This is a genomic window from Microbacterium sp. 71-36, assembly GCF_001898305.1.
Lineage (GTDB): Bacteria > Actinomycetota > Actinomycetes > Actinomycetales > Microbacteriaceae > Microbacterium.
In genome coordinates this window covers 1470898-1586240 of record NZ_MKTP01000001.1, presented here as the reverse complement: position 1 = coordinate 1586240, position 115343 = coordinate 1470898, and the positions used below count along the sequence as shown (strand labels likewise).

90 protein-coding genes (1 of these 90 running past the window's edge) are annotated in these 115343 nt (G+C 72.2%); 49 read left to right on the top strand and 41 right to left on the bottom strand.

Annotated features, from left to right (window positions below; all coding sequences use genetic code 11):
- Positions 1 to 211: 211 nt before the first annotated feature.
- The 8 genes from BGO45_RS07590 (at position 212) to BGO45_RS07555 (ending at position 17500) form a co-directional block, all read left to right on the top strand.
- Positions 212 to 4822: a family 43 glycosylhydrolase gene (locus BGO45_RS07590; RefSeq protein ID WP_292692321.1), complete on the top strand. Its 4611-nt coding sequence runs from the start codon at positions 212 to 214 to the stop codon at positions 4820 to 4822.
- A 384-nt stretch (positions 4823 to 5206) separates the two neighbouring features.
- A complete protein-coding gene (locus BGO45_RS07585) occupies positions 5207 to 9373 on the top strand; it encodes a LamG-like jellyroll fold domain-containing protein (RefSeq protein WP_292692320.1) in 4167 nt (1388 codons plus the stop codon).
- 161 nt (positions 9374 to 9534) lie between these two features.
- Positions 9535 to 10536, top strand: a complete 1002-nt coding sequence (locus BGO45_RS07580) for a LacI family DNA-binding transcriptional regulator (protein WP_076494883.1) — start codon at positions 9535 to 9537, stop codon at positions 10534 to 10536.
- A 97-nt stretch (positions 10537 to 10633) separates the two neighbouring features.
- Positions 10634 to 11878, top strand: coding sequence for an extracellular solute-binding protein (locus BGO45_RS07575; RefSeq protein ID WP_292692318.1), 1245 nt, complete (start codon positions 10634 to 10636; stop codon positions 11876 to 11878).
- 29 nt (positions 11879 to 11907) lie between these two features.
- Positions 11908 to 12879, top strand: a complete 972-nt coding sequence (locus tag BGO45_RS07570) for a carbohydrate ABC transporter permease (RefSeq protein ID WP_292692316.1) — start codon at positions 11908 to 11910, stop codon at positions 12877 to 12879.
- Entirely contained in the window at positions 12879 to 13694 is an 816-nt protein-coding gene (locus BGO45_RS07565) for a carbohydrate ABC transporter permease (RefSeq protein WP_076494891.1), read from the top strand. Before BGO45_RS07570 ends, BGO45_RS07565 begins: the two co-directional genes overlap by 1 nt.
- Positions 13695 to 13712: 18 nt before the next feature.
- Positions 13713 to 15452 carry a glycogen debranching protein gene (locus tag BGO45_RS07560; RefSeq protein ID WP_292692312.1) on the top strand — a complete coding sequence of 580 codons (1740 nt, stop codon included), beginning with the start codon at positions 13713 to 13715 and terminating at the stop codon, positions 15450 to 15452.
- Entirely contained in the window at positions 15452 to 17500 is a 2049-nt protein-coding gene (locus BGO45_RS07555; protein ID WP_298578261.1) for a TIM-barrel domain-containing protein, read from the top strand. The genes BGO45_RS07560 and BGO45_RS07555 overlap by 1 nt, the downstream gene beginning before the upstream one ends.
- Before the next feature lie 171 nt (positions 17501 to 17671).
- Here the strand turns inward: BGO45_RS07555 and BGO45_RS07550 are convergent, their stop codons facing one another.
- Entirely contained in the window at positions 17672 to 19198 is a 1527-nt protein-coding gene (locus BGO45_RS07550; RefSeq protein WP_292692308.1) for a CitMHS family transporter, read from the bottom strand.
- 158 nt (positions 19199 to 19356) lie between these two features.
- Here BGO45_RS07550 and BGO45_RS07545 point away from each other — a divergent pair, with 158 nt between their 5' ends.
- Both BGO45_RS07545 and BGO45_RS07540 read left to right on the top strand, forming a co-directional pair.
- Complete coding sequence (locus BGO45_RS07545; protein WP_292692306.1) at positions 19357 to 21012, top strand: ATP-binding protein; 1656 nt, start codon at positions 19357 to 19359, stop codon at positions 21010 to 21012.
- A complete protein-coding gene (locus BGO45_RS07540) occupies positions 21009 to 21659 on the top strand; it encodes a response regulator (RefSeq protein ID WP_076494899.1) in 651 nt (216 codons plus the stop codon). Before BGO45_RS07545 ends, BGO45_RS07540 begins: the two co-directional genes overlap by 4 nt.
- Positions 21660 to 21790: 131 nt before the next feature.
- Here the strand turns inward: BGO45_RS07540 and BGO45_RS07535 are convergent, their stop codons facing one another.
- Positions 21791 to 23080 (bottom strand): alpha-amylase family glycosyl hydrolase, encoded by a 1290-nt coding sequence (locus BGO45_RS07535; protein ID WP_292692304.1) that lies wholly within the window; start codon positions 23078 to 23080, stop codon positions 21791 to 21793.
- 64 nt (positions 23081 to 23144) lie between these two features.
- Positions 23145 to 24374, bottom strand: coding sequence for an ROK family protein (locus BGO45_RS07530; protein ID WP_292692302.1), 1230 nt, complete (start codon positions 24372 to 24374; stop codon positions 23145 to 23147).
- 127 nt (positions 24375 to 24501) lie between these two features.
- Between BGO45_RS07530 and BGO45_RS07525 the strand changes: the two genes are divergently transcribed.
- The 4 genes from BGO45_RS07525 to BGO45_RS07510 are packed head-to-tail and all read left to right on the top strand — an operon-like array spanning position 24502 to position 29322.
- Complete coding sequence (locus BGO45_RS07525) at positions 24502 to 25794, top strand: ABC transporter substrate-binding protein (protein WP_292692300.1); 1293 nt, start codon at positions 24502 to 24504, stop codon at positions 25792 to 25794.
- Positions 25791 to 26705 carry a carbohydrate ABC transporter permease gene (locus BGO45_RS07520; protein ID WP_076494907.1) on the top strand — a complete coding sequence of 305 codons (915 nt, stop codon included), beginning with the start codon at positions 25791 to 25793 and terminating at the stop codon, positions 26703 to 26705. The genes BGO45_RS07525 and BGO45_RS07520 overlap by 4 nt, the downstream gene beginning before the upstream one ends.
- Positions 26702 to 27613, top strand: a complete 912-nt coding sequence (locus BGO45_RS07515) for a carbohydrate ABC transporter permease (RefSeq protein WP_292692297.1) — start codon at positions 26702 to 26704, stop codon at positions 27611 to 27613. The genes BGO45_RS07520 and BGO45_RS07515 overlap by 4 nt, the downstream gene beginning before the upstream one ends.
- 29 nt (positions 27614 to 27642) lie before the next feature.
- Positions 27643 to 29322, top strand: coding sequence for a glycoside hydrolase family 13 protein (locus BGO45_RS07510; protein ID WP_292692295.1), 1680 nt, complete (start codon positions 27643 to 27645; stop codon positions 29320 to 29322).
- Between the two features lie 109 nt (positions 29323 to 29431).
- Here the strand turns inward: BGO45_RS07510 and BGO45_RS07505 are convergent, their stop codons facing one another.
- Positions 29432 to 30496 carry a LacI family DNA-binding transcriptional regulator gene (locus BGO45_RS07505; RefSeq protein ID WP_292692293.1) on the bottom strand — a complete coding sequence of 355 codons (1065 nt, stop codon included), beginning with the start codon at positions 30494 to 30496 and terminating at the stop codon, positions 29432 to 29434.
- A gap of 132 nt (positions 30497 to 30628) precedes the next feature.
- Here BGO45_RS07505 and BGO45_RS07500 point away from each other — a divergent pair, with 132 nt between their 5' ends.
- Genes BGO45_RS07500 through BGO45_RS07480 form a run of 5 tightly spaced genes read left to right on the top strand, consistent with a single transcriptional unit; the run spans position 30629 to position 35923 of the window.
- Complete coding sequence (locus tag BGO45_RS07500) at positions 30629 to 31987, top strand: extracellular solute-binding protein (RefSeq protein WP_292692291.1); 1359 nt, start codon at positions 30629 to 30631, stop codon at positions 31985 to 31987.
- Positions 31987 to 32958 (top strand): carbohydrate ABC transporter permease, encoded by a 972-nt coding sequence (locus BGO45_RS07495; protein WP_292692289.1) that lies wholly within the window; start codon positions 31987 to 31989, stop codon positions 32956 to 32958. The genes BGO45_RS07500 and BGO45_RS07495 overlap by 1 nt, the downstream gene beginning before the upstream one ends.
- On the top strand, positions 32955 to 33779 hold the full coding sequence (locus tag BGO45_RS07490) for a carbohydrate ABC transporter permease (RefSeq protein WP_292692287.1): 825 nt from the start codon (positions 32955 to 32957) through the stop codon (positions 33777 to 33779). Before BGO45_RS07495 ends, BGO45_RS07490 begins: the two co-directional genes overlap by 4 nt.
- A 30-nt stretch (positions 33780 to 33809) precedes the next feature.
- A complete protein-coding gene (locus BGO45_RS07485) occupies positions 33810 to 34766 on the top strand; it encodes a glycosyl hydrolase family 32 (protein WP_292692285.1) in 957 nt (318 codons plus the stop codon).
- Entirely contained in the window at positions 34763 to 35923 is a 1161-nt protein-coding gene (locus BGO45_RS07480) for a serine hydrolase (RefSeq protein WP_292692283.1), read from the top strand. Before BGO45_RS07485 ends, BGO45_RS07480 begins: the two co-directional genes overlap by 4 nt.
- 130 nt (positions 35924 to 36053) lie before the next feature.
- On the opposite strand, the gene BGO45_RS07475 is transcribed toward BGO45_RS07480, so the two are convergent.
- The 4 genes from BGO45_RS07475 to BGO45_RS07460 are packed head-to-tail and all read right to left on the bottom strand — an operon-like array spanning position 36054 to position 40037.
- On the bottom strand, positions 36054 to 36860 hold the full coding sequence (locus BGO45_RS07475; RefSeq protein WP_292692281.1) for a glycosyltransferase family 2 protein: 807 nt from the start codon (positions 36858 to 36860) through the stop codon (positions 36054 to 36056).
- Positions 36857 to 37855 (bottom strand): glycosyltransferase, encoded by a 999-nt coding sequence (locus tag BGO45_RS07470; RefSeq protein ID WP_292692279.1) that lies wholly within the window; start codon positions 37853 to 37855, stop codon positions 36857 to 36859. Before BGO45_RS07470 ends, BGO45_RS07475 begins: the two co-directional genes overlap by 4 nt.
- Positions 37852 to 38988 carry a glycosyltransferase gene (locus tag BGO45_RS07465; protein WP_292692277.1) on the bottom strand — a complete coding sequence of 379 codons (1137 nt, stop codon included), beginning with the start codon at positions 38986 to 38988 and terminating at the stop codon, positions 37852 to 37854. The genes BGO45_RS07470 and BGO45_RS07465 overlap by 4 nt, the downstream gene beginning before the upstream one ends.
- A complete protein-coding gene (locus BGO45_RS07460) occupies positions 38985 to 40037 on the bottom strand; it encodes a glycosyltransferase (RefSeq protein ID WP_292692275.1) in 1053 nt (350 codons plus the stop codon). Before BGO45_RS07460 ends, BGO45_RS07465 begins: the two co-directional genes overlap by 4 nt.
- Positions 40038 to 40186: 149 nt before the next feature.
- Between BGO45_RS07460 and BGO45_RS07455 the strand changes: the two genes are divergently transcribed.
- The 3 genes from BGO45_RS07455 to BGO45_RS07445 all read left to right on the top strand — a co-directional run bounded on the left by BGO45_RS07455 (position 40187) and on the right by BGO45_RS07445 (position 45313).
- Positions 40187 to 41125, top strand: coding sequence for a WcbI family polysaccharide biosynthesis putative acetyltransferase (locus BGO45_RS07455; RefSeq protein ID WP_292692273.1), 939 nt, complete (start codon positions 40187 to 40189; stop codon positions 41123 to 41125).
- The gene (locus BGO45_RS07450) at positions 41122 to 43482 is read left to right on the top strand and encodes a glycosyltransferase (protein ID WP_292692271.1); all 2361 of its coding nucleotides are present in this window, start codon (positions 41122 to 41124) and stop codon (positions 43480 to 43482) included. Before BGO45_RS07455 ends, BGO45_RS07450 begins: the two co-directional genes overlap by 4 nt.
- A 190-nt stretch (positions 43483 to 43672) precedes the next feature.
- Complete coding sequence (locus tag BGO45_RS07445; RefSeq protein ID WP_292692269.1) at positions 43673 to 45313, top strand: ABC-F family ATP-binding cassette domain-containing protein; 1641 nt, start codon at positions 43673 to 43675, stop codon at positions 45311 to 45313.
- 223 nt (positions 45314 to 45536) lie between these two features.
- Here the strand turns inward: BGO45_RS07445 and BGO45_RS07440 are convergent, their stop codons facing one another.
- The 4 genes from BGO45_RS07440 to BGO45_RS07425 all read right to left on the bottom strand — a co-directional run bounded on the left by BGO45_RS07440 (position 45537) and on the right by BGO45_RS07425 (position 49933).
- Positions 45537 to 45881, bottom strand: coding sequence for a LysR family transcriptional regulator (locus tag BGO45_RS07440; protein ID WP_292692267.1), 345 nt, complete (start codon positions 45879 to 45881; stop codon positions 45537 to 45539).
- A 137-nt stretch (positions 45882 to 46018) separates the two neighbouring features.
- Positions 46019 to 47566: a GMC family oxidoreductase gene (locus BGO45_RS07435; protein WP_292692265.1), complete on the bottom strand. Its 1548-nt coding sequence runs from the start codon at positions 47564 to 47566 to the stop codon at positions 46019 to 46021.
- Entirely contained in the window at positions 47563 to 48942 is a 1380-nt protein-coding gene (locus tag BGO45_RS07430) for an alpha/beta fold hydrolase (protein ID WP_292692263.1), read from the bottom strand. The genes BGO45_RS07435 and BGO45_RS07430 overlap by 4 nt, the downstream gene beginning before the upstream one ends.
- A gap of 88 nt (positions 48943 to 49030) precedes the next feature.
- Complete coding sequence (locus BGO45_RS07425) at positions 49031 to 49933, bottom strand: SDR family oxidoreductase (RefSeq protein ID WP_292692261.1); 903 nt, start codon at positions 49931 to 49933, stop codon at positions 49031 to 49033.
- A 142-nt stretch (positions 49934 to 50075) separates the two neighbouring features.
- Between BGO45_RS07425 and BGO45_RS07420 the strand changes: the two genes are divergently transcribed.
- Positions 50076 to 51152, top strand: coding sequence for a glycosyltransferase family 4 protein (locus BGO45_RS07420; protein ID WP_292692259.1), 1077 nt, complete (start codon positions 50076 to 50078; stop codon positions 51150 to 51152).
- 18 nt (positions 51153 to 51170) lie between these two features.
- On the opposite strand, the gene BGO45_RS07415 is transcribed toward BGO45_RS07420, so the two are convergent.
- Positions 51171 to 52244, bottom strand: a complete 1074-nt coding sequence (locus BGO45_RS07415; RefSeq protein ID WP_292692257.1) for a glycosyltransferase family 1 protein — start codon at positions 52242 to 52244, stop codon at positions 51171 to 51173.
- Between the two features lie 235 nt (positions 52245 to 52479).
- Here BGO45_RS07415 and BGO45_RS07410 point away from each other — a divergent pair, with 235 nt between their 5' ends.
- Positions 52480 to 53622, top strand: coding sequence for a glycosyltransferase family 1 protein (locus BGO45_RS07410; RefSeq protein ID WP_292692255.1), 1143 nt, complete (start codon positions 52480 to 52482; stop codon positions 53620 to 53622).
- Here BGO45_RS07410 and BGO45_RS07405 read toward each other — a convergent pair.
- A complete protein-coding gene (locus BGO45_RS07405; protein WP_292692253.1) occupies positions 53544 to 54656 on the bottom strand; it encodes a glycosyltransferase in 1113 nt (370 codons plus the stop codon). The genes BGO45_RS07410 and BGO45_RS07405 overlap by 79 nt on opposite strands.
- Before the next feature lie 260 nt (positions 54657 to 54916).
- On the opposite strand from BGO45_RS07405, the gene BGO45_RS07400 reads away from it, so the two are divergent.
- Positions 54917 to 56131 carry a hypothetical protein gene (locus tag BGO45_RS07400; protein WP_292692250.1) on the top strand — a complete coding sequence of 405 codons (1215 nt, stop codon included), beginning with the start codon at positions 54917 to 54919 and terminating at the stop codon, positions 56129 to 56131.
- Here the strand turns inward: BGO45_RS07400 and BGO45_RS07395 are convergent.
- From BGO45_RS07395 to BGO45_RS07380, 4 genes are all read right to left on the bottom strand, one after another.
- The gene (locus BGO45_RS07395) at positions 56083 to 57411 is read right to left on the bottom strand and encodes an O-antigen ligase family protein (RefSeq protein ID WP_292692249.1); all 1329 of its coding nucleotides are present in this window, start codon (positions 57409 to 57411) and stop codon (positions 56083 to 56085) included. The two genes, BGO45_RS07400 and BGO45_RS07395, sit on opposite strands and share 49 nt — an antisense overlap.
- Positions 57408 to 58610: a hypothetical protein gene (locus tag BGO45_RS07390; protein WP_292692248.1), complete on the bottom strand. Its 1203-nt coding sequence runs from the start codon at positions 58608 to 58610 to the stop codon at positions 57408 to 57410. Before BGO45_RS07390 ends, BGO45_RS07395 begins: the two co-directional genes overlap by 4 nt.
- Positions 58611 to 58773: 163 nt before the next feature.
- Complete coding sequence (locus BGO45_RS07385; RefSeq protein ID WP_292692247.1) at positions 58774 to 60027, bottom strand: D-arabinono-1,4-lactone oxidase; 1254 nt, start codon at positions 60025 to 60027, stop codon at positions 58774 to 58776.
- 44 nt (positions 60028 to 60071) lie between these two features.
- The gene (locus BGO45_RS07380; protein ID WP_292692246.1) at positions 60072 to 61229 is read right to left on the bottom strand and encodes an ROK family transcriptional regulator; all 1158 of its coding nucleotides are present in this window, start codon (positions 61227 to 61229) and stop codon (positions 60072 to 60074) included.
- Between the two features lie 183 nt (positions 61230 to 61412).
- Between BGO45_RS07380 and BGO45_RS07375 the strand changes: the two genes are divergently transcribed.
- The 8 genes from BGO45_RS07375 (at position 61413) to BGO45_RS07340 (ending at position 71275) form a co-directional block, all read left to right on the top strand.
- Complete coding sequence (locus BGO45_RS07375) at positions 61413 to 61898, top strand: glutathione peroxidase (RefSeq protein ID WP_292692244.1); 486 nt, start codon at positions 61413 to 61415, stop codon at positions 61896 to 61898.
- A 134-nt stretch (positions 61899 to 62032) separates the two neighbouring features.
- The gene (locus BGO45_RS07370; protein WP_292692242.1) at positions 62033 to 62929 is read left to right on the top strand and encodes a triacylglycerol lipase; all 897 of its coding nucleotides are present in this window, start codon (positions 62033 to 62035) and stop codon (positions 62927 to 62929) included.
- 101 nt (positions 62930 to 63030) lie between these two features.
- Positions 63031 to 64218 (top strand): xylose isomerase, encoded by a 1188-nt coding sequence (gene xylA / locus BGO45_RS07365; RefSeq protein WP_160897364.1) that lies wholly within the window; start codon positions 63031 to 63033, stop codon positions 64216 to 64218.
- 147 nt (positions 64219 to 64365) lie between these two features.
- On the top strand, positions 64366 to 65757 hold the full coding sequence (gene xylB / locus BGO45_RS07360) for a xylulokinase (RefSeq protein WP_292692238.1): 1392 nt from the start codon (positions 64366 to 64368) through the stop codon (positions 65755 to 65757).
- Positions 65758 to 66055: 298 nt separating this feature from the next.
- Positions 66056 to 66892 carry a class II fructose-bisphosphate aldolase gene (locus BGO45_RS07355; protein ID WP_292692236.1) on the top strand — a complete coding sequence of 279 codons (837 nt, stop codon included), beginning with the start codon at positions 66056 to 66058 and terminating at the stop codon, positions 66890 to 66892.
- 6 nt (positions 66893 to 66898) lie between these two features.
- The gene (locus tag BGO45_RS07350) at positions 66899 to 68341 is read left to right on the top strand and encodes an FGGY family carbohydrate kinase (RefSeq protein ID WP_292692234.1); all 1443 of its coding nucleotides are present in this window, start codon (positions 66899 to 66901) and stop codon (positions 68339 to 68341) included.
- 49 nt (positions 68342 to 68390) lie between these two features.
- The gene (locus BGO45_RS07345; protein WP_292692232.1) at positions 68391 to 69863 is read left to right on the top strand and encodes an FGGY family carbohydrate kinase; all 1473 of its coding nucleotides are present in this window, start codon (positions 68391 to 68393) and stop codon (positions 69861 to 69863) included.
- 68 nt (positions 69864 to 69931) lie between these two features.
- Complete coding sequence (locus BGO45_RS07340) at positions 69932 to 71275, top strand: FGGY family carbohydrate kinase (protein ID WP_292692230.1); 1344 nt, start codon at positions 69932 to 69934, stop codon at positions 71273 to 71275.
- Between the two features lie 6 nt (positions 71276 to 71281).
- Here BGO45_RS07340 and BGO45_RS07335 read toward each other — a convergent pair whose 3' ends face one another.
- On the bottom strand, positions 71282 to 72028 hold the full coding sequence (locus tag BGO45_RS07335) for a GntR family transcriptional regulator (RefSeq protein ID WP_292692228.1): 747 nt from the start codon (positions 72026 to 72028) through the stop codon (positions 71282 to 71284).
- A 238-nt stretch (positions 72029 to 72266) separates the two neighbouring features.
- Here BGO45_RS07335 and BGO45_RS07330 point away from each other — a divergent pair, with 238 nt between their 5' ends.
- From BGO45_RS07330 to araA, 8 genes are all read left to right on the top strand, one after another.
- Entirely contained in the window at positions 72267 to 73343 is a 1077-nt protein-coding gene (locus tag BGO45_RS07330) for a sugar ABC transporter substrate-binding protein (RefSeq protein WP_292692226.1), read from the top strand.
- 38 nt (positions 73344 to 73381) lie between these two features.
- The gene (locus BGO45_RS07325) at positions 73382 to 74887 is read left to right on the top strand and encodes a sugar ABC transporter ATP-binding protein (protein ID WP_292692225.1); all 1506 of its coding nucleotides are present in this window, start codon (positions 73382 to 73384) and stop codon (positions 74885 to 74887) included.
- Positions 74884 to 75906 carry an ABC transporter permease gene (locus tag BGO45_RS07320; protein WP_076494965.1) on the top strand — a complete coding sequence of 341 codons (1023 nt, stop codon included), beginning with the start codon at positions 74884 to 74886 and terminating at the stop codon, positions 75904 to 75906. The genes BGO45_RS07325 and BGO45_RS07320 overlap by 4 nt, the downstream gene beginning before the upstream one ends.
- A gap of 28 nt (positions 75907 to 75934) precedes the next feature.
- On the top strand, positions 75935 to 76501 hold the full coding sequence (locus BGO45_RS07315; RefSeq protein WP_292692224.1) for an SIS domain-containing protein: 567 nt from the start codon (positions 75935 to 75937) through the stop codon (positions 76499 to 76501).
- 223 nt (positions 76502 to 76724) lie between these two features.
- Positions 76725 to 77693, top strand: coding sequence for a LacI family DNA-binding transcriptional regulator (locus BGO45_RS07310; protein ID WP_292692222.1), 969 nt, complete (start codon positions 76725 to 76727; stop codon positions 77691 to 77693).
- 220 nt (positions 77694 to 77913) lie between these two features.
- Positions 77914 to 78630 carry an L-ribulose-5-phosphate 4-epimerase gene (locus BGO45_RS07305; protein ID WP_292692220.1) on the top strand — a complete coding sequence of 239 codons (717 nt, stop codon included), beginning with the start codon at positions 77914 to 77916 and terminating at the stop codon, positions 78628 to 78630.
- The gene (locus BGO45_RS07300; protein ID WP_292692218.1) at positions 78627 to 80198 is read left to right on the top strand and encodes a xylulokinase; all 1572 of its coding nucleotides are present in this window, start codon (positions 78627 to 78629) and stop codon (positions 80196 to 80198) included. Before BGO45_RS07305 ends, BGO45_RS07300 begins: the two co-directional genes overlap by 4 nt.
- A gap of 20 nt (positions 80199 to 80218) precedes the next feature.
- Positions 80219 to 81730, top strand: coding sequence for an L-arabinose isomerase (gene araA / locus BGO45_RS07295; RefSeq protein ID WP_292692216.1), 1512 nt, complete (start codon positions 80219 to 80221; stop codon positions 81728 to 81730).
- A 177-nt stretch (positions 81731 to 81907) separates the two neighbouring features.
- Here araA and BGO45_RS07290 read toward each other — a convergent pair whose 3' ends face one another.
- The 5 genes from BGO45_RS07290 to BGO45_RS07270 form a co-directional block, all read right to left on the bottom strand.
- Positions 81908 to 83383, bottom strand: a complete 1476-nt coding sequence (locus BGO45_RS07290; RefSeq protein ID WP_292692214.1) for a dGTP triphosphohydrolase — start codon at positions 83381 to 83383, stop codon at positions 81908 to 81910.
- Between the two features lie 158 nt (positions 83384 to 83541).
- On the bottom strand, positions 83542 to 85842 hold the full coding sequence (locus BGO45_RS07285) for a glycoside hydrolase family 3 N-terminal domain-containing protein (RefSeq protein ID WP_292692213.1): 2301 nt from the start codon (positions 85840 to 85842) through the stop codon (positions 83542 to 83544).
- 5 nt (positions 85843 to 85847) lie between these two features.
- Entirely contained in the window at positions 85848 to 86729 is an 882-nt protein-coding gene (locus tag BGO45_RS07280; protein WP_292692211.1) for a carbohydrate ABC transporter permease, read from the bottom strand.
- Positions 86726 to 87748, bottom strand: a complete 1023-nt coding sequence (locus BGO45_RS07275; RefSeq protein ID WP_292692209.1) for a carbohydrate ABC transporter permease — start codon at positions 87746 to 87748, stop codon at positions 86726 to 86728. The genes BGO45_RS07280 and BGO45_RS07275 overlap by 4 nt, the downstream gene beginning before the upstream one ends.
- 11 nt (positions 87749 to 87759) lie before the next feature.
- Positions 87760 to 89046, bottom strand: a complete 1287-nt coding sequence (locus tag BGO45_RS07270) for an extracellular solute-binding protein (protein WP_292692207.1) — start codon at positions 89044 to 89046, stop codon at positions 87760 to 87762.
- Between the two features lie 172 nt (positions 89047 to 89218).
- Here BGO45_RS07270 and BGO45_RS07265 point away from each other — a divergent pair, with 172 nt between their 5' ends.
- The 4 genes from BGO45_RS07265 to mmuM all read left to right on the top strand — a co-directional run bounded on the left by BGO45_RS07265 (position 89219) and on the right by mmuM (position 93024).
- Positions 89219 to 90226, top strand: a complete 1008-nt coding sequence (locus BGO45_RS07265) for a LacI family DNA-binding transcriptional regulator (protein WP_292692205.1) — start codon at positions 89219 to 89221, stop codon at positions 90224 to 90226.
- A gap of 270 nt (positions 90227 to 90496) precedes the next feature.
- Complete coding sequence (locus tag BGO45_RS07260) at positions 90497 to 91609, top strand: glycerate kinase (protein ID WP_292692203.1); 1113 nt, start codon at positions 90497 to 90499, stop codon at positions 91607 to 91609.
- A 66-nt stretch (positions 91610 to 91675) separates the two neighbouring features.
- A complete protein-coding gene (locus BGO45_RS07255) occupies positions 91676 to 92185 on the top strand; it encodes a MarR family transcriptional regulator (protein WP_076494991.1) in 510 nt (169 codons plus the stop codon).
- On the top strand, positions 92182 to 93024 hold the full coding sequence (gene mmuM / locus BGO45_RS07250; RefSeq protein WP_292692200.1) for a homocysteine S-methyltransferase: 843 nt from the start codon (positions 92182 to 92184) through the stop codon (positions 93022 to 93024). The genes BGO45_RS07255 and mmuM overlap by 4 nt, the downstream gene beginning before the upstream one ends.
- Before the next feature lie 12 nt (positions 93025 to 93036).
- Here the strand turns inward: mmuM and BGO45_RS07245 are convergent, their stop codons facing one another.
- Complete coding sequence (locus BGO45_RS07245; RefSeq protein WP_292692198.1) at positions 93037 to 93960, bottom strand: hypothetical protein; 924 nt, start codon at positions 93958 to 93960, stop codon at positions 93037 to 93039.
- Between the two features lie 65 nt (positions 93961 to 94025).
- Positions 94026 to 94499 (bottom strand): Lrp/AsnC family transcriptional regulator, encoded by a 474-nt coding sequence (locus tag BGO45_RS07240; RefSeq protein ID WP_076494997.1) that lies wholly within the window; start codon positions 94497 to 94499, stop codon positions 94026 to 94028.
- A 152-nt stretch (positions 94500 to 94651) separates the two neighbouring features.
- Here BGO45_RS07240 and ald point away from each other — a divergent pair, with 152 nt between their 5' ends.
- A complete protein-coding gene (ald, locus tag BGO45_RS07235; protein WP_292692196.1) occupies positions 94652 to 95737 on the top strand; it encodes an alanine dehydrogenase in 1086 nt (361 codons plus the stop codon).
- A gap of 159 nt (positions 95738 to 95896) precedes the next feature.
- Here ald and BGO45_RS07230 read toward each other — a convergent pair whose 3' ends face one another.
- Together BGO45_RS07230 and BGO45_RS07225 are read right to left on the bottom strand one after the other, a co-directional pair.
- Positions 95897 to 96580, bottom strand: a complete 684-nt coding sequence (locus tag BGO45_RS07230) for a response regulator (RefSeq protein ID WP_292692195.1) — start codon at positions 96578 to 96580, stop codon at positions 95897 to 95899.
- Positions 96577 to 98181, bottom strand: coding sequence for an ATP-binding protein (locus BGO45_RS07225; protein WP_292692193.1), 1605 nt, complete (start codon positions 98179 to 98181; stop codon positions 96577 to 96579). Before BGO45_RS07225 ends, BGO45_RS07230 begins: the two co-directional genes overlap by 4 nt.
- 143 nt (positions 98182 to 98324) lie before the next feature.
- Here BGO45_RS07225 and BGO45_RS07220 point away from each other — a divergent pair, with 143 nt between their 5' ends.
- On the top strand, positions 98325 to 99752 hold the full coding sequence (locus BGO45_RS07220) for a cation:dicarboxylase symporter family transporter (RefSeq protein ID WP_292692191.1): 1428 nt from the start codon (positions 98325 to 98327) through the stop codon (positions 99750 to 99752).
- Positions 99749 to 100579 carry an aldolase/citrate lyase family protein gene (locus BGO45_RS07215; protein ID WP_292692189.1) on the top strand — a complete coding sequence of 277 codons (831 nt, stop codon included), beginning with the start codon at positions 99749 to 99751 and terminating at the stop codon, positions 100577 to 100579. Before BGO45_RS07220 ends, BGO45_RS07215 begins: the two co-directional genes overlap by 4 nt.
- Positions 100580 to 100681: 102 nt before the next feature.
- On the opposite strand, the gene BGO45_RS07210 is transcribed toward BGO45_RS07215, so the two are convergent.
- From BGO45_RS07210 to BGO45_RS07160, 11 genes are all read right to left on the bottom strand, one after another.
- Positions 100682 to 101230, bottom strand: coding sequence for a DUF1992 domain-containing protein (locus BGO45_RS07210; protein ID WP_292692186.1), 549 nt, complete (start codon positions 101228 to 101230; stop codon positions 100682 to 100684).
- A 194-nt stretch (positions 101231 to 101424) separates the two neighbouring features.
- On the bottom strand, positions 101425 to 102333 hold the full coding sequence (locus tag BGO45_RS07205) for an oxygenase MpaB family protein (RefSeq protein ID WP_292692184.1): 909 nt from the start codon (positions 102331 to 102333) through the stop codon (positions 101425 to 101427).
- A 40-nt stretch (positions 102334 to 102373) separates the two neighbouring features.
- A complete protein-coding gene (locus tag BGO45_RS07200; protein WP_292692182.1) occupies positions 102374 to 102895 on the bottom strand; it encodes a hypothetical protein in 522 nt (173 codons plus the stop codon).
- Between the two features lie 2 nt (positions 102896 to 102897).
- The gene (locus BGO45_RS07195) at positions 102898 to 103305 is read right to left on the bottom strand and encodes a DUF4383 domain-containing protein (RefSeq protein WP_076495009.1); all 408 of its coding nucleotides are present in this window, start codon (positions 103303 to 103305) and stop codon (positions 102898 to 102900) included.
- Between the two features lie 120 nt (positions 103306 to 103425).
- Positions 103426 to 105156 carry a hypothetical protein gene (locus tag BGO45_RS07190; protein WP_292692180.1) on the bottom strand — a complete coding sequence of 577 codons (1731 nt, stop codon included), beginning with the start codon at positions 105154 to 105156 and terminating at the stop codon, positions 103426 to 103428.
- 1 nt (position 105157) lies between these two features.
- Positions 105158 to 105913 carry an SDR family NAD(P)-dependent oxidoreductase gene (locus tag BGO45_RS07185; RefSeq protein ID WP_292692178.1) on the bottom strand — a complete coding sequence of 252 codons (756 nt, stop codon included), beginning with the start codon at positions 105911 to 105913 and terminating at the stop codon, positions 105158 to 105160.
- A 10-nt stretch (positions 105914 to 105923) separates the two neighbouring features.
- Entirely contained in the window at positions 105924 to 106793 is an 870-nt protein-coding gene (locus BGO45_RS07180; RefSeq protein WP_292692176.1) for a phosphogluconate dehydrogenase C-terminal domain-containing protein, read from the bottom strand.
- Positions 106790 to 107584, bottom strand: a complete 795-nt coding sequence (locus BGO45_RS07175) for a TIM barrel protein (RefSeq protein ID WP_292692174.1) — start codon at positions 107582 to 107584, stop codon at positions 106790 to 106792. Before BGO45_RS07175 ends, BGO45_RS07180 begins: the two co-directional genes overlap by 4 nt.
- Positions 107581 to 108348 (bottom strand): triose-phosphate isomerase family protein, encoded by a 768-nt coding sequence (locus tag BGO45_RS07170; protein ID WP_292692172.1) that lies wholly within the window; start codon positions 108346 to 108348, stop codon positions 107581 to 107583. Before BGO45_RS07170 ends, BGO45_RS07175 begins: the two co-directional genes overlap by 4 nt.
- Positions 108345 to 108818 carry a ribose-5-phosphate isomerase gene (locus tag BGO45_RS07165; protein WP_292692170.1) on the bottom strand — a complete coding sequence of 158 codons (474 nt, stop codon included), beginning with the start codon at positions 108816 to 108818 and terminating at the stop codon, positions 108345 to 108347. The genes BGO45_RS07170 and BGO45_RS07165 overlap by 4 nt, the downstream gene beginning before the upstream one ends.
- On the bottom strand, positions 108815 to 110572 hold the full coding sequence (locus tag BGO45_RS07160; RefSeq protein WP_292692168.1) for a dihydroxyacetone kinase family protein: 1758 nt from the start codon (positions 110570 to 110572) through the stop codon (positions 108815 to 108817). The genes BGO45_RS07165 and BGO45_RS07160 overlap by 4 nt, the downstream gene beginning before the upstream one ends.
- A 98-nt stretch (positions 110573 to 110670) precedes the next feature.
- Between BGO45_RS07160 and BGO45_RS07155 the strand changes: the two genes are divergently transcribed.
- The gene (locus BGO45_RS07155) at positions 110671 to 111399 is read left to right on the top strand and encodes a FadR/GntR family transcriptional regulator (RefSeq protein ID WP_076495021.1); all 729 of its coding nucleotides are present in this window, start codon (positions 110671 to 110673) and stop codon (positions 111397 to 111399) included.
- 182 nt (positions 111400 to 111581) lie between these two features.
- Here BGO45_RS07155 and BGO45_RS07150 read toward each other — a convergent pair whose 3' ends face one another.
- Positions 111582 to 113366, bottom strand: a complete 1785-nt coding sequence (locus BGO45_RS07150; RefSeq protein WP_292692163.1) for a DUF5605 domain-containing protein — start codon at positions 113364 to 113366, stop codon at positions 111582 to 111584.
- A gap of 19 nt (positions 113367 to 113385) precedes the next feature.
- Positions 113386 to 115343: the 3' portion of a family 78 glycoside hydrolase catalytic domain gene (locus BGO45_RS07145; protein ID WP_292692161.1), read on the bottom strand. 859 nt of this gene lie beyond the right edge of the window; the window shows 1958 of its 2817 coding nt (coding positions 860–2817); the start codon falls outside the window, past its right edge; the stop codon is at positions 113386 to 113388.

Here is a 115343-nt window from a genome sequence, read left to right as displayed (position 1 = left end):
TGTCCACGACACGCGGATGCCGCGAGGGCGCGTCCGCGCGTCATGGACATCGAACCGGATCCGTCCCGCAGTGAAAAAGCGTGGGATCGCTCTCAGGCGGTCGGTTCGCGTCACATGCTGGCGAGTACCGCACTGTGAGCGCTAACATCGCGTCAGTCGTCGTTGTCGTCGACTCATGCAATGTCGCATTCACGAGAGGACCCGCACCCCCGTGCCTACACTCCCCCGGACGGCGCTCCCCCGCCGTCTCCCGTCCTGGGCGCTCGCCGTCCCGGTCGTCGCCGCGCTCGTCGCGGCGCCGATCGCCGTCCCCCTGGCCGCAGATGCGGCGACACCCACGAGCGGACTGGTCGTCTCCTACCCGCTCGACGAGACCTCGGGGACCGTCGCCCACGACGCCTCCGGCAACGGTCGCGACGCCGCCTACGTCGGCGGACCCTCGCTGACCGGCGGCGACGGCGTCCGACTCGACGGCGCCGATGACTATGTGAGCGTTCCCAACGACATCCTCGCGGGGCTCTCGTCCATCACCGTCAGCACCGACGTGCTCGTGCGCCCGGAGCAGTCGGGCAACTACTTCATCTGGGGTCTCGGCAACACCACGGACTGGTACGGCAACGGCTACCTGTTCGCCACGGGCAACCCGGCCCGCACCGGCATCGCCAGCGGCAACTGGTCGACCGAGCAGGAGACCCGCGGCTCGGCGAATCTCGACCGCGGCGTCTGGAAGACCCTCACGTACACCCTCGACGCGGGCAGCAAGACCTCGCGCCTGTACCTCGACGGCGTCAAGGTCGCCGAGAACACCAACACCACCACCACCCCCGGTTCGATCGGTGGCGGCAAGACCACCGCCAACTACCTCGGCCGCTCGAACTACACCCCCGACCGGCGTCTCGCGGGCAGCCTCCGCGACTTCCGCATGTACGACCGGGCCCTCTCCGCCGACGAGGTGACCACGCTCGTCCCCACCGACGAGCAGCGCGTCGCCCGCGACAAGGCCGCCCTCGGCCTCGGCGACCTGAGCGCCGTGACCTCGGACATCGCGCTGCCGGCCGGCGGCACGAACGGATCGAGCATCTCGTGGGCGTCGTCGAACCCCGCGGTGGTGTCGTCCACGGGCACGGTCACGCGCCCCGCCGCCGGACAGGCGGACGCCACGGTCACGTTGACGGCCACTCTCACCCGCGGAACCGCGACGCAGAGCACCGGCTTCACCGCCACCGTGCTGGCCGTCCCCGATGACGCGGGAGCGGCGCAGCGCGCCGTCGACGCGATCACGGTGGTCAACGCCGACGATGCGCGCGGCAATCTGACGCTGCCGACGACGGCGGACGGTCTGCCCGTCACGTGGACGAGCTCGAACCCCGCGGTGGTCTCCGCCACGGGCGTCGTCGCGCGCCAGGAGGCCGACACGACCGTCACGCTCACGGCATCCGTGACGAAGGGCTCGGCGACCCGCACGCGCGACATCGCCGTGAACGTCCGCAAGGCCGTGCACCTCGGTGCCTTCGAGGGCTACACCTTCGCGTACTTCACCGGGAACACGATCGAGGGCGAGAACATCTACTTCGCCGCGAGCAACGGCAACAACGCGCTGTCGTGGACCGAGCTCAACGGCGGCAAGCCCGCCCTCACCTCGAAGTACGGGGAGAAGGGCCTCCGCGACCCGTTCATCATCCGCTCTCCCGAGGGCGACACGTTCTACCTGATCGCCACCGACCTCTCGATCGGCGGTGGCACCTCGTGGGGTGACTCGCAGACCATCGGCTCGAAGTACATCGAGGTGTGGGAGTCGCACGACCTCGTGAACTGGAGCGACCAGCGGCACGTCCGGGTCTCGCCCGACACCGCCGGCAACACCTGGGCGCCGGAGGCGTACTACGACGAGAGCCTCGGCCAGTACGTGGTGTTCTGGGCCTCGAAGATCTACCCGGCGGATGACCCGAATCACACCGCCAACGTGCCCAACAGCATGATGTACGCCACCACGCGCGACTTCGTGACCTTCAGCGCGCCGCAGGTCTGGCAGGGCGGGATCTCCCGCATCGACTCGACCGTCATCAAGGCGAACGGCGTCTACCAGCGGTTCACGAAGGATGAGGGCGCCGGGACCACCGGCTGCAGCGACATCATCCAGGAGAGCTCCGCGGTGCTGACCGCTCCGCTGAAGGACTGGACGCAGGTCACGTCGTGCATCGGCAAGAACGCCGGCACAGGTGCCGTGGAAGGCCCGAGCATCTTCAAGTCCAACCCGGGCGACGTCAACGGCGACAAGTACTACCTGTTCGTCGACGAGTACGGCGGGCGCGGGTACATCCCGCTGGCCACCACCGACATCGCGAACCCGAACTGGCAGGTCCCGGCGAGCTACAAGCTCCCGAGCAGCCCGCGCCACGGCACCGTCATGCCCGTGACCGCGGAGGAGCTCGCGGCCCTGCGGAAGAACATCGTCACGGAGCCCGGCGTGACCCCGGTCACGGCGAACGACAAGGGCGAGGTCCTGCGCTACGACTTCACCGACGGTTCGGGCGCCACGCTGCACGACCGCTCCGGTGCGGGCCGCGACGCGCAGATCCAGGGCGGGGCGACGTTCTCGGACGATGCGCTGACCTTCGACGGCAGCAACGACTACGTCGATCTGCCCGACAACGTGCTGGCGGGTGTCACCGACTTCACCGTCGACACCGAGGTGCGGATCGACGCGGCGCAGAAGAACCCGTACTTCCTGTACGCCTTCGGCAACACCGGCGGAGACGGAAAGGGCAACGGGTACCTGTTCTCGACCGGCAACGGCCAGTACCGCGGCGCGCTCACCACGGGCAACTGGACGGGCGAGCAGAACGCGTCCGCCGCCAGCGCCCTGCCGCGCGACCGCTGGGTGCACCTGACGTATACGTTGAGCGGCAACACCGCGCGGCTGTACCTCGACGGCCAGAAGGTCGCCGAGAACACCAACGTCACGGTCCGACCGGGGGACATCGGCAAGGGCACGACCCTGGCGAACTACCTCGGCAAGTCCGTGTACAACGACGACAACCTCTTCCGCGGTCAGATGCGCGAGTTCGCGCTCTACAACCGCGCGTTGAGCCCGGACGAGGTCGCGGCCCAGAACCCGGGGCTGATCACCGAGGTCGGCCTGCAGGATGCCGCGGCGCTCAAGGTCGCCCCGATCGTCGACGCCGAGAACCGCACGGTGCTGTTCCCCGTCGTGCCGGGCACCGACCTGACGAAGCTGCGCCCGACGTTCACGACCGCATCCGGCACGACGGCGACCCCGGCATCGGGCACGGTCCGAAACCTCAGCACGCCGGTCACGGTCACGCTGAAGACCGACGGGCAGGCCGATGTGGTCTGGACGCTGAAGGCGGTCGAGATGAAGAGCCCGGTCCTGCCGGGCCTGTACGCCGACCCGAACATCGCGGTGTTCGGTGACACGTACTACATCTACGCGACCACCGACGGGGTCCCCGGCTGGGGCGGCAACACGTTCTACGTGTGGAAGTCCAAGAACCTCGTCGACTGGACACGGTCCGACAAGCCGTTCCTGACGCTGGACGGCGCGAACGGCGACGTCCCGTGGGCGACCGGCAACGCGTGGGCTCCGACGATCATCGAGAAGGGCGGGAAGTACTACTTCTACTTCAGCGGTCACAACCCGCAGGACAACCGCAAGGAGATCGGTGTCGCGGTCGCCGACAGCCCCGAGGGGCCGTTCACCGCGGACGCTCAGCCGATGATCACCAACGGTGAGAGCGTCCACAGCGGACAGGCGATCGACCCGGCGGCGTTCCACGACCCGAAGACGGGGAAGTACTACCTGTTCTGGGGCAACGGCAACCCGGTCTACGGCGAACTGTCCGATGACATGAAGAGCATCAAGGCGGGCACGATCAAGCCGATCTCGGGTCTGAACGACTTCCGCGAGGGGACGTTCGTGAACTACCGCGACGGTCTGTACCACCTGACGTACTCGATCGACGACACCGGTTCGGCCGACTACCGCGTCGGCTACGCCACGTCGGCGAGCATCGACGGCCCGTGGACGTACCGCGGCGTGATCCTCTCGAAGGACACCTCGCAGGGCATCCTCGGCACGGGACACAGCTCGATCATCACCGTGCCGGGCACGGACGAGTGGTACATCGCGTACCACCGGTTCGCGATCCCGGGCGGCGGTGGAACGAACCGCGAGACGACCATCGATCGCCTCGAGATCGGCCCGGACGGGCTGTTCCAGGCCGTGAAGCCGACCCTGTCGAGCGTCGCGCCGCGCGAGGTTCCCGACACGACGGAGCCGACCCCGACGCCGACCCCGACGGCCACGCCCACGGCGACGCCGACGGCCACGCCCACCGCGACGCCGGAGCCGACGACCGAGCCCACGGGCACGCCGACCCCGACGGCCTCGCCCACGAGCACCCCGGATGCCGCCCCGTCGGTGTCGGTCTCGACCACCACGGTCGAGCGCGGGGGGATCGTGCGCGTGACGGTGACGGGTCTGGCAGCGGGTGAGCAGGTCACCGCGGAGCTGCGCAGCGACCCCATCCGCATCGCCGGCATCCCCGCCGCCGACGCGAGCGGCCGTGTCACGTTCGACGTGCAGATCCCCGGCAACCTCGCCGCGGGCAGCCACACGATCGTGGTGTTCGGCGCCGACGGGAACGTGATCCGCACGATCCCGATCACCGTGGTGGCCGCGGGCCAGCTCGCCGCGACCGGGGCGCAGGCTCCGCTCGGGGCGGCGCTGCTGGCATCCTTCCTGCTCGTGGCGGGAGGAGTGGTGTGGACCCTGCGTCGTCCGCGACGCACGGTCTCGTGATCGTCTGACGATCGGAACGGGAGGAGCCCGGATGCCATGGCATCCGGGCTCCTTCTGTTCTCGCCCCACCCCTTCGAGTGGACCGGTGTCACCTCACCGATAAACGCGATCCACGCCGAGAAACGCGGGGAGAGCGCGTTTCTGGGCGCGGACCGCGTTTATCGCGCTGGGGGGTGGCGGCGGCTGCGGGGGTGGCGGCGGTTGCGAGGGTGGCGGCGGGTGCGGGGGTGCCGCCGGGCGTTCGTCCGAGCACCGTCGTCGCAGCCGGGGGCACGTGACATGCGGCATCCCCCTTGACGGCGGACGAGTCTCCCGTTTACCGTGTGTCGAACCGATTCGACGCAAAATCCCGGTGACCCCACTCAACGACGAGAGAAGAGTTCCATGAGGTCGACTCGACGGCGCGCCGCCCGCGCGCCCATCGCCACCGTTGCGGCAGGGCTGGCCGTCGCCGCCCTCGCCGTCGGTTCCCCCGTCCACGTACCTCTCGCCGAAGCGGCCCCCGCCGACGACGCGAGCAGCCACGTGATCCTCGACTACGACTTCGACGCCGCGGCATCCGTCACGGCAACGGTGAAGGACGAGTCGGGCAAGGGGCGCGACGGCGTGCTGGCCAACCCGGGCTCCGCCCAGCTCGTCGACGGACCGGCCGGGGGGAAGGCCCTCCACCTCTCCGGCGGGGCCGCAGGTTCGACGACCGCGCCGTTCATCACCGTCCCCTCGGGTCTGTTCCAGGGGCTGACCTCCACCACCATCTCGTCCTGGGTCAAGTGGGACGGCGGTGACGCTTTCCAGTGGCTCTACACGCTGGGCAAGGACAAGGACAGCGCGGCGTTCTACACGCCGCGGTTCCAGGGCGACGACAAGGCCCGTTCCAGCGTGAAGCCCACCAGCCAGGGCGAGGCGGGTGCCGCAGGATCGACGGCGCTCCCTTCCGGCGAGTGGCACCTCGTGACCACGACGATCGACGCCGGAGCGCTGGTGTACTACCTCGACGGGCTCGAAGTCGCTCGCACCGCCGTCGGCGCCGATGTCTCCAGCGCCCTCTTCGGCGCGTCCTCGCCCGACTCGGGCTACATCGGGCAGCCCTTCTGGACCGGGGTACACCCCTTCTTCGCCGGCGCGATCGACGACTTCCAGGTGTACGACACCGCGCTCACCGCCGGTCAGGTGCGCGCGCTCGCGGGGGATGCCGCGCCCCAGCTCACCCGGGTGCTGGAGACGAGCGTGACGGTGCAGACCGACATCGGTGCCGCGCCGCAGCTCCCGGGCGTGAAAGCCGAGTTCGACGACGGGCAGCAGCGACTCGCGCCCGTCACCTGGGCCGACGTCCCCGCGTCCGCCTACGCGCAGCGCGGCGTCTTCACGGTGCAGGGCACCGTCGACGGCACCGACACCGCGGTCACCGCGACCGTGCGCGTCACGACTCCCGGCGAGTTCTCGATCGACGTCGGTGACCGCACGGGCGCCTTCATGGGAGGGGCCTCCGGAACCCTCTACGGCCTCTACGGCCCCGGTCTGCCCTCGAACAACCTGATCGACGGCATCCAACTGCGCACCGTGTCGACCAAGGCGCAGGACGGCCCGCAGCACCCGGGCGCCGACGCCCTCGAGGTCGTGAAGCCGCTCGCCGACTCGTCCAACGGCGACGTCTACATCTACATGACCGACATCAACCGCGGCTTCCCGTACGAGGTGCCCGGAGACAGCGGCGCCGAGAAGGAGGCCTGGTTCCTCGACTCGATCGGCGCGCAGGTCGACCAGGTGCTCCAGCTCCCCGCGGAGTACCAGAAGCGCATCGTGTTCGTGCCGTTCAACGAGCCCGAGGGCAACATGTACGGCAACGGCGGCCAGTCCTTCTGGGGCCAGAGCTGGCTGGACGACCCGGCTCGCTTCTTCAGCGCGTGGGACCGCGCGTACCGGATCATCAAGGACAAGATGCCCGACGCCCGTGTCAGCGGCCCGAACACGAGCATCCTGTTCAACCAGACGTACGGGTTCCTGCAGCACGCCATCGCGAACGACACCGTCCCCGCGGTCTTCACGTGGCACGAGTTGAGCAACCCCGCGACGATCCGCGACTCGGTCGCCCGCTACCGCGGATGGGAGGACGAGCTGTTCGCGGGCACGAAGTGGGCGGGGACGCATCTCCCGATCAACGTCAACGAGTACGCCTTCAACTACCACACCTCGGTTCCGGCGCAGATGATCCAGTGGATCTCCGCGATCGAGGACTCCAAGATCGACGCCGACATCGCCTACTGGAACATCGACGGCAACCTCAGCGACTCCGCCGTGCAGTCCAACCGCGGCAACGGGCAGTGGTGGCTGCTGAACGCGTACGGGAACATGACCGGGGACACCGTGACGGTGCACCCGCCGCAGCCCGGTCAGAGCTACACGCTCCAGGGCGTGGCGACCGTCGATGACGCGAACCAGAAGGTGCACGCGCTCTTCGGAGGCAGCACGGGCGATCAGAGCGTCTACTTCGATCGCCTGCCCGATTACCTCGGCGGCTCGGCCCACGTCCAGGTGCGCGACATCCGCTGGACCGGTCAGATCGGTGACTCCGGCGAACCGCAGACGGTCGCCGAGTTCGACGCCCCGATCGTCGAGGGTTCGCTGAGCCTGCAGTTCGGCCAGGGCGATCTGCCCGCGCTCGGCACCGACTCCGCGTACGAGGTCATCGTGACCCCGGGTACGGACACCACCAGCCCGGCGAAGTCCCCGGTGTCGTGGCGCGGCGTCTACGAGGCGGAGGATGCGCCGTTCACCGGCGGAGGCCACTTCGTCAACTACGAGGGGTCGCCGGCCGATGTCGGGAAGTTCTACACGTCGGGCAACCGCAACGTCGGCAACATCACGGGGGAGGCGTCGGGCGACGGCTCCACCGGAGATCTCGCGCTGAACTTCCAGGTCGACGTGCCGGCGGACGGCACGTACGACCTCAGCATCCTCGCGAACGCGTTCAACAAGGAACCCCGCAACGAGGAGCAGGGCCCCGTGAACATGTTCGTGCGCGTCGACGACGCCGCCGAGCAGGAGGTCTACGCCGAGCTGGGATACAAGTGGGTCGTCTGGAACCACACCGACACCACCGTCGAGCTGACCCGCGGGCGCCACACCATCACGGTCGCCTCGCAGAGCCTGGACGGATCGAAGAAGACAAAGGGCATCGCGCTGATCGACAAGATCGACCTGACGCTCGCCAACCCCGACTACACGCCCCTCTACGAGGCGGAGAACGCCGTCCTGCACGGAACCACGGCGTCGTACGACCGGCCCGGTGTCTCGGGCTCCGGATACGTCGACGTCGCAGCGGGCCAGTCGGCGACCTTCTGGGTGTACAGCAAGGACGACGCGGAGAAGTCGCTCGAGGTGAAGACCCTCGGCGGGGGAACCGGCATCCTGAAGGTGAACGACGTCGAACTGGGCGAGGTCTCCGACACCGCGCGGGTCCCCGCGTTCCTCGTCGGCGGCATCAACAAGGTCGAGATCGTCGGGGGCAGCGGCGCCCTGGCCGTGGACCGCGTGGCGGTCGAGCCCTCGGAGGGCGTGCTGGCCAGCCAGACGATCGAGGCCGAGGACGGCGTCCTCGGCGGGTCCGCCCGGGTGCAGGATCTCTCCCTCGCCAGCGGTGGAAAGGCGGTCGTGGGCGTCGGCGGCGCGCAGGACAACGCCAACACCCTCACGACGAAGGTCACGGTCGCCGAGGCGGGCACCTACGCGATGACGGTGCGCTACTCCAACGAGGAGCAGTCGCCCGCATCGCACTACAACCCCGACCCGGTGGCGCGCCGTGCCGACATATCGGTCAACGGCGGGACCGTTCAGAAGGTGCTGTTCCCGCAGAGCTACAACGCCAACCAGTTCTGGGAGCTCACGGTCCCGGTCGACCTGCGGGCCGGGGAGAACACCGTCTCGTTCGCCTCGAAGGAGGCGCCGGACTTCAACGGCACCACCTTCATCTCGGAGCGGTTCCCGACCCTGGGACTGCGCTCGCAGTGGGCGCCGAACCTGGACCGCCTCACCTTCACCGCGCTGCGTCCCGCGGACGCCCCGCCGGTGGTGGCGACGGTGAGCGTGGACGCGACGTCGGTCGCGCAGGGCGGCACCGTGTCGGTGTCGGGCTCCGGCTTCGCCCCGAACGAGAAGGTCGCCCTGGAGCTGCACTCCGACGTGATCGTCCTGGGAGAGGCGACCGCGGATGCCGCGGGTTCGTTCTCGACGTCGGTGACCGTCCCGGGCACGGCGCCGGTCGGCGACCACGAACTGGTGGCCACGGGGGCTGACTCCGGCCGCACCGCGTCGACCGCGCTGTCGGTCACCGCGGCCGATCCGGGCACCGGCGGCGGCTCCGGGGCCGGTGGGGGCACGGGGTCGACCGGGTCGGGAAGCGGCGGGGGAGCGTCCTCCGCGGGTTCGAACGCTGGATCGCTGGCGACCACCGGGGGTGCCTTCGCCGGGTTCGGGGCGGTGTTGGCGGGCGCTCTCGCCATCGCCGTCGGCGCCGGCCTGATCTCACGCCGGCGCGGTCGCAGCGCCGACTGAGCGTGACCGACAGAACCCCCGCGACAGCCGTCGCGGGGGTTCTGTCGTGGCTCGGGTGATTCCGGGTCAGAATGACAGGTATTCGACGACATGGCTCTTGCTCCCCCGGGCAGAACGGCGCTACGATGATCGAACCGGTTCGACGATGAAAGGGGCGCGACATGACCACGATCGGTGATGTGGCGAAGGCTGCGGGCGTCTCCCGCAGCACCGTCTCCTACGCCCTGTCGGGCAACCGGCCGATCTCCCGAGAAACGCGCGAGCGGATCGACGCCGCGATCGCCGAGCTCGGTTTCACCGTGAACGCGGGCGCGCGCGCCCTCGCGACCTCGCAGACCATGGTCCTCGGGCTGCTCCTGCAGTTCCACGACGACGAGTTCCCGCCCGCGATGCTGCAGTACATCCTGGCGGTCTCGAACGCCGCGCGGGAGCTGGGCTACGACATCCTCATGGTCACCGACGGCGACGGCCCCGGCGCCGTTCGACGCATCACGTCGTCGAACATGGTCGACGGCGTCGTGCTTCTGGACGTGACCCACGACGACCCCCGACTCGCCGCGCTGCGTGAGGCACGTCAGCCCGGTGCGCTGGTGGGCCTGCCGCGCGACACCGAGGGCCTGGACGTCTTCGACCTCGACTTCGGTGAGGCCGCGCGGATCATCGTCGACCACCTCTACGGTCTCGGGCACCGCGACATCCTGCTGGTCTCGCCGCCGCGCCACGTGTTCGAGCGCGGGGGAGCGTACGCGTGGCGATTCCGCGACGCCGCCCTGGAGCGCGCAGCGCGATACGGCATCCGTCTCCATCCGTACTACGGCGAATCCCAGTCGCCCGGCATCGAGCGCAGCCTCAACGCGATCCTGGACACGCGGTCGGATGCGACCGCGCTCATCGTCCACAACGACGCCTCGATCGCGGCCCTCCCCGCCGTCCTCCACGAGCGAGGAACAGTCGTGCCGCGGGACCTCTCCGTCGTCAGCCTGTATTCGCGCGATTTCGGGCGCACCTTCCTCCTGCCGTACACGGCGGTCGAGACTTCCCCCGACCGGCTCGGCCGCATGGCGGTCCAGCACCTGGTCCGGCGCATCGCCGATCCCGCACACGGTCCGTCCGTCGTGGGTTTCATCGAGCCGGAGCTCACCGACAGGGGGAGCACCGCCTGAGGGCGGCGGACGCGTGCCGTTCTCGTCGCCCATCGTCGAACCGGTTCAACGCGTCATCTGCAGGACAACGCAGTCACATTTCAGAGAGGAAATCGCAGTGAGCACGAACAACACCCGTACCCGCGCTCTGGGCGCGGTCGCCGTCGGCGCCGTGGCCGTCGGCATTCTGGCCGGCTGTGCCGGTGGCGGCACCGGCGACAGCAGCAGCGGCACCGGAGGCGCCTACACGTTCTGGGACCCGTACCCGCAGTACGACGCCAGCTCCGACTGGGCCAAGGTCATCGATTCCTGCGCCGCAGACGCGGGGGTCACCGTCGAGCGCACCGGCTTCGACACCAGCGACCTGACGAGCAAGGCCCTGCTCGCCGGGCAGCAGGGCGACTCGCCCGACATCCTGCTGATCGACAACCCGGCCGTCTCGACGCTGGTCGAGGCCGGCATCCTCACCGCGACCGACGAGAACGGCCTCCAGGTCGGCGACGTCGCCGAGAACATCCTCGGCGCCTCGGTGGTCGACGGAAAGACGTACGGCGTCCCGATCGGGGCCAACACCCTCGCGCTGTACTACAACCCGCAGGTGCTGACCGCGGCCGGCGTCGACCCGACCTCCATCACGGACTGGACGACCCTGAACGCCGCGATCGAGAAGGTCGTGGCGTCCGGGAAGAAGGGCATCACGTTCTCGGGGATCGGCACCGAGGAAGGCAGCTTCCAGTTCCTCCCGTGGTTCTGGGGCTCCGGCGCCGACCTCACGAAGCTCGACTCGGCGCAGGCCGTCTCGGCCGTCCAGCTGTGGACCGACTGGGTGAAGAAGGGCTGGGCGCCGAACTCCGTCATCAACAACACCCAGACCACCAGCTGGCAGGAATTCGAGACGGGCGACTTCGGCTTCGCGGAGAACGGCACCTGGCAGAAGGCCGGAGCCGCGAAGGCCGGCTACGAGGTCATCCCCATCCCGGGGGCCACGGGCGGTGCGGCTCCCGCGCCGACCGGCGGCGAGTTCCTCACGCTGCCGGTGCAGAAGGACTCCGCGCGCTACGCGGCCTCGGCCAAGATCGTCGAGTGCCTCACGAGCACGGCCAACGTCGTGAAGACCGACAACACCCTCAACTACGTCGCGGCCACCCCCGAGGCGCAGAAGGAGCAGCTCGCCGGCGACGCCTCGCTCCAGCCGTGGGTCACCGCCGTCAACGCCGCGAAGGCCCGCACCGGAGACAACCTCGGAACGAAGTACCCGGTCATCTCCGAGCAGCTGTGGACCGCCGTGCAGAACTCCCTCACCGGTGCGCAGTCGCCGCAGGACGCGCTGAAGGCCGCCCAGCAGGCCGTGTCGTCCAAGTAATCGCATCCACTCGAAAGGGGCACGCCGACATGACCGCGACGCAGCTCACTGCATCGACGGGCACCGGCGATTCCGGGAGGGCGGCGGTCACCGCCGCCCTCCCCACCCCGGGCCGCCGTCCGCGGCACCGGGGCCAGTGGGCCGCGTGGGCGTTCCTCGCCCCCGTCGTGATCTACCTGGTCGTCTTCTACGCCTATCCGCTGTACCGCAACCTCGACCTCAGCCTGCGGGACTACACCGTCCGCTCGTTCATCGACGGCAACGCCCCGTTCGTGTGGTTCGCCAACTACGTCACGGTCTTCCAGGACGCCACGTTCTGGCCGGCCCTGGCCAACACCGCGACGTTCACGCTCGTCTCGATCCTCTTCCAGTACTCCATCGGGATGGCGCTGGCGGTGTTCTTCTTCCAGCGCTTCCCGCTGTCGGCGACGCTGCGGGCGCTCTTCCTCGTGCCGTGGCTGCTCCCGCTGCTGGTTTCGGCCTCGGCGTGGTCGTGGATGCTCAACTCCGACTCCGGCGTCGTCAACGCCGCCCTGAGCGCGCTCGGCCTCGACCCGGTCAACTGGCTCACGTCGCCCCAGTGGGCGCTCGTGTCCGTGCTCATCGCGAACATCTGGATCGGTGTCCCGTTCAACCTCGTCATCCTCTACAGCGGCCTGCAGAACATCTCGGGCGACATCTACGAGGCGGCATCCATCGACGGCGCGAACGCGTGGCAGAAGTTCTGGCGCATCACGTTCCCGATGCTGCGCCCGGTCTCGGCGATCACGATCCTGCTCGGCCTGGTCTACACCCTCAAGGTCTTCGACATCATCTGGATCATGACGCGGGGAGGCCCCGGAACCAGCTCGACCACCCTCGCCATCTGGTCGTACCGGCTGGGATTCGGCTCGGCCCTGCCCGACCTCAGCCCGGCGGCCGCCGTCGGCAACCTGCTCATCGTCATCGCCCTCGTCTTCGGGCTGATCTACATCCGCGCGCAGCGCCGTCTGGAGGTGTGATGAAACGTCGACCGTGGTGGATCACACTCATCGGCGTGGTCCTGACCGGGATCATGCTGTTCCCCGTCTACTGGATGATCAACGTCTCGCTCACCCCGCAGAGCGACATGCGCAAGTCCCCGCCGGATCTGTTCCCGCTCACCCCGACGTTCGAGGGGTACGAGCGGGTGCTCTCCGACCAGCTGCCGTTCCTCGGGACGAGCTTCGTGGTCGGTGTCGGGACCGTGATCCTCACCCTGGCCCTGTCGGCGCCGGCGGCCTACGCGCTGGCGAAACTGCGCCCGCGCGGCGGGAACGCCCTCAGCTTCGTGCTCCTCATCGCGCAGATGATCCCCGGGATCATCATGGCGATGGGCTTCTACGCCATCTACCTCAACGCGGGGATCCTGAACACGATCCCGGGGCTCATCCTGGCCGATTCGACGCTCGCGGTGCCGTTCGGCGTGCTGATCTTCACGGCGTTCATGCGCGGCATCCCGGACGAACTGCTCGCGGCCGCCCGCATCGACGGGGCGGGCACCTGGCGAACCTTCCGCTCGATCGTGCTGCCGGTGAGCCGCAACTCGATCGTCACGGTCTCGCTGTTCGCGTTCCTGTGGTCGTGGTCGGACTTCATCTTCGCCTCGACGCTGAACAGCGGAGGCAAGCTCCAGCCCATCACGATCGGCATCTACCGGTACATCGGCAACAACAACCAGGAGTGGAACGCGATCATGGCGACCGCCGTGGTGGCATCCATCCCCGCCGCCGTGCTCCTGATCCTCGCCCAGCGCTACGTGGCGGCCGGTGTGACCGCCGGCGCCGTCAAAGACTGACCCTCGAAAGGCCCTTTCGTGTCCGTACCCTCCCTCCCGTCGTTCGACGTGCGCGAGATCCCCTTCAGTCGACGCGGATCCTGGCTCGACCTCTCGCCCGTCGTCGGTCTGCATCGTCACGCCGACGACGTCCACCTCGTCTCGCACGTCAACGGCATGCACGCGGTGCTGCGCCTCGTCCCGACCCGGGGCGGGAAGAGAGTGGATGCCGTCGTCCGTGCGGACGCGTCCTGGGTGACGTGGCACGTCGACGGGGAGGCCGTGGCGGCCGCGGTGTTCGAGTCCGACGAGGCCGTGCGGATCGCCGGCGGCGGCGATTTCACGATCGAGGATGCCGTCGCCGAACTGACGCCGTTCACCGGGTCGTACCTGTACCAGGATCCCCTCGACGGCTCCCACGTCTTCACGTCCTACGAGACGGGACGCCGCTACCGGGTGACGGTGCTCACGGGCCGACTCGCGGTCACCGGTGCCGAGGCTCTCGGGCATGGCATCCGATCGCTCACCCTGAGCGGGGAGGAGTGGGAGGTCGCGATCGAGGAGATCACCTCCGCGGCCCCGTCGTACGTGCCGCGGGAAGCGTTCGGCGAGGTGCGCGACCGGGTCGCCGGCGAGTTCACCGAGTACCTCGACGCGATCGCCGCGTGGCGCACCGACGAGACCCCCGCGGTCGCGCTCGCGGCCTACGTGCTGTGGTCGGCGACCGTGGCGCCGGCCGGATTCGTGCACCGCGAGTCGGTGCTCATGTCGAAGCACTGGATGGACAAGGTGTGGAGCTGGGACCACACCTTCAACGCGCTCGCGCTCGCCCCCGGGCTGCCCGATTCCGCCCTCGATCAGTTCCTCGCGCCCTTCGATCACCAGGATGCCGCGGGCGCGATGCCCGACTCGATCACCCACTCGGAAGTGCTGTACAACTACGTCAAGCCGCCGATCCACGGGTGGGCGCTGGCGAAGCTGCGCGAACGGATGCCGCGGGCGGCGACCGAGGAGGAGCTCCGCGCGATCTACGAGCGGCTCTCGCGCTGGTCGCGGTTCTGGCTCGAGCACCGCACCGCGCCGGGGCGCGCGCTGCCGCACTACCAGCACGGCAACGACAGCGGTTGGGACAATTCCACCGCCTTCGACCGCGATCGCGTGATCGAGGCGCCCGACCTGGCGGCCTTCCTCGCGGTGCAGCTCGACGTGCTGGCCGACCTCGCCGACGAGCTCGACATCGACGAGGCCGCGGGCTGGCGGGCGGAGGGCGAACGGCTCCGGGCGGCGCTGCTGCGCGAACTGCACGACGAGGACGGATTCTTCGCCGTGGCGCCGCTGAGCGGTCGCGTCAGCACGCGGTCCAGCCTGCTCACCCTGCTCCCCGTGCTCGCGTCCGACCGGCTGCCGGACGAGGTGGTCGACGGGCTGGCGGATCGGATCGCGGCCCATCTCACCCCGTGGGGGCCGGCGACGCAGCTCGTCGGCTCCGCCGAGTACGAGAGCGACGGGTACTGGCGCGGGCCGATCTGGGCGCCCTCGACCATGCTCATCGAGGAGGGCCTGCGTCGCGGTGGACGGACCGCGCTCGCCGATGTCGTCAACGAGCGCTTCCGGGCGCTGTGCGAGCGATCCGGCTTCGCGGAGAACTTCGATGCGCTCAGCGGCGCGGGCCTGCGCGACCGCGCGTACACGTGGACGGCGAGCGTCTACCTGGTCTTCGCCCACGAGCATCTCCTCCGCCGAACGGGGAGCGGCCCCGCGTCCGAGGCATCCGCGTGATCGACGCCCCCTTCGTCGTCGACGGGCGACGGCTGATCTGGCGCGGCGACGGGGAGACCGTCGTGATCGAGCCCTGGGGCGCCGACAGCGTGCGCGTGCGCGCGCGTCTGATGCAGGACGTGCTCGATCACGACTGGGCGCTCCTCCCGCCGCCGCCGTCCGTCGTGGCCGACGTCGCCGTCGACGGTGACACGGCGACGCTCGCCATCGGGCGTCTGCGAGTGGTCGCGACCTCGTCCAGCGCCGTGCAGCTGCAGACCGGGTACGACCGCAACCACTGCCATCTCGGCTTCTTCGACGCCGACGGCACCCTGCTGTTCCAGGAACGCGACGCCGGCGGATCCCTCGCGCTCGTCGCGCGCGAGCATCGCCCCGTCCCCGGCGGCGAGGTGCGTCTGACGGCGTCGTTCGACCACGATCCCGACGAACGCCTGTTCGGAATGGGGCAGTACCAGCAGGACGTGCTCGACCTGAAGGGCTGCACGTTCGAACTCGCCCACCGCAACTCCCAGTCGAGCGTGCCGTTCGTGATGTCCAGCCGCGGCTACGGGTTCCTCTGGCACAACCCCGCGATCGGACGGGCCACCTTCGCGGCCAACGGCACGCAGTGGTCGGCCGAGGCGACCGACCAGTTCGACTACTGGGTGACCGCGGCCGGGTCGCCGAGCGCCATCGTCCGCGCGTACGCGGATGCCACGGGGCACACGCCGATGATGCCGGAACGCGGACTCGGCTTCTGGCAGTGCAAGCTGCGCTACTCCTCGCAGGAGGAGCTGCTGGAGGTGGCCCGCGAGCACAAGCGGCGGGGGCTCCCGCTCGACGTCATCGTGGCGGACTTCTTCCACTGGCCGAAGATGGGCGACCTCCGCTTCGAGGACGAGTTCTGGCCCGACCCGACGGCGATGGTGCGCGAGCTGGATTCGCTCGGGGTCGAGCTCATGGTGTCGGTGTGGCCGCAGGTGTCGCTGGAGTCCGAGAACTACGCCCGCATGAAGAAGGAGAACCTCCTCGTCCGCGCCGAACGCGGGCTCGACGTGCACATGTCGTTCGAGGGGCCGAGCGCCTTCCTGGATGCCACCAACCCCCGCGCCCGCGCCTTCGTGTGGGACCGCATCCGCGCGAACTACGGGGTGCACGGCATCCGCACCTTCTGGCTCGACGAAGCCGAACCCGAGTACGGCCTCTACGACTACGACAACTACCGGTATCACCTCGGATCGGTGCTGAAGGTCGGCAACCTCTACCCGCAGCACTACGCCCGCGCCTTCGCCGAGGGGCAGTGGGGCGACGGCGAGATCGACGTCGTGAACCTTCTGCGGACGGCCTGGGCCGGCAGCCAGCGCTACGGCGCCCTGGTCTGGTCGGGGGACATCGCCTCGACGTTCGCCGCGCTGCGCGCGCAGGTCACCGCCGGCATCCACATGGGTGTCGCCGGCATCCCGTGGTTCACGACCGACATCGGCGGCTTCCACCACGGCGACCCGGATGACGAGGGGTTCCGCGAACTGCTGGTGCGGTGGTTCCAGTTCGGGGCGTTCTGTCCCGTGATGCGGCTGCACGGCGACCGTCTGCCCACGACCGCGGTCACCGCCGCCGACGGGACGCGACGTTCGCCCTCGGGCGGACCGAACGAGGTGTGGAGCTTCGGCGAGGCCGTCACGCCGGTGCTCGAGCGCTACCTCTTCGCGCGGGAGGCGCTGCGACCGTACGTCCGCGACGTGATGCGCGACGCGCACGAGAACGGGCAGCCCGTGCTGCGCGGGCTGTTCCACGGGTTCCCCGACGATGCGCGGACGTGGGACGTGAAGGACCAGTACCTCTTCGGCCCCGACCTGCTCGTCGCGCCCGTGATGGAGGCCGGCGCGCGCTCGCGGCGTGTGGTGCTGCCTGCGGGGGCGGCGTGGACCGATCTGTGGAGCGGGACCGTGTTCGCCGGCGGCGGGGAGATCGAGGTCGACGCCCCGCTGGAGCGGATCCCGGTGTTCGTCCGCGACGGCGCGCAGGCCGAGGTGGTCGCGGCGGTGCGGACGGCGCTCGGCATCGCGTGACCGCGTGGCCGCGGAGGCGCTGCCGCGTGGCCGCGCGGGGCGGTGCCGCGGGGGTGCGCTGCCGACGTGGGTTCAGCCGACACCGATAAACGCGATCCACGCCCAGAAACGCGGGGAGAGCGCGTTTCTGGGCGTGAATCGCGTTTATGACGCGGGGGTGGCGGCGGCGCCTCAGCCGAGGAGCGGCACCGCACCCACGAGCACGCCGACGGCGAGCATCACGAGCGAGACGATCGTCGCCCGCCACAGCACCTTCTTGTGGTGGTCGCCGAGGTTCACTCCGGCGAGCGAGACGAGCAGCAGGATCGCGGGCACCAGCGGGCTCTGCAGGTGCACGGGCTGACCGGTGATCGATGCGCGGGCCATCTCGACCGGGGCGATGCCGTAGTTCGCCGCGCTCTCGGCGAGGACCGGCAGGATGCCGAAGTAGAACGCGTCGTTCGACATGAAGAACGTGAACGGTATCGACAGCACGCCGGTGATGACCGCGAGGAACGGGCCCATCGAGGAGGGGATCACCTGCGTGATCCACGCGGCCATCGCGGTGACCATGCCGGTGCCGTTCAGGACGCCCACCAGCACGCCGGCGGCCAGCACCATCGAGACGACGCCGACGATGCTCGGGGCGTGGGCGACGATCTCGTCGGCCTGTCCGCGCAGCTTCGGGAAGTTCACGATCAGGGCCAGCGCCGCGCCGACCATGAACACGAACGCGAGCGGGAAGACGTCCATCACCAGCAGCACCATCACGGCGACGGTGAGCGCCAGGTTGAACCAGATGAGCTTCGGGCGGAGCGTCGCGCGGTTCGGGTCGAGCATGGTGTCGGCCATGGCGGTGTCGGCCGCGACGACGAGCTCGGGGGCGGCGACGGCGCCGCGCCCGCCGCGGACCGTCACGACGTTGCCGGTGCGCAGCGACGCGACCGCGCCGGGCTTGGACTCCGCGCCGCGGAACATCTTCGGTGCGCCGAGCCGGCCGAACCCGGTGGCGCCGTCGAGCTTCGAGGTGTCCACCGAGCCCGCGAGGCGCTTGCGCTCCGAGAGGCCCAGGAACCAGGCGAACGCGAGAGCGACGACGAGACCGGCGAGCAGCGAGGGGACCATCGGAACGAAGACGTCGGTCGGCTGCAGGCCGAGGGCCGTGGCTGCACGGACCGTGGGACCGCCCCAGGGCACGATGTTCAGCGTGCCGTTCATCAGGCCCGCGACGCACGTGAGGACCACGGGGCTCATCCCCAGGCGCAGGTAGAGCGGCAGCATCGCGGAGGTCGTGATGATGAAGGTCGTCGATCCGTCGCCGTCGAGCGACACCGCACCGGCGAGGATCGCCGTACCGAGCACGATCTTGGCCGGGTCGTCACCCAGGAAGCGCGTGATCACGCGGATCAGCGGATCGAACAGGCCGACGTCGATCATGATGCCGAAGTACATGATCGCGAAGAGCAGCAGGGCCGCGGTCGGCGCCATCTTGCCGATCGCGTCGATCACCATGTCGCCGAGACCGAAGCCTGCGCCGGCGATCAGGCCGAAGATCGTCGGGACGACGATGAGCGCGACCATCGGGGTCAGGCGTCGCGTCATGATGAGGGCCATGAACGACAGCACCATCAGGAAGCCGAGGGCCACGAGCACCCCGTCGGCGGGTGTGTAGGCCACCGGGTACTCGGCGGCTTCGGCCGCAAGGATCAGGGGGGTCATCGCGACTCCTTCGTCGTGGATGCCGGCGCACCGCGCGCCGTCGATCCGCTGAACCTACGGACGCGGCCCCCGGTCGCGCGCGCTTGCTCGCATTGACCGGCGTTGTGCGCGTAGCGTGTGTTCTGCGCATTTCGCGCACACCGGCCCGAGGAGGTGCCATGCGGTTCGCCACCCGGACTCTGCTCGTCCAGATCGCCACGATGGTGGCCGTGGTGGCCGTGTGCACCGCGGTGTTCGCGTGGCTCGGCATCCAGCAGCTCCGCGCCGAAGCCGACTCGTCCGCCCTCAACATCGCCCGGTCGGTCGCCGAGGCGCCCGAGGTCCGCGAGCTCGTCGCCGCCTACTCCGCCGACCCCGGAACCCCGGATGCCACGACGCTGCGCGGTGGGACGCTCGAGCGCTACGCCTCCGACGTCACCGCGCGGACCGAGGGGCTGTTCGTGGTGATCACCGACGATCACGGCATCCGCCTCGCCCATCCGGATCCGGACCGTCTCGGGGAGGTGGTGAGCACGAGCTTCGCCGATGCGCTCGCCGGGCGCGAGGTCGTCACGTGGGAGACAGGCACGCTGGGAGAGTCGGCGCGCGCCAAGGTGCCGGTCTATCCGCCCGGGGGAGGCGACCCCGTGGGAGAGGTGAGCGTGGGGTTCGAGCGCGCGAGCGTGTTCGACGACCTGCCCGCCCTCCTGGTCGGCATCGGCATCGCGGTGCTCGTGGCGGTGGGGCTCGGTGTCGCGGTGGCGCTGCTCACCCGGCGGCGTCTCGAACGCCTCACGCTCGGGCTGCAGCCCGAGGAGCTCGTCGCCCTCGTGCAGACGCAGACCGCCGTGCTGGAGAGCGCCGACGAGGGCGTCGTCGCGATCGACGACGCCGGCGTCGTGCGGGTCTGCACGACGACGGCCGAGACGCTCCTCGGGGTGTCGGGCGCGGTCGGGCGCCGCCTGGACGAACTGGGACTCCCGCCCGCGGTGGCCGCCGTGCTCGCCGGGTCCGGGGCTCCGAACGGGATGCCGATCGGCGAACGCGTCGTCTTCGTCGACGTCCGGCCCGTCCGGCGCGGGACGCGCGCGCTCGGCCGCGTCGCGGTGCTCCGCGATCGCACCGACGTCCTCGCGCTGTCGGACCGTCTCGACAGTGTGCGGGCGCTCGGCGACGCGCTGCGGGTGCAGCGCCACGAGAACGCCAATCGCGTGCACGCCGCCGTCGGCCTGCTCGACGCCGGGCGCACAGCGGAGGCGCGCGCGTTCCTCGCCGATCTGGTGGACCGCGGGTCGGTCGACTGGGCCGTGCCGGGGCTCGATCTCGTCGGCGACGCGATGCTGCGGTCGTTCCTCGGGGCGAAGGGACTGTCCGCGCGGGAGCGCGGGGTGACCCTCCGGGTCGCGGACGAGACGTGGCTTCCCGCCACCGTCGCCGACGTGGAGGACGTCGTCGCCGTGCTCGGCAACCTGGTCGACAACGCCGTCTCGGCGGCGGCATCCGGGGGCGAGCCCCGCGCGGTCGAGGTCGCCGTCCTCGGCGACGGCGCCGACCTCGTGCTCACGGTGGCCGACACCGGCGGCGGCATCGCCGACGTCGACGCGGCCTTCGCTCCGCGCGAGCGCCCCGACGATCTCGCCGCGGTGCACGGTCTCGGGGTGGGGCTGCCGCTCTCGCGCGAGTTCGCCCGGCGGCGCGGCGGCGACGTATGGATCGTGGATGCCGGCGGGTCCGGGCACGGCGCGGTGGTCGCCGCTCGGCTGCCGGGCGCGCTGCACACCGGCGCCGAGGGGGCCGCGCGTTCGCCGCGACCCGCGACCGAGGGGGAGAGATGACCGAAATCCGCGTCCTCGTCGTCGATGACGACTTCCGTGTGGCGGGGCTGCATCGTGACGCCGTCGATGCGCGCCCCGGCTTCACGGCCCTGGAACCCGCGCGGACGGTCGGGGACGCGCGGGCGGCGATCGCCGCGCACGCCCCCGACCTCGTGCTCGCCGACGTCTACCTGCCCGACGGCGACGGGATCGAACTCGTCCGTTCGGTCGGTCTCGACGCCTTCGTGCTGTCGGCGGCGACGGATGCCGCGACCGTGCGGCGGGCGTTCACGGCCGGGGCGCTGGCCTTCCTCGTGAAGCCGTTCGACACCCGCGTCCTGGCCGAACGCCTCGACCGGTACGCGCGCTACCGCAATCTGCTCGCGTCGTCGCGGCCGCTGACCCAGGACGACGTCGACCGCGCCGCCGCGGTCATGCGAGGGGAGCGGGACGGTGCGTCGCTCGCCCGGTCGGCGACCGAGCAGACGGTTCTCGCGGCGCTCGGGGACGATGAGGCGTCGGCGTCCGAGGTCGCGGAGCGCATCGGTGTCTCCCGCGCGACCGCGCAGCGCCACCTGACGGCGCTGGCCGAGCGCGGCCTGGTCACGGTGGGCCTCCGCTACGGCTCGACCGGCCGCCCCGAGCACCGTTTCCGGGTCGGCGGCTGAGTCGCCGGGAGCCGGCATCCCTCCCCGGCCCCCGCGTGGTGGTCACCGGTCCCATGTCCCACTTGTTGCTGGTTGGCGGGGCTTCGAGCGGCCGTTTGTGGACCACGCATTGCCATAAGTGGGACGAGGGGTCAGCGCTCGAGAACCGCCCAGCCGCGGGGCGGGAGCTCGACCTGTGTCCCCTGGAGCGTCGCGTCGCCGACAGACACGGTCGCGGCGTCGGCGGCCGGGAGCGACGCGGGTGAGTCGCCCAGGTTCAGCGCGACGATCACCGCTTCGGCATCCACGGCCGTGCGCAGCACGAGGGTGGTGTTCGTGACCTCGACCACGTCGGTGCGGGCGCGCCACAGCCACGGATGCCGTCGGCGCAGCGCGATGAGCGCGCGATGCGCGTCGAGGATGCGCTCGTCCACGCCGGTGACCTCCGCCGGTGTCGCCGGGAACTCCGGCCGCACCGCGTCGTCGCCGCCCTCGCGCTCCTCCTTCACCGCGGTCCAGCCGAACTCGTCGCCGGCGTAGACCGACGGCGTGCCGCCCACCGTGAACAGCACCGCGAGGGCGTGCGGGACGACCTCGCGTCCCACGGCCGAAGCGATCCGCGTGACGTCGTGGTTGCCGACGAACGTCTGCGGAGCGTAGGTCGCGAGCAGCTCGTCGTGCCGTTCGATCGCGTGGCTCAGCTCGAAGAAGTTGCCGTCGGCGATGCCGTGCCAGATGCCCTGCCACAGCTCGTACTGCGTCAGCGAATCCATCGTCGACGCCTGCACGATCGCTGCGCCGTCGCCGTGGATCACCTCGCCGAGGAACCACGCCTCGGGGAACCGCTCGCGGACGCGCGGGAGCACCCTCGCCCAGAATTCCGGCGGCACCGCGTAGGCGGCATCCAGTCTCCACCCGTCGATTCCGCGCTCGAGCCAGTGGCACATGACGTCGATCACGAGGTCGGCCGTCGCGTCGGAGGAGTGGTCGAGCGCGACGAGGGCGCCGTGCCCCTCGAACACCTCGGGCTCGAACCGGTCGTCGACCCACCCTCCGCGGAACAGCGTCGCGTCGCCGCCCGCGAGCACCGCCTGGAACGCGGGATGCCCGCGCCCCACGTGATTGAAGACGCCGTCGAGAAGCACTCGGATGCCACGCTCCCGGGACGCTGCGAGCAAACGGTCGAGGTCGGCGTCGCTGCCCAGCCGCGGGTCGACGCGGAAGTGATCGACGGTGTCGTACCCGTGGGTCTCGGACGCGAAGATCGGCCCCAGCAGGAGACCGTTCAGGCCGAGCTCGATGACGTGGTCGAGCCACGGCTCGATGCGCTCGAGGCGGTGCGCCGGTTCCGCGTCCGGGTCGACGTCGTCGCGGATGGGAGCACCGACGAACCCCAGCGGGTACAGGTGCCACCAGAAGACGTGCGCGGGCCAGTCGGGCATGACCCCGAGGCTATCCGCCGAGGTTCCGCCCTGCGACGGATATTGACCCCTCACGCGCGAGGAGTTACGCCCGGGCGCGCTCGTCGGGCAGGGCGAAGGGCGCGAGGTCGATCGCGCGTGCGCGCGTGCGCTCGATCGCGGCGGCGACGGCGCCGATCGACACGATGTCCGCGCCGAGCGGCGACGCCACGATCTCGGGCGGCGGAAGGTGCAGTGCGTCGGGAAGGGCCTCGGTCGCCGCGGCGATGATCGGGCCGGCCCCGGCCGCGATCGCCCCGGAGATCACCACGCGCCGCACGTCGAACAGGCTGCCGAGGAGCCCCGCGACGACCGCCAGCTGCGTCCCGACCTCGGCCGCGACGGCCAGCGCCCCCGGGTCGCGGGTGGCGGCGAGGTCGAGGACCGTCTTGGCATCCAGGCCGTCCACCGGTACGTCGGCCAGGGCGCTCCCGGCGGGCAGGGTGCCCGCGGTGATCGCCGCCCGTGCGGCTTCGACGCACCGCGGCGCGAGACCGTAGGCGCTGCCGACACCCTCGACCCGGTCGAACGCGACCGTCTCGCCGGCGCCGCCGTGCGCGCCGCGGAGCAGGCGGCCGTCGAGCCAGAGCCCGGCGCCGAACCGTTCGCCGGCCAGGAGCGCCACGAAGTCGTCGTAGTCGACCGCGGCGCCCTGTGCGTGCTCCGCGACGGCCGCGAGCGACGCGTCGTTCTCGACGCGGACGACCGGCGCCCACGGGGCGAACGCGTCGACGAAGTCGGGGTTCATGCGCTGCCAGAAGCCGTCGTGGTGGATCGGGGAGCGCCCGGCGCGGTCGACGGGGGCGGGCACCCCCACGCACACCGCGACGAGATCCTCGCGCGACGCGCGCGCCCGCTTCAGGGTGGCGTCGACGACCTTCTCGGCCGCCCGCCGGCGGCGCTCGGGGGAGTCGCGCTCCGGGTCGATGGACAGGCGCGAGGTCGCGACCGGAACGCCGCGCAGGTCGGCCACCGTCGCGGTGACGTGTCCGCGACCGGCATCCACGCCGACGACGAGCCCCGCGTCGGCGCGGAGGGCGAAGCGGCGTGCCGGGCGCCCCTTGGAGTACTCGCCCACGGCCCGGGCGTTCGGCAGCTCCTCGAGCAGTCCCCGGGCGACGAGTTCGTCGAGCACGTCGATCGTCGTCGAGCGGGTCAGCGCGACGGCCGCCATGACGTCGCTCGCGGTGAAGACCTCGGCGTCCCACGCGTAGGCGAGCACGGCATCGAGGCTGTGGCGGCGGAGCGAGGGCACCGAGGGTGTGGCATCCGTCATCGGATCTTGACCCCTCTCGTGTCTGATGCAATACTGCCCTCACCGGATTGATTTGGCGAGTAGATTTAATCTCTGATTCAAGATCGCAAGGATGCGAGGACAACACGTGTCGAGAAAGACGGCGACGATGCGACGAACGGTCGCGGCGCTGGCGGTGACGGCCATGGGGGCGGCGATGCTCGCCGGGTGCTCCGCAGACGGGCGCGAGACGATCCGCTTCACGTTCAGCAAACGCGAGGCCCTCGCGTTCATGAACCAGGTGGTCGACGAGTACAACGCCTCCCAGGACAAGGTGCGGGTGGAGATGGATGCCTCGGGCGTCGACGTCGTGTCGGCGAGCTTCGTCCGCGGCAACCCGCCCGACATCATGCTCGCGAACTACAACTACGAGGTCGCGCGGTTCGTCCAGCGTTGCGCGCTCACGGACCTGTCCGGAACGACCGCCGCCGGCACCGTGCGCGAGGACCTGCAGCCCCTCATGAACCAGTACGGTTCGTGCGCAGGGCGCACGAGCGCCCTGCCGTACTCCGTCATGGCGTCGTCGGTGATCTACAACAAGCAGATCTTCGACCAGCTGGGTCTGTCGGTCCCGACGACCTGGGACGAGCTGCTCCAGACCGCCGAGACGCTGAAGGCGAACGGCATCACGCCGTTCTACGGCACCTTCAAAGACGACTGGACCATCGGCCAGGGCTGGTACGACTACGCCGTGGGCGGGTCGCTGAACGTCGTCGACTTCTTCGACGGCCTCGCCGCCGAGGGTGACGCGGTCGGCCCCGACTCGGGGGTGTCGTTCCAGAAGGACTTCGCCGAGCCGATGCAGCGCATGACCGAGCTGTCGTCGACCTACACCAACCCGGATGCCGCGAGCCGCGGCTACGGCGACGGCAACCTCGCGTTCGCGCAAGGGCAGGCCGCGATGTACCTGCAGGGGCCGTGGGCGCTCGGCGAGATCGCCAAGACCTCGCCCGACCTGCCGGTGGGCACCTTCCCGCTTCCCATGACCGACGACCCGAACGACCTCGCGGTGCGCGTCAACATGGACCTCGCGGCCATGATCCCCGAGGGCTCGAGACATCAGGATGCCGCGCGCGACTTCCTCGAGTACCTCTACCAGCCGCGGATCATCGAGGCCTACAACGAGTCGCAGCTCGGGTTCGCACCCACCACGGACGCGCCCGCCCCCAGCGACCCGCGCGTGGCCGGGATGATCCCCTACTACGACGAGGGGCGCATCTACCAGGGCGCCTCGGTGCTCGTGCCCAAGACCATCCCCGTCTTCAGCTACGCGCAGGCCATGATCCTCGGGGCCTCGACCGAGGGCACCCTGAACACCCTGGATCAGGACTGGTCGCGGCTGGCGTTCCGGCAGCCCGCCGCGTCCACCACCGAGTCCGCCGCCGAAGGAGTCGCGCGATGACCACCACGACCACCATCGTCACCGGCGGGAAGGCGGCCGCCCGGCGCAGCAGCCGTCGCGTCGAACCGATCTACTACCTGTTCCTGCTTCCGACGCTCGCGCTGTTCACCCTCGCGATCACGGTGCCCGGCCTCGTCGGCATCTTCTTCAGCTTCACCGACTCCATCGGTCTCGGGCAGTGGAACTTCGTCGGGCTGACCAACTACATCGCGCTCTTCAGCGACCCGGCGATCCTGCAGGCGTACCTGTTCACCTTCGGGTTCTCGGTCGCGACGGTCATCGTCGTCAACATCGCCGCGTTCCTGCTCGCCGTGGGCCTCACCGCGCAGATCCGCTTCAAGAAGGCGCTGCGCACGGTGTTCGTCATCCCGATGGTGATCTCGGGCATCATCATCGCCTACGTCTTCAACTTCCTCTTCAGCAACTCCCTCCCGCAGGCCGGGACCGCCCTCGGCATCCCGTGGCTGGAGACCTCGCTCCTGGCGAACCCCGACCTCGCCTGGGTCGCGATCGTGATCGTGACCGCGTGGCAGGCGATCCCCGGCACGCTCCTCATCTACATCGCGGGGCTGCTGTCGGTGCCCGGCGACGTGTACGAGGCCGCGGGCCTGGACGGCGCGAACAAGACGCAGCAGCTGCTGCGGATCACCCTCCCGCTGGTGGCCGGCTACGTCGTCATCAACGTCATCCTGGGCTTCAAGGGCTTCCTCAACGCCTACGACGTCATCGTCGGCCTCACCAACGGTGGGCCCGGCACCTCGACCCGCAGCGTCGCGATGTCGATCATCCTCGGCTTCAACGGCGGCGACTACGCCTATCAGATGGCCAACGCGGCCCTCTTCTTCCTCGTCGCCGTCGCGATCTCGCTGCTCCAGCTCTCGCTCACCCGGGGAAGGAACACCCTCTCATGACCGCTGTGAACCAGCCGGCGCTCGCTTTCGAGCAGGCCGAACTCTCCGTCCCCTCGCGCCGACGCTCCGGCATCCGGCGGGTGGGCACCGAGCGCATCAACTGGTCGGCGACCACCGTCCTGGTGCTGTGCGCCGTCACGGTGCTGCTGCCGCTGTACGTCTCGATCACGATGGCGCTCAAGAGCGGGGCGCAGGTCGTCGACGGCAACGCCTTCTCGTTCCCGTCGCCGATCAGCTTCGACGGTTTCGTGCAGGCGTGGACGCTGACGAAGTTCCCCGTGGGCCTCGCGATCTCGCTGCTCGTCACGGCGGGCACGGTCGCCGCGACCATCGTGCTGGCGGCCTTCGCCTCGTACGCCATCGCCCGCAACTGGGACCGCAAGCTCTTCCGGTACTCGTTCTTCTACCTGCTCGCGGCGATGTTCATCCCGTTCCCGGTCGTCGCGCTGCCGCAGATCCAGCTCACCGGACGCGTCGGTCTCGACAACCCGTTCGGCGTGATCATCCTCGCCACGATGTTCCAGCTGAGCTTCAGCGTGTTGCTGTTCACCGCGTTCCTGCGCTCCATCCCGCTCGAACTCGAGGAGAGCGCGCGCATCGACGGGGCGACGACCTGGCAGACGTTCTGGCGACTGATCTTCCCGCTGCTCGCGCCCATGAGCGCGACGGTCGGCATCTTCGCCTTCCTGTACGCGTGGAACGACTTCATGATGCCGTCGCTCATCATCAGCGATCCCGCCCTGCAGACCCTCCCCGTGCGGCAGAACCTGTTCCAGACGCAGTTCAGCAACAACTACAACGTCGCCTTTGCCTCCTACCTCATGGCCATGGCCCCCGCGATCGTCGCCTACCTCTTCACCCAGCGATGGGTGATGGCCGGCGTCACGCAGGGCGCCGTCAAGGGCTGACCGACCCCCACCCCTCGAAAGGATCCTTCGTGACCACCGCCGCACCGTCCGTGCACGCCCGTGAGCTCTCCGCCGCCCCCGACTGGTGGCGTCAGGCCGTGGTGTACCAGGTGTATCCCCGCAGCTTCGCCGACAGCAACGGCGACGGCCTCGGCGACATCCCCGGCATCACCTCGCGGGTCCCGTACCTGGCCGAACTGGGAGTGGATGCCATCTGGCTCAGCCCCTTCTACCCCTCGGCGCTCGCCGACGGCGGCTACGACGTCGCCGACTACCGCAACGTCGACCCGCGGCTCGGGACCCTCGCCGACATGGACGAGCTCATCGCGCAGCTGCACGCCCATGGCATCCGTGTCGTCGTCGACATCGTGCCCAACCACACCTCGAACGACCACGCCTGGTTCCAGGAGGCGCTCGCCGCCGGCCGCGGCTCCGCCGCGCGTGAGCGATACATCTTCCGCGAGGGCACGGGCCCCGACGGCGCGGAGCCGCCGACGGACTGGCAGTCGGTGTTCGGCGGACCCGCGTGGGAGCGCGTCGCGGACGGGCAGTGGTACTTCCACAACTTCGACGTGTCCCAGCCCGACCTGAACTGGGCCAACCCCGAGGTGCGCGCCGACTTCGTGAAGACGCTGCGCTTCTGGAGCGACCGCGGGGTCGACGGCTTCCGCATCGACGTCGCGCACATGCTGACGAAGGACCTCAGCGAGCCGCTGCCCTCGGCGGCCGAGCTCGCCGCGATGCCCCAGGACGGCACCCACCCCCTCCTCGACCGGGACGACGTGCACGAGGTGTACGCCGAGTGGCGCTCCGTGTTCAACTCCTACGACCCGCCGCGCACCGCCGTCGCCGAGGCGTGGGTGCACCCCTCGCGCGTGCCGCTGTACGCGAGCATCGAGAGCCTGGGGCAGTCGTTCAACTTCGACCTGCTGGAGGCCGACTTCGACGCCGGGCAGTTCCGCCGCATCGTCGCCGACAACCTCGCGCTCGCCGCGCAGTCCGGCTCATCGACGACGTGGGTGCTGTCGAACCACGACGTCGTGCGCCACGCCACGCGCTACGGGCTCCCCGACGCCGAGCGCGCGGCTGACGGCCGGCCGACGCTCAAGCACGGCAACGAGTGGCTGCTCTCCGGCGGCACCGCGCCGGTGCTCGACGCCGAGCGGGGCGGACGTCGCGCCCGCGCCGCCGCGCTGTTCGTGCTGGGCCTGCCCGGCTCGGCGTACCTGTACCAGGGGGAGGAGCTCGGACTGCACGAGGTCGCCGAGATCCCCGACGCCGCGCGTCAGGACCCGACCTACTTCCGCAGCCCCGGCGTCGACATCGGGCGGGACGGATGCCGCGTGCCGCTGCCGTGGAGCGCTTCCGGCACCGCGTTCGGCTTCGGCGCGGGCGGCGCGCACCTGCCGCAGCCGGAGTGGTTCACGACGTACGCGGTCGACCGCCAGGACGGCGACCCGGCCTCGACGCTGTCGCTGTACCGCCAGGCCCTCGACCTCCGGCACGAGCTGCAGACCGCCGAGGAGCTGGAGTGGCTCGACCTCGGCCGCGATGACGTGGTGGCCTTCGCCCGCCCCGACGGCTGGACGGTCGTGACGAACTTCGGCACCGAGCCGGTGCAGCTTCCCGCGGGCGAGGTGCTGCTCGCGAGCGCGCCGGTCGCCGACGGTGCGTTGCCGGGTGAGGCATCGGCCTGGCTGCGCGTGTAGCTCGCGGCATCCATCCCGCTTCAGTGTCCAAGACACGCCGCATCGCGCAGCGCGCATACGGCGTGTCTTGGACACTCGGCGTTTCGGTGGGGCGCCGGGCACGGCTGCGTCAGGGCAGGGACGCGCGGACCACCACCGGCATCTCCACCAGGTGCTCGCCGGGAGGGGGGCCGTCGGGGGCGAGGAGCAGTTCGACGGCGCGGCGGCCCATCGCCTCGTGCGGGAGGCCGATCGTCGTCAGGCCCGGGCGGAGGTACGCGGCCAGCTCGTCGTTGTCGAACGAGACCAGCGCGACGTCGTCGGGCACCCGAAGTCCCGCTTCGCCGAGCGCCTGGGAGGCGCCGAACGCGAGGCGGTCGTTGAGGCACACGATCGCGCGCGGGGGCGGCCCGGATGCCAGCACCCGCGCCGTGACCTCGTGTCCGTGGTCGGGCTCCCACAGCCAGATCGACTCCTCGCGCGAGAAGCTCATCCCTTCGCGCGCCATGGTGTCGTAGATGCCGCGCACGCGCGCGGCGACCGTCGCCGAGCGGAACAGGTCGCGCTCGGCCTCGGCGTCGTAACCGAGCAGCAGGATGTCGTCGCGGATGCCGGCATCCCGGAGCAGCTCGATCGCCCGGCGTCCGCCGGTCTCCTCGTCGGGCAGGACGCTGCAGCCGTGCGCCTCGCTCGTGGCGTTGAGCATGACCGCCCGGACGCTCGAGGGGATCGGGGGCACGAGGATCTCGCGCGCCCGCATCGAGGCGAAGATCACGCCGTCGACCTGACGGTCGAGCAGCGCGGACACGGCCTCGGCCTCGCGTTCGGGCTCGCCTCCCGTCTCGGCGACGAGCACGACGTGACCGGCGGCCTCGGCGGCGCCCAGCGCCCCCTTGATGAGGCCGCTGGCGAAGCGGGTGGTGGCGACGAGGTCGGAGACGAAGCCGATCGTGTGCGAGGTGCTGGTGCGCAGGGCCCGCGCGGCCACGTTGGGGCGGTACCCCAGTTCGGCGGCGGCGGCGAGCACGCGGTCGTGGGCGTCGCGCGAGAGTCGCGTGTCGGGTCGGCCGTTGAGGATCATGGATGCCGCGGAGGGGGAGAGCCCGGCGAGACGTGCGACATCCGTCAGCGTGACGCGTTTGACCATGCCCACCTCCTCGGTCGTCGGCTCCGGTGCCGTCGTGACGATCTTCACAACGAATCTTGACAGGGGCGGAGCGGTCTGCGTAAATATCCCTGCTAAATCCTTTCAGCACTGTACCGCAGGGAGGATCGCACCCGAAACGCCCGCATCCTGGGTACCCGCAGCACTGACGAAGGAGTCGACATGTCCACCCGTACCCCGCGCCCGCGAAGCCGTCGCGTCGCGCCCCTCGCCCTCGCGGCGATCGCCGGACTCACCGGCGCCCTGCTCGCCGGCTGCGCCCCCGGCGCCGCCGCACCGCAGACCGCCGCCGCCACCGACGTCAGCACCGAACTGACGAGCGACCCGGTGCAGCTCACGATCGCCGACGAGACCGGATTCCCCGTCACCGACAAGCTGACCGAGGAGTTCACCAAGCAGCACCCGAACGTGACGTTCAACATCACCCGCGACACGTTCCAGAACCTCACGGCCAACGCCCCCAAGCTCCTCGCCAGCGACACCCCGCCCGACCTGATCCGCCTCCCCACCCTCGGCGACACCGTGCGCGACGGTCTCGTGGCCAACCTCGACCCGTACTTCGACGCGTACGGCTGGGACGCCTGGCCCGCGTCGCAGCTCGCGCCGCTGCGCATGAGCGAGGACGGCATCCGCGGATCGGGATCGCTGTACCAGCTCGGCCTCGGCTACAGCATCACCGGCATCTACATGAACGACACCCTCGCCGCGCAGCTGGGCATCACCGCCCCGCCGCAGACGCTGGCCGAGCTCGAGGCCGACATGGCCAAGGCCAAGGCCGCCGGCATCCTGCCGATCATGGCGGGCGACAAGGACGGCGTGGTCAACTTCGTCGTGCAGGCCGCGATGAACCAGTACGTCGACAAGGACCAGTTCCTGTCGTGGATGTTCAACGAGCCGGGCGCGAGCTTCAACGAGCCGGGCAACGTCCAGGGCGCCGAACTCGTGCGCAAGTGGGCGGATGCCGGGTACTTCCCGTCCGACATCAACGCGATCGACTACTTCACCTTCACCAGCCGCTTCTCCGCGGGCGAAGGACTGTTCACCTTCAACGGCAACTGGGAGGCCGCGAACTACCAGAAGGCGCTCGGCGACAACGTGAGCTTCTTCCTGGTGCCGCCGGCGGAGGCCGGGGCGAACCACGTCGCCATGGGTGCGGCCAACTCCTTCTCGGTCGCGGCGAAGTCGAAGCACCTCAACGAGATCGTCTACTTCCTCAACTGGGTGCACACCGACCCGACCGCGCGCCAGATCATCGTCGACGTCACGGGTGCCTCGCCCGGTGGGGACCCGAGCCTCGCGCTCCCGACCGTCCAGCCGGGCTCGCTCATCGAGAACGCGCTGAAGATGTCGGCGCAGATCGGTTCCGAGAACGGTCAGGTCGACTTCATGGCCAACACGACCGCCGGCATCTACGCCGGCTCGATCATCCCCGAGTCGCAGCTGCTGGTGACCAGCCAGATCACCGGGCAGGACTTCGTCGACCGCGTGCAGAAGTTCTACGAGAGCGAGGTCGGGAAGTAATGACCGATCGTGCGGTCGCCGTCGCGGCGGCCCCCCGAGAAGACGCCGCCGGCCCGGCGACGACGACCGCACCCGTTCGCCGGGCCGCTGCACGCGCAGTGGCCCGGCGGGCGACCCTCGCCGGATGGTTGCTCCTCGTCCCCGCCCTCGGCTTCTACATCGGGTTCGTCATCTGGCCCCTGTTCCAAGGGGTGCAGTACTCGTTCTACGACTGGAACGGCATCGGGGTGGCGCGGTGGGTGGGTTTCGGCAACTACCTCACCGTCTTCACCGACTCCGACCTGCTCGGCGCGATCCGCAACGCCTTCGTGCTCATCGCGTTCTTCACGATCATCCCCGTGGGACTCGGCCTTGTCCTCGCGACCCTGATCCGTGGCATCCGGTACAAGGCCTTCGCGGCCACCGCGCAGACGGTACTGTTCCTGCCCCAGATCATCCCGCTGGCCGCCGCCGGTATCGCGTGGTCGTGGATGTACGCGCAGACCGGTGCCGTGAACCAGATCCTCGGCTGGATCGGCCTCGGCTGGATCACCCGTCCGTGGCTCGCCGACTACGGCACCGCCCTGCCGGCGGTCGGACTCATCGGATCGTGGGTGCTCACGGGGCTGTGCACCGTGCTGCTGCTCACCGGGCTCGGCAAGATCGACGTCTCGCTGTACGAGGCCATCCGGCTCGACGGCGCCGGCTGGTGGCGCGAGTTCTTCACCATCACCCTGCCGGGGCTCCGGCAGGAGATCGCGGTGCTCGTGACGGTCACCGTCATCGCCGCCCTGTCGAGCTTCGACATCATCTACACCTCGACGCAGGGCGGACCCGGTCGCGCGACCCTCGTGCCCGGCCTGTCGATCTACCGCATCGGCTTCACCCAGAGCGACGTGGGCCTGGCCTCCGCCTTCGGCATCGTGCTCATGGTGCTGGTGCTCGTCGTCGTCCTCCCCATCCAACGCCTCTCGAGAGCGAGTGACTCGTGATCGCCAGCCGCACCGAGCGCGTGCTCGGAACCGTCCTCCTCGCCGTCGCGGCGATCGTGACGCTGCTGCCCCTGATCAGCATGTTCTCGGCCGCCCTGCAGCCCGCCGACCGCAACCCGACGGGCCTGACCTGGCCGACCGACCCGCAATGGGGCAACTTCGCCACGGCGTTCGAGACCGGACACGTGTGGCAGCTCATGGGCTCGAGCCTGGTGATCGTGCTCGGCGTGGTGCCGGTGAGCCTCGTCGCGGCGACCCTCGCCGGGTTCGCGCTCGGATCGTTGCAGGTCCGGTTCGGCCGCGGGGTGCTCGTGTTCTTCGTGCTCGGCCTCACGATCCCGTTCGAGGCCCTGATCATCCCGCTGTACTACCAGGCGCAGTCGATGGGCACCGTGAACACCCCGTGGGCGGTGATCTTCCCCCTCATCGGTCTCTACATGCCGTTCGGCGTCTTCTGGATGCGCGCGCACTTCATCAACGTCCCGCGCGAGCTCTCCGAGGCCGCGCGGGTGGACGGGGCATCGCTGTGGCGCGAGTTCCGCAGCATCCAACTGCCGCTCGCGGCGCCGGCGCTCTCCGCGCTCGCGATCCTGCTGTTCATCTGGACGTGGAACCAGTTCCTGCTCCCGGTCGTCCTCATCGCCGACCCGCTGCAGCGCACGGTCGCGGGGGCGCTGACCTTCTTCCAGGGCCAGTACTCGCTCAGCATCCCCCTGCTGAACGCGGGTGCCCTCATCATCATCACGCCGGCCGTCCTGCTCTTCCTCGTCTTCCAGCGCCAGTTCATCCGTGCGCTGGTCCAGGGCGCGGTCAAGGGCTGACCGCTCGACCTCTTCTTCGAAACGGACATCATGACGTTCACGCTGCCCGACCACTGGGTCTGGGACTTCTGGCTCGCCCGCGACGGCGACACCCACCACATGCTCTTCCTGCAGGCGCCGACGAGTCTCGGCGACCCCGACCTGCGTCACCGCAACGCCACGGTCGGGCACGCGACCTCGAGCGATCTGCGCTCGTGGACCGTGCACGGCACGGTGCTCGAGCCCGCCGGGGGAGAGGCTCCGGATGCCACGGCCACCTGGACGGGCAGCATCGTGGAGGCCGTGTCCGGCTGGCGGATGTTCTACACGGGCTCGCGGTTCCTCGAGCCGGGGCGGATCACCAACGTCGAGACCGTCCTCGCCGCCACCTCGACCGACCTCGCCGAGTGGGCGAAGGACACCGCCGTCGTGGTGGCCGCCGACCCCCGCTGGTACGAGACGCTCGCGGCCGGCACGTGGCACGAGGAGGCATGGCGCGACCCCTGGGTCTTCGCCGACCCCGACGGCGACGGGTGGCACATGCTCGTCACCGCGCGCGCCGTCGACGGCCCGGGCCGCGACCGCGGTGTGATCGGCCACGCGTGGTCGCCGGACCTCGTGCGGTGGGAGGTGCGCCCGCCGCGCAGCGCCCCGGGTGCGGGGTTCGCGCACCTCGAGGTTCCGCAGGTCGTGCAGGTCGAGGGGCGGTGGGCGCTGGTGTTCTCCTGCGACTCCGCGCACCTCGCCGGGCACCGGGCGGGCGAGCGCGGAGGCATCTGGGCCGTGGCCCTCGACGACCCGCGCGGCCCGTACGACGTCGGCCGGGCGACCCTCGTGGCGCCCGAGAACCTGTACAGCGGGCGTATCGCGGAGGACGCCGACGGCCGTCCGGTGCTGCTGGCCTTCGAGAACGTGGCCGCCGACGGGGCGTTCGTCGGCACCCTCTCCGACCCGCTGCCGGTGCGGTGGGACGGCGACCGCCTCGTGGTGACGGAGGTCGTCCGATGACCGAGGTGCAGGGCTTCGCGGCATCCGGATTCGCCCCCGTCGCCGACGCCTTCCGCGCGGCGTTCGACAGCCACCCCGGCATGGGTGGTGCGCTCTCGGTGCGCGTCGACGGACGCGAGGTCGTGGACCTGTGGGGTGGCGTCGCCGACTCCCGTGACGGTCGCCCGTGGGAGCGGGACACCCCGACGGTGGTGTTCTCGTGCACCAAGGGGCTCATGTCGATCCTTGCGGCACGGCTCGTGGCATCCGGCTCACTCGACTACGACCGCCCGCTGGCGGACCTGTGGCCGGAGTTCGGCGTGCACGGCAAGGATGCGGTGACCGTCGGCGACGCCCTCGCGCACCGTGCGGGTGTCTCCGCCCCCCGCGTCGACGTCAGCCGCGCGCAACTGCTCGACTTCGACGCGGTGTCCGCGCTCATCGCGGCACAGAAGCCCCTGTGGGTCCCCGGGGAGGGCTGGGCCTATCACGCGCTCACGCACGGCTGGATCTCGGGCGAGATTGTGCGGCGCGCGGGCGGCGTCGGGATCTCCGCCGCCTTCGGCGAGATGGCCGCGGCGGTGGGCGGCGGAGCCTGGCTCGGGATGCCGCCCGAGATCGCGGCATCCGTCGCCCATCTCGAGGTGGGGCCGACCCTCGCTGCGGGTGTCGCCGCTCAGGCCGCCGCGCGCGACCCGCACGGCGTCGACTGGCTCGACCGGGCCATGACGCTCGGCGGTGCGCTGCCGCCCACCCTCGTGACCGAGGACGACGGGTTCAACGCCGACGACGTCCGCGCCGCGGTGATCCCGGGGGCCGGTGCGATCAGCACGGCCCGCGCGCTCGCCGCGATGTGGTCGGCCACCGTGGCCGACACCGAGGGGACGCGGCTGCTCGACGACGCAGCGGTCCGGGAGGCGGGGCGGGTCCGGACGCAGGGCGCCCCGGTGTTCGACGCCCCGGCGCCGTGGCCGCGGTGGGGAGCCGGGATGCAGCTGGACTCCGAGGCCCGCCGCTACCTCGGCCCGAGCAGCGTCGGCCACGACGGCGCCGGAGGTCAGGTGGCCTTCGCCGACCTCGACTCCCGCGTCGGCTTCGCGTTCGTGACGAACCGCATGGAGTCCGAGGACCCGCGCGCGACCCGGGTGATCGAGGCGCTGCGGGAGGCGCTGGGCTGAGCCGACGGCCGGTGGCGCTCAGTGTCCCGGACACGCGGATGCCACGCGCCGCCGTCCGCGTGTCCGGGACACTCGAGACCGGGTCTGCGCGCGGAACGTCGCGCTCGCCGCGCGGGCGCGTGCGCGCTCGCTAGATCCGCACCCACGCGTCGCCGCGGCGCTCGATCGCGCCGGCGGCGGCGAAGGCCTCCAGCCAGCCGCCCATCGGCCAGACGCCCCACCGGCGGTGGAACGCGGCGCCGTTGCGGAGGATGTCGTCCAGGTGCCGCCACGGCGGCGACTCGACCGGATGCCATTGGTGGTAGGCATCCGCCCCGCCCGTCCACACCAGCGGGATGCCGAGCGCCCTCGCCGCCCACGCGAGGTCGGTGTCCTCGGCGCCGTAGCCCTCGTACGCGTCGTGGAATCCACCCAGGTGCTCCCATGTCGCCGGCGTGACGGCGAAGGAGAGCGACCAGAACAGGTCGTAGTCGTCCGGCTCGGCGACCCGCGTCTCCCCGGCGGGCGGCGCCGGTCGTGCCCGGTGCGGGCGCGTCACGTGCGGCAGGTCGGCCACGGTGGGGCGCTGCACGCTCGCGAGGTACGTCACGGGCCCCGCGAGCAGCGCGTCGGGGTGCGCCACGGCGGCGTCGGCGTACCGCGCGATGAGGTCGGGTCCCGGCAGGCAGTCCACGTCGAGGAACACGAGCAGTTCCGCGCCCTCCGCGATCGCGGCCGCGGCCGCGGCGTTGCGACCCGCGCCCACGCGGAGTCCGTGCGGCCCGGGCGGCACGTGCAGCGTGCGGACGTCGGCATCCCGGATGCCGTCGGGCACCGCCGCGTCGAGGAAGACCTCCACCCGGGCGATGTCGGGGGCGACCTCGGCGAGCACCGCGCGCTGGCGTTCCAGGTGCGCGCGGCGGGCGGCGGAGGCGACGGTGAGGACGGCGACCCTCACGGCAGCAGCGCCTCGATGGCCTCGGCGGCGCGCTCGGCGGCACCGGACACCTGCCATCGCGACCAGTCGGGGTCGTCGGTCGCGGCGGCCTCGACCAGCGCCGCGATCCCCTCCGCGTCGACGTCCTCGGGGGCGACCCGGGCCAAGCCCCAGCGGTGCAGCGCGCACGCGGTGTGCCGCTGCTCCTCGAAGGGGCGGTCCTGCGCGACGACCACCGCGCGCGCGTCGGCGGCGGCGAGGTCGGCGACGCTGTTCTGTCCGGCGGCGCTCACGACGACCGTGTGAGAGGTCAGCAACGGCCAGGGGTCGTCGATGCGCGACGACGCGTCGTGACCGATCGCGCGCGTGCGCCAGCCCGCGGCCGACAGCCGGGCCTCGGCGTCGCGGCGCACGTCGTCGGCGAGCACGCGGCCGAGGAACAGCACCGACCGCTCGGCATCCTCCTTCTCGGGGAGACGCCCGTCGTACCGGGAGATCCCGCCGGTCCACACCACCCGATCGGTTCGGGTCGCGAGTGCGCCGGCGGGCACGGCGCCGTGCGCCCACGGGGCGAGGATGCGGTCGGCCAGATCGTACGCGAGGGCGTGCGCGGCGTCGGTGCGTTCCCCGGGCTGCGTGACCGCGAGCGTACGCAGACCCAGCAGCCGCGCGAACGCCACGACCTCGGCGCTGACGTCCACGACGATCGCCCGGAGGTCGGCGGCATGCCCGGCGAGGAGGGCGAGGCGCGCACGATGCCCGGGATGGTCGTGCGGTGCCCAGTGCAGGGCGCCGCGGACGGTCGGATCGGCGGCACGCGGGTCGAACACCGTGCCGTCGTCGTACTCGATCGCGTCGGCGTCGTCGGGGAGGACCGTCCATTCGACGCCGTCGTCGAGTCCCGCGGGGCGCGGCAGCGACGAGAACGCACGCACCGTCTCGCGCAGGTGCGGCTGCACGGCGAGGAAGCGGGCGACGTGCCCGTACCCGTGGTGGTGGACGTACCAGCCGATCACCACGACACCGCCGGGACCTGACGTTCCGTCGCCGGCTGCGCGGTGTGCGCGAGCACCCGCTCGACGTCGCGGTACCGGCGGCTCAGGGCGTGCTCGCGCACCGCCGCGCGACGCGTCCACACGCGGGTCAGCGGCTCGCGTCGCCCCTGCAGCGCGAGGTCGCGCGCGGCGTGGGCGAGGGCGGTGACGTCGCCCGCCATGACCGCCGCCGTCCCCGGCATCCCGGCGAGGACCTCGGAGACCCCGCCGATGTCGAACGCCGCGACCGGGGTGCCGGTCGCGAGGGCCTCGGCGATGACCAGACCGAACGGTTCCTCCCACATGGGGGTCACGAGCGCGACGGCCGACGTGCCGACGAGGCGGCACAGGTCGGGCTGGTGCAGGGCGCCCACGTAGCGGGCGTTCCCGCCGAGGCGCGGCGCCACCTCCTGGTGGAAGTAGTCGACGTCGCCGATGCGTCCCGCGACCACGATCTCGGCGTCCACGGCCCGGGCGGCCTCGATGGCGAGGTGCGGTGCCTTCTCGGGGACGATGCGCCCCGACCACACCCATCGCGAACCGCCGGGGCCGCGCGTCCATCGGTCGGTGTCGATGCCGTTGGGGAACACGAACGCGTCGACGCCCTCGGTCGACCACGCGCGCGCCGTGGCCTGACTCACCGCGACGAATCGGTGTGCGCTGCCGCGGGCGTACGCGGCGGCGCGGAGCATCGGTTCGAGCGGCGGCGTGTGCAGGGTCGTCACGACCGGGATGCCGGCATCCCGGCTCCACCGGATCGGGGCGGGGTGGAGGCTGTGGTTGTCGATCACGTCGAAGCGATGCCGCTCGCTCCGGAGACGCTCGAGCAGTGTCGCGTGCGCCGTCGCCGTCGCCTCGGCGTACCCCTCGGGGTACCCGGTGTCGGAGGCGTCCTCCACGCGCGACCACGTCGGCGCGGGCAGAGCGAACTCGGGGGAGTCCTCGAGGAAGTCGGAGCCCTCCGCGGCGCACAGCGTGACCTCGTGGCCGCGGTCCCGCAACCACCGGACCCGGTCCCACACGGTCGCCTCGAGGCCCCCCGCGTGCGGCTGGCGGAGGGGGTAGCGCGACGGCGCCACGACCAGCACCCGCAACGGCTTCGGCGCGCGGGTCATGCCGCGTCCTCCGTCCGCATCGACCGGCGGTAGAGCGCCACATGGGCCCGACGGACCCGCTCGCGTTCGTCCACCCGCTCGATGCGGCGACGCGCGACCTCGGCACCCCGGGCATCGGACCCGGCGATGGACCATCCGGGGGCCGTGGCATCCACGATCGCCCGCTCCAGCGACACCGGATCGCCCACGCGGAACGCGTGGAAGTCGGCGGGATGCTGCGCGGCGACGTGGCCCACACGCGTGCCGACGACGGGGACGGCGAGGTCGTAGCAGAGCTCCGCCCACCCCGAGTGGGTGCCGTGCGAGTAGGGCAGCACGCAGGCGTCGAGGTCGGCGAGCCACCCGGCGAGGGCGTCGTCGTCGAGTCGCGCCGACCTCTCCACCCGCACGCCCTCCGTCCCGTCCGCGAGGGCGTCGATGGATGTCGCGGCCTCGACGTCGCGCACGTTCTCGTTCAGCCGCACCACCGCTTCGACGTCGGTGCCCCGGGCGCGCAGGTCGGCGACCGCGCGGACGAGGGTCGCCGTCGTCCCCACGCCGTCGATGTTGGGGCGGAGGTCGCGCAGGTGCACGCCGACGCGGGTCGCCGCGTGCGCGCGTCCGACGGGGAGGGTCGCACCGTCGACGAGCGTCGGGTGGGGGATGACGTCGGGCGAGCGCCCGTAGTCGCGCTCGACCTCGGCCGCGGTCGGTGCGGTGAGCGTGGTCACCTCGTCGGCTCCCGCGATGAGGACGGCCAGCGCCGCGCGATGCGCGGCCTGGTCGGTCAGCTGCGGGTTCTCCAGGTCGTGGACGGTGTAGACGAGGGGGATCCCCAGGCGACGGACCGCGTCCACCGTCGCCGAGAGCTCCGCGGCCGAGTACGACTCGCTGCCGAAGTGCACGTGGACGACGTCGATCTCGGGGGCGTGCGCGTCGAGCCACTCGGGCAGCAGCACCTGCGGGGGCCACCACTGGCCGGGGGCGGCGCCCGGCGGGGGCGGGTCGGTGCGGACGTCGACGACGCGCTCGTCGGTGACGGCCCGGGTGTACGGGTGCCCGGCGGGCACGGCGGCGACTCGGATCCGGCGAGGGGATGGGGCGTCGATCGGGGGTCCTCCTGGGCTGCGGCGGGGTGACGTGTACCGCATCAGGGGAGAGGTCGCAAGGCAACGGAACCGTTGCCAAGGCGACGGCACCGACGGCGTACGTTCACATCATGCGTGGCAGAGAGAGCGGCTCCGAGAGCCTTGCGGACGAGGATGCGGCGGTGATAGCGCGGCGCGGCCACTACGCCGCGTTCTTCGGAGATGAGCCGGCCCCGGAGGGGTACGGCGTCGTGGTCGGCAACTGCCAGGCCGAGTCGATCCGCCTCGTCGTCTCGAACGACACCCACCCCGGGGTGCGGGTGCCCGCCGTGCACGAGATGGATGCCGCCGACGCGGAACGCCTGCACCGGCTGCTGGCAGGCGCGTCGTTCCTCGTCGTGCAGCCCATTCGCGACGACTATCGCGGGCTGCCGCTCGGCACCGCGCAGGTGCGCGCGGCGCTGCCACCGGGTGCCCGCACCGTGGTGGTCCCCTCGCTCCGCTTCGGCGGCCTGCACCCGTTCCAGGCGGCGATCCGGGTGCCCGGCGTCGACGAGGACCCGCCGCTCGTGGCGTACCACGACGTCCGGGTGCTCGCCGAGGCCGCCGGGCTGCCGGTGGCGCGCGCCCTCTCGCCGGCCGCGGTGCACGCGGTGGCCGAGGACTCCCTCGCGGAGCTGCGTCGCCGCGAGCACCGGGGCGTGGACGTCGTGGCATCCGATCTCTACGCCCCGGTCGTGGCCGACCTCGCCCGTACGGTGAACCACCCCGGCAACGCCGTGTTCCTGCCCCTGGGGGAGCGGATCGTCGCGGCTCTCGGGGCCCCCGGCACCGCGGTCGACCCCGGACGTCCGATCCTCGCCGGGGTGCAGGCGCCGCTCGAACCGTGGGTCGTCGAGGCATGGGACCTGGATGCCGAGCCCCGCCGTGACTGGATCGTCGCGGGCGACCGGCTCGACGCGGACACCGTCGCCGAGGCGCACCGTCGCTGGTACGTCGAGCACCCCGCCTTCGTGAGTGCGGCCGTCGAACGCCTCGCGCCGCTCCTGCACCGGTGGCGCACCGCATGAGCATCCGCCCCGTTCTGCTCGCACCCCCGGGCCCGCACGGCGTCGCCGCGTACGCGAGGGCGTTGGCGGAGGAGGTCCGGGCCCTGGACACGCGGATCCGCGTGACCGACGATCCGGATGCCACCGACCCCGGCACCCCGATGCACGTGCACGTCACGGAGCGCCTGTGGGGGCCTTCGCCCGAGGAGGCGACCGCGCGGCTCACGGCCCTGGCCCGGCGGCATCCGCTCACCGTCACGTTCCACGACGTGCCGCAGGCTTCGGACGGCGGACGCAACCGTCCGCGCCGCCGCGCCTTCTACGCCGCCGTGACGCGCGCCGCCCACGCCGTCGCGGTCAACAGTGCGCACGAGCGCGCGCTGCTCGCCGAGGAGGGCGTGTGGGACGGCGACGTCGAGGTCCTGCCGTTGCCGGTGCCGGCCCTCGCCGCCGGACCGCGCCCGCAGCCCGACGGGACCGTCGGAGTGCTCGGCTACTTCTACCCCGGCAAGGGGCACGACGAGGCGCTCGCCGCCGCCGTCGAGGCGGGGGTCGGGCGGCTCACGATCCTCGGCCGGGCGTCCGACGGGCACGCCGCCGACCTCGACGCGTTCGTCCGCCGCGCCGGCGCCGCGGGCGTCGCCGTGGAGGTGACCGGCTGGCTCGACGATGCCGACATGGCCGCCCGCGCCCGCGCGGTGTCGGTCCCCGTGATCGCCCACCAGCACGTGTCGGCGTCGGCGTCGCTGACGTCGTGGATCGGCTGGGGGCGTCGGCCCCTCGCCGTCCGCAACCGCTACGTCGACGAGATGGCCGCGCTCCGGCCCGGCACCCTGCTCCCCGTCGAGCCGCCCGCGCTCTCGGCGCTCGTGCGCGCGGCGGCGGAGGATCCGGATGCCACCTGGCACGGCATCCATCCCGTCCCCGTCGGTCCCGCCGACGTCGCCCGCGCCTACCTGGCGTGGTGGGCGCGCGTGCCCGCGCCCGGCGGCGGGGCCGCCCCCGCCGCAGAGCTTGAGTGTCCAAGACACGCCGATGCACCCCACCCCGACTCGGCGTGTCCTGGACACTCGACCCGCGAGGAAGCTCCGTGGGTCGTCGGGAACCGCTGGGACCTCGTCGCGGGGCGCGAGCCCGAAGCGCCGCGGGTGAGCGTGATCGTCACGCATTACGACCAGCCCGCGGAGCTCGCCCGCACGCTCGCGGCCCTCGTCCGCCAGGACCACCCGGCCGATCGCCTCGAGATCGTCGTCGCCGACGACGGCTCGCCGGAGGCCCCCGTCGTGCCCGACGGCGTGCGGCTCGTGCGTCAGGAGGATCGCGGCTTCCGGGTGTCCGCCGCCCGCAACCTCGGCGTTGCGGCGAGCACGGGCGACGTCCTGTGCTTCCTGGATGCCGACACGACCCCCGAACCCGGATACGTCCGGGCCCTCACGCGCCTGCCCGCGCTGCTGCCCGAGGCCGTGACGGTGGGACGGCGCCGGCACGCCGATCTGACCGGGCTCGGACCCGACGTGCCGGTCGCCGAGGCCGGACCGGAGCGGGAACTGCCCGAACCCGCGTGGCTGCGCGAGGAGTACGCGCGCACCGAGAACCTGCTGCAGGCCGGCGACCGTGCGTACCGGTTCGTGATCGGGGCGGTGTCGGCCTGCTCGCGGCGGCTCTTCGAGGAGATCGGCGGCTTCGACGAGTCGTTCACGGCCTACGGCGGCGAGGACTGGGAGTGGGCGCACCGGGCCTGGCAGGCCGGCGCCGTCCTGGCCCACGTCCCCGAGGCCGTGGCCTGGCACGACGGGCCGGACTGGTCCGGTCGCGACGTGGATCGCGTCCGCGAGGGCAACCGGCAGACGCTGCGGCTGGCATCCGACATCCCGGTCGCCGGTTCGTCCGGGCGCGGACTGCTCCCCGCGGTGCCCGACCTCGTCGTGCACCTCGCCGGTGAGCATTCCGAGGCCGCGGTGTTCGTGTGCGTGGATGCCGTGCTCGCGGCGTTCCCGCGGGCGACGATGGTTCTCGATGCGCCGCCGTCGGCCGCGGCGTTCGGTGCCGACCCCCGCGTGCGCTCGGGTGCGGTGCCGGATGCGCGGGTGATCTGGCGCCTCGACCGACCGGTGCTCCTCGACGGCGTGGACGCGTTCGCCGAGCGACTCGCCGCCCTCGGCCAGGGGGAGGAGGGGCGGCTCCGGGTGCGCGCCGCAGACGGTACGGCCCTCGGCACCGCCGTCGCGCGCCGTGCTCGCCGTCGCGCCGACCGGTGGGGCCCGGAGGTCGGCTTCTCGACGGGCGAGATCGTGGCATCCGGGATCCACGTCCTCCGCGACGAACCGCATCTCGAAGCCTGGGTCGGCGGGTGGGGCGGCCTCGACCGCTTCGTGTGAGGACGCCGCGCGACTGTCCCGCGCGATAAACGGCATCCACGGCGAGACACGTCGTGTCGTGCCGTGTCTCGCCGCCGATGCCGTTTCTCGGGGAGCAGCGCGCGGCGGCGGGATGCGCGGGGACCCGCGGCGGCCCGACGCCCCCGAGCGCGGGCACCGCGCGGCGCCGCGGCCCTGGGAGAATCGGGGCATGACCGCCACGCTCGTCGCCCAGGGACTCGCCGGAGGCTACGGTCACCGCACGCTCTTCGAGGGAGTCGACCTGACCGTCGCGCCGGGCGACGTGATCGGCGTCGTCGGGGCGAACGGCGCCGGGAAGTCTACGCTTCTGCGGCTGCTCGCCGGCGTCGACGAGCCGCTGTCCGGCACGATCGCCCTGGCCCCCGCCGACGCGTTCGTGGGGTGGCTGCCGCAGGAGCATGAGCGCGTCCCCGGCGAGACCGTGGCGCAGTACATCGCGCGACGCACCGGTTGCGCCGAGGCGACGAGGGAAATGGATGCCACAGCCGCCGCCCTCGGCGACCCCGAAGCCGTGGGCGCCGACGACGCCTACGCCACGGCCCTGGAGCGCTGGCTGGCCAGCGGCGCGGCCGACCTCGACGAGCGGATGCCGGTCGTGCTCGCCGACCTCGGGCTCGCGGTGGGCGCCGACGCACTGATGACCGGGCTGTCCGGCGGGCAGGCGGCGCGCGTGGGACTCGCGGCCCTGCTGCTGTCGCGCTTCGACATCGCGCTGCTCGACGAGCCCACCAACGACCTCGACCTGGATGGGCTCGAGCGGCTGGAGGCTTTCGTGACCGGCCTCCGTGGCGGTGTCGTGTTGGTGAGCCACGACCGGGAGTTCCTCGCCCGGTCGGTCACCCGGGTGCTCGAACTCGATCTCGCGCAGAACTCCCACCGGGTGTTCGGCGGCGGCTACGACGCGTACCTCGAGGAACGGGCGACGCTGCGTCGACAGGCGCGCGAGAAGTACGAGGAGTTCGCCGAGACCAAGGCCGATCTGGTCTCGCGCATGCGGACGCAGCGCGAGTGGTCGAGCCAGGGCGTGCGCAACGCGATGAAGAAGTCGCCCGACAACGACAAGATCCGCCGCAAGGCCTCGATGGAGTCCAGCGAGAAGCAGGCCCAGAAGGTGCGGCAGATGGAGAGTCGCATCGCGCGTCTCGACGAGGTCGAGGAGCCGCGCAAGGAGTGGAAGCTCGAGTTCACGATCGGCGCTGCCCCGCGGTCGAGCTCCGTCGTCTCCACCCTGTCCGGGGCGGTGTTCCGGCAGGGCGACTTCACGCTCGGACCGGTGTCGCTGCAGGTGAACGGGGGCGAGCGCATCGGCATCACCGGGCCGAACGGTGCCGGCAAGACGACGTTGCTGCGTGGCATCCTGGGCCGTCAGGCTCCCGACGAGGGAACCGCGTCGCTCGGGACCAGCGTCGCGATCGGCGAGATCGACCAGGCGCGCTCGCTGCTGGTGGGGGAGCGCCCGCTCGCCGAGACGTTCGAGGGGCTCGTACCCGAGATGACCTCGGCCGATGTCCGGACGCTGCTGGCGAAGTTCGGTCTCAAAGCCGACCACGTCACGCGTCCCGTCGACGGGCTGTCCCCGGGCGAGCGCACGCGCGCCGGGCTCGCGCTGCTGCAGGCGCGGGGGGTGAACGTCCTCGTCCTCGACGAGCCGACGAACCACCTCGACCTGCCCGCGATCGAGCAGCTCGAGCAGGCGCTGGAGTCCTACACCGGCACCCTGCTGCTGGTCACCCACGACCGCCGGATGCTGGATGCCGTCCAGCCCGACCGCCAGTGGCGGGTCGAGGCCGGCCGCGTGACCGAGCTGTAGCGCCGACCGCCCCGTCCGCTACCGCGTCGCGGTGGCCGGCCCGGGTGACCGCGGTGTCACCGCCTCCCCGATAAACGGCATCCGCGGCCAGAAACGCCCCGTCGTCCCGTGTCTCGTCGTGGATGCCGTTTATCGCTGGGGTGGTCGCGGCGCGGCGCGGCGCGGCACGGACGGGCGGGGCGCCACCGCGGGCGCGAGGCGGGACCAGGCTGGGGCGGACCGGTCAGCGCCCCTGGCGCTTCTTGTAGGGCTTCGGCTGGCCCTTGACGATCGGGGCGCGGCCCTTGCCCTTGGATGCCTTGGCCTTCCCGCCCTGAGCCTTCGGCGTCGCGGTCGCCTGCGGGGGCGCATCGGCGATCCGCGCGCGCGCCTCCTCGACGAGCAGAACCCCGGCGGGGGTCAGCGTCGTCGGCGGGGTGCGGGACACCAGCGGTTGCCCGACCTCCTCCTCCAGCTTGTCGACCGTGGTGTACAGCGACGCGAGCGGGATGCCGAGCTTCTCGGCCGCGCGGGGGAAGTGCAGCTCCTCGGCGAGGGCGGCGAACCGGACGAGATGCGCGAGCTTCATGGCATCCATTCTCCCGTGCTGTAGTCCCGCCACTTCACGTGATCTGGCCGAGGTCACACGTCGCGGCGGTCCAGGAGGGGTACGTTCGACCACTTCACGTGATCTGGCGCCCCCCACGAGCGGCGCCCCTCGGACCGTCACCCCGCCGCCAGGAACCGGTCCGCCGTGCGCAGCGACAACGCCATGATCGTCAGGGCGGGGTTGGCGGCCAGCGCGCTCGGGAAGACGCTGTTGTCGCAGATCCAGAGGTTGGGGATCTCGTGCGAGCGGCCGTCACCGTCGACCACGCCGTCCGCGGGGTCGGTCGACATCCGGGCGGTCCCGATCGTGTGCGCCGTCCGAGCGAGCACGAGGGTCTCCCGTGCCCCCGCGGCCTCCATGACCCGCAGCAGGAACGCCGTCGCGTGGCGATCCAGCGCCTTCTCGTTCGCCCCGGCCGTGAACGTCACCCGGGCCCGGGGGATGCCGTACTCGTCGGTCTCGTCGCTCAGTTCGAGGCGGTTGTCGTCGGACGGCAGGCAGTCGCCGTTGATGCCGATGCCCGCCATGTGCTGCGCCTGATCCAGCCGCTGCATCAACTCCGAGCCCCAGAGACCGCCCCCGCGGGTGAGGGTCGTGGCGAAGGTCAGCGGCATCACGCCGAGGCTCTGCACGAGGTACCCGCCGGCGAAGTCGGCGTCGTCGGGGCGCATCATGTCCTCGGTGATCAGCGACGAGGGGTACCCCCGATGCCCGCGCACCGGTTCGTCGAACCGCCCCCACACCTGCGTCGCCCCGTGCGCCAGGAAGTTGCGGCCCACCTGCCCGGACCCGTTCGCGACGCCGGTGTGCAGCAGCAGGCGCGGGGTCTCCACGCCGCCCGCGGCGAGCACGAGCGACCGGCAGCGCTGGCGCACGTCGACGCCGTCCTGCCGGTAGACGACGGCCGCGACGTGCCCGCGCGCGTCGAGCTCGATGTCGTGCACCAGGGCGCCGGTGCGGATCTCGGCCCCGGCGGCCACCGCGGCCGGCAGATAGGTGTTGGCGGTGGTGGCCTTGGCATCCACCCGGCAGCCCTGGTGGCAGGCGCCGCAGTTGATGCACGCGCGGCGTTCGCCGTGGTGGTCCTGCAGCCGCGCCCGGGTGAGCACCGCGGCCGGAGCGTCGGAGTACCGGATGCCGAGCGCCTCGCACCCGCGTGCGACCAGGGTCGCGGGCGCATTGCGCGTGGCCGGACCGTAGGCGTACTCGCGCGAGGGGTCCCACGGATACGGGGTCGGCCCCGAGACGCCGATGTCGTCCTCGACCCGCGCGACGTAGGACAGGAGCTCGGCGGGGTCCAGCGGCCAGTCGCGGCCTTCGCCTGTCTCGGTGCGCAGCCGGAGGTCCCGGGCGTCGGGCCGGGGTGTGAACGCGCCCCAGTGCAGGGTCGAGCCGCCCACCCCGCGGCCGCTGTTGTTGGGGCCGAACGCGGTGGGGTCGTCGCCGCCGCTCAGGCGCTCGGACATCCAGTTGATCTCGACGGCCTCGGTCTCGTCGGGCGTGAGGTCGTCGGGCGAGAAGTTCCGGCCGGCCTCGAGCGCCACGACGGACAGCCCGCGCCGCGCGAGCTCGGCCGTCAGCGGCGCGCCGCCGGCGCCCGTCCCGACCACGACGACGTCGACGATCTCATCGGTCCCGTGCGTGCGCATGCCGTCGAGGTTCATGCGGCGTCTCCCGTCGCGATCGTGCCGCCGACGGCGGCGGGCTCCCAGTCCTCGCGGCGCCCGAGCGTCAGCTCGACGTAGCCGCGGATCGGCGCGCGCCCGCCGGTCGCGAAGCCGTCGAAGCCGGTGCGCGCCATGCTCGCGGGGTGTGCGAGCCACTGCCGCACGAGGTCGACGCGGGCATCCTCGAGCCAGGCGGCGAGCATCTCGGCATCCAGGGGTCCGCCCTCCGGGCCGCGGCCCTCGATCGCGGCGCGCAGCACCTCAGCGCGCGCGGCCGGATCGGTCGGCCACCCCACCGCGAGCGTGTCCAGCCCCGCACGGTACGCCTCGGGATCCGGCGGCAGCCCGTCGCGGCGCCACCCGTCGCCCTCGCCCCGCGCCAGCTGCGCGTCGACGCGCGCGGCGATGTCGATCGCGGGGCCGTCCTGGGGCACGGCGAGATCGGCGATCTCGCGCAGCAGCGTGAGCTGCGCGAGATCGAGCACGCGCGGCGCGTACCCGCGGTCGTCGGGCACCGCCCGGCGGTTCAGGATGCCGCGCACCCGGTCGTCCACGCGGTCGCCGGCGATGAGCCGCGCCCACTCCTCGGGCACGACGGGGCCGGCGAGCACCTCATCGGCGACGAACGCGGCGATGGCCTCCGCCGCTTCGGCCGGGTGCTCGAGCGGGATCATGTGCCCGGTGTCGGCGAGGGTGTGGAACCGCGCGCGGGGGTACACGTCGGCGAGGAGGCCGGGCTGGGCGGCGGCGCCGAGGTCGGCGTCGTCGTCGCCCGCGAGCACGAGCACCGGCAGGTCGAGCGTGCCGACCTCGTCGCGTGCGTCGACGCGGCTGCCGGTGTCGAGCCACGCGCGCCACGCCGACGGCGAGGTGCGGCGCAGGTCGGCCAGCGCGAGGCTCTGCGCGCCGGGGTCGAGCGGCCGCGCGGTGTTCTGGTCGATGAAGGTCTCGGCATCCTGTTCCGAGATCGCTCCGTCGTCGACCCACGACAGCATCAGCGCGCGCCGCTCCTCGTCCATCGGTTCGGGGCGCGGCGGTGACGGTGCGAGCAGCACCATTCCGGCGAGCCCGGTCAACGGCGCCGCGCCGCTCAGCACCCGGGATGCCACGAGCGCCGCGATCTTGCCGCCCATGCTGTGACCGCCCAGGATCCAGCGTCCCCGGGCCTTCTCGTTCAGGATGCCGACGACGTGCGCGACGGTCGCCTCGAGCGACGTGTCCGACGCGGCGGTCTCGGAGCCGAAGCCCGGCAGGTCGATGCCCTCCACATCCACGCGGTCCGCGAGCGCGTCGCCGAGCCGCTGGAACGACCCGCCGCTGGCCCCGAGGGCGTGCAGCAGGTACAGGGTGGGGTGATCGTTCGGGTTCGGCATGTCCTCACGCTTTCGCACCCCGGCGCCCGGGACGGGCCGCTTGCGCGCCGGGCCGTTTTGCGCAAGGCGGGCGAACTCGCCCGCGGCGCTACGGCGTGACCATGCCGCCGTTGACGTTCAGCGTCTCGCCCGAGACGTAGCTGGCCTCGGCCGAGGCGAGGAAGACGAACGCGGGGGCGATCTCGGCGGGCTGCCCGGCGCGTCGGTAGGTGCTCTCGTCGTCGAAGTGCTCCATCTGGTCGTCGGAGACGCCCTGGCTCACCTGCAGCGCCGACCATGTCGGTCCCGGCGCGACGACGTTGACCCGGATGCCACGGGATGCCAGCTGTTGGGCGAGCCCCTTCGACAGGTTGTTGATGGCGGCCTTCGTGGCGGCGTAGTCGAGCCGGTCGGGGGCGGGCACGTACGCCTCCAGCGAGGCGGTGTTGATGATCGCCGCGCCCGCGGGCAGGTGCGGGAGTGCGGCCTTGGTGATCCAGAAGGGCGCGAAGACGTTCGTGCGGAACGTCTGCTCGAACTGCTCGTCCGAGAGGTCGTCGACCTTCTCGACCATCACCTGCTTGCCGGCGTTGTTCACGAGGATGTCCAGCCCGCCAAGGCTCTCGGCCGCCCGGGCGACGATCTCCCGGCACGCGGCCGGATCGGTGATGTCGAGCGCGATCGAGACGCCGGTGCGACCGGCATCCCGGATCTGCGTCAGCACGTGGTCGGCGTCGCGCTGCTCGTCGGGCAGGTGCACGATCGCGACGTCGGCGCCCTCGCGCGCGAAAGCGATGGCGACGGCCCCGCCGATCCCGGAATCGCCGCCCGTGATGAGGGCTTTGCGTCCGACGAGGCGGCCGAGTCCGCGGTAGGTCTTCTCGCCCAGGTCGGGCACCGGTGTCATGTCGGCCTGCACGCCGGGCTCCGGCTGGTGCTGCAGCGGCGGCTCGACGCGGGCGTAGCGGGTGACGGGGTTGTCGAAGGTGAGCTGGTCGCGATCGGTGGTCATGCGGCGACGCTACGCAGGGCCGCGCCCGGACGAGAGCGGGTTGACGCCGCCGCGGCGTCCCGTCCTCCGCCCGGGAATCACCCGCGGGGGTCGTGCCGGAAGCGGACGAGGGGTGCTCGCCGTCCACGCCTACCGTGGCCGCGTGTCCCACTCCGACGTCTCGCCGACGGCCCCGCGCGCGGTGCTCCATCTCGTCGATCGCACGACGGGAGGGGTCCCGGTCGCGGTACGCAGCTACATCGCGAACTCCCCGCCGGGATTCCGTCATCACGTCGCGTCGCCGCACGGCCGTGACGGTGCGGCCGCGGTGTGGGCGGAGGGAACCTCCCCGGCCGCCGCGGAGCACCTGGACTGGGACGTCTCGCGTCCTCTCGCGGCGATCGCCGGCATCCGCGCCCTCGTCTCCCGGCTCGCCCCCGACGTCGTGCACGCCCACTCGAGCTTCCCCGGCGCCTACGCCCGGACGGCCCGGATACGCGGGCCGCGGCTGGTCTACACGCCGCACTGCTTCGCGTTCGAGCGCCGTGATGTCGGACGCACCGCGCGGTCGGGCTATCGCGGGGTCGAGCGTGCACTTCGCGGCCGCGCCGACCTGCTCGCTGCCGCCGGTCCGGGTGAGGCCGTCGCTGCCGCGGACCTGGGATACCCGTCGTCGCGGATCAGGGTGATCCCCAACGTGCCCTCGGTGCGTCGTGAGTGGGCCGTCCCGGCCGTTCCCGCAGCCCCCGCGACGCTGACGGTCGGGATGCTGGGGCGCTGGGCACCGCAGAAGGATCCCGAGCTGTTCGTGGGCGCCGTGCGCCGGTTGCGCGCCGACCTTCCCGGGGTGCGCGTCCGGGCCCGGTGGATCGGAGACGGGGCGGACGCCGCCCCCGCCGACATCGAGGTCACGGGCTGGCAGCCGCCCGAGTCCGTCGCCGTGCAGCTCGCCGGTCTCGACGTGTATCTGCACTCGGCCGCGTGGGAGGCTGCCGTGGCGATCGCGATCCTGGATGCCGTGGAGTGCGGTGTTCCGGTTCTGGTGCGTCCGCTCGCGGCGATGCCGGGCCTCCCGCTCGCGGTCCGGTGGGAGGAGGGGCTGCGGACGCTGACCGATGCGGTGCGCGCGGGGACCTTCGCCGCCTGGCGCGACGACAACCGGGCGCGCTGGGGGCAGTACCTCGGAGCGGCCTTCACCCCCGCGGCGCAACGCGCCGCGCTGCGGTCCGTCTGGGGGTGAGCGGGGCCGCTCCGGCGCTCACGGATGTCGGAGCGATCGCCGCACGTCCTCGATGACCGCCTCCACCCGGTCGACCGCGGCCTCCCAGGAGAAGCGCGCCTCGTTCTCGCGGCCGGCGCGCGACAGGCGCTCGCGCAGCCCCGGGTCGGCGTCGAGCCGCTCGATGCCCCGTCGGATGTCGGCCACGTCGGTCGGATCGACCCAGAGGGCGCTGTCGCCGAGCACTTCGGGGAGCGAGGCCGCCCGCGCCGCGAGCACGGGCGTGCCCATCCGCTGCGCCTCCAGAGGGGGGATGCCGAAACCCTCGTACAGCGAAGGGAAGGCGAAGGCCGCGGCGCCCCGGTACAGCGCCATGAGCCGGGCGTCGTCGACGCGACCGAGGAACTCGACGCGGTCGCGCCCGCGTGCGCCGCCGGACTGGAACGCCCGCGCCTGGTCGCCGACGATCAGCAGTCGACGGACCGTGGATGTCCGGGCCTCCTCGAACGCCGCCATCAGCGCGTCGAAGTTCTTGTGACGGTTCGGGGACGACACCGCCAGCAGGTAGGGGTCGCCCGCGTCGTACTTCGGGCCCTCCGGACGGAAGTCGGGACCGACGGCGGCGTGGACCACCGTGATCTTCTCGGCCGGCAGCCCGAAGTGCGCGTGCAGTTCGCCGGCGGAGAAGGCGCTGACGGTGAGCACCCTCTCGCTGCGTCGGAGCAGTCCGGGGATGAGCGCACGGTAGAGGAGCCGGAACGACCGGGCGAAGCTCTCGGGATGACGCACGTAGATGATGTCGAGATGCGAGGCGATCTGGGGGCGGTAGAGCGCCGGCCCCGTGTTCGCGAGCCCGAGCAGAAGGGGCGATCCGGAGGCGCGGAGGAATCGGGGGAGCGACCACTGCTCCCACGCGTGGCCCCGCAGCCGCCCCACGCGCAGGATCGGTGCACCGAGGTCGGGGTCGATCAGATCTTCGGGGGGCGCCGCCACGATCACCGGCATCCGTGTCGCGAGCCCCCGCGTGATCTCCCGCGCCCAGCGCTGCACCCCCGTGGGCGTGTGGGTGAGGAAACGGCCGTTGATGACGACGGGGGCGGTGGGGGAGGGCATGCGAGCCTTTCGTGCGGGCCGGTGCCGCGTCGGGGGACGGGGCCGAGACGATGGTGGGCCACGCGGACACGTCGTCCGTCCGCCGACGGCGGGGCGCGCAGCGGGTGAGCCTTCGGGTGAAGGTGGGGAGGACGTCCCCGCGCGGAGGGGCGCGCGACCGGTCGCGCCCTCCGCCCGCGGCGACACCATGGCGGAGACGCCTCGTCGACCGTCGACGAGCCCGGGGGAGGCGGCCATGGCCCACATCGTTCTCGACGCGCGCGGGTACTTCACGACGACCGGGCGCTACATCCGGAAGCTGGTCGAGGGGCTCGCCGGCCTCGAGGACGACCACCGCTACACCCTCGTGCTTCCCGCCGACCGTCTGGCGGAGTGGTCGCCGCCGTCCGCGCGCTTCCGGGCCGTGGGCTCGTCCGCGCCGTTCTTCTCCCTCGCGGAGCAGGTGGGCCTCGCCCGACAGATCCGGGAGCTCCGACCCGACCTCGTCCACTTCTGCATGCCGCAGCAGCCCGTGCTCCTGGGGCTCCCGAGGGTCACGACGTTCCACGACATGACGCTTCTGAAGATCCGCAACGCCAAGAAGTCGCGCCTGGTGTCGTGGTCCCGACGCCTCATCGGTCGAGCCGCCTTCATCGTCGCCGCGCACGCGGGCCGGGCGAACATCGTCGTCAGCCGGTTCAGCGCCGACGATCTCCGACGTTTCACCGGAGCGCCCCGTCGGAGCATCGTGCTCACCTATGAGGCGGCCGACGCGATCGACGAGGCCGCCGAAGCGGTTCCCGTCCCGTTCGAGCGGTTCGTGCTGTTCGTGGGGAACCAGGTCCCTTACAAGAATCTCGAGCGCCTCTTCGACGCGGTCCAGGACCTCGCGTCGACCCACCCGGGGCTCGGTCTCGTGGTCGCGGGACGCATCGACGACGACGGCCGCCGGATCCTGCAGGGCCGCCCCGACATGACCCGTGACGCCCATTTCACCGGCTACGTCTCGGACGGGGCGCTGCGCTGGTTGTACGAGAACGCCGCCGTGTTCGCCTTCCCCTCGTTCTTCGAGGGCTTCGGCCTCCCGGGCCTCGAAGCGATGCGTCACGGCTGCCCCGTCGCCAGTAGCTCCGCGACCTGCCTGCCGGAGATCTACCGCGACGCGGCGGTGTACTTCGCCCCGGACGACCGCGACGGGATGTCTTCGGCCCTCCGCCGGGTGGTCGATGATCCGGAGATCGCGGCCGACCTCGTACGCCGGGGACATCGGCGCGTCGACGACTTCTCCTGGGAGTGGATGGCCCGCGAGACGCGAGCGGTCTACGACCGCGCGCTGCGATCGCGGGACGCCGCGACCGCGGGATCTCCGGTCGCCGGTCGTCCGCCCGGCAACGGATAGCTCTCGCCGAGACGACCGCGCAGTCCCGCGAGGGACGCCGTGCAGACGGCCGCCGCCGCGTGCGGCCGGCCGGCCAGCAGCCCCGCCGCGAGCAGCAGCCCGAGGCGCACCACGACGTTGACCCCCAGCCGGGCCCGCGCCGCGACCGATCCGCGCGCCTGCTGCGCGCTCAGGTACGCGGCGTTGCGGTTCTGGTAACGCACCCGCCACAGGTCATCGGGGGAGGTGTGCAGAACGCGGGGGAGGCGCAGTCGCCGGCGCGGGGGCTCGGAGCTCGCCCGCCAGTCGACGGTGTCGTGGATCTCGACGTCGAGGCACAGCAGGATGCCGCAGCCGTTCGCTCGCAGCCGCGCCGAGAACGCGTTGTCGTCGGAGTAGAGCACGAGCTCGGTCGGCGGCAGGAGACCCAGGGCCGCGATCGCGGCGGGGAGGTACAGGCCGCCCCACATGGCGTTCGGGAGCGGGGCGACGCGGACGCCGCTCCCGCGCGTCTCGATCACGCGGCGCGGATCGGCGGTCCGCCGACGCCGTGCGAAGACGTCGGTGCTGAGGAAGGCTCCGGGACGGAGTTCGGAGAACAGGCGGTCGGGTGACGCCCCGTCCCGCAGCAGGCGGTAGACGGGGTTGACGGCCCGGAAGCAGGCGAGCGCCGTGGGGGCGTCGCCGCGAGACTCCAGGGCGGCGGTGGTCGCCTCGAGGGTGTTCAGCGCCCCGGGCGGGAGGGGGTTGTCGTCGTCGAGGAGCAGCACCGCCGTGCCCCGCCGATACGCGGCGGTGAGGCCGGCCGCGAATGCGGGGGCAGAGCCTCGGTTCCGGCCGAGGTCGATCACCGTGATCCGGTCGGGATGCCGCGCGGCGGCGGCATCCAGGCGGGCCGCGGAGTCTCGCGCGGTTCCGTTGCTCACGACGATCAGGTCGGCTCGCGGTTCGATGAGCACCGAATCGATGGTCAGGGCGAGCCCCGTGTCCCATCGGTCGGCGTAGGTCACGGTGACGACGGTGAGGCGGGGGAGAGCGTCGGTTTCGGCATCCACTCGCCCGTTCTACGGCGGCCCCGCCCGGGTGCGGGGTCTTCTCGCTCGCGCGACCGCGGTCGTGAGACGACCGGCGCGTCGCGGCTCGGCGCGGCCCCTCCCGGGACGCCCCTCGTGCGGCCCGTCCGTCCGTTCACCCGTGGAATCACCCGCGGAATGCAGGGATGTCGCCTCGCTGATGCGGAGCTCGTGCGGCCGCCGATCGACGGAACGCCCGGACAGGATCGCACGGTGATCCCCGGCCCGCACGATGCATCCGCATGAAGGTCCTCCTCGCTCGTCTCCTGGGTTTCGGCTCGCTCCCCCTCCTCGCCTCTCTCGCGCCCCTGCTCCTGCTGGGCATCGTCTCCCGCGCCTCGACACTGGATCAGTGGGCGGCGCTGAACATCGGTCAGGCGATCGGGTCCTTCGCCACGGCGGCGACGATGTTCGGCTGGCAGGTCGTCGGCCCGCCCGCCGTGGCCCTCACCCCGAGCGAGAGCGGACGCCGGACGACCTACGCGTCGTCGTGGTGGCTGCGGCTCGGCGTGTTCGGCGTGGTCACGCCGGCCGCGGTGGCGCTCTCGGTGGTGGCGTCGCCGGGCGGCACCGGAGGGCTCGCCGCGCTCATGTGCGTCGCGGCCGCGATGTCGGGGCTGTCCATGACGTGGTACGCCATCGGCGTGGGGAGGGCGCGCCTCATCACCGGCTTCGAGGTGCTCCCGCGGATGCTGGCCCTCGCCGTCGGCGCCGGCCTGGTCGCGGTCACGCGGGAGCCGTCGTGGTACCCCGCCGCCATCGTGGGGGGCATCGTGGTGGCGCTGACCGTCTTCCATCGGCGGTACTTCTCGTGGTCGATCCCGCCCTGGCCGGGTGCGACGGCGCTGCGCGCGGCGGTGCGGACGAGCGCCCCCGGCGCCGGCGTCCTGATGCTGGCCGGCGTCCGATCGGCGGCCCCGGTGCCGGCGGCGACGCTCGTCGGTGCGACCGGTTCGGTGGCCTTCCTCGCCTCGGCCGACCGCCTGTACCGCTACTCGCTCTTCAGCGTCTCGGCGCTCGGCGACGCCCTGCAGAACTGGGTGCTGGAGCAGGGCGGTCGCGGTCGTCGACAGCGTGTCGCGCTCGTGCTGCACGGCGCTCTCGGCGTGGGCGGCGCGCTCGGGCTCGCGGTGCTCGGCCCCTGGACGACCGGCGTGCTCTGGGGTGCGCACGTGGCATCCCCTCCCGACTTCTTCCGCGGGTACGCCGTCGCCTTCTTCTTCGTCTCGGTGGGTACCCCGCTGGTGCGCAACATCCTCGTCCCCCGCGCGCGCACGGGATACGTGCTCCTCTCGGACGCCGCCGGCCTGGTCTGCGGCGCCGGCGCCGCGTTCCCCCTCGTCGCGGGCCTCGGTGCCACGGGTGTCCCCTGGGCGTTGGCGGTCGCCGAGGGGGTGAGCGTGGTCGGTTACGTCTCCGCGGTCGTCGTCGCGCGCCGTGCGCCCGACCCGCGGTGACCCGCGCCGTCGCCCCCCTCGAGACCGGCGCCGGGGCGCGACACCGTGCCGAACGCACGGGGGAGCAGGGCGCAGAAGGCCAGCAGGACGAGGACGATCTGCCACTGCTGCTCGTCGAAGGAGAAACCCATCACCGCGATGAACGTGGCCCCGCCGATCGCCAGCGCGCCGCCGAACAGGGAGCGCGCGAGCACCGCGCAGAACAGGACGAGGGCGACGAGCCCGGAGAGCGCGAACAGGGAGACGTAGGCGTTGTCGAAGTAGAGGAGGTTGCTCGCCCCCCGCACGATCCCGGCACGGAAGAGCTCGGCACTCGCGCCGGCACCCGAGCCGAACACGACCGCGGCCTCTCCGCGGGCCCACAATGCGTCCCACGAACCGACCACGAGTGAGCGGTGGATGTAGGACACGGACGACTCGAACCGACCGTCCAACGCGAGCAATGTCGGCAGGTCGACCAGGAGCGCGATGATCGCGAGGATCCCCGTCGCGGCGATCATGGCCAGCAGCCGTCGCCACCGCAGGTTCGCGAGCCCGTACGCCACGAGAGCGGCGAGCACCGCGACGACGGCGCTCCGAGTGCCCGACAGGGCCAGGGCGACCGCCGCGACGACCACCCCGCCCGCGTACCGCGGGCGTCGGGTCTGCGCCGTGGCGTGCAACAGGACGAGCGCGGCGACACTCGCGAACACCGCGAACGGGATCGGGTGCCCGAAGGTGCTCTGGGAACGGCCGGTCAGCGCGGGGAGGAGGACGTTGGCCCGGTCGTCGATCTTCTCGAGCGACTCGACCCGCAGCGGCCAGATCGCATCGACGGTGCCGGTCTGCTCGAGAGCGGCGTACGCGGTGTGCGCGAGGATGAGCCACAGGAACGTGTCGGCCACGGTACGAAGGTCTTCCGCCCGCAGGAGCGGGACGACGAAGGCCAGAGCCATCGCGGAGGCGAGCATCCCCACCTGCAGCAGGGTGGCCGCGGGGGAGAACTGGCCGAGGATGCGCAGGATCAGCCAGACGGCGAACGCGGCGAACAGCACGGCACCCCAGAGCGGAGGCCACGGGGTCGCCGCCTCGCGCCGCCCGCACGCGAGCAGACTCAGCAGGACGATCGTGGCGAGCGCCGCCATCGCCATCGTCTGATCACGCACCGACCCGACCGGGATCAGGGTGGAGATCACGATGATCGCCGAGACCGCACGCGCCGGCGCCGACGCGGCCGGGGCCCGCAGAACGCTCCAGACGCTGACCACGCAGGCCACGATGAGCACGAGAGGCCCGATCATCGGGGCGTCCTCTCGGTGAGCGGCCGCGTCGAGGGCGCGGGCAGCCGATCGCGACGCCCGCGCCCCCACTCGCGCAGGCCGCGCAGGAGCCGACGCAGGCGCGCGCGGCGCGGATCGTCGGTGGGGTCGCCGGCGCGCCGGGCCGAGGCGAGGGCGACGTCGTCGTCGGGCCACAGCAGGCGGAGGATCACGCGGGGGCGGTCGGAGATCGGCAGGCTCCGCAGCGCCGCCAGATACGCGTGCGCCGTGTCCGGGCGTCCACGCCATTGCCAGTCCCTCGGGACGAGCATCGCGGATCCGGCGGTGGATCCAGCACCGAACGCCTCGGTCAGCTCGTCCCGCAGCGCGGAGACCGCTCCGAGCTCGCGGGCACGGTCGAGGGACCCGTCGGCCGCGGTCAGCATGCGTACGGCCGCCGTCGTCGCCTCCGCGGGACGCCCGCGCCCCCCGATCGCCGGCCGGACGGCGTTCACCGCGGCGAGGACCGCGTGCACGGCAGCGGTCGGGATCCGGACGAGGGTCCCCGCGTACTCCGTGGTCACGCACGAGGCGGAGACGGCCTCGAACGCGGACGCGTCGTCGAGCGCGAGACCCGGGACGCGGCGGTGGACGTCGATCTCGCATCCCCAGGACGTGGGACTCATCGTCGTGCTGTGGGGAACCGGCGTTCCGGACCACGGATCGGGGGATCGGCGCCAGCCCCACTCGGCGAGGGCCTCGGCCAGCTCTTCCGTGCGGGCGGGGTCGCACCAGACGTCGACGTCCGCGGAGTGTTCGCGTTCGCGAAGCCCCTGGCTGCGCAGCGCCGGCCCCTTGATGAAGACGGTGCGGATGCCGAGCCCGGCGGCCACGTTCACCGTCACCGCGTAGACGAGCTCGTGCAGGGGCGACGACAGGACGGGGCGGCTCAGGCGACGCATCCGCGCGGGGTGGTCCGACCCGAACGCGACGATGCCCAGCGTGCGCCACTGCGCCAGTACGTCGAGGTCGGCGTCGTCGAACGCCGCGGCCGGGAGCGGGCCGTCCTCGACCAGCCGCCGCCACAGGTGCGCGCCATGCGAGACGAGGCAGAGCGCGGGTCCGGGCTGTGCCGGGACGAGGAGGATCTCGGCCTCGGCGGCGAAACCCGGTTCCCCGGCGATGTCGAGGGCGCCGAAGGCGGTCGGCATCCAGCCCTCGAGGAGGGGGGACGAAGGCATGGGCTCTCCTGGGGGCGCGGTGGGGCGACCTCACAGTGTCGCTCGCGCGCCTCCCGGCGGGGCGTGCGGCCCCACGTGGTTCCGGCGAAAGCCGGGGCCGAGATCACCCGGCATGTCCGCGCCGGAGCGCTCCCGGTCACCCGCAACGCGCCGCTCGCCCGCCCTACGCCCCGAGCGTGCGCTCCAGGAACGCGTTCCGGAAGACCCCGCGCGGATCGGCCTCGCGCGCCGCCGCGACGAAGTCGGCGGCGTGCGGGAGGGTCGCGCGAATCGTCTCACCGGGCAGGGTGAACGCCTTGCCCCAGTGCGGTCGGGGCTCGAACGGGGCGAGGGCGGCCTCGATCGTCGGCAGCACCGCCGCGACCCCGGCGTTGTCGTTGCGCCAGGTGAAGTGGATCGCGAGGACGTCGCGCTGGAACGCGGGGCTCAGCCACAGATCGTCGGCGGCGACCGTCCGCAGCTCCGTCACGAGCAGCACGGGATCGATCGTGGATGCCACGGCGCGCACCGCCGCGAGAGCCTCGGTCGCGGCATCCAGGGGGACGAAGTACTCGGACTGGATCTCGTCGCCGTCGCTGGGGAGGGCCTCGGCGCGGAAGTGCGGGAGGCGCGTGTGCCACGGCCCGGGCGTCCCGCGCTCCGTGGTGTTGCCGACCGTGCGGATGCGTCCGAGATGCAGATCGGCGCCGATCGGACGGCCGCCCAGATCGGTCACGTAGCCGGGTTCGGGATCGGCATCCGTCGTCTTGACCCAGACGAGGTCGTGCGCGGGATCGCCCCAGGTCGTGAAGACGCTGACACTGTAAGCGCCGGCGAACAGGCGCCGAGGATCGGCGACGATGTCGTCCCACGCGACGCCCGTGTACGCCTCGGCGGTCACGGTGTACGTGGGGACGGTGCGCAGCTCCACGGCCGTGACGACACCGAACGCGCCCAGACCGAGCGCGGCCGCCGGGAACCACGCGTGGTCGCGGTCGACGCGGTGCGTGCGGCCGTCGGCATCCATGATCTCCAGCGCGGTCACGGCGCTGGAGAGGTTGCCGTTGCGGATCCCGGAGCCGTGGGTGCCGGTCGCGGCGGCGCCGGCGACCGAGATGTGGGGGAGCGAGCCGAGGTTGTGGAGGGCGCGCCCCTCGGCCGCGAGGACGGGAGCGAGCTGCGCGAACGTGACCAGCCCCTCGACACGGACGCGGTCGCCGTCGACCTCGATCCGCGTGGGCAGGTCCTCGAGCGAGATCAGCGCCCCGTCGGTGTCGCCGACGTCGCTGAACGTGTGCCGGGTGGCCTGCACGCGCAGCGACTCCGCCCCCGCGATCACGGCCGCGAGCTCGTCGAGGTCGGCGGGAAGCAGCGTCTCGGCGGCGCGGTAGCGGTGGTTCCCCGACCAGTTCGTGCCGGAGGAGCGGGTGTGCGTCATGCGGTCCATCCTGCCGCGCGGGAACCCCGCTCGGGCGCCCGGACTCAGGGCGCGGGGAAGAGCTCCGCCTCGAAGACCGCCTCGGCGGCCCCCACGAGCAGGCGGTTCTGGCCCAGTTCGGCGACGCGCAGGCGGAGGTCCTCGGCGCAGGCCGGCATGGTCTGGCTGCGTACGGCGGTGTCGAGGCCGTCCAGATCGAGTGCCGCGAGGGTCGCGAGGAATCCGCCCAGCACGATCACCGCGGGATTGAGGACGTTCGCGGCGTTGGCGAGCGCCGTGGCGAGGATGCGTCGCTGGCGTGCCGTTTCGGCGTGTGCCTCCGGATCGTCGGTGGATGCCAGGGCCTCGGCGAGCACGGAGTCGTCGACGGCGTCGAGACGCAGGGCCGTCAGGAGCCGCGCGCGGCTGACCTCGTCCTCGAGCACCCCGTCGAGGGCGCGGCGGTCGGCGGCATCCACGATCCCGGGCCGGTTCTGTCCGAACTCCCCGGCATACCCTCCGGCGCCGCCGAGCGGCGTCCCCCCGACGATGACCGCGCCGCCGATGCCGCTCGCACCGCCGTTGAGGTAGACGACGTCGTGCGCGCCGCGGGCTGCGCCGAAGAGGTACTCGGCCAACGCGCCGAGGGCGGCGTCGTTGCCCACGCGGGCCGGCAGACCCGTCGCGTCCGTGACGAGGGCTCCGATCGCGGCATCCGTCCACTCCAGGTGCGGGGCGGTGCGGACGAGCCCGTCGGCGGCGCGGACCGGACCGGGCACGGCGACGCCCACGCCCACCGGGCGCAGGCCGCGCAGGAGGCCGCGACGCCAGGCGCCCACGCGCTCGCCGACGATCTCGGCGGTGCGTTCGGGAGTGAGCAGCGCGGTCTGGGGGAGGCGCTCGCGGGCGACGACGGTGCCGTCGAGGGCGAAGGCACCGATGTCGAGAGCGTCGACCTCGGGGTTCACGCCGATCGCGACGACCCGCGGATCGGGGGCGACCGTCGGCGAGGGGCGGCCGACGCGGCCCACCGGATCGGGGGCGCGCTCGACGACGAGGCCGTCGCCCACGAGCTCGCCCACGAGATCGGCGATCGTCGAGCGGTTGAGGCCGGTCGCCTCGGTCAGCGCGGCGCGCGAGCGCGGGCCCTCGCGGTGCACGGTGCGCAGCACGAGCGCGAGGTTCGCGCGGCGCATGCCGTCGCCCCTGCTCGCGGTGACCATCCGACCACTGTGCCATGACGGCGGGGTCGTCGCTGTCCGCGGCGGGTGCGTCATCCCGGCGCCGTGATCCACGCGATAAACGCGATCCACGGCGGGAAACGGCGGGAGAGGGCGTTTATCGCCGCAGATGCCGTTTATCGGCAATCGGAGCCCATGCATAACACCCGATGCCAGGATCGGAGCATGGACCTCTCCGGCATCCCGATCACCACCATCCGCGGCGAGCAGACCACCTTCGGCACCCTCACCGACGGCAAGGCCGCACTCGTCGTCAACGTCGCCTCGCGCTGCGGGCTCGCGCCGCAGTACGAAGCGCTCGAGGCGCTGCACAAGAAGTACGCCGACCGCGGCTTCACGGTCATCGGCTTCCCCAGCAACCAGTTCCTGCAGGAGCTCAGCGACGAGGAGAAGATCGCGGAGTACTGCTCGGCCACGTGGGGCGTCACCTTCCCGATGTCCGAGAAGGTCAAGGTCAACGGCCGCCACGCCCACCCCCTCTACCAGGAGCTCACCCAGACTCCGGATGCCGAGGGCAAGAAGGGCCGCATCTCGTGGAACTTCGAGAAGTTCGTCGTGTTCCCCGACGGTCGCGTCGTGCGCTTCAGCCCCCGCACGCTGCCCGACGCCCCCGAGGTCGTCTCCGCGATCGAAGAGGCGCTGCCGAACTGACGCGGGCGCCCGGCGGGCGTCCGTACGTCGAGTTCCGGTGTCCAAGACACGCGGACCGCGCGCGAAGGCATCCGCGTGTCGTGGACACTCGACGGGCGGCACGAGCGAGAGTGGCGGATCGATAATCTGAGCGCATGATCGATGCCGTCGTCCTCGTCTCCGGCGGTGCCGCCGTCACCCCCTACACCGACCCGCAGCACGCGGCGGCGACCGGGCTCGCAGCGGGCAACACGATGACCGCCCTCCGCGCGCATCTCCTCGACCGCGGCATCCGCGTCTTCACCGCCCCGGCCCGCATCGGCGCCGGAGAGGTGCGGGAGGATGCCGGCTGGCAGGGCTTCTTCGACGTCCCGGTCGTGCTGCCCGCGGAGGTCACGATCAACGCCGTCGGACGCGTCGACGACGCCGGTGTCGCGCTCGCCGGATTCCTGCGGCACCTCGCCGCCGAGGAGGGCGTCGCCGCCGTCGCACTCGTCGGCCACTCGATGGGCGGGCTGTTCTCGCGCGCCGCGATCCGCGAGCTCGGTGCCGACGGCCCGCGCGTGGAGCGGCTCGTCACGCTCGGCACGCCCTGGGACGGCTCGGTGCTGGGCGACTTCCTGGACGGGGAGATCTCCGAGGCCGACGCCCACGGCGACCCCGCGACGCTGAAGATCTTCGCCGAGGTGCGTCCGTACGCGGATGCCAACTCCCAGGGCGCCGCGGCGGAGGTGTCGCGGCGATTCCTGCGGAACTGGAACGACGCGCAGGCCGGTGTGCTCGACGGCATCCCGGTGACCGCGGTCGGCGCCGGCCACTTCGCCGCCGCCGACGAGCCGGTGCAGCTCTGGCCGCACGACGGCTTGGTGTCGATGACCAGCGGACGCGCCGACGAGGTGCCCGCCGCGGTCCTGCCCGCGGTCGAGCGGCACTCGTTCCCCGGCCACGTGCACAGCATCTTCTTCGCCGACGCGTTCGGTCTTCCGTGGGAACGCGCGCTGACGTGGGACCCCGCGGTGTTCGCCGTCGTGGACGGAGCGCTCGGGGTCTGACGCGGGGCTGGACGCCGCGGCATCCGGGGTATATGTTGTGAGAACCAACAAACCCCCGTGCGGCGGCGATCCACCGTGCGCATCCATGCGAAGGAGCAGGAATGCCCACCCCCACCCGTGACGACAAGTTCTCGTTCGGCCTCTGGACCGTCGGCTACAACGGCACCGATCCGTTCGGCGGCCCCACCCGGAAGCCGCTCGACGTCGTCCACGTCGTCGAGAAGCTCGCCGAGCTCGGCGCCTACGGCCTGACCTTCCACGACGACGACCTGTTCGCCTTCGGCTCGACCGACGCCGAGCGTCAGACCCAGATCGACCGTCTGAAGGGCGCGATGGATGCCACTGGCATCATCACCCCGATGGTCACCACCAACCTCTTCTCGGCCCCGGTCTTCAAGGACGGCGGCTTCACCTCCAACGACCGTCAGGTGCGTCGTTTCGCCCTTCGCAAGGTGCTGCGCAACCTCGACCTCGCCGCCGAGCTCGGCGCGAAGACGTTCGTCATGTGGGGCGGCCGCGAGGGCGCCGAGTACGACTCCGCGAAGGACATCCGCCAGGCGCTCGAGCGCTACCGCGAGGCCGTCAACCTCCTCGGCGACTACGTCACCGACAAGGGCTACGACATCCGCTTCGCCATCGAGCCGAAGCCCAACGAGCCCCGCGGCGACATCCTGCTCCCGACCCTCGGTCACGCGATCGCGTTCATCGACTCGCTCGAGCGCCCCGAGCTCGTGGGCCTGAACCCCGAGGTCGGCCACGAGCAGATGGCGGGTCTGAACTTCGCCGCCGGCATCGCGCAGGCGCTGTACCACGGCAAGCTGTTCCACATCGACCTCAACGGCCAGCGCGGCATCAAGTACGACCAGGACCTCGTCTTCGGTCACGGAGACCTGCACAACGCCTTCGCCCTCGTCGACCTGCTGGAGAACGGCGGCCCCGGCGGCGTTCCGGCCTACGACGGCCCGCGCCACTTCGATTACAAGCCCTCGCGCACCGAGGACGAGTCGGGCGTGTGGGACTCGGTCTCGGCCAACATGAACACCTACCTGCTGCTGAAGGAGCGCGCCGCGGCTTTCCGCGCCGACCCCGAGGTGCAGGAGGCCCTCGAGGCCGCGAAGGTCCTCGAGCTCGCGCAGCCGACGCTGAACGAGGGCGAGTCGTACGACGATCTCCTCGCCGACCGCTCGGCGTACGAGGACTTCGACACCGACGCGTACCTCGGCGGCAAGGGCTTCGGCTTCGTCCGCCTGCAGCAGCTCGCGACCGAGCACCTGCTCGGCGCACGCTGAACCCGGGAGGGGCCTGGATGCCGAGGCATCCGGGCCCCTCGTTCCGTCGAGTGTCCAAGACACGCCGCATCGCCCCCGCGTGAGACGGCGTGTCTTGGACACTGAACGGGATGCCGCACCGCTGCGGCGAGAACAGAGGGAGTGGGCATGGCGCTCGTCATGGGAGTCGACTCGTCGACGCAGTCGTGCAAGGTCGTCGTCGTGGACGCCGAGACCGGGCGGGTGGTCCGCGAGGGACGCGCGTCGCACCCGGCGGGGACGTCGGTCGACCCCGAGGCGTGGTGGATCGCCCTCCGGGATGCCATCGCCCAGGCGGGCGGCCTCGACGACGTCGCGGCCGTCTCGATCGCCGGGCAGCAGCACGGCATGGTCGTGCTCGATTCCGAGGGGCGCGTCATCCGCGACGCGCTGCTGTGGAACGACACCCGCTCCGCGCAGGCCGCGAGCGATCTCATCGCCGAGGTCGGCGCGGAGGCGTACGCCGAACGCACGGGCGTCGTGCCCGTCGCATCCTTCACCGCGACGAAACTCCGGTGGCTGCGGGATGCCGAACCCGACAACGCCGCGCGCGTCGCCGCCGTGGCACTGCCGCACGACTGGCTCACGTGGCGCCTGCGGGGCTTCGGCCCCGGAAACGCCGACTTCGCGGAGCTGACCACCGACCGCTCGGACGCCTCCGGCACCGCCTACTGGGGCGCCGACGGCTACGACCGCGAGCTGCTGGAGCGCGCCCTCGGGCACGACGCGGTGCTGCCGCGCGTGCTCGAGCCGTGGGAGAGCGCCGGGGCGCTGGCCGGTGGGGCACTGGTCGGTCCGGGGGCCGGAGACAACGCCGGTGCGGCGCTGGGCCTCGGTGCGGGAGTCGGTGACGTCGTGGTGTCGCTCGGAACCTCGGGCACGGTCTTCGCCGTCACCGACCACGTCGTGCGCGACACCTCCGGCGCCGTCGCCGGGTTCGCGGATGCCACCGGCCGGTTCCTGCCGCTCGTCGCGACGCTCAACGCGGCACGCGTGCTCGACGCGTTCGCCGGGCTCCTCGGCGTCTCGCACGACGAGCTCGGCGCGCTGGCGCTGCAGGCCGAGCCGGGCGCCGACGGCGTCGTGCTCGTGCCCTGGTTCGAGGGCGAGCGGACCCCGAACCTGCCCCACGCGAAGGCCTCGCTGACGGGCCTGACCCTGGCATCCACGAACCGACCGACCCTCGCCCGCGCGGCGATCGAGGGGATGCTGAGCGGCCTGGCCGTGGGGCTCGAGGCGATCCAGGCGCAGGGCGTCGAGGTGCGCCGCGTGCTGCTCATCGGCGGCGCGGCCGCGAACGAGGCCGTCGCGCGCATCGCCGCGCAGGTGTTCGACGCCGAGATCGTGGTCCCCGCCGCGGGGGAGTATGTGGCGCTCGGTGCCGCTCGCCAGGCCGCGGGTGTGCTCGCCGGGGGTCCCGTCGACTGGACGGTGGCCACGGCCCGCACCGTCGAACGCGATTTCCGTCCGGCCATCCGCTCCCGCTACGACGAGGTCGCCGCGCTCCGCGCGCGGGAGTGACGCCGCACACGCCGGCCTCCTGACGCCGAGACCGCACCCGCCTGACGAATCCACTGCACGCTGCAGTGGAGATGTCGGTCGGATGCGGTCTCGGCGTCTTTCGTGCGCCCGCGGCGCAGTGCGTGCGGGACGGATCGCCCGCGGCGCGGGAGGCCACCCCACAAGTTGTACGTACAGACTGGACGATATGGACGTTACGTATTACGCTGACACCGAGGCGGGCACGGCTCGCTCACGGAAGGCCGCGGGGAGCCGCATCGGCTGAGCGCCTTCCTTCGCCGTCAACGGAAGGAAGCCGATGGCACTGGTCAGCGGTCACGAGGTCGTCCGAGAGTGCACCGCCCGCGGGCTGGTCGCCGGAGCGTTCAACACCACGAACATCGAGACGACGATGGGCATCGTCGACGCCATCGAGCGGGTGGGCGTGCCGACCTTCATCCAGGTCGCGCCGACCAACGTGAAACTGTCCGGCTACGAGTACATCTACGACACCGTCGCCCGTCGCCTCGCCGACTGCCCCGTGCCGGTGGCGCTGCACCTCGACCACGGCAAGTCGCTGGACGCCGTCGAGGCGGCGCTCGCGGCCGACTTCACGTCCATCATGATCGACGCCTCCGAGGAGCCGTTCGCCGAGAACGTCGCGATCTCCGCCCGCGCCCGCGAGATGTGCGGAGCGGACGTCGCCCTCGAAGCCGAGCTCGGCAGCATCGGCGGCAAGGAGGACGACGTCGCCCCCGAGTTCGCGAGCACGACGAACCCCGCCCAGGTGGCCGAGTTCGTCGCGGCGGTCCGCTGCGACATGCTCGCCGTCTCGGTCGGCAACGTGCACGGGTACGCGCCGAACGCGCGCATCGACTTCGACCTCCTGTCCCGCGTGCGCGAGCAGAGCTCCGTGCCGCTCGTGGTCCACGGCGGCTCCGGCCTCCCCGCCGGGCAGCTCGGACGGCTCGCCGAGTTCGGCGTCGTCAAGGTCAACGTCGCCAGCGATCTCCGCAACGCCATGATCCGGTCGTTCGGCGAGGCCTACGCGGCCAACCCGAACGAGAACTCGCTCATCCGCGTCTCGCTCGACGCGGTCGCCGCGATCACGGACGTGGTCGAGCGCCGCATCCGCATGCTCAACCCCTCGGTCTGATCCCCCATGACCCCCACGATCACGGTCGACATCGGCACGACGAGCATCAAGCTCTGCCTGTTCGACGCCGAGGGCGGCCTCCAGGCCGCCGACCGCTGCGTCACGCCCACCCGGCGCGACGCGTGGGGCGAGGTGTACGACACGGCCGCGGTGATGGATGCCGTGCGCGGCTTCGTCGACGCGCTGACACCCGACGCGCGGCGCGGTGTGCAGTGCATCTCGATCGCCGGCGTGGGGGAGTCGGGCGGGCTCGTCGACCCCGACCTGTCGCTCGTCTCGCCGATGATCCTGTGGCACGACCACCGCGGCGCGGATCTGCTCGCCGGGCTGTCGGATGCCGATCGCGCCCGGATCTATGCCGTGACCGGGCTGCCGGTCAACGCCAACTACGCGCTGTCGAAGGTGGCCTGGGCGCTGGCCAACGCCGAGCGCCCGACGGCGACCGCGCAGTGGCTCAACGTCTCGGAGTACCTCGCCGCGCTCCTCACCGGGCGGCGGTGGGCCGAACCCTCGCTGGCGAGCCGCACGATGGCCCTGGATCTCGTCGGTCGGCGCTGGTCGCGGGAGGTGTGCGGACTGTTCGGGGTGGACCCGAGCGTGTTCCCGCCGCTGCGCACCGCCGCCGACGGCGTCGCGATGGACCCGGCGACCGCGCGCGCGTGGGGACTCGACGAGGTCACGGTCCACGTCGCCGGACACGACCACATGGTCGGGGGTGCCGGTGCCGACCTGCGGCCCGGCGAGATGCTCGATTCCACGGGGACGACCGAGGGCGTCCTCGCGCTGCTGCGCACGCCGCGCCTGGATGCCGGGACCGCGGCGACGAAGGTCGCCGGCGGGCTGGCCTGCGACGGCGAGGGATTCACGCTGTTCGCGTCGATCCCCACGGGCGGTTCCGCCTTCGCGACCCTGCGCACGCTCCTCGATCGCGACTCGGAGGAGCTGGCCGCGCTCGTCGCCCGCGCGCACCGCGACTGGATCACGGGGGCCGTCGACCTCGATCGGCTCCCCCTGGTGCTGCCCCAGTTCCGCGGCAGCCCTCCGCCGCGCAAGGACGCCACCGCGCGCGGGGCGATCGCGGGCGTGCAGACCGACACGACCGCCGTCGAGCTCGTGCTCGCGTGCTTCCTCGGCATGGTCCGCCAGTTCGCCGAGGTGTGGGAGCTGTTCGACCTCGACCTCGAACGGGTCAAGGTCATCGGGCCCGCGAGCGCGAATCCGCTGTGGTTGCAGCTCAAGGCCGACTACCTCGGCGTCCCGTTGAGCGTCGCGGGCTTCCCCGAGGTCGTCTCGCGGGGAGCGCAGGCCCTGGCGCACGGCATCCGTCTTCCCTGGAGCGCCTCGGAGCCGCGCGACGTCCCGCCCGACGCGGGGCGCGCCGCCGCCCTCGTCTCCTGGCGCGCGCGGACCGCGGCCCGCTGGGCCCATCTGAGCGAGATGCCCGCATGACCCGCGGTGTGGCGCGGCGCTCCCGCCCCTCCGAACGAAAGGCGTGGCAATGAGGCTCGTCGCCGGAATCGACTCGTCCACCCAGAGCTGCAAGGTCACCGTGCGCGACCTCGACACCGGGCGATCCGTGCGGGAGGGGTCGGCTCCGCACCCCTCGCAGACCATCGTCGATCCCAAGGTCTGGTGGGACGCGCTGCTGGCGGCCGTCCGCGCGGCCGGGGGGCTCGACGACGTCCTCGCGGTCTCCGTGAGCGGTCAGCAGCACACGCCGATCTTCCTCGACGCGCAGGGCGTGCCCACCGCACCCTCACCGCTGTGGAACGACCTCGGTTCGCACCCGCACATGGTGGCGCTGAACACCGAGCTGGGCCGTGACACGTGGATCCGGCGCACCGGTCTGCCGCTGTCGCTGTCGGACACGGTCGTGAAGGCCCGCTGGCTGCGGGACGAGCAGCCGGATGCCGCGGCCCGCACCGCCGCCATCGCGGTCGTGCACGATTGGCTGACCTGGCGCCTGCGGGGGCACGGCCCCGGGACGGGCGACGTCGAGGCGCTCGTCACCGACCGGTCCGAGGCCTCGGGCACCGGGTACTGGTCGCCGGAGACCGGCGAGTACCAGCGCGATCTCGTCGTCCACGCGCTCGGGCACGACGTCGTGCTGCCGGCGGTGCTCGGACCCCGCGCGACCGCGGGACGGACGGGGCCGGGGCTCCCCGGCATCCCGGAGGGGATCCCGATCGGCGTCGGCAGCGGAGACAACGCCGCCGCCGCCCTCGCCCTGGGGCTCGAAGAGGGGGATGCCGTGCTCAGCCTCGGCACCTCCGGAGTGGTCTACGCGCGCACCGCGCTCCCTGTCCACGACTACGCGGGCTACGTCTGCAACTACGCGGACGCGACCGGCGTCCACCTCCCGATCGTGGCGACCCTCAACGCGGCGCGGAACCTGCAGGTCGGTGCCGAGATCCTCGGCTGCACGCACGACGAGCTGGCCGACCTCGCGCTGTCGGCCGAGCCGGGGGCGGGCGGCCTGACGCTGCTGCCGTACTTCGAGGGGGAGCGCACCCCCGACCTCCCGCACGCGCGCGGCGCCGTGCTCGGCGCGACGCTCACGAACTTCACACGTCCCAACCTCGCGCGCGCGATCGTCGAGGGGACGGTGGCGAGCCAGGTCGCGATGCTCGACGCGCTCGAGGGCTGCGGTGTGCGGGCGCGACGTCTGCTGGTGATCGGCGGTGCGGCGAAGAATCCCGCCGTCCAGCGGGTGCTCGCGGAACTCGTGAGCCTGCCGATCCTCGTGCCCACGCCCGACGAGTACGTCGCGAAGGGGGCGGCGATGCAGGCGGCCGTCGCCCTCACCGGGGCGTTCCCCGCGTGGCCCGTGCGCACCGAGGACGTTCCGCCGGCGCCGCCGGCACCGCAGATCCGGCGCCAGCACCACGACGCGCAGGTCGCGCTGGGATACGTCGTGCCCGCCCCCGTCGAGGTCGCGGCATCGTCGTCGGGCGTCTCGGCGCCGGTCTGAATCCTCCTTCGCTAGGGTCGGAGAGAGGGCCGACGCTGCTCCTCGGTCGAGCACGGAAGGGTCCGACGGTGTCCGTTCGTTCGCGAGTGCCCGTGGCGGTGGGCATCGACGTGGGCAGCACCAACACCAAGGTCGTCGCCCTCGCCGGGGAGGGCGCGGTCGTCGCCCGGGCCAGTCGCCCGACCCGGCGCGCCGGGGGAGACCTCGCGATCGACGCCGTCGATCTGGTCGCCGCGATCGAGGACATGGTCGTCGAGGTGTGCGCGGGCGGGCGCGAGCTGCACGCGTTGTGCGTGGCGGGCATCGGCGAGGACGGCGTGCTCGTCGATGCGGAGCTCACGCCCGTCACCCCCGCACTGCCGTGGTTCGACCCGCGCCGCCAGGACGAGTTCCGACGGATCCGTCCCGATCTGCACGGCGACGACACCTTCGACGTCGACACCGACCCGGTGAGGTCGCTGGTCGGCTGGCGGTGGGCGCGCGCGCAGCCGGGCGCGGATCGTGCGGCGGCCTGGATCGCGCTCACCGACCTCCCGTCGGTGCTGTGGACGGGCCGTCCCTTCCTCAGCGACACCCTCGCCCCGCGGACCGCGGCATGGCGCAGCCGCGACCGCGCCTGGGACACGGATCGCGTGGACCTGGCCCTCGGCGATGCGGCGCTGCTGCCGCCGGTGGTGCCCACGGGCGGGATCGTCGGCGAGGTCTCGTCCCCGTCGCTGCGCGCGGCGGGGATCGTCGCTCCGGATGCCGTGGCCGTCGCCGGCGGTCACGATCACCCGATCGGCGGCTGGGGGGTCGACCTCATGGTCCCCGGGGCGATCCTGGACTCGATGGGGACCGCCGAGGTGGTCGTGGCGCAGTCGCCCACCGAGCGCCGGCGCGGGACCGACCACGTCGACGTCGCCCCCGGCATCCGCTCCTCGGGCAGCACCCTGCTGCGCGTGGAGGAACTCGCGCGCAACGTCCAGTGGGCTTCGCGCGACCCCGACGTCGCGCGCGGCATCCGGCATCTGCTCATCGGGCGCGTGGCGCCGTCGCCGCTGTGGGACTCGGGATGGTTCCTCCCGGGAGAGCGCGGCGGAGGCGCGCCCGCCTATGCGCCCGATGCGCCGAGCGACCCGCGTGCGCGCGCGTCCGCGGTCCTGGGTGCGCTCGCGGTCGCGGGGCGCGAGGCGATCGACGCCGTCGCGCGCGACCTGGGCGGGCGGCGCGAGGTGCGCGTCGCGGGCGGATGGGTGCGCTCGCCGGGGTGGATCGCGATCAAGTCGGCCGTGAACGGCGCTCCCGCGGTGCCGGTGCTCGAGCCCGAGGTCACGGCCGTCGGCGCGGCCCTGCTCGCCGCGACGGCGCGCGGGTGGCATCCGGATCCGATCGACGCCCTCGGCGGGTTCGCGACCGGGATGCTGGGCTGACCCCGGTCAGCTGGCGGCGACGCTCACCTCGAGCGGGATGACGTCGGTGAGCACCCAGGTCTCGTAATAGTCGAAGCGCGTGCCGTCCGCGGCCCACGACAGGGACCGGACGCGCAGCACGGGGTGGTCGGCGCCGACGCGCAGGTGCTCCGCCACCTCGGGCGGGGCGGGCAGGGCGTGGATCACGCGCTGCGCGCCGCTGGTGATGAAGCCGGCCGATCGCAGGTGGCCGTTCAGCGAGGCCGAGCCGTCGAGGACCCCCGGGTCGGATTCGATGGAGCGGCCGACCTCTCGCGGGAACCAGTTCGTGCTGAACATCGCCACGGTGCCGTCGAGCGACCTGACCCGGTCGAGCGCGAACACCTGCTCGCCCGCGCCGGTGCGCAACGCCTCGGCGACGTGGGGCTCGGGGGCGACATAGCCGGTGCCGACCACGGCCGTCGAGATGCCGGTGCGCCCGTGCCGGAGCTGCGACTCCAGGAAGCCTTCCTGGACGGTCCACCCCGCGGTCTGGCCCGGCACGCTCGCGAAGACGCCGCGCCGCGGGATGCGGTGCGCGTAGCCCTCGTTCTCGAGCTTCGTGAGGGTCTGTCGGACGGTGGCCCGCGACAGTCCGAATTCGCGGCACAGCTCGAGTTCGCTGGGAAGGCGTTCCTCCTCGGCGATGTCGCCCTGGGAGATGCGCTCTCGCAGGATCTCGAAGAGCTGCTCGTAGTACGGCACGGGGGAGACCCGTTCGATCGTGTGCGCCACGTGATTCTCCTCGTCGTCGTGCGCATCGTCGCGCGTTCCGTCGTACGTTTGGTTCCGACTGTACAGACGGTGCGGATACCCGAACCGTATCGTCACGTTTCGGGTCGCCGCGGCAGAGTTTTCGATTCGCGCTGTACATTCTGTACGTACAACACGTACGATACGTGCAGGGCTTCGGTCCTGCATCCCGAAACGCCACCGGCCCCAGAGGCTTCTGCACTTCAGAGAGGAAGTACGCATGCGAACTTCACCCATCACCGGACTCGCGCTCCTCGGCGCGGGCGCCCTGCTCCTCGCCGGCTGCTCCGGCGCGGCCTCGACCGACTCCGGCGCCGGCGGCGGCGACCTGAGCCCGGCCGACACTCCGCTGAGCTACTCGCAGCCGCACACCGACCCCTTCCAGAACGCCGAGAACGTCGGCTCGATGGAGCGCTTCGCCGAGCTCGGCTACGCCACGATCCCGGCCACCAACGCCGACCGTGACGCCGCACAGCAGATCACCGACATCCAGACGCTGATCAACAAGGGCGCCAAGGGCCTGGTCATCTCCGTCGGCGACGCCGACGCCATCGTCCCGGCCATCGAGTACGCCAACGACTCCAGCGTCCCGATCGTCGCCATCGACGAGGCGCCCGCCTCGGGCAAGATCGCCATGATCGTCCGCGCCGACAACGTCCAGATGGGCGAGCTCGCGTGCGAGGAGATGGGCAAGCGCGTCGCCGCCGACGCCGTCGTCGTCACCCTCGACGGCGACCCGGTCACCTCCAACGGCCGCGACCGCACGAACGGCTTCAACGACTGCATGAAGGCCAAGTACCCCGGCGTCAAGCTCGTCAACGTCGCCACCGAGTGGGACCCCGCCAAGGCGGCATCCGGGATCGAGACCGCGCTGAACCAGTACGGCAACGTCGCGGGCATCTACAACCAGAGCGACGCGACCTTCTTCCCGACGATCCTCGACACGCTGAAGTCGGCCGGCAAGCTCGTCGCCGCCGGACAGCCCGGCCACATCGTGCAGGTCTCCGTCGACGCCAGCCCCATGGCGATGACCGCGATCCGGGACGGATGGCTGGATGCCGCCGTCGCACAGCCGATGACCGACTACATCGACTACGGCGTCCACTACCTCACCCGGGCGATCAAGGGCGAGACGTTCAAGGCCGGCCCCACCGACCACGGCAGCACCATCGAGGAGCGCAACGGCAACCTCGTCGACCTGCTGCCCACGCCCGTCGTGACCAAGGACAACGTGGAAGACCCGAACCTGTGGGGCAACAAGCAGTTCGCCCTCGACGCGTTCGGCGCGACCAAGTAATCCGGCCACACCACGACACCCCTCGAGACGGAGACGTCATGACCACACCTACGACCACCGTGCCCGCCATCCAGATCGACGGCGTCAGCAAGACCTACGGTGCGACGAAGGCCCTGCAGGACGTCTCCGTCTCGATCCTCCCCGGACAGGTGCACGGACTGATCGGCCGCAACGGCGCCGGCAAGTCCACGCTCCTGCGCATGATCACGGGACTCGAGACCCCGGACACCGGCACGGTGAGCTTCTTCGGCGAAGCCGCGCCCCCGGCATCCGACCCCAAGGCCTGGCAGCAGCGCGTCGCCTGCGTGTACCAGCGGCCCTCGGTGTTCGCGAACCTCACCATCGCCGAGAACCTCTTCGCAGGCCGGCTGCCCACCACCGCGGCGCGCGTGTCGTGGAAGCGGATGCAGTCCGAGGCCGAGCGGATCCTCGACGAGTGGAACATCCGCCTCGACCCGAAGATGCTGCTCTCGGACGCTCCCATCGAGGAGCGGCAGATGCTCACCATCGCCAAGGCGCTGGAGGCCGGGACGCGCATCGTGCTCCTCGACGAGCCGACCGTCCAGCTCGAGGGCGCCGCCATCCGGCGGCTGTTCGACAAGGTGCAGGACCTGCAGCAGCAGGGCGTGACGTTCGTGTTCGTGTCGCACTTCCTCCGCGAGGTCACGGCCATCTGCGACTCTGCGACGGTGCTGCGCGACGGCAAGCTGCTGTGGTCGCGGACCGGCGACGACATCCGCTCCGACGACCTCGTCGAGGCCCTGCTCGCGGGACAGGAGCAGCGCCGGCACCGCGCCGAGAGCATCGCGGCGGCCACGGATGCCGCACCCGCGGTGCAGCTGCGGTCGGCGAGCGAGAAGGAGGGGGCGTTCACCGACATCACCCTCTCGGTCGCCCCGGGCGAGCTCGTCGCCATCGGTGGTGTCGGCGGTTCGGGGAAGTACTCGGTCGGCGAGGCGATCGCGGGGCTCCGCGGACTCGCGTCGGGCGAGGTCGTCGTCGCGGGGTCTCCGATCCGCACCGCCGACGTCAAGGCCAGCCAGCGCGCCGGCATCGGGTTCGTCCCCGCCGACCGTCACCGCGACGGCTACGTGCCCCAGCTCAGCGTCGCCGAGAACATGACCATGGGCATCATGGACCAGCTCGCCCCGGCGGGCGTGTTCTCGCCGCGGAAGCAGACCGCCCTGTCGCGCGAGCTCATCTCCGACGTCGCCCTGGTGCCGCCGGATCCCTCCCTCGCGGTGTCCGGGCTCAGCGGCGGCAACCAGCAGAAGGTCGTGCTCGCCCGCGCCCTCGCCCGCAAGCCCCGAGTGCTGGTGCTCATCTCGCCCACGGCGGGAGTCGACATCGCCGCCAAGGACGCGATCTACGGCCTCATGCTGCGCGCCCTCGCCGACGGAGTGGCCGTCATCCTCATCTCCGACGACGTCGAGGAGCTGCTGGTCAGCTCCCGCGTCCTCATCATGCGCGAGGGCCGGATCTCGGCCGAGCTCGCCGACCCCACCGAAGAAGACATCGTTCGAGCCATCGAAGGCCTGGAGTGAACACCGTGCGAACCACCGTCGTCCGAACCCCCGCCCCCGCGACCAACCCCGTGATGCGCACGGTCGTGAAGAACGTCCGCGAGCTGAGCGTCCTGCCGGGCCTCATCATCGTCGCCATCGTCGGTGCGGTCGTCAGCCCCGCGTTCCTGTCGGCGGCCAACCTCACCCTGATCCTTCGGCAGTCGGCCGAGCTCGGCATCGTCGTGATCGGTCTGACCTTCATCCTCATCACCGGCAAGCTCGACATCTCGCTCGAATCCACCGTGGGCCTGGCCCCGATGGTCGCCGCGTGGCTCATGGTTCCGGCCGTGACGGGCGGGCTCGGATCGGAGATCGGCCCCGGCTTCGCGATCCTCGTGACCCTCGCGATCGGCGTGGTCATCGGGTTGATCAACGGGTTCCTGGTGGTCAAGGTCAAACTCGATCCGTTCATCGTGACGCTCGCGATGCTGATCCTGTTGCGCGGCATCACGCTCGGCGTCAGCCAGGGCAAGACGCTCGCGGGTCTGCCCGAGGCGTTCCGCTACGTCGGCTCGGCCCGGTGGGCCGGCATCCCCGCCGCGATCTGGATCACCGGCATCCTGTTCCTCGTCGCCGCGCTCGTGCTGCGCTACACCGCCTGGGGCCGCGCGCTCTACGCCATCGGCGGCAACGCCGACGCGGCGCGGGCCGCCGGCATCCGGGTGGATGCCGTGCTCATCACCGCCTTCGTCGTCGCGAGCGCCCTCGCCGCCTTCGCCGGCATGATGCTCGCCGGGCGCCTCGCCTCGGTCACCAGCGGCATGGGCGACAACCTCATCTTCAGCGCCCTGGCCGCGGCCGTCATCGGCGGCGTGCAGCTCAACGGCGGACAGGGGCGCATCGTCGGAGCGCTCATGGGCGTGCTGCTGCTCGGTACCCTGACCAACGTGCTGACGCTCGCGGGCGTCCCCACCTTCTGGATCAACGCCGTGTACGGCGCGGTCATCCTCCTCGCGCTGCTGGTCGGCCGCTGGGGTGGCCGGACGAGCACGCGCTGACCCGGTAGACGAAAGAAAGGACCCGCTCATGTCGGAATTCCAGGAGATCAGCTCGACCGTCGTCGCGGAACTCGGGGAGGTGTTCCGCCGTGTCCCCGAGGAGAGCATCGAGGCCGCGCTCGACGCGCTCGAGAAGCACTCGCGCATCTTCGTGCTGGGCATCGGCCGCGAGGGCCTCGGGTCGAAGGCGTTCGCGATGCGGCTGACCCACTTCGGCAAGACCGTGCACTGGGGCTGGGACGACACCACGCCGGCGGTCACCGCGGACGACCTGTTCATCATGCCCTCGGGGCCGGCGAACATCCCGCACCTGCACTACATCGCCGAGCAGGTCAAGAAGACCGGCGCGACGCTGCTCGTGGCCACGGCCGTCCCCGACGGCCCGACCGCGCAGCTCGCCGACATCGTGCTGACCGTGCCCGCCCACACCTACGGTGCCGAAGACCCCAGCGGTCTGGTGCCCACCATCCAGGCGATGGGGAGCCTCTTCGAGCAGTCGCTCTGGATCTTCTGGGACGTGCTGTACCTCATGCTCGTCCGTCGCACCGGCGCGAAGTTCGAGGACCTCGTCGCCCGCCACCGCAACTTCGAGTAAGCCGCCGCGACGCCCCGGTTCCGCCCCCACGGAGCCGGGGCAGCCGGTCTTCTCGGAGCGCGGGTCCACCGGAAACGCCGAGACTGCATCCGCCTGACGAATCCCCCGCACGCTGCAGTGGAGATGTCGGTCGGATGCAGTCTCGGCGTTCTCGGCACGGGGGAACGGTGGATGCGACGGGCGGGAGCGGAGGAGCGGTCGCGCGCCGCTACTGTGAAGGACCATGAGCGACACGGGCGGGCCGAGGCGCGCGGGGGTGCGCGACGTCGCCGCCCGTGCGGGGGTGTCCGCGCAGACGGTGTCGCGCGTGCTCAACGACTTCCCCGGCATCCGGGACTCCACCCGCCAGCGCGTGCTCGACGCGGTCGCCGCCCTCGACTACCGGGTGAACAACGCCGCCCGCGCCCTCGGCACCAGTCGCACGCGGACGGTGGGCGTGGTCGCCTCGGACGCCTCGCTGCACGGACCCTCGGCGGGCATCGCCGCGCTCGAGCGCGCTGCCCGGGCGCGGGGTCGGTGGATCACGACCGCGTACACCGCGTCCGACGACCCCGCCGCCGTGCACGCGGCGGTGGAGCACCTGCTCGATCAGGGTGTCGACGGGATCGTGCTGGTCGCGGCCCACACCCAGACGCCCCTCACCGGCCACGACGTGCCCCTCGTGCCGCTGTACGGTGCGTCGGGCGAGCGGCAGCGGTCCGCGGCTGCGTTGATCGTGACGCATCTCGCCGACCTCGGGCATCGCCGCATCGTCGAGGTCGCCGGCCCCGTCGACTGGCGCGAGGCCCTGTCGCGCACCGCCGGCGTCGCCGATGTCGTGGATCGCCGGGGACTCGAGCGCGTCGGCCGCGTCGAGGGGGACTGGAGTGCCGCCTCGGGAGCGGCGGTCGCGGATCTCGTCGCCGCCTCGGTCCGCGCGGGAGCCACCGCCGTCGCCGTCGCCAACGACCAGATGGCGCTCGGCCTCGTGGCCGGACTCTCCGCACGCGGGCTCGCGGTCCCCGACGACGTCTCCGTCGGGGGCTTCGATGACAATCCGGATGCCGCCTTCTACACGCCCGCGCTCACCACGGTGCGCCTCGATGTCGAGGGCGAGGCCGCCGAAGCCGTCGCGACGGTGCTGGGCGAAGAGCCGACGCGTCCCGCGGAGCCGATCCTCGTCGTTCGGGAATCGACCGCCCCGCCGCGCTGACGCGGGGAGGGGCCTGTGCCCCGTGCGAAACTCCGGAGATTCGGCACCATCCGCCCGCGTGTCCTGCGGAAAACCGCGCATCGGCCTGCCCGCCCGCTCGAAATCTCCGGAGTCCGGCACGCGTGCGGCGGGGCAGTGGCATCCGGCTCTCGCCAACGCGCGATGTTACCGGTAACATGACGAACGAACCCGCCACCGACAGAGTCGAAGGAGACCCCGCGTGACCGATGCCGCCACGTTCGCGCCCGAGGTGCAGGAGGCCATCGACGCCGTCCGCGCCGACGTCGCGAAGCTGCACGCCGAGCTCGTGCGCTACAACCTCATCGTCTGGACCGGCGGCAACGTCTCCGGTCGCGTGCCCGGGGCCGACCTGTTCGTGATCAAGCCCTCGGGCGTCTCGTACGACGACCTGACGCCGGCGAACATGATCCTCTGCGACCTCGACGGCAACGCGATCCCGGGCGCTCCCGGCTCCGAGCGCAGCCCGTCGAGCGACACCGCCGCGCACGCGTACGTCTACCGCAACATGCCCGAGGTCGGCGGTGTCGTGCACACGCACTCCACCTACGGCGTCGCATGGGCGGCGCGCGGCGAGGAGATCCCCTGCGTCATCACGGCCATGGCCGACGAGTTCGGCGGCCCCATCCCGGTCGGTCCGTTCGCGATCATCGGCGACGACTCGATCGGCCGCGGCATCGTCGAGACCCTGCGCGGACACCGCTCGCGCGGCGTGATCATGCAGAACCACGGGCCGTTCACGATCGGCACGAACGCGAAGGATGCCGTCAAGGCCGCCGTCATGCTCGAGGACGTCGCCCGCACCGTGCACATCGCCCGCGAGGCCGGCCCCCTCATCCCGATCCCGCAGGACAAGATCGACGCCCTCTACAACCGCTACCAGAACGTCTACGGACAGAGCACGGACGACCGCCGATGAACGCCCACATCACCGAAGGCCGGGCCAGCCTCGGCATCGAACTCGGCTCCACCCGCATCAAGGCGTGCCTCATCGGCCCCGACGCCGAGGTGCTGGCGACCGGCTCCCACGAGTGGGAGAACGTCTACGCCGACAAGCTCTGGACCTACTCCCTGGATGCCGTGTGGTCGGGCCTGCGCGCCGCGTACGCCGACCTGGTCGCCGACGTGCAGCAGAAGCACGGCGTCACGCCCGCGCGGTACGCCGCGATCGGCGTGTCCGCGATGATGCACGGCTATCTCGCGTTCGACGAAGGCGGCGAGCTGCTCACCCCCTTCCGCACGTGGCGCAACACGAACACGGGTGTCGCCGCCGCGGAGCTGACCGAGCTGTTCGGCGTGAACATTCCGCTGCGCTGGTCGATCGCGCACCTGCACCAGGCGGTGGTGGATGCCGAGCCCCACGTGCCCGAGATCCGCTTCCTGACGACCCTCGCGGGGTACGTCCACCGTCAGCTGACCGGTGAGAAGGTGCTCGGCGTCGGTGACGCGTCGGGCGTGTTCCCCATCGATTCGGCGACGCGCGACTACGACGCCGCGTTGGTCGACCTGTACGACGGCCTCGCCGCCGGGCGCGTTCCCCCGCTCGCCGACCTGCTGCCGCGCGTCCTCGTCGCCGGGGACGACGCGGGGAGCCTCACCCCCGCGGGCGCGGCGCTGCTCGACCCGAGTGGAACGCTGCAGCCCGGCATCCCCTTCGCGCCGCCCGAGGGCGACGCCGGAACCGGCATGGTCGCCACGGGTGCGGTCGCGCCGCGAACGGGCAACGTCAGCGCCGGCACGAGCATCTTCGCGATGGTCGTGCTCGAGCGCCCCCTCGGCGAGGTGCACCACGAGATCGACCTCGTGACGACTCCCTCGGGCGACGCCGTGGCGATGGTCCACTGCAACAACGGCGCGAGCGAGCTGGCGGCGTGGGCGAACATGTTCACCGCGTTCTCCGCCGCGGCCGGCGTGACGCAGACTCCGGATGCCACCTACGCGGCGCTCTTCGCCGCGGCGCTGGAAGGAGAGGCCGACGCCGGCGGACTGCTCGCCTACAACCACCTCGCCGGCGAGCCGATCGCGGGACTCGACGAAGGGCGCCCGCTCGTCGTCCGCACGCCCGACAGCCGCCTGACGCTGCCGAACTTCATGCGCGCGCAGCTGTACGGCGTCTTCGGAACGCTCGCGCTCGGCATGGACGTCCTCCACCGTGAGGGCGTCGGCCTCGACAAGATGTACGCCCACGGCGGCATGTTCCGCACCGCGGGCGTCGCACAGCGCTTCCTCGCGGCGGCGCTCGACGCCCCGGTCGCCGTCGCCGAGACGGCGTCCGAGGGCGGCGCGTGGGGCATGGCGGTGCTCGCGGCCTACGTCGCCGAGGGCGCCGGCCGCGACCTCGACACCTACCTCGCCGAGGCCGTCTTCGCCGATGCGCCGATCACCACCGCCGACCCCGACTCCGCGGACGTCGCGGGATTCTCGGCCTACCTCGACCGTTACCGCGCAGGCCTCGCCGTCGAGGCCGCCGCCGTGGCATCCCTCTGATCACTCGAAAAGGAACAGTCATGACCCGCACGAAGCTCAAGAACGACCTCGACGGCTACGAGGTCTGGTTCGTCACCGGCAGCCAGAACCTCTACGGCGAGGAGACCCTGAAGCAGGTCGCCGAGCAGTCGCAGGCCGTCGTCGAGGGCCTCGCAGGGCTCCCGGTGAAGGTCGTCTGGAAGCCCGTGCTGAAGGACTCCGACAGCATCCGCCGCATGGCCCTCGAGGTCAACGGCCGCGACGACGTCATCGGCGTCATCGCGTGGATGCACACCTTCAGCCCCGCGAAGATGTGGATCTCGGGTCTCGACGCGCTGCAGAAGCCGCTCCTGCACCTGCACACGCAGGCGAACGTCGAGCTGCCGTGGAACGACATCGACTTCGACTTCATGAACCTCAACCAGGCCGCGCACGGCGACCGCGAGTTCGGGTACATCCAGACGCGTCTGGGCGTCGCGCGCAAGACGGTCGTCGGCCACGTGTCGAACCCGGCCGTGCGTCAGCAGATCGAGGACTGGGAGCGCGCCGCCGCCGGCTGGACCGCCGCCCGCACGCTCAAGCTCGCGCGCTTCGGCGACAACATGCGTTTCGTCGCGGTCACCGAGGGCGACAAGACCGAGGCCGAGCTGCGCTTCGGCGTGCAGGTCAACACGTGGGGTGTCAACGAGCTCGTCGAGGCCGTCGAGAAGGCCACGGATGCCGACATCGACGCGCTCGTGCAGGAGTACATCGACAGCTACGACGTCGTGGAGGAGCTGCTCCCCGGCGGCGCGCGCCACCAGTCGCTGCGCGACGGCGCCGCGATCGAGCTGGGCCTGCGCTCCTTCCTGGAGGAGGGCGGCTTCGGTGCCTTCACCACGTCGTTCGAAGACCTGGGCGCGCTGAAGCAGCTGCCGGGTCTCGCGGTCCAGCGCCTCATGGCCGAGGGCTACGGCTTCGGCGCCGAGGGCGACTGGAAGACCGCGATCCTCGTGCGGGTCGCGAACGTCATGGGCGCGGGCCTCCCCGGCGGCGCTTCGCTCATGGAGGACTATACCTACGACCTCGTGCCGGGCAACGAGCGCATCCTCGGAGCGCACATGCTCGAGGTCTCGCCGTCGCTCACGACCAAGAAGCCGCGCCTCGAGATCCACGAGCTGGGCATCGGCGGCAAGGACGACCCGGTGCGCCTGGTCTTCACCGCCGACGCGGGCCCCGCGCTCGTCGTCGCGATGAGCGACATGCGCGACCGCTTCCGCCTCGTCGCCAACGTCGTCGAGAACGTCGACGCCCCCGACCTGCCGAAGCTGCCCGTCGGCCGTGCCGTGTGGAAGCCGGCCCCGGACTTCGCGACCTCGGCCGGATGCTGGCTCGCCGCCGGCGCCGCCCACCACACCGTCATGACGACGGCCGTGGGCATCGAGGTGTTCCGCGACTTCGCCGAGATCGCCAAGACCGAGCTCGTCGTCATCAACGACGACACCACGGTCCGCGGTTTCCAGAGCGAGCTGCGCTGGAACCAGGCGTACTACCGCCTGGCCCAGGGCCTGTAAGACCCCGCTGCCCCGGGCGCCCCTCGCGGCCCCGGGGCGGTGCGGCACGTACGCGTCCCGTTCGGGGCGCGTCCAGTGCACCGGTTCTCCGGCGCACGAACCGTGCCCCGGATCCGCGTCGGTGGTGGGACGCCCGCGGATCCGGGGCATTCGTGCGTCCGGGGAGCCGGCGAGGCGCTACAGCCGCTGCCCGAGCGACCACAGGCGGTCGGCGCGGCCGGAGATCGCCTCCGACAGCGTGAACGCCTGGGCGTCGGTGAGGGATGCCACGTAGTCCACGATTCCGCGGGAGCGCGCGAGCGTCTCGGCCTCGGCATCCGTCGGTCGACGTTCGGCGGGAAGGGCCGCGTACTGCTCGCGGGCGAGGGCGATGAGTTCGCGCAGGCGGCGCGGGGTCCGCGCGCGGTCGAGGTCGTCGTCGAGCCACTCGCCGAGCGCCCGCACCGAGCGCGCGAGGATGCGACTCATCCCGCGCTGCTGGATCGCGAGGTCGGGACGGCTGAGGACGAACCGCTTGTGCACGAACTTCAGAACCTCGACGTGGTGCCACGCGGACGGCGACAGCGCGACCGGACCCGACCGCGGGGTGTCGAGGGGGCGCAGCCGCGCGGATTCCTGGAACCGGCGGATCCACCGGTCGGTGAAGGACGCCAGGCGCCGCTCGGCCGTCAGCGACCCGTCGAACGGGCGGGCGAGCAGCTCGGTGACCAGCTCGGCATCCACGTCGCTCACCGCGGCGAGGAACGCCTCGTCGTCGGCGACCCACGGGTCATCGCGACGCATCTTGCGGCGCAGGCGTTCCAGCGCGGCCCCGGGAACGAGCTCGGCGCGCACCTCCGCGTCGTCGCGCGAACGCCACTCGATCACGTCGTCGAGCCACCCGCGGAACTCCGCCGCGATCGGGGCGTGGTCCAGGATCCCGGCGCGGTAGAAGTCGTCGACGTCGTGCACCGAGTACGCGATGTCGTCGGCGAGGTCCATGACGGCGCCCTCGATCGTCTGCCGGAGGGGCTCGGCATCCACGCCCTGCCGTGCCTGGTCGAGGTCGTCCACGTCGATGTCGTACACCGAGTACTTGTGCACGCGGTACGCGCCGTCGGGGGCGCGACGGATGCCACGGGGCGGGCCGATCCGCTCGACCTCGGCCGCGGAGACCGACGGCGACCACGGGTACTTCGCCGACGCGGCACGCACCGCGGCGGTGAGGTTGAGCCCACGGGGAGCGTTCTCGACGACGTCGAGGGCGGTGAGGATGCGGTACGTCTGGGCGTTGCCCTCGAAGCCGTCGGGGAGACCCAGCTCGGTGCGGGCGAGGCGGTCCAGCGTCGTCTCACCCAGATGCCCGAACGGCGGGTGGCCCAGGTCGTGGGCGTACGCCGCGGCCTCGACGACCGTGGGGTTGCACACGTCGGTGCCGGCGCGGGTGTTCAGCTGCAACGCGACGACGCGCGCGATCGCGCTGACCTTGAGCGAATGCGTGAGCCGGTTGTGCACGGGCGCGCCCGAGATCGAGGGCGACACGACCTGCGTCACGGCCGACAGGCGCGAGAAGTACGGCGAGAACTGGATGCGCTCCAGGTCGATGGACCACGGGTCGCCGCCGGTGTCGTCGCGATCCGGGTACACGCGCGAGAAGGCCGTGGGGAGCGTCATCCGTCCACGGTATCCGGCGCGGGGCGGCGTTGGTGGCGGCCGCCGGTGCACGTTCCGGACCGCGAGACTGCATCCGCCCGACAAACCCACTGCAGCGTGCAGTGGAGATGTCGGGCGGATGCAGTCTCGCCGCGGCGCGAGCACCGGCCGACGCGCGGTCAGCCCCGGCGCACCTCCGCGGCGACCACCCGCGCATCGTCCGGACGCAGCTCGTACGTCGCACCGGTGAGCCGCACGGTCGCGGCCTCGTCCACCTCGGCGCACGTCGGGCCGACGCGCAGCTCCACCTCGCCGGGCTCCACGACGCGACGGAGCGTCCGGTCGCTGTACGCCAGGCGGGAGGCCGGCACCGTGAACCGCACCTCGGCGGTCTCGCCGGGCTCCAGCTCCACGCGGGCATAGGCCACGAGCTGCGCAACCGGGCGCGTGACGCTCGCGACCGCGCGGTGGGCGTAGAGCTGCACGACGTCCGCTCCCCGGACGGGTCCCGTGTTGGTGACGCGCACCGAAGCCGCGAAGGCATCGCCCGCGCGCACCTCGGCATCCACCGTCAGCCCCTCCCGCCGGAACGTCGTGTACGACAGGCCGAAGCCGAACGGGCGGACGGGCGTCGGGTCGGCGCTGGTGATGTCGGTGGCGCCGCCGAGGATCGGGTGCAGGTACGAGTACGGCTGAGCCCCGGCGGACCGGGGGAGCGAAACGGGCAGCCGCCCGGAGGGCGCGGCGTCCCCGGCCAGGAGCGCGGCGAGCGCGGGCCCGCCCTCTTCGCCGGGGAAGAACGCCTGCACGACGGCCGCCGGGCCGGAGGCCTCGTCCAACGCCCAGCCGATCGCGTAGGGGCGTCCGGTGAGCAGCACCATCACGACCGGCGTTCCGGTCGCGACGACCTCCTCGACGAGCCGGCGCTGCAGCCCGGGCAGCTCGAGGGAGTCCGCGTCATTGCCTTCGCCGACGGTGCCGCGGCCGAAGAGGCCCGCGCGGTCGCCGACGACCACGACGGCCACGTCCGCGGAACGCGCGAGTTCGACCGCGGCGGGGATGCCGGTGGCATCCGTGCCCTCGACCGTCACGCCGTCGGCGTGCACGACATCGCCGAACCGTGCCGCCAGCGACGCGCGGACCGTCGGGATGTCGAAGCCCATCGGGAACTCGGGGTGATGCGCGAGCACGTGGTTCGCGAACGAGTAGCAGCCCATGAGCGCCTCGGCGCTGTCGCCGTTCGGCCCGATGACCGCGATGCGTCCGGGGGCCGCGGGCAGCGGCAGCACGCCGTCGTTCCGCAGCAGCACGGCGCTCTCGAGCGCGAGCCGGTACGCCAGGGCGCGGTGCTCGGCGTCGTCGAGGTCGACACGGCGCGGAGGCGCGGAGAAGTCGGCGTCCAGGAGTCCCAGGTCCTCCTTCTCGGCCAGCACCCGGGCGACCGCCCGGTCGACGAGGGTCTCGGACAGATCGCCGGATGCCACCCGCGCGGCCAGGCGCGGGAAGGCGTCGGCGCCGGGGAGCTCCACGTCGATGCCGGCCTCGAGGGCGATCTGCGCGGCTTCGCCCGGCGAGCCCGCGATGCCGTGCATCGATCGGAGGAAGTCCACCGCGAAGTAGTCCGACACCACCGTGCCGTCGAAACCCCAGCGACGCCGCAGCAGGTCGGTGAGCAACTCGCCCGAGGCGGCCACGGGCACGCCGTCGATCTCGGTGTAGGAGTTCATGACGGAGCGCACCCCGCCATCGCGGACGGCCATCTCGAACGGGGGCAGGAAGACGTCCTGCAGCTCGCGCGGTCCCGCGTGGACGGGAGCGTGATTGCGCCCGGCCTGCGAACCCGAATACCCGACGAAGTGCTTGAGCGTCGCGTGGACTCCGGCGGACTGCAGGCCCCGGACGTACGCGGTGCCGATCGTGCCGACGACGTACGGGTCCTCGGCGATGCACTCGTCGACCCGCCCCCACCGCGGGTCGCGCACGACATCGAGCACGGGGGCGAGGCCCTGATGCACGCCGACCTCGCGCATCGAGCGTCCGATGGCGGATGCCACGAGTTCGACGGTCTCCGGATCGAAAGACGCGCCCCACGCGAGCGGGGTCGGGAAGGTCGCCGCCTTCCAGGCCGCGAAGCCGGTGAGGCACTCCTCGTGCACGAGGGCCGGGATGCCCAGACGCGTCTCCCTCTGCAGGCGCCGCTGCTCGCCCCACAGCCAGGCGGCGCGCTCGACCGGGTCGACCGGCCGGGTGCCGTAGACGCGCGTGAGGTGTCCGAGGCCGTGGACCGTGGCATCCGCGTATCCGGTCGAGGTGACCTTCTCGCCGGAGCGGGGCGCGACGACCTCGTCGCCCTGGTCGACCCAGTACCCGACGAGCTGCGCGAGTTTCTCGTCGAGGGTCATGTCGGCGACGAGCGCCTGCACGCGGGCCGAGACGCCGGGAGCAAGGGCAGCGCCGACGTCGGTTCTGTGGATGGTCATGCGGGTCAGCCCTTCACGGCGCCGGTGAGGCCGCCGACGATCCGTCGCTCGAACAGGCTGAAGAACACCAGAGCGGGGATCATCGACAGCGAGGTGAACGCGAGCACGCGCGCGGTGTCGACGGAGTACTGCGACGCGAACGCCTGCGTCCCGAGGGGCAGCGTGTAGGTCGCTTCGTTGTTGAGGATGAACAGCGGGAGCATGTACGAGTTCCAGCTGTTGACGAAGGCCAGGATGCCGACGGTCACGACCGCGGGGACGGCGAGCGGCAGCACCATGCGCCAGAAGAACCCGAGGCGTCCCAGCCCGTCGATCGACGCGGCCTCCTGCAGTTCGCGGGGGATCGCCGAGAGGAACGGCGACAGGATGATCACCGTGATCGGCAGCGCGAACGCGATCTGGGGGACGATGACGCCCGCGAGGGAGTTCATGAGCCCGAGGTTGCGCACGAGGATGTAGAGCGGCGTGATCGCGACGGTCATGGGGAACATCAGGCCCGCGGTGAACAGCGCGTAGACCGCGCCGCGTCCGCGGAAGCTGTAGCGCGAGAGCGCGTAGGCGGCCATGAGTCCGAGCGCCACGACGAACAGGGTGGTCGCGATCGCCGCGATCGTGGAGTTGGCGACCTGGCCCCAGAAGGTTCCGCTCCCGAGCACCTCCGTGTAGTTCTCCCAGTTCCACCGCGTGGGGAAGCCGGCCGGGTCGACGGTGATCTCGGAGTTCGAGCGGAAGCCGCCGAGGATGATGTAGATCACCGGTCCGAGCATGAGCGCGATCAGCACGAGGGCGACGAATCCGACCACGACGGACGAGAAGCGGCTGCTCCCGGCCGGTCGGCGCGGAGTCTTCGCCGCGCGGGGCGCGACGAGGGTGGCGGTGGCGGTCATTTGGTGCCTCCCGTGAGGGCGCCGGCGGTGTCGCGGCGGAGCACGAAGCGCTGGTACATCAGCGCGACGGCGAGCGAGATCAGGAACATCACCACGGCCACGGCGCTGCCGTAGCCGAAGCTGCCGGCGTTGCGGCCGTTGGCGACCATGTACGTGGCCATCGTCGAGGTGCCGGCGGTGGAGGCGACGTACTGGCCCCAGATGATCCACACGAGGTCGAACAGCTGGAGCGATCCGATGATCGACAGGAACGCCCAGATGCGGATCGTGGGCCCCATGAGCGGCAGCACGATGTGGCGCTGGATCTGCCAGTACGACGCGCCGTCGATGGCGGCCGCCTCGGACAGCTCCTCCGGGATGCCTTGGAGTCCGGCGAGGAAGAGGATCACGGCGAAGCCGATGTACTTCCACGTGATGATGATGAGCAGCGTCCAGATCGCCAGCGCCGGGTCGGAGATCCAGTCGGCGCGGAGGGCGCCGAGTCCGAGTTTCTCCAACGCCCCGTTGAGCGCGCCGCCGGACTGCAGCATGAGCCCCCAGCCGAGGCCGACGACGACCTCGGAGATGACGTAGGGCACGAAGATCAGGACGCGGATGAGCGACTGGAACCGCATCTTGCGGTTCAGCAGCAGCGCGAGGCCCAGGGCCAGCGGGCCCTGCAGGACGAGGGAGCCGACGACGATGAAGGCGTTGTGCCCGAGGGCCTCGTGGAAGGCCGGGTCGGTGAGGATCGTGACGTAGTTGCGGATGCCGACGAACTCCGTCGGAGTCCCGAACCCCGACCAGCTGTAGAAGCCGTAGAAGGCGGCCAGGGCCACCGGCAGGATGACGAACGAGACGAACACCACCAGCGCGGGGCCGAGCAGGATCGCGAGCTCGCCGCGGATCTTCCAGTTCTCGCGGCGTCGCCGCACGGGCGACCGCCCGGCCGAGGAGGAGCGGGGAGCTCCGTCCTCGACCGAGCGGTGACCGGCGGCGTCGGCCGACGCGGGGGCGACGGGGGGACGCACGGTGGTCATGTCGGTTTCCCTCAGGAGCGGGAGGCGGCGGCGTTGACGGCGTCGACGATGCCCTGCGGCGTGCCCTTGCCGGCGAACATGTCGACGACGGCGACGTTGAGCGCGTTGCCGACGTTCTGGCCGTACAGCGTGTCGAGCCAGACCGAGACGTAGGGCGCCTTCGAGTAGGCCTCGAGCACCGACTGCAGCGCGGGGGTGGTCACGGCATCCACCGCTTCGGACGAGGCGGGGAGCGTCTGGAAGGCCGTGGCGTAGGCCTCCTGGTTCTCCTTGTCGACGAGGAAGTTCAGGAAGTCGGTGCACTGCGCGGGGGCGTTGACCCAGCACGAGTACCCGTCGACGCCGCCCATCATGGCGCCGGGCTCGCCGTCACCGCCGGGGACCTCGGGGAAGGGGAACCAGCCGAGGTCGGCGAGCGGCTGCTGGTCGGGGGTGAGCGAAGCGATCACGCCCGGGTCCCAGGCGCCCATGAGCTCCATCGCGGCCTGGTGGTTGGCCAGGAGCCCGGCCGACGAACCGGCGCCCTGCTGCGCGGCGGTGGTGAGGAAGCCCTCGTTGAAGGGCTGCGTCTTCAGGAACGACTCCAGATCCTCGCCGGCCTTCAGCCAGCACGGGTCGTCGAAGCTGCGGCTCGCGGCGGCGGAATCGAGGACGTCCTTGGAGCAGGCGCGGAGGGCGAAGTTGTAGTACCAGTGCGCGGCGGGCCAGGCGTCCTTCGCGCCGACGGCGATCGGGGCGACGCCGGTGGCCTTGATCTTGGCGTTGGCGGCCTCGAGCTCGTCGATCGTCTTCGGGGCCGATGTCACACCGGCCGCGGTGAGGAGGTCCTGCGACGTGAAGATGCCCGACGGCAGCACGGCCACCGGCATCCCGTAGTTCTTCCCGTCGATCTCGAACGCCGACAGCGATGACCCGAGGGCGGTCTGGGCATCCGAGGAGATCTTGTCGGTGAGGTCCATGACCTGACCCGCTTTGACGATGTCGGCGAGCTTGCCGCCGCCGCGCGCCATGAACAGGTCGGGGGCGTCGCCGGAGTTCAGCGCCGTCTGGAGCTTGCCGTCCATCTCCTCGTTCTGCACGGCCTGGATCTCGATCGTCACGCCCGGGTTGGCCGCCTCGAATGCGGCGGCGGTGTCCTCCCAGTACTTCTTGCCGTCTCCGGTGGTGGAGTTGTGCCAGAGGGTGAGGGTGACGCTGCCGTCGGCATTCTGTCCGCCTCCGCCGGCGGCGCAGCCGCCGAGGGCGAGGGTGCCGGCGAGAGCGATCGCCGAGGTGGCGAGCAGCTTCCTGGTCTTCATGTGATTCCCGTTTCTCTTCATCGAGGTGCGTCCCGTGCGGGATGCTCCGGTTGTCGGCATCGGTGCCGGTCGTCCACGTCCGGGTGTGCGGCCCGGGTGGCAGCAGTGTCACCTCCGCGCGCCGGGTCGTCAAACGTTTTCGAAAATGATTTCCACGCTAGGGTCGGATGCCATGACCAGGCGTGTCACCATCCACGACGTCGCCGCGGCGGCCGGTGTCTCGGTCGCCACGGTGTCCAAGGCCGTGAACGGTCGCTACGGCGTCTCGCCGGAGACGGTCGGGCGCGTCCTGGACGCGGTGCGCGCGCTCGGGTACGAATCGAGCCTCGTCGCCAGCAGCATGCGATCCCGCCGGACGGGCGTCATCGGCGTGCTCGTGGCCGACATCGAACCGTTTTCGGCCGAGATCCTGAAGGGTGTCGGGGGAGCGCTCTCCGACACCGGGTACGACCTGCTGGCGTACACCGGCGCCAAGCGCGACGGCGAGGGGTGGGAGCGCCGCTCGCTCAGTCGCCTCAGCGGCACGCTCATCGACGCGGCCATCCTCGTCACCCCGACGATCGTGAACGTCGCGGCCGAGGTGCCGATCGTCGCGATCGACCCGCACACCGGCCGCGCCGACCTGCCGACGGTCGAGTCCGACAGCTTCACCGGTGCGCAGCAGGCCGTTCACCACCTCGTGCAGCTCGGCCACCGTCGCATCGGCTTCATCGCGGGGCGTCCCGATCTGCGGTCGGCGGTCGCCCGGGCCTCGGGGTACCGCGAGGCGCTGTCGGCCGCCGGCATCCCGTTCGATCCGGCCCTCGTGGGGCAGGGGCATTACGAACAGGACGTCGCGCGCGAGGCCGCGCAGGCGATGCTCGCGCTGGCCGATCCGCCGACCGCGGTGTTCGCGGCGAACGACCTGTCGGCGCTGTCGATCGTGCGGGTCGCGACGGAGCGCGGGCTGCGCGTACCCGACGACCTGTCCGTCGTCGGGTTCGACGACGTGCCGGAAGCCGCGCGGGCGCAGCCGCCGCTCACGACCGTGCGGCAGCCGATGAAGCTCCTCGGGGCGGAGGCCGTGCGGATCGTGCTCGCGCTCCTCGCCGGCGAGGAGCTGCCCGAGACGCACCTGCAGCTCGCGACCCGCCTCGTCGCCCGCGGCACGACGGCCCCGCCCCGTTCCCGTCAGCCGTGAGTGTCCAAGACACGCCGTTGGCCGCCGAGCGGGTACGGCGTGTCTTGGACACTCGGCGGGGGTGGACGCACACGGACGCGGCAGCTTCCCTCGAGACTGCAGTGGCATGACATCCCCATTGCAACGTGCAGTGGAGATGTCGGGGGGATGCAGTCTCGCGGTCACGGCCCCGCCCCTGTCGGGGGGATGCAGTCTCGCGGTCACGGCGCCGCCCCGAGCGCGGGGACGCGGTGCCCGCGTGCGCCGACCACCCCGCGGTAGGGTCGGCGCGTGACGCGCGTGCTCTTCGCCCCGGACGGGTTCAAGGGATCGATCTCGGCCGTGGCGGCAGCGGAAGCGCTGGCCGCGGGGTGGCGCGCGGCGCGTCCCGGCGACGCGATCGTCGAGCTCCCGATGGCCGATGGCGGCGAGGGCACGCTGGATGCCTTCCTCGTCGCCGTCCCGGGGGCCCGCCGGATGCCGGTCGCCGTCACCGGTCCGCACGGCCGCGCGGTCGCGGCATCCTGGGTCCTTCTTCCGCCGACCGACGATGCGCCGCAGGGGACCGGTGTCGTCGAGCTCGCGTCGACCTCGGGCATCGAGCTGCTCGACGGCGCGCTGCGCCCCTTCGACGCCGACACGCGCGGGTTCGGCCAGGCGATCGCCGCGGCGCTCGACCACGGCGTCTCGCGCCTCGTGCTCGCGATCGGGTCGAGCGCGTCGACCGACGCCGGTTTCGGGATGCTCGCGGCCCTCGGTGCGCGGATCACGGATGCCGACCATCTCGACGTCGTGCCCGGGTTGCGCGGCGTGCGCACCGCCGCGCGGATCGACCGCGGCGGTGTGCGTTCGCTGCCCGCGGGCGGCGCCCTCGTGCTGACGGATGTGCGGAGCCCGCTGACCGGTCCCGCCGGTGCCGCCGCGGTCTTCGGTCCGCAGAAGGGCCTCGGCCCCGCCGACGTCGCCGACGCGGATGCCGCCCTCGCGCGCGCCGCGGCCCTGCTGGACACCGACGCCGCCCATCCCGGCGCGGGAGCGGCCGGAGGCACGGGCGCCGCGCTGCGGGCGTGGGGCGCCGAACTGGTGCCCGGCGCCGAGCGCATCGCCGACCTCGTCGGCCTCGCCGCGGCCGTGGCCGCCGCCGATGTCGTCGTGACGGGTGAGGGTTCGTTCGACGCCTCCTCTGGCGCGGGGAAGGCCCCGGCACGGGTGGCGGCGCTCGCGCAGGTCGAAGGGCGGCGCGTGGGTCTCGTCGCGGGGCGGATCGCGCCGGAGGCCGACACCTCGGCGTTCGGCGCGGCGGTCGCGCTCGTCGCGCTCGCCGGCTCCACCGAGGCGGCGCTGGCCGACCCTGCGCGCTGGCTCGCCGCGGCCGGCGAGGAGCTCGCCCGGCGCCTGGGCTGAACGCGCGGGGGTGCAACCCGCCGCCGCGCGCGCCGCATCCCCTCCCGGCTCCGGTACCGTCGAGGTGTGTCCACTGTCTCCAGCAACAAGGACGATGAGGTCGATCTCCTCATCGATGCCTGGTCGCAGTTGCTCCCCGAGGTCGATCTGACCCCGCTCGACGTCATGTCGCGGCTGCGCCGCGCGGCGTTCCACCTGTCGAAGCTGCGCGCCCGGGCGTTCGCCAGCGCCGACATCGCGGTGTGGGAGTTCGACGTCCTCGCCGTCCTCCGGCGTGCGGGCACCGAGCTCAGTGCCACGCGACTGATCTCGGCCACCATGATCGGCAGCGCGGCGATGACCAACCGCCTCGACAAGCTCGCCGACCGCGGGCTCGTCAACCGGCGCCCCAACCCGTCGGACGGTCGAGCGATCCTCGTGGCCATCACGCCCGAGGGCGTCGAACGCGTGGATGCCGCGATGACCGAACTCGTGCGCCTGGAGGCCGAGGCCCTCCGCGACGTGAGCCGCGCCGATCAGGCTCTCCTCGCCCGGGCGCTCCGTGTCCTCGCCGCCGGCGAGACCCACGAGGCGTGATCGATCTCACCACCGGGCCGCTGGTCGTGGACGGCGGTCTCGGCACGCTGCTGGAGAGCCGCGGCAACGACGTGGCGTCGCCGTTGTGGTCGGCCCGCGTGTTGCGCGACGACCCCGCCGAGCTGCGTACCGCTCACGCGGAGTTCGCCGCGGCCGGGGCGGACGTCCTGATCACGGCCTCGTACCAGGTGGGTTTCGGCGGACCGATCCCGGATGCCGAGGTCGAGCGGCTGTTGCTCCGTTCGGTGTCGCTCGCCCGGGAGGCGGGGAACGGCCTGGTGGCGGCATCCGTGGGTCCGATCGGCGCGCTGCGCGCCGACGGGAGCGAGTACACCGGCGCCTACGGTCTCGACGTCGTCGAGCTGCGCGCGCTGCACCGTCGGCGTCTCGCCGTGCTCGCGGACGCGGGGGCCGATCTGCTCGCCGTCGAGACCGTCCCGTCGCCGCTCGAGGTCGAGGCGCTCGCGCTCGAGCTCGCCGACCTGGGCGTCCCGGCGTTCGTGAGTCTGTCGGCGGACAGCACGGGCTTCGCCGCGCCGGGGGCGCTCGGCTCCGCGCTGCGGACCGCGGCATCCGTGCCGGGGGTCGTCGCCGTCGGGGTGAACTGCTGCGCTCCGGGCAGCGTCGGGCCCGCGCTCGCCGAAGCGCCCGCCGTCCCGCTCGTCGCCTACCCGAACACGGGGGAGCGGTGGGATGCCACGACCCGCACCTGGCACGGTGGGGCCGCCCCGCTCGCCGTGGACGCGCCGGGTTGGGTGGCCGCGGGCGCCCGCCTCGTCGGCGGGTGCTGCCGCTCGACCCCGGCGGACATCGCCGCGATCGCCGCCGCGGTGCGCTGACGCGCCGTCGGCTCAGCGTCGGTTCGCCTGCCCGTGTCGACCGTCGCCGCCCACCAGCAGCGCGATCTCCTCGGGGCTCCACCCGAAGCCGTTCTGCATCTGCTCGCCCAGCGTCGGCAAGGCCGAGGGCATGGCCGTCGCCACGCCGTAGCGGACATCGACCGCGCGGTCGTCGAGCGCATGCGCAGCCGCGCGCAATTCGTTCACGAGCGATCTCAGCCGGTCGGGGCCGAACGCACTCGCGACGAGGTGGGCGTCGCCGATGATGACGATCGAATGCTCCCTGGGTTGGCCGTCGGGCACGCGCCCCAAGGAGCGGAGGGACAGCACGATGCCGAGCCCGCAGACCAGGACGATGACGATCGCGACCGCGGAACCGATCTCCAGCGACCGGAACACCGCGCCCACGGGTCCCGCCCACCCCGACGTCGCGCCGACGAGGGCGCGCGCCGCGGAATAGGCGGCGTACAGGCCCATCCCGGCGGCGATCAGCAGAGCGGGCCGCCTCGGTGCGACGGGGGAACGGATCGCGGCGAGCGCGCACACGCTGCACACCACGGCCAGGACGGCGGCCTTGACCGCCAGCGACACGTCCTCGCTCATCGCCGCCGTGCTCGCGCCGACCGCGATCGCCGTCGCCGCGACCAGTCCGAGGGCTGCCCGGCGGCGGGGTACCGACAGTCCCCCCAGCGCGACCGCCATGGTGCCGGAGGCGAGGACCATCGTGGCGTCGCCGACGACGAGGGCCAGTCGCGCGCCGTCCCAGCGGTGGACCACGTACATCACCGTCGAGCCGATGGAGAGAATGCCGGCCATGACGGCGTACTGGATGAACGTGGTGAACGGCACGGGAGCGGAGGCCCGCGGCAGGGCGAGGCCGACGACGGCGAAGGCGACACCGATGCACATGACGGCGAGCCCGATCGTCAGCAGCACGGATCCCCCTCGCCGATGCGGTGGTCTGTGGTTGGTGACACCCTATCGGCGGACGGTGCGACCGCTCAGTCGAAGTCGGCCGCGAGGGCGTTGCGGTGGTACTCGAAGATGATGCTCGTGCGCGTGGATGCCACGCTGTGCCGCGCGGAGAGCTGATCGACGACGAAGCGCCGCACCGCGGACGAGTCCGCGACGGCGATGTGGACGAGGAAGTCGTCGGCCCCGCCGAGGAAGAACAGTTGGATGACGTCGGGATGCCGGCGGACCTCCTGCGCGAAGGCGCGGATGCTCTCCTGCCGCTGTCCGGGCCGCAGGGTCACGCCGACGATCGCCTGCAGCCCGCGGCCGAGGCGGCTCTGATCGACGGCGGCGTGGAACCCGGTGAGGAGTCCGCGGTCGACGAGTCCGCGCACCCGGGTGTGGGCGGTGGATGCCGCGACCCCGAGCGCGTCGGCGAGGGCGGCGTTCGTCATCCGGGCGTCGGCGGAGAGCAGTTCGATGATGCGGGCATCGAGCGGGTGGAGGTCGTCGTCGGACATCGGAGATCCTTCGGTTCAGAGATCGGCTGAGCCGACTCTTCTCCGACGATACCGGGGCACGTGGCATCCAAGCCGAAGAATATGCGGGTTTACGCCACGGAAACACGAATTCCTGCGATCCTTCCTGCCACGACCACTCAGAGGAGAGACCGATGCGCGTCGCCGTGCCCACCGAGATCAAGAACAACGAGAACCGCGTCGCCATGACCCCGGCGGGCGTCGACGCTCTCGTGCACCGAGGCCATGAGGTCCTGGTCCAGGCCGGGGCCGGTGAGGGCAGCGGATTCTCGGACGACCAGTACCGACTGGCGGGAGCCGAGATCGTCGCGACCGCCGACGAGACCTGGGCGCGCGCGGAACTCCTTGTCAAGGTGAAGGAGCCGATCGCCCCCGAGTACGGGCACCTGCGGGCCGACCTCACCCTCTTCACCTACCTGCATCTCGCGGCCGACCGACCCCTCACCGACGCCCTCATGGCGGCGGGCACGACGGCGGTCGCCTACGAGACGGTGCAGACCGCGGACCGCGCCCTGCCGCTCCTCGCGCCGATGAGCGAGGTGGCCGGACGCCTCTCGATCATCGAGGGCGCGCATCATCTACTGCGCGCGTCGGGCGGTCGCGGGCTGCTTCCCGGAGGCGTGCCGGGCACGCCGAAGGCCAAGGTCGTCGTGATCGGCGGCGGTGTCGCCGGAGAACACGCCGCGGCGAACGCGCTCGGCCTCGGCGCGAACGTCACCGTCATCGACATCTCGCTGCCGAAACTCCGTCAGCTCGAGGAGCGCTTCGGCGGCGCGATCCAGACGCGCGCGTCGACCCGCCTCGAGATCGCGGAGCAGTTGGCGGACGCCGACCTCGTCATCGGGTCGGTGCTGATCCCCGGAGCCGCCGCCCCCAAGCTCGTCACCGACGACATGGTCGCCGCGATGAAGCCCGGCTCCGTGCTCGTCGACATCGCGATCGACCAGGGCGGCTGCTTCGAGGGTTCGCGCCCGACCACCCACGACGCGCCGACGTTCCGCGTCCACGACTCGCTGTACTACTGCGTCGCGAACATGCCGGGCGCGGTGCCGCACACCTCGACGCGCGCGCTGTCCAACGCCACGCTCCCATACATCACCCGCATCGCCGACGCCGGCTGGGAGGCCGCGGCATCCGCTGATCCGGCCCTCGCCAAGGGCCTGAACGTGCGCGCGGGCGTCGTGGTGAACGAGGGCGTGCGCGCGGCATTCGACCTCTGACGCGGCGTCCGGGTCGGGGTTCCGGGGTCCGGGTCCTGGCCGCCAGTTCACGTGATCTGGTCGACATCACACGGCGTGGCGTGCTGTGACGCGTACGCTCGGCCACTTCACGTGAACTGGTGGCGCCCGCGGCCCCGGGCGTGCCGGAGCGGGCCCGCGTCAGCCCCGCACCCAGGCGTACGTGATCTCGGGACGGCCGGGGCCGCCGTAGCGCGGCTCGCGGCGCACGCGACCGACGTCGGCGAGGTGTTCCAGGTATCGGCGGGCGGTCACCCGCGACATGCCCTCGCGCTCGCCGACCTCGGTCGACGACACGGGGGTGGATGCCGTGCGGACGCGGTCCGCGACGGCCTGCAGCGTCTCGTCGCTCAGACCCTTCGGCAGCGCCGGGGCCGCGACGGTCCGGAGCGACCCGAGCAGCGCGTCCACCTCGGACTGCGTGGCCTCCCCGGCCGCGCGGTCCAGCCCTTCGACGTACGCGCGGTACGCCTCGAGGCGCTCGCGGAAGGCCGCGAACGTGAACGGCTTGATGAGGTACTGCACGACCCCGGTCGACACCGCGGCGCGGACGGTCGCGGCATCCCGGACCGCCGTCACGGCGATGATGTCGACGCCGGCTCCCATCGCGCGCACGCGCCGTGCCACGTCCAGGCCGCCGCCGTCGGGCATGGTCATGTCCAGCAGCACGAGGTCGATGGGACGCGCGGCATCCGCGATCGCGGTGAGCGCCGCGCGTGCCCCCGCCGCCTGCCCGACGACCTCGAAACCCGGGACGCGTCCGACGTACGCGGCGTGCAGCTCGAGGGCGAGGGCGTCGTCGTCGACGACGAGCACGCGGATCACGCGGTCACCGCCTCGACCGGGGCGGGCAGCACGACCCGCACCGTCGTCGGTGCGTCGGAGACGTGCAGTGTCCCGCCGTGGGCCGACACGATGTCGCGCACGAGGGCGAGGCCCACGCCGCGGCCGCCCGGAGCCGCGGCGGGCTTGGTCGACGCGCCGAACGCGAACGGGTCGGCGAGCGCGGGATCGAACCCGGGCCCGCTGTCACTGACCACGATCGCGACGTCGGGTCCCCGACGCGTGAGGGCCACGCGCACCCAGCGCGGATCGGCGCCGGCGGTGGCGGCATCCATCGCGTTGTCCACGAGGTTTCCGACCACCGTCACCGCCTCGGCGGCGACCAGCGGCAGCGCCGGCGTGGGTTCGTCGACGTCGAGATCGAGGGTCACGCCGTGCTCCGCGGCTTCGTCGAGCTTGCCGAGCAGCAACGCGACCACGACCGCGCCGTCGTTGCCGGAGACGATACGGTCGGCGAGATCCTGACGTCCCTCGGTGGATGCCGCGATCAACCGCCGTGCGTCGTCGATGCGCCCGAGCTCCAGCAGCGCCAGCAGCGCGTGCAGCCGGTTGCCGTGTTCGTGCGTCTGGGAGCGCAGGGTGTCGCTGAGGGTCCGGACGCCCTCGAGCTCGCCGAGCAGCGCCTGCAGCTCGGAACGGTCGCGGAGCGTCATGACCCGCCCCCGCTCCGGGGCCCGCCGCCCGTTCAGGTCGCGGGCCTCCTCCTGGTTCACCAGCAGGACGCGCTCCCCGGTGGCGACGGTCTCCTCCACCATCCGGCGGCCCGTGGCGATGGCGTCGGCGAGGGCGGCGTCCATGTCCGTCTCGCGCGGGTCCAGGCTCACCTGTCCCTCGGTCGCCGGCGGGAGCCCGAGGAGGTCGGCGGCTTCGTCGTTGTAGAGCACGATCCGGCCGTCGCCGTCGGTCACGACGAGGCCCTCGCGCAGCGAGTGCAGCACGGTCTCGTAGCTCTCGACGAGCCGGGCCAGTTCGCGCGGGGTGTAGGAACCGGTGACCCGGCGGGCGCTGCGCCGGACGTACAGGGCACCCAGGATGCCGATGCCCACGATGCCGGCCGCGGCGACGACGATCAGCGGGACACGCGCGGCGAGATCCGCCTGCACGGCGCCGAGGGTCACCCCCACCGAGACGAGCCCCACGATCTCGCCGTCGTCGGCGCCCGCGTCGCGGATCGGCGTGATCGTGCGCACGGACGGTCCGAGCGTCCCGTCGTACACCTCGGTGTAGGTCTGTCCCGCCAGCGCCTCCTCGCGCGAGCCGAGGTACTGCTGCCCGATCTCGGACCGATTGCGGTGTGTCAGCCGGATGCCGTCGGGCGTCATGATCGTGACGAACGACAGGTCGGCGTCGGAGAGGATCGCCTCGACCATCGGCTGCAGCGTGTCGGAGTCCTGGGCGCGGACGAGCGCGGCGACGTCGGGTTCGTGCGCCAGCGTCTCGGCCACGGATCGGGTGACCTGCTCCGCCTGGCGCTGTCCCGAGTCCGACAACTGCACCGACATGAGCGCCGCGAGCACGCCCGCGACCAGCACGACGACGCCGAGCGACACCATCGCCAGCCGTCCGCCCACGCTCAACCGCATGCTGTGCCCTCTCCGGTCCGTTCCGGTCTGCCGTGAACAATACGACCACAAATCGCCCCGGGCGCCGCGCTCGACGAAAGTCAGGGCATCGCCGGCGGCCCCGCCGGACTCAACGAAGACGTTAGGAACAGGGGAAGTCGCAGATGTCTCTCTCACTCCGCACCACGCGCGACGGTCGTCCGCGCAAGAAGATCGACCGCAACCACTGGCTCTACATCGCCGTCATCGTCGCCGTCGTCGCCGGCATCGTCGTCGGCCTCGTCGCGCCGCAGTTCGCCACAGGCCTCGAGCCGGTCGGCAAGGGCTTCGTCAGCCTCATCAAGATGATGATCGCCCCGGTCATCTTCTGCACGATCGTCGTGGGCATCGGATCGATCGCCAAGGCCTCCACGGTCGGCAAGATCGGCGGCCTGGCGCTGCTCTACTTCCTCGTGATGTCGACCTTCGCGCTCGGCATCGGCCTGCTGGTGGGCAACATCATCCACCCCGGCGAGGGCCTGAACATCGCCAGCGCACAGTACGACGCCGTGCCCGAGGCGACCACCACGCAGGACTTCATCCTGGGCATCATTCCGACGACGTTCTTCTCCGCGTTCACGAACGGCAGCATCCTGCAGGTGCTCTTCATCGCCCTCCTGGTCGGCTTCGCGCTGCAGGGCATGGGCGAGCGCGGGGCGCGCATGGTCGAGGGCATCCGCAACTTCCAGGTGCTGGTCTTCCGCATCCTCGGCATGATCCTGTGGCTCGCTCCCATCGGTGCGTTCGGTGCCATCGCCGCGGTCGTCGGAAAGACCGGTTTCGGGGCCGTGATCAGCCTCGGCATCCTGATGGGCTCGTTCTACCTGACCTGCTTCCTCTTCATCGCGGTCGTCCTCGGCGTGCTGCTGTTCGCCGTCACGCGGGTCAACATCTTCTCGCTGATGAAGTACCTCGGCCGCGAGTACCTGCTCATCGTCGGCACCTCGTCGTCCGAGGCCGCGCTGCCCCGCCTCATCGCCAAGATGGAGCACCTCGGCGTTTCGAAGCCGGTCGTCGGCATCACCGTCCCGACCGGGTACTCGTTCAACCTGGACGGCACGGCGATCTACCTCACGATGGCGTCGCTGTTCATCGCCACCGCCATGGGCGCCCCCATGTCGATCCCGGAGCAGATCGGCCTCCTGATCTTCATGATCATCGCCTCGAAGGGTGCGGCCGGTGTCACCGGTGCGGGCCTCGCGACCCTCGCCGGCGGCCTGTCCGCCTACCGCCCCGACCTCGTCAACGGCGTCGGCGTCATCGTCGGCATCGACCGGTTCATGTCCGAGGCCCGCGCGGTCACGAACTTCACCGGCAACGCGGTGGCGACCCTGCTCATCGGAGCGTGGACGAAGCAGTACGACCGCGAGCGCGTCGGAGAGGTCCTCGCGGGCCGCATCCCCTTCGACGAGACGCTCCTCACCGGCCACGACCACTCGGCGGCGCCGGCGGATGCCGCGCCCGTCACCGCCCCGGCGACGGTCGACACGCAGGCGCTCAACGCCTTCCGCGCCCAGGCGGAGGCGGAGACGGCGGCCCGGAGCCGTTCGTGAGCCTGACGCAGCACTCGGCGGGGGCGGCTTCGGCCGCCCCCGCCCCCGCGCGCGTGGACCTCGCCCGCACCTGGCTGCTGCGCTCGCCGCTGGCGGCCGGTGGCGACACCGCGGCCGACGTGCTCGTGCTCGACCTCGAGGACGGTCTGCCCGCTGCGCGCAAGGCCGAGGGGCGCGAGCGCGCCCGGCGCGCCGCCGAGAACGCGCCCGTGTGGCTGCGGATCAGCGCCGCGGGCACACCGGAGGGCGAAGCCGACCTGGCCCTGTGCCGTGAGCTCGACGACCGCCTGGCCGGGATCGTGTTGGCGATGTGCGCCGGACCCGCCGATGTCGCCCACGTCGCGGCATCCCGTCGGGTCGGCGTGCCGATCGTGGCGATGATCGAGTCGGCTGCGGCGCTGCTCGCGGCCCCGGCGATCGCGGCGCACCCGGCGACCCGGCGCCTGGCCTTCGGCACCGGCGACTTCCGCCGCGACACCGGCATGGCGGACGACCGCGTCGCGCTGTCGTGGCCCCGGGCGCAATTGGCCGTGGCGTCGGCGGCCGCCGGGATCGCGGGGCCGATCGACGGTCCGTGCGGTCCGGTCGAGCGGGCCCGGGATGCCGCCGAGCACGCCGCCGCGATCGGCTTCACCGGCACCCTGGTGTTGAGGGAGGCCGCCGTCCCCGGTGCGCACGCCGGTTTCACGCCGAGCGCCGCCGAGGTCGAGGCCGCCCGGGCGGTGCTCACGGAGGTTCCCGACGGTCCCGTCGACGGCTCGTACGCCCCCGCCCTGGCGCGCGCCCGCGCGCTGGTGGCCCGCGCCGAGGCCCTGTCGCGGCTCTGACGTCTGGCGCGGCGCCGACGGATCACGTGACCTGGCCGAGATCACCCGGTATGGCGCGCAACGACGGGTACCCTCGGCGAGATCACGTGATCTGGCTGCGGGTCAGCGCCCGAACCAGCGACGGCGACGCGGCGGGGGCGCGACGGCGGCAGCCGCCTCGCGCGCGCGGCGACGGGATGCCCACGCCGCGACCTCGGCATCCACGTCCACCGTCGGCGTCACCACCGGCGGTCCGCCCAGCAGCTGCCGACGGGCTTCGACGACGCGGCGGTTGAAGTCTTCGAGCGCCTCCCGGACGTCGCCCTCGCGCGACAGGGCGTCCATCCGCTCGGCGAGCTCGGCGTGCTCGACCCGCAGCGTCAGCGCGGGCGGCCCCAGTCCCGACAGCTTCTCGGTCGCGATCTTGCGGCGGATCCACCAGTCGGGGTCGTGGCTGCCGCCGAGGTCGGGGAGCGGCTTGCCGGCACCGGGGAGGTCGTCGAACTCCCCGCGGCGGATCGCCTGCTGGATAGCCGTCTCGACGTACGCGGCGCGCTCGGCGGCGGTCGATCCGCGCGCGGGAGCTTCTGCGGATTCGGGTTCCAGGCCGGCATCCCGCAGCCGCCGGTCCAGGCGGTAGCGCTCCGCCGCCTGCCTCGGGTCGTCGCTCATGCCGCCTCCGCCGTGTGCTCGGGTCCTTCCAGGCTACGACGGAGTCGGGCGGGCGGCGCCGCAGCCGAGGGAGGGATGCCGCGGCGTCCGGCCGCCTCCCCACCCCGGTCGGGTGTCCAAGACACGCGGATGCCACGTACGCGCGTCCGCGTGTCCGGGACACTGAACGTGAAGGCACGCGCCCCCGGCCCGGGCTACAGACCCAGGCGCCGCAGCCGCAGTCGCGCCATGTCCTGTGCCCGCGGGCCGGAGCCGAGCGCGCGCTCGGTGATCCGCAGGATCAGCCGGGTCGTCGTCTTAACTGGCAGCCACGAACGTCGGACACCCAGCAGCTTCCGCAGCCGCGGCGGGAAGGTCGCCACGGCCGCGGCGAACAGCACGCGGTACGCGACGCCCATGAGGCCCGTGAACGGGGGCTTGCGCAGGAACCGCACGACGTCGTCGACCCGCTCGTCGCGCCGCAGTTCGCCACGGTCGAGGAACCCCTCGAGTTCGGCGCGGAGGGCGGCCTCGGTCCGCGGCGGGTCGGGGATGCGCATGAGCCGCCCCGCGGTCGCCCAGTCGGCGACGTACGCGTCGGGCCCGCCGGGAATGGCCCCGCCGTACGCCTGATGGCTGCGCAGGAACGCGTCCGTGAAGGCGATGTGCACCCAGCGGACGAGGTCGTGATCCTCGGCGGTGTAGCGCCGCTCGCCCCCGTCACCGGCGACGTACGCCCCCTGCACGCGCTGGTGGAAACGTCCGACGCGGGCGGTCTCGGCATCCGCCTGGCTCTTCGACCCGTAGGTGAGCGTGATGACCCAGCGCACGGTCCCCGTGAGACGCCCGATGGGGTCTTCCCGGTACCGCGACCAGTCGTGCACGCCCGCGAGGGCTCCGGGGTGCAGCGCCTGGAGGAGGAGAGCCCGGATGCCGGCGACGAGGGTGCCCATTCCGGCATGAACCGTCCACGCGGGACCGTTCTCGACGAAGTAGCCCGCGTCGTCGCCCTCGGCGATCGCCCGCACGTAGGGGGCCATGCCGGTCGGGTCGCCCGCCAGGGCGGTGAGGAGCTTCGCGCGCAACCGGGCGACGGGCGCCGGAACCGGGGGTGAGGACGTCACCGTTCCAGCGTGCCATCCCGCGGGAGGCGGGAGGGCCGGATCAGTGACCCTCGTGGGTGATGACGGGGACGCTGCCGTCGTCGCGGATCAACACCGCGTCCTGGGTCGCTCCCAGCGCGGGGGTGACGACGACGGCGATGATCGACGCGGCCAGCAGCAGACCCCAGACGCTCATAGGTTCCGCGGTGCGCGGTGCGGTGTCGGCGCGGCGCACCCGCCCGGCGACCGCGGCACCCACGACGATGAGGAGCAGCGCCGCCGCGGCGATCGCGATGACGCTGGTGTGAGCGGGGAGCACGAACATGAGGGCCGCCGCCAGCAGGATGCCGGCGAGGGCTCCGACCAGCGTCGCCCGCGGGGCGATGAGCCGGCCGAGCGCGAGGACGGCGCCGCCCCAGACGAGCGCGCCGACCCCGAGGACGACCAGACCCGCTCCGAGGCCGCGCGAGGCGGCCCCGGAGCTCGGTCCCACGATCGCGCCCGCACCGAGGGCGGCGAGGATGAGCCCGGCCCCCCATGCGGACACGGAGGGCCACGACCGGACGAAGGTCGCGGCGTTCACGGTCAGACCGCCGCGGTGCGCGGGATGTTGCGCTCGGTGCCGAGACCGACGCCCAGGAGCACGACGGCGCTGGCGAGGTGCAGGAAGTGGTCGGGCACGTTGAGGGCCAGGATGTTCGCCGGACCCGTGAGGAAGAAGCCCACGATGCCGAGGAGCAGGTAGACCGCGCCGACCGTGGTGTTGACGCCCTTGGCGGCGCGCGCGTTGGCGAGGCCCGCGACGAGGAGCGCCGCGCCGATCAGGAGGTGCGCGATGTTGTGCAGCGGGTTGACCTCGAAGATGCCCAGCAGCAGGCCACCCTCGTTGCTGATGAACCCGACGCCGCCGGTGACGGCGAAACCGAGCAGACCGACGAGCAGGTAGACGGCGCCGAAGACAGTCGCGACGATGCGGTTCGGTGACGAGCTCATGATGAACCTCCCAGAGTTCTAGCAGCGACCACTCGGCCGCCTTCCCTACATCTTCGGAGAGACTAGGAAGTTGGATTGCCCCCTTGGCGGCGACGCGTCCCATGCAGTAGGTGACGGAGGTCAGTCCCGATCGACCCGCGTCCACGCGTACGGTTCGAGGCGGGCCGTGATCGTCCCCCGAGGTGCACGTACCTCGACGACGCGCGACGTGCGGTCGAGGTTGGCGATCAGGAGGACCGTGCCTCCGCGCGTGGCCGCTCCGAGCGCCCACACGCGCCCGTCCGGGCTCTCACCGACCAGGGCCGGCTCGCCGGAGATCTCCGCGAGGGCGCGGACCGCGTCGGAGACCGGGCGCGCGCCGCCGTCGGAGCGCAGGATGCCACGCGGCCCCCACTCCTCGAAGTACGACAGCGACCGCACGCCCGGGATGCTGAGCGCCGCGGCGCTCGCGACGGTCCAGGCGGCGAGCCCCACGGCATCCTGGCGCGGGTCGCCCGCGGCGAGCAGGGCGGGGCCGTAGCCGTCGCGGAGGTCGCCGCGCCGCGGCCGCGGCTCGGCCGTCGTCGCGACCGCGTTCACGTGCGGACGCAGCCCGATGGGGCCGATGTCGACGGGGATCCCGTCGGCCAGTCGCACCGCCTGCTCTGCCACGAGTCGCTGCATCGGCACGGATTCGACGAGCTGCGCGGTGCTGAGGTCGTGGAAGAGGGGCGTGAGGGCGAAGCCGATGCCCTCGAGGCCGGCGGGCAGCCGGTGGTGCTCCCGGTTCAGCTCGGTGAAGTGGGTGCGGACGCCCCCGGCCGCCGCGAGCTCCAGGTCCGCCAGATCCAGCGCTGCGCGGAGGGCGGCGACCGTGTCGGCGTCGGACACGTGCCGTGCGGGACCGCGGGCGCGGAACGCGGTGACGCGCCGCACGGGCACCCCGACGAGGGCCCGGACCCCGCGCGCGAGGGCGGTGGGCGCGTCCTCGTCGACCACGAAGCGCACGTCGAGGGGGAGTCCGGCACGCCGGGCCCGATCCAGCGCCGCGCGCCAGGCCGGGGAGGCGAGGTCGAGCTCGACCAGGACCGTGTCGCCGGGCGGCGGCTCGAGCGCGTCCGGTCGGAGGGCGTCGGGGGCCGTGCTCGCCGCGACCCCGATCGAGGGGAGGCGTCCCCGGGCGTGGAGCGAGAGGACGTCGACACGGGGGGCCGACGCGGGTGGGGCGGACGCCGTCCTCTCGAGGATCAGTGACTGGACGACCCGGTCTCCGGGGGAGAGGGGATAGGGGAACGGCAGAGCGAGCGGGCGGCTGTACGTCTTGAAGGAGGCGTCCGTCCAGTTGCGCTGATCCTCCATCTCGAACGCGTCGCCGGAGAGCCTCAGCCGCATCGGCCCGGCATCCGAGGTCCACCCCAGCGACACGATGTCGGTCGCCGGCTGGTGCGGGCTGATGTCAGCGGGGAAGCGGGTGAGCTCCTCCGTGCCGTCGGGGTGGCCCACGGCGAGCGTGCGGCCGCTCAGCTGCGGCGGGTGGAGCACGACCAGGCCCGTCCGGTTCGTCTCGAAAGCCGTGGTGCAGACGAGGTCCGCGACGACCTCGAGGCGATCCCCGTCCGCGCGCACCGTGATCGCGCCCCCGAGGCAGCCGCCCTCCGTCGCGCTGACCTCGAGTCGGAGGCCTTCGTCTTCCGCGTGCACCGCGTCCACGCGCAGCGGCACGGTGTTCCAATCGCGGTCGCGCACGACGAGACGGACGCTGCGCAGCACCGGGCGACCGTCGAGGGAGATGTCGGCGAGCTCGTCGCCGCCCCGCCGCACCAGCGCCCACCCGCCGCGCGACCACGCGGTCTCGTCGTCACCCCAGGCCATGTCAGAGAGTGGTCATGCCGCCGTCGACCACGAACGTCGCACCGGTGGCGAAGGCACCCTCGTCGCTCGCGAGGTACACCATGATCCCGGTGACGTCGTCGGGGGTCCCGGCGCGACCGACGGGGATGCGCCCGACGATGGCGGCGCGGGCCTCGGGGTCGTCGGTGATCGCGGCCACGAGCGGCGTCTCGGTGTACGCGGGCTGGACGGTGTTCACGCGGATGCCGTCGGCGGCATATGCCGCGGCGACCGTGCGGGCCAGGCCGTGCACGCCCGCCTTGGACGCGCTGTACGCGGTGAAGTCCTTCCCCTCGCCGTTCACCGCGGTCGGGCTGCCGGTGAGGATGAGGGAGCCGCCGCCGCGCGGCAGCATCGCACGCACCGCGTACTTGACGGTCAGGAAGGCGCCGGTGAGGTTGATGTCGATGGTGCGGCGCCACACGTCGAGATCGAGGTCGGCGGCCGGGGCGTCGCGCCCGAACAGCTGCACGCCCGCGTTCGCGACGACCACGTCGGGATCCCACCCGGCGTCGTGCACCTCGGCGAAGCCGGCGGCCACGGACTGCTCGTCCGAGATGTCCATCGCCGACGCCCGCGCCGCGCGGCCGAGGCTCGTGGCCGCGGCGCGGGCGCCCTCGGCATCCACGTCCGCGACCACCACGCGGGCGCCCTCGGCGACGAAGCGGGCGGCGACGGCGAAGCCGATGCCCTTGGCGGCGCCGGTGACGAGCGCGGTCTTGCCGGTGAGTCTGCTCATGGTCGTCTCCTCAGCGTGCGATCCGGTCGAGGTGGAGCATCCGGGCGAGGTTCTTGTCGAGCTCGTCGTCGCGGAAGATCTTCTTCCAGTTTTCCTTGATGATGCTCTCGCGGCCGTAGTCCATCGCGATGAGGCACGCGTCGCTGAACGGGTTGTCGCCGCGCAGGCCGTTCGCGAGCGCCACCTGGGTGTGGCCGTACAGGATGCTGCGGGCCGCCGCCTCGGGCACGCCCATGGTGTGGATCGCCTCGTCCAGCGCTTCGTTCAGGAGCGCGCCGATCATGCAGGCGACGGTCTCCACGAGCGTCGGTTCGAGCTGCGCGAGCTGTTTGACGGTGACCCAGTGCACGTCGACGACCGGGGCGTAGATCGCGCGCACGGTGGTCTCCACAATGGCCTTCTTGCCGGGGTCGTCGGACTCGATCGCGGCGATCGCGTCCTGCGGGGCGGCGATGCCGCCGAAGGTGTCCGCCCACTCCTCCTTCGTCGTGCGCTCGAGGAACACCGACGGGTGGCACGGGTGCGCGACGGCCTGGACGACGTCGTCGCGCGTGGCGAGGAGCCCGGCGTACGCGGCGGCCGGGTCGAGGGTCAGCACGATCGCTCCCGACTTCAGCTGCGGAACGAGCTCGGCGGTGACCGCGCCGAGGGCGAGGTCGGGGACGGCGAGCACGACGATGTCGGCTTCGGCCACGGCGGCGGTGAGGTCGGTGAGCTCGCGGCCCGCGGCGAGCGTGCGCTCGCGGCCGGCGGGGGAGTTCTCGACGTAGGAGACGGCGTGGTCGGTGGCGCTCAGGTTGTTCGAGACGCGCATGCCCATCTTGCCGCCCGCGCCGACCACGGCGATGGCGAGGCGGGCGGTGGGGGTGTCGGTGGTCACGGGATGCTCCTCAGGTAGTCGACGGCGGTGCGGGTCCATTCCCGCTCGAGGTTCAGGGTGGTGGGGGCGTCCCCCTGCCAGGGCAGCCAGTGCTCGACGATCTCGTCGATGCCGCGCTCGGCGGGGTCGATCGTGTCCCGCAGGGCCGGATAGTCCAGGAGGCCGGTGCCCAGGGGTGCTCCGGTGAGCTCGAAGCCGACCCACCCGTCCCGCCGGCGGAAGGCGAAGTCCTTCGCGTGCACGCCGACCACGAGGTCGTCGCATTCGTCGATGCACACGGTGGGGTGCTCCAGTCGCGCGACGACGTTGGCGGGGTCGAGGCAGATGCCGAGACGATCGCTCCCGACCCGTCGGACGAGCTCGACGAGGTCGGACGTGGCCACCTGCTCGTAGGTCTCCAGGGCCAGCGTCACCCCGCTGCGCTCGTAGGCGCCGATGAGGGTGCGCACCCACGTCTCGGCCTGGTCGAGGGGAGGGATGCCATCCGGCCCGCCGATCATCGAGCGCACGAGCCGCGCCTCGAAGACGTCCGCCAGCGCGAGGAACCGCTCCAGCCGATCGGGGGTGAGCCCCTTGGTTCCGAGCTGGATGCGCAGACCGAGGTCGCGGGCGGCGGCGGCCGCGTCGCGGAGGTCGCGCTCGCCCAGGTGCTCGAGCGGTGCGTAGTCGCAGATCTGGAACAGTTCGACTCCGAGCGCGCGCGTCGCCTCGAAGGCCCCGCGCAGACTCAGCGGTTCGGGCGCGCGGTCCGAATGCTGCCAGAAGAACGCGTAGGTTCCGAGGCCGATCACGCGCCGACCGCCGACCGGGCCGCCGCTTCCTCGACCACCGAGAGCAGCTGCGTCGGGTCGTGCGCGAAGCGACCGAGGAAGACGCCGTCGACCGCGGTGCCCAGCTCCGTGAGGAGACCCGGCCCGGCGGCGCCGCCGTAGACCACCGCGCTGCCGGCGCGGTCGGGGTCGGACTCGAGAGCGCGTCGGAGAGCGGCGGTGACCGCGGCCACGTGCGCGCTCGAGGCGGCGCTCTCCGCCCCGATCGCCCACACGGGTTCGTACGCGACGAGTACGGCACCCGCCGGGGCGTCGGCGAGGCTCGCGTTCAGCTGCGCGGTGACGGTCGCCGCGGCGGCGGCGGGACCCTCCTGGACCGGTTCGCCCACACAGAGCAGCGGGGTGAGCCCCGCGGTCAGCGCCGCGGCGGACTTCGCCGCCGTGTCGGCATCCGTCTCGCCGAACAGGCGACGCCGTTCCGCGTGCCCCGTCTCGACGACCCATACGCCGATCTCGGCCAGCTCGGCCGCGGTGACCTCTCCCGTGTACGGCCCCGGCGGATGGGCGGAGACGTCCTGCGCCCCCACCTGGACCGCGGTGCCGGCGAAGGTCTCTAGCGCCGCCGGGATCTGCAGGTAGGTCGGGAGCACCACCACCCGCACCGCACCGGTGGTGACGGCCGGATGCGTCCCGACCAGCGCGGCCACCTCGCTCATCCACTCGCGCGCCCGCGCGTGGCCGAAGTAGGCCTTCAGGCTCACGGCGACGATGGTCGCGTCGGTCATGCGCGCGGTCCCGCGGCCTCGTACTCGCTCAGGATCCGCACCTTGTCGGCGCTGGCCGATCCGTCGTCGAAACGGTAGGTGAGCCATTCCCGTACGAGCCGGCGGGCGAGCTCGATCCCCACGACACGCTGCCCCATGGTGAGCACCTGCGCGTTGTTGGAGAGCACCCCGCGCTCGACCGAGAACGAGTCGTGCGCGGTCACGGCCCGGATGCCGGGGACCTTGTTGGCCGCGATCGCGACGCCGAGACCCGTGCCGCAGATGAGCAGCGCCCGATCCGCCTCGCCGCGGGCGACCCGCTCGGCGGCCTCGATCGCGACGGTCGGGTACGGCGTGTGGCCGTCGGCATCCACGCCCACGTCCGTGACCAGGGCGACGCCGTCGTTCGAGAGGAGGTCGCGCAGCAGGACCTCCTTGTAGTCGAAGCCGGCGTCGTCGGAGCCGATGACGATGCGGAGGGGAGCGGTCATGACGGGAGTCCTTCCAGGGTGGGCGCGGCGGCGGCGAGAGCGTCGCCGACCGTCCGGACGATGTGCGCGAGCGAGACCGCGCCGGGGTCGGGGGTGCCGACGGAGTGGTCGCCGTGGGTGCGTGCGCGGCCCTTCCGTGCCCGCAGGGCGGCGGTGGCCGCCGCGGCGCGCTCGGCCGCATCGGCCGCGTCGCGCCACGCGACGGGCAGGGACGAGCCGGATGCCACGGCGTCGCGGAGCGTCGTGGCGAAGGGGACCAGGGCGTCCACGAGCGTCTTGTCGCCGACGCCCGCGCCGCCGTGCGCGTCGACGGACCGGACCGCTCCGTCGACGCCCGCGGCGACCCGCTCGGCCGTGGGGGCTCCGGTGTCGCCGAGCGCGTCGGCGACCGCCGCGAGCATGACGCCCCACAGCGCGCCGGACGTCCCGCCCGCGCGATCCGCCCACGCGTCGGCGGCCCGACGGAGGGTCGTTCCGGCCCCGGCTCCCCGCGCGACGGCGTCCTCGGCCGCGGCGCGGGCGGCGCGTGCTCCGCGCTGCATGCCGATCCCGTGGTCGCCGTCACCGGCGACGGCATCCAGGCGGCCCCATTCCTCGGCGTGCGCGTCGACGGTCTCGGCCACCGCCGCGAGCAGTCCGCCCACTCGACGGGCGGCGCCGCGGGAGTCGTCGTCGGCGTCCGGGACCGTCTCGACCGCCGATTCCACGACGGAGGAGGCGGGGGCGTGCGGTGCCGGGGCGACGGATCCCCGTCGGTACGCGGGGGTGTCGACGGGGTGCTCCCACAGCTGGGCGAGCTCGTCGTCGAGCCAGAAGAGCGTGAGCGAGACCCCCGCCATGTCGAACGAGGTGCAGTACTCGCCGACGTGGGGGTCGACGATCTCCGCCCCCGCCGCGCCCAGCAGCTCGGCCACGCGGCGGTATACGACGAACAGTTCCTCGTACTTCACCGAGCCGAGGCCGTTGAGGATGGGCACCACCCGGTTCCCGCGGACCGTGTCGACGCCGTCGGGCAGTTCGGCCGGGTCGGTGAGCGCCCCGACGAGCAGTTCCGCGAGCGCGTCGGCGGTGGGGACGTCGGTTTCGTCGATACCGGGTTCGCCGTGGATGCCGAGCCCCACCGCCATGCGTCCCTCCGCGACGTGGAAGAGCGGGGCTTCGGCGCCGGGGAGCGTGCAGCCGCCGAACGCGACGCCGAAGGACCGCGTCCGCTCGTTCGCGCGCGCGGCGGTCTCGGCCACCGCGTCCAGGTCGTAGCCGTTCTCCGCGGCGGCGGCCGCGGCCCGGAACACGGCGAGGTCGCCGGCGATCCCGCGACGGCGGTCGCGCTCGGCGGTCGGGGCGGAGGAGATGTCGTCGGTGACCGTGACGGTGCGCACCGCGATGCCCTCGTCCCGCAGGCGGGACTGGGCTGCGTCGAAGTTGAGGACGTCGCCGGCGTAGTTGCCGTAGCAGAGGAACACGCCGCCGCCGGTGTCGGCGGTGCGCGCGGCCGCGTAGACCTGCTGGGTCGAGGGAGAGGCGAAGAGGTTCCCCATGGCCGCCGCGTGGGCGAGACCCGGACCGACCAGGCCGCCGAATGCGGGGTAGTGGCCCGAGCCGCCGCCGACGACGATGGCGACCTGGCCGGCGGGGGATGCCGTCGCCCGCGCCACGCCACCGGGGACGCGGCGGACGTACCGGCCGTTGGCCGCGACGAACCCGTCGATCATCTCGTCGGCGAAGACCGCGGGGTCGTTCCAGAGTCGGGTCATCGGTGACCTCCGGTCAGGGTGGGCGCGTGCTTCGTCCATATTGGCCAACCGGTTGACCAATTGCAAGCGCAACTTCGACGGAGCGCTAGGTTGAAGGCGTGCCCGCCTACCCCGCCGACCGCAGCCACGAGATCGCGGCCGCACTCGAGGCCCTCCCCGCGGGGTCGCCGGTCAGCGAGGTGGCGCGCCGCCTGCTCGACCTCTTCACCACGGGCTCGATCGCCCCGGGCACGCGCCTGCCCGCCGAGCGTGCGCTCTCCACGACGCTCGGCGTCGGGCGCTCGGCGGTCCGCGAGGCGCTCGCAGCCCTCGAGATCCTCGGCATCGTCGACGTCCGGCCCGGATCGGGCACCTACCTGCGCGGAACCGCGAGCGCGCTGCTCCCGCAGACGCTCCGGTGGGGGCTCCTCCTGGGCGACACCGACACCGCGGAACTCCTGGATCTGCGCGCCGGGCTCGAGATCTACGTCGCCCGTCTGGCCGCCGACCGCGCCGACGATCCCGCGCGGGAGCGCATCGCCGCGACGCTGGCCGAGATGACCCGCTCGCGCGACGATCTGCGCGCGTTCGCCCGCGCCGACCGCGCCTTCCACGACGCCCTCGGGCACGCCGCCGGCAACGCCCTCCTCGTCGATCAGCTCAACGTCGTCCGCTCGCTGCTGCAGGTCTACGCCGATCGTGCCGTCCACAGCGCCGACGACGCGAACCGGGCCATCGCCGAGCACGACGCCGTGCATCGCGCGATCCGGGCGCACGACGCCGACGCCGCGGCATCCGCGATGGCTGTGCACATGGCGACGGCGTCTGCGCGTCTCGTCGGCGAGTGAGGGTCGCCCTTAGAAGGCCCGCACCTCATTTGCCCCACATCGTCGCCTCACGGCGGCGGCGCCGACCATCTGCGGCAAACGAGCGCTCCCGGGCGTGCGTGGTTTGCCCCACATCGTCGCCTCACGGCGGCGGCGCCGACCATCTGCGGCAAACGAGCGTGAGGGGCGAGGGAGGGCGCCTCTCAGACCCGCGTCACCCGCAGCGCCATGTACTGCCGCCCCGGGAGGTCCACGCGCACGGTGCCGGTGTGCGTTCCGGCGACACGCTCGACCGTCATGTTCCACGTGTCGACCACGTCGACCGTCCAGTCCCCGTCGCCGAGCAGCACGGTGCGGAAGCGGGGGCGGTTGAAGCCGAAGTACGCCACGCGCACCGTGGCATCCGGGGACTGCGCCCACGGCACGTCCCAGTCGGATGCCGCGGGCTCGAGCACGCCGTCGGGGACCTCGGCGAGGAACCGCTCGAGGAAGCCGATCCGCGCGGGGGACGAGCCGTGCAGGACACCGCCCTTGGCCCACCACAGCACCTCGTCGTCGGAGCCGGCCGCCGCCGGCATGACCGCCTCGCCGACCGGGGCCGGCAGGTACGTCTCGCCGTGTCCCACGTAGCCGCCGCGGACGGCGCCCTCCCAGAAGCGACGCGTCATCTCCTCGCCGGTGACGTTGCCCCAGCCCTGGTCGATGTCGCCCTCGTAGGCGCATTCGTCGATGACGACGGGCTTCCCCCAGCGTTCGCGCCACTCGTCGGTGTTCTCGGCGGTGCGATACACGTCCACGCGCTGCACGGACGCGTGCGTGATCCAGGGCCGGGAGTAGTCGTAGAACGGGCGGCAGTTGTGGATCGAGATCAGGTGGCCGAACGGATCCTCCTCGCCGACGATCGCGGCGATGCGCTCCCAGTCGTCCTCGTCCTTGCCCCAGACGAGGTCGTACTCGTTCGCGAGAGACCACCACACGTTCGAGAACGCCCCCAGTCGCCGCACGACGTAGCGGACGTACCGGTCGTCGACCGCGGGTCCGAGGTCCGCGAACCCCCACCGGTCGTAGGCGTGGAACAGGATCAGGTCGGCTTCGACGCCGATCTCGCCGAGCTGGGCGATGCGGCGTTCGAGCCGGCGGAAGTGCGCCGGGTCGAAGCGTTCCAGGTCGAAGCCGTCGGCCAGCGAACCGGGGAAGACGAAGTCGTCGGGCTCGTTGGCGTTGAAGAGGTACGACTTCGGGAACAGGCACATGCGGAGCTTGCGGAACGCGCCCTCGGCGAGGGTCGCCAGCGTCTGCTCCTGCAGCGCCTCGGGCTGATGCGTCCACGCGTAGGCGGTCGTGCCCAGCGGTCGGTGCCGGGTGCCGTCGGCGTGCCGGAAGTGGAAGCCGTCGACGCGCACCGGACCGTGTGACCCGGATGCCGCGGACCCGACCTCCGCGGTCCCGGTGAGGCCGTCGAGCGACGGGGTCGTGGCGTCCGTCTCGAACGACCAGGTGCCCTCGGCATCCGCGAGGGCCCGGAACACCCATTCGCCGTCTCCGTCGTAGAAGCCGCCGACGCGCGCGGTCGAACCGTCGGGACGACGGAAGGTCGCGTGCGCGTCGACGTCGACGAACGGGTTCCCGTGGGAGGGGCCGTCGACGCGGACCTCGATCACACCCCAGCGGGCGGTCGGGGCGGTCGGCCGCACGCGTGCCGACGCGCGCGGCACGTCCGACCCTTCGTACGTCGGATCGGGTGCGATCGCCGGGGCGTACGGCGGACGTTCGTCGCCGTCGCCGATCTCGGCGAGAGCCTCCCAGAAGCGCGCGCGGTGGTCGGGGTCCTCGAGGCTGGGCACGATCGCGACGAGCTGCCCGAGGCGGCCGCCGCGGAACTGCGTCGCCATCGGCGAGGCGGCCACGCCGGGCAGGAAGCGTTCCAGCACGGCGCGGGCGCCGGGGTGGTCGATGGCGTCGCCGAAGGTCGAGCGGCGGTCGAACATGGGGGTCTCCGGTTCGGGATCAGACGGCGCCGGTGGCCGCGCGGACGGCGCGGTCCACGCGGTCCAGGACGTCGGGCGGGGTGAACATCAGGGCGCTCGCGAGCGGACGGCCCGCGGCCCACACGGTGTCGTCGCGGACGGCGACGACACGTTCGGGTGCGACCTCGGCGAGCGTGTCGAGGAGGGCGGTGTACGCGCGCGGGTCGTCGAGGACGGCGCCCAGCGACGCCTCGAGCCCGGGGAGCGGGGGAGCGGTCGGCGCGGCCGGCACCGTCACCGTCCACTCGTGCGTCCCCGACCCCACGGTCGCCGGGACGGTCGTGCCCTCCACCGGGATGCCGGGCAGATCGACCTCGGCGGTCGTGTTCGGGGGCACCACGGCGGTGATGCGGACGTGCTGCCCGTCGCGCCGCCACTGGACCGCCGCCGTGCCGTACGGCGTCTCGTGCCGCGCCGAGGCGTGGTCGAGTGACGCGAGCGGGCGCGGGGCGATCCGCAGGCGACGGTAGCCCGGAGCCGCGGGGGCGAGCCCGGCGACGGTGCGGTGCAGCCAATCGGCCACGGCGCCGAGGGCGTAGTGGTTGAACGAGGTCATCTCGCCGGGGTTCACCGACCCGTCCGGCAGCAGGCTGTCCCAGCGCTCCCAGACGGTGGTGGCGCCCATGGTGACGGGGTAGAGCCATGATGGGCACTCGGTCTGCAGCAGCAGTCGTTCGGCCGCGGCGAGGTGACCGCCGTCGCTCAGCGCGTCGGCGACGAGGGGCGTGCCGACGAAGCCGGTGCCGATGCGGTACCCGCCCTCGCGGACGAGCGCGGCCAGGCGGTCGGCCAGAGCCGCCCGGGTGGGGGCGTCCCGCACGAGGTCGAAACGGAGCGCGAGCGCGTAGGCGGTCGGGGCGTCGCTCATCATGCGACCGGCGGGCGTGACGTACTCCGAGACGAACGCGCGACGGCTGCGCTCGGCGAGGTCCCGGTAGAGATCGGCGTCCGCGTCATGGCTCAGGAGCGCGGCGGCTTCGGCGACGAGTCGCAGCGACCGCGCGAAGCACGCGGTGGCGACGATGTCGGCATCCACCTTCGCCTGTCCGGGCTTGTCCGGCGGCGCGGAAGGGTCGAGCCAGTCGCCCAGCTGCATCCGGCCGGCCCACAGTCCGCCGTCGCCGGCGTCGCGGCGCACGGCCTCGACCCAGGCGCGCATGCTCGGGTACTGCGCGGCCAGCACCGCGCGATCGCCGAAGCGCTCGTGCAGCACCGACGGGACGACGGTGGCCGCGTCGCCCCAGGCCGCGACCGGCCCGCCGCCGCCGAACGACGGCAGCGCCGCCGGGATCACGAGGGGGACGACACCGTCGTGGCGCTCCTGTTCGAGGGCGAGGTCGCGCAGCCACGAGGTGAGGAAGCCGGCGCTGTCGTACAGGAAGCTCGCGGTCGGCGCGAACACCTGCAGGTCGCCCGTCCACCCGAGGCGCTCGTCGCGCTGCGGGCAGTCCGTCGGGATCGACAGGAAGTTGCCGCGCATGCCCCACACGACGTTCTCGTGCAGTCGGTCCAGCAGCCCGTGCGACGACGAGAACCACCCGGTACGGACGAGATCGCTGTGCAGCACGACCGCCTCGACGTCGGCGTCGGCGATGTCGACGCCCTCGACCTGCGCGTAGCGGAAGCCGTAGAACGTGAAGCGGCTCTCGAGCACGTCGTCGCCGCCGGAGAGGACGAAGGATGCCTCGGCGCGGGCGTTGCGGAGGGGGCGCAGGGCCAGTTCGCCGGCGTCGAGCACCTCGGCGTGCCGCACCGTCACGCGCGTGCCGGCGGCGCCGCGGACCCGAAGGCGCAGGCGGCCGACGAGGTTCTGCCCGAAGTCGAGGACCGTGCCCCCGGAGGGCGTCTGCAGGCGCGCGGCGACCGGCGCCGACTGGATGCGCCGGACGGGCGGCGCGATCCGCGCCTCGGGGGTGGGAACCGTTTCGTACCCCGGGC

Excerpts from the sequence above, each read along its gene's own strand:
- BGO45_RS07585 (WP_292692320.1), top strand. The coding sequence starts at position 5,207 with ATGAGGTCGACTCGACGGCGCGCCGCCCGCGCGCCCATCGCCACCGTT.
- BGO45_RS07580 (WP_076494883.1), top strand. The coding sequence starts at position 9,535 with ATGACCACGATCGGTGATGTGGCGAAGGCTGCGGGCGTCTCCCGCAGC.
- BGO45_RS07570 (WP_292692316.1), top strand. The coding sequence starts at position 11,908 with ATGACCGCGACGCAGCTCACTGCATCGACGGGCACCGGCGATTCCGGG.
- BGO45_RS07565 (WP_076494891.1), top strand. The coding sequence starts at position 12,879 with ATGAAACGTCGACCGTGGTGGATCACACTCATCGGCGTGGTCCTGACC.
- BGO45_RS07550 (WP_292692308.1), bottom strand. The coding sequence starts at position 19,198 with ATGACCCCCCTGATCCTTGCGGCCGAAGCCGCCGAGTACCCGGTGGCC.
- BGO45_RS07545 (WP_292692306.1), top strand. The coding sequence starts at position 19,357 with ATGCGGTTCGCCACCCGGACTCTGCTCGTCCAGATCGCCACGATGGTG.
- BGO45_RS07540 (WP_076494899.1), top strand. The coding sequence starts at position 21,009 with ATGACCGAAATCCGCGTCCTCGTCGTCGATGACGACTTCCGTGTGGCG.
- BGO45_RS07535 (WP_292692304.1), bottom strand. The coding sequence starts at position 23,080 with ATGCCCGACTGGCCCGCGCACGTCTTCTGGTGGCACCTGTACCCGCTG.
- BGO45_RS07530 (WP_292692302.1), bottom strand. The coding sequence starts at position 24,374 with ATGACGGATGCCACACCCTCGGTGCCCTCGCTCCGCCGCCACAGCCTC.
- BGO45_RS07525 (WP_292692300.1), top strand. The coding sequence starts at position 24,502 with ATGCGACGAACGGTCGCGGCGCTGGCGGTGACGGCCATGGGGGCGGCG.
- BGO45_RS07520 (WP_076494907.1), top strand. The coding sequence starts at position 25,791 with ATGACCACCACGACCACCATCGTCACCGGCGGGAAGGCGGCCGCCCGG.
- BGO45_RS07515 (WP_292692297.1), top strand. The coding sequence starts at position 26,702 with ATGACCGCTGTGAACCAGCCGGCGCTCGCTTTCGAGCAGGCCGAACTC.
- BGO45_RS07500 (WP_292692291.1), top strand. The coding sequence starts at position 30,629 with ATGTCCACCCGTACCCCGCGCCCGCGAAGCCGTCGCGTCGCGCCCCTC.
- BGO45_RS07495 (WP_292692289.1), top strand. The coding sequence starts at position 31,987 with ATGACCGATCGTGCGGTCGCCGTCGCGGCGGCCCCCCGAGAAGACGCC.
- BGO45_RS07485 (WP_292692285.1), top strand. The coding sequence starts at position 33,810 with ATGACGTTCACGCTGCCCGACCACTGGGTCTGGGACTTCTGGCTCGCC.
- BGO45_RS07480 (WP_292692283.1), top strand. The coding sequence starts at position 34,763 with ATGACCGAGGTGCAGGGCTTCGCGGCATCCGGATTCGCCCCCGTCGCC.
- BGO45_RS07465 (WP_292692277.1), bottom strand. The coding sequence starts at position 38,988 with ATGACCCGCGCGCCGAAGCCGTTGCGGGTGCTGGTCGTGGCGCCGTCG.
- BGO45_RS07455 (WP_292692273.1), top strand. The coding sequence starts at position 40,187 with ATGCGTGGCAGAGAGAGCGGCTCCGAGAGCCTTGCGGACGAGGATGCG.
- BGO45_RS07450 (WP_292692271.1), top strand. The coding sequence starts at position 41,122 with ATGAGCATCCGCCCCGTTCTGCTCGCACCCCCGGGCCCGCACGGCGTC.
- BGO45_RS07445 (WP_292692269.1), top strand. The coding sequence starts at position 43,673 with ATGACCGCCACGCTCGTCGCCCAGGGACTCGCCGGAGGCTACGGTCAC.
- BGO45_RS07440 (WP_292692267.1), bottom strand. The coding sequence starts at position 45,881 with ATGAAGCTCGCGCATCTCGTCCGGTTCGCCGCCCTCGCCGAGGAGCTG.
- BGO45_RS07435 (WP_292692265.1), bottom strand. The coding sequence starts at position 47,566 with ATGAACCTCGACGGCATGCGCACGCACGGGACCGATGAGATCGTCGAC.
- BGO45_RS07430 (WP_292692263.1), bottom strand. The coding sequence starts at position 48,942 with ATGCCGAACCCGAACGATCACCCCACCCTGTACCTGCTGCACGCCCTC.
- BGO45_RS07425 (WP_292692261.1), bottom strand. The coding sequence starts at position 49,933 with ATGACCACCGATCGCGACCAGCTCACCTTCGACAACCCCGTCACCCGC.
- BGO45_RS07415 (WP_292692257.1), bottom strand. The coding sequence starts at position 52,244 with ATGCCCTCCCCCACCGCCCCCGTCGTCATCAACGGCCGTTTCCTCACC.
- BGO45_RS07410 (WP_292692255.1), top strand. The coding sequence starts at position 52,480 with ATGGCCCACATCGTTCTCGACGCGCGCGGGTACTTCACGACGACCGGG.
- BGO45_RS07400 (WP_292692250.1), top strand. The coding sequence starts at position 54,917 with ATGAAGGTCCTCCTCGCTCGTCTCCTGGGTTTCGGCTCGCTCCCCCTC.
- BGO45_RS07395 (WP_292692249.1), bottom strand. The coding sequence starts at position 57,411 with ATGATCGGGCCTCTCGTGCTCATCGTGGCCTGCGTGGTCAGCGTCTGG.
- BGO45_RS07390 (WP_292692248.1), bottom strand. The coding sequence starts at position 58,610 with ATGCCTTCGTCCCCCCTCCTCGAGGGCTGGATGCCGACCGCCTTCGGC.
- BGO45_RS07385 (WP_292692247.1), bottom strand. The coding sequence starts at position 60,027 with ATGACGCACACCCGCTCCTCCGGCACGAACTGGTCGGGGAACCACCGC.
- BGO45_RS07380 (WP_292692246.1), bottom strand. The coding sequence starts at position 61,229 with ATGGTCACCGCGAGCAGGGGCGACGGCATGCGCCGCGCGAACCTCGCG.
- BGO45_RS07375 (WP_292692244.1), top strand. The coding sequence starts at position 61,413 with ATGGACCTCTCCGGCATCCCGATCACCACCATCCGCGGCGAGCAGACC.
- BGO45_RS07370 (WP_292692242.1), top strand. The coding sequence starts at position 62,033 with ATGATCGATGCCGTCGTCCTCGTCTCCGGCGGTGCCGCCGTCACCCCC.
- xylA (WP_160897364.1), top strand. The coding sequence starts at position 63,031 with ATGCCCACCCCCACCCGTGACGACAAGTTCTCGTTCGGCCTCTGGACC.
- xylB (WP_292692238.1), top strand. The coding sequence starts at position 64,366 with ATGGCGCTCGTCATGGGAGTCGACTCGTCGACGCAGTCGTGCAAGGTC.
- BGO45_RS07355 (WP_292692236.1), top strand. The coding sequence starts at position 66,056 with ATGGCACTGGTCAGCGGTCACGAGGTCGTCCGAGAGTGCACCGCCCGC.
- BGO45_RS07350 (WP_292692234.1), top strand. The coding sequence starts at position 66,899 with ATGACCCCCACGATCACGGTCGACATCGGCACGACGAGCATCAAGCTC.
- BGO45_RS07345 (WP_292692232.1), top strand. The coding sequence starts at position 68,391 with ATGAGGCTCGTCGCCGGAATCGACTCGTCCACCCAGAGCTGCAAGGTC.
- BGO45_RS07330 (WP_292692226.1), top strand. The coding sequence starts at position 72,267 with ATGCGAACTTCACCCATCACCGGACTCGCGCTCCTCGGCGCGGGCGCC.
- BGO45_RS07325 (WP_292692225.1), top strand. The coding sequence starts at position 73,382 with ATGACCACACCTACGACCACCGTGCCCGCCATCCAGATCGACGGCGTC.
- BGO45_RS07315 (WP_292692224.1), top strand. The coding sequence starts at position 75,935 with ATGTCGGAATTCCAGGAGATCAGCTCGACCGTCGTCGCGGAACTCGGG.
- BGO45_RS07310 (WP_292692222.1), top strand. The coding sequence starts at position 76,725 with ATGAGCGACACGGGCGGGCCGAGGCGCGCGGGGGTGCGCGACGTCGCC.
- BGO45_RS07300 (WP_292692218.1), top strand. The coding sequence starts at position 78,627 with ATGAACGCCCACATCACCGAAGGCCGGGCCAGCCTCGGCATCGAACTC.
- araA (WP_292692216.1), top strand. The coding sequence starts at position 80,219 with ATGACCCGCACGAAGCTCAAGAACGACCTCGACGGCTACGAGGTCTGG.
- BGO45_RS07290 (WP_292692214.1), bottom strand. The coding sequence starts at position 83,383 with ATGACGCTCCCCACGGCCTTCTCGCGCGTGTACCCGGATCGCGACGAC.
- BGO45_RS07285 (WP_292692213.1), bottom strand. The coding sequence starts at position 85,842 with ATGACCATCCACAGAACCGACGTCGGCGCTGCCCTTGCTCCCGGCGTC.
- BGO45_RS07280 (WP_292692211.1), bottom strand. The coding sequence starts at position 86,729 with ATGACCGCCACCGCCACCCTCGTCGCGCCCCGCGCGGCGAAGACTCCG.
- BGO45_RS07275 (WP_292692209.1), bottom strand. The coding sequence starts at position 87,748 with ATGACCACCGTGCGTCCCCCCGTCGCCCCCGCGTCGGCCGACGCCGCC.
- BGO45_RS07270 (WP_292692207.1), bottom strand. The coding sequence starts at position 89,046 with ATGAAGACCAGGAAGCTGCTCGCCACCTCGGCGATCGCTCTCGCCGGC.
- BGO45_RS07265 (WP_292692205.1), top strand. The coding sequence starts at position 89,219 with ATGACCAGGCGTGTCACCATCCACGACGTCGCCGCGGCGGCCGGTGTC.
- BGO45_RS07240 (WP_076494997.1), bottom strand. The coding sequence starts at position 94,499 with ATGTCCGACGACGACCTCCACCCGCTCGATGCCCGCATCATCGAACTG.
- ald (WP_292692196.1), top strand. The coding sequence starts at position 94,652 with ATGCGCGTCGCCGTGCCCACCGAGATCAAGAACAACGAGAACCGCGTC.
- BGO45_RS07225 (WP_292692193.1), bottom strand. The coding sequence starts at position 98,181 with ATGCGGTTGAGCGTGGGCGGACGGCTGGCGATGGTGTCGCTCGGCGTC.
- BGO45_RS07220 (WP_292692191.1), top strand. The coding sequence starts at position 98,325 with ATGTCTCTCTCACTCCGCACCACGCGCGACGGTCGTCCGCGCAAGAAG.
- BGO45_RS07210 (WP_292692186.1), bottom strand. The coding sequence starts at position 101,230 with ATGAGCGACGACCCGAGGCAGGCGGCGGAGCGCTACCGCCTGGACCGG.
- BGO45_RS07195 (WP_076495009.1), bottom strand. The coding sequence starts at position 103,305 with ATGAGCTCGTCACCGAACCGCATCGTCGCGACTGTCTTCGGCGCCGTC.
- BGO45_RS07190 (WP_292692180.1), bottom strand. The coding sequence starts at position 105,156 with ATGGCCTGGGGTGACGACGAGACCGCGTGGTCGCGCGGCGGGTGGGCG.
- BGO45_RS07185 (WP_292692178.1), bottom strand. The coding sequence starts at position 105,913 with ATGAGCAGACTCACCGGCAAGACCGCGCTCGTCACCGGCGCCGCCAAG.
- BGO45_RS07170 (WP_292692172.1), bottom strand. The coding sequence starts at position 108,348 with ATGACCGACGCGACCATCGTCGCCGTGAGCCTGAAGGCCTACTTCGGC.
- BGO45_RS07165 (WP_292692170.1), bottom strand. The coding sequence starts at position 108,818 with ATGACCGCTCCCCTCCGCATCGTCATCGGCTCCGACGACGCCGGCTTC.
- BGO45_RS07160 (WP_292692168.1), bottom strand. The coding sequence starts at position 110,572 with ATGACCCGACTCTGGAACGACCCCGCGGTCTTCGCCGACGAGATGATC.
- BGO45_RS07150 (WP_292692163.1), bottom strand. The coding sequence starts at position 113,366 with ATGTTCGACCGCCGCTCGACCTTCGGCGACGCCATCGACCACCCCGGC.